The organism is Rossellomorea aquimaris, from assembly GCF_000935355.1.
GTDB lineage: Bacteria > Bacillota > Bacilli > Bacillales > Bacillaceae_B > Rossellomorea > Rossellomorea aquimaris_B.
The window spans coordinates 57,672-139,608 of sequence record NZ_JXZC01000010.1; the positions used below are offsets into that span (position 1 = coordinate 57,672).

General features: G+C 41.0%; 73 protein-coding genes and 4 tRNA genes (1 of these 77 running past the window's edge). 18 read left to right on the top strand and 59 right to left on the bottom strand.

Features of this window, described 5'->3' with window-relative positions; genetic code table 11:
* Positions 1-984, bottom strand: partial view of a mandelate racemase/muconate lactonizing enzyme family protein gene (locus TV75_RS18140; protein WP_044340221.1) — the 5' portion only. It extends 126 nt beyond the left edge of the window; only the first 984 of its 1,110 coding nucleotides appear in the window; it begins with the start codon at positions 982-984; the stop codon falls past the left edge of the window.
* Positions 985-1,077: 93 nt separating this feature from the next.
* On the opposite strand from TV75_RS18140, the gene TV75_RS18145 reads away from it, so the two are divergent.
* On the top strand, positions 1,078-2,343 hold the full coding sequence (locus TV75_RS18145; RefSeq protein ID WP_044340222.1) for a hypothetical protein: 1,266 nt from the start codon (positions 1,078-1,080) through the stop codon (positions 2,341-2,343).
* Positions 2,344-2,346: 3 nt separating this feature from the next.
* On the opposite strand, the gene nhaC is transcribed toward TV75_RS18145, so the two are convergent.
* The 8 genes from nhaC to TV75_RS18185 form a co-directional block, all read right to left on the bottom strand.
* Complete coding sequence (nhaC, locus tag TV75_RS18150; RefSeq protein WP_044340223.1) at positions 2,347-3,768, bottom strand: Na+/H+ antiporter NhaC; 1,422 nt, start codon at positions 3,766-3,768, stop codon at positions 2,347-2,349.
* A 466-nt stretch (positions 3,769-4,234) separates the two neighbouring features.
* Complete coding sequence (gene essA / locus TV75_RS18155; protein ID WP_044340224.1) at positions 4,235-4,708, bottom strand: type VII secretion protein EssA; 474 nt, start codon at positions 4,706-4,708, stop codon at positions 4,235-4,237.
* Positions 4,698-7,694: a type VII secretion protein EsaA gene (esaA, locus tag TV75_RS18160; protein WP_044340225.1), complete on the bottom strand. Its 2,997-nt coding sequence runs from the start codon at positions 7,692-7,694 to the stop codon at positions 4,698-4,700. Before esaA ends, essA begins: the two co-directional genes overlap by 11 nt.
* Complete coding sequence (gene essC / locus TV75_RS18165) at positions 7,691-12,157, bottom strand: type VII secretion protein EssC (RefSeq protein ID WP_044340226.1); 4,467 nt, start codon at positions 12,155-12,157, stop codon at positions 7,691-7,693. Before essC ends, esaA begins: the two co-directional genes overlap by 4 nt.
* A 27-nt stretch (positions 12,158-12,184) precedes the next feature.
* On the bottom strand, positions 12,185-13,486 hold the full coding sequence (essB, locus tag TV75_RS18170; RefSeq protein ID WP_044340227.1) for a type VII secretion protein EssB: 1,302 nt from the start codon (positions 13,484-13,486) through the stop codon (positions 12,185-12,187).
* A 14-nt stretch (positions 13,487-13,500) separates the two neighbouring features.
* The gene (locus tag TV75_RS18175; protein ID WP_044340228.1) at positions 13,501-13,740 is read right to left on the bottom strand and encodes an EsaB/YukD family protein; all 240 of its coding nucleotides are present in this window, start codon (positions 13,738-13,740) and stop codon (positions 13,501-13,503) included.
* 79 nt (positions 13,741-13,819) lie between these two features.
* The gene (locus TV75_RS18180) at positions 13,820-14,113 is read right to left on the bottom strand and encodes a WXG100 family type VII secretion target (protein ID WP_044340229.1); all 294 of its coding nucleotides are present in this window, start codon (positions 14,111-14,113) and stop codon (positions 13,820-13,822) included.
* A 520-nt stretch (positions 14,114-14,633) separates the two neighbouring features.
* On the bottom strand, positions 14,634-15,263 hold the full coding sequence (locus TV75_RS18185; protein ID WP_044340230.1) for a hypothetical protein: 630 nt from the start codon (positions 15,261-15,263) through the stop codon (positions 14,634-14,636).
* Between the two features lie 706 nt (positions 15,264-15,969).
* Between TV75_RS18185 and TV75_RS18190 the strand changes: the two genes are divergently transcribed.
* The 4 genes from TV75_RS18190 (at position 15,970) to TV75_RS18205 (ending at position 20,455) form a co-directional block, all read left to right on the top strand.
* Complete coding sequence (locus TV75_RS18190) at positions 15,970-16,656, top strand: response regulator transcription factor (RefSeq protein WP_044340231.1); 687 nt, start codon at positions 15,970-15,972, stop codon at positions 16,654-16,656.
* Positions 16,653-17,657: a sensor histidine kinase gene (locus TV75_RS18195; protein ID WP_044340232.1), complete on the top strand. Its 1,005-nt coding sequence runs from the start codon at positions 16,653-16,655 to the stop codon at positions 17,655-17,657. Before TV75_RS18190 ends, TV75_RS18195 begins: the two co-directional genes overlap by 4 nt.
* A gap of 100 nt (positions 17,658-17,757) precedes the next feature.
* Positions 17,758-18,519, top strand: a complete 762-nt coding sequence (locus TV75_RS18200; protein ID WP_044340233.1) for an ABC transporter ATP-binding protein — start codon at positions 17,758-17,760, stop codon at positions 18,517-18,519.
* Positions 18,509-20,455: an FtsX-like permease family protein gene (locus TV75_RS18205; protein ID WP_044340234.1), complete on the top strand. Its 1,947-nt coding sequence runs from the start codon at positions 18,509-18,511 to the stop codon at positions 20,453-20,455. Before TV75_RS18200 ends, TV75_RS18205 begins: the two co-directional genes overlap by 11 nt.
* A 56-nt stretch (positions 20,456-20,511) precedes the next feature.
* Here TV75_RS18205 and TV75_RS22580 read toward each other — a convergent pair whose 3' ends face one another.
* From TV75_RS22580 to TV75_RS18245, 9 genes are all read right to left on the bottom strand, one after another.
* On the bottom strand, positions 20,512-20,637 hold the full coding sequence (locus TV75_RS22580) for a hypothetical protein (protein ID WP_258549627.1): 126 nt from the start codon (positions 20,635-20,637) through the stop codon (positions 20,512-20,514).
* Positions 20,638-20,747: 110 nt separating this feature from the next.
* Positions 20,748-21,107 carry a hypothetical protein gene (locus TV75_RS21970; protein WP_156142521.1) on the bottom strand — a complete coding sequence of 120 codons (360 nt, stop codon included), beginning with the start codon at positions 21,105-21,107 and terminating at the stop codon, positions 20,748-20,750.
* A gap of 448 nt (positions 21,108-21,555) precedes the next feature.
* A complete protein-coding gene (locus TV75_RS18215; protein WP_044340236.1) occupies positions 21,556-22,350 on the bottom strand; it encodes a hypothetical protein in 795 nt (264 codons plus the stop codon).
* 28 nt (positions 22,351-22,378) lie between these two features.
* Positions 22,379-23,077, bottom strand: coding sequence for a hypothetical protein (locus TV75_RS18220; protein WP_044340237.1), 699 nt, complete (start codon positions 23,075-23,077; stop codon positions 22,379-22,381).
* Positions 23,061-23,519, bottom strand: a complete 459-nt coding sequence (locus TV75_RS18225; RefSeq protein ID WP_044340238.1) for a hypothetical protein — start codon at positions 23,517-23,519, stop codon at positions 23,061-23,063. Before TV75_RS18225 ends, TV75_RS18220 begins: the two co-directional genes overlap by 17 nt.
* A 39-nt stretch (positions 23,520-23,558) precedes the next feature.
* Positions 23,559-24,263: a hypothetical protein gene (locus tag TV75_RS18230; RefSeq protein WP_044340239.1), complete on the bottom strand. Its 705-nt coding sequence runs from the start codon at positions 24,261-24,263 to the stop codon at positions 23,559-23,561.
* Between the two features lie 21 nt (positions 24,264-24,284).
* Positions 24,285-25,727, bottom strand: a complete 1,443-nt coding sequence (locus tag TV75_RS21265; RefSeq protein ID WP_052504614.1) for a ribonuclease YeeF family protein — start codon at positions 25,725-25,727, stop codon at positions 24,285-24,287.
* A gap of 14 nt (positions 25,728-25,741) precedes the next feature.
* Positions 25,742-26,020: a YwqI/YxiC family protein gene (locus TV75_RS18240; RefSeq protein ID WP_044340240.1), complete on the bottom strand. Its 279-nt coding sequence runs from the start codon at positions 26,018-26,020 to the stop codon at positions 25,742-25,744.
* Between the two features lie 34 nt (positions 26,021-26,054).
* A complete protein-coding gene (locus TV75_RS18245) occupies positions 26,055-26,405 on the bottom strand; it encodes a DUF5082 domain-containing protein (protein ID WP_044340241.1) in 351 nt (116 codons plus the stop codon).
* A 484-nt stretch (positions 26,406-26,889) separates the two neighbouring features.
* Between TV75_RS18245 and TV75_RS18250 the strand changes: the two genes are divergently transcribed.
* Both TV75_RS18250 and TV75_RS18255 read left to right on the top strand, forming a co-directional pair.
* Entirely contained in the window at positions 26,890-27,381 is a 492-nt protein-coding gene (locus tag TV75_RS18250; RefSeq protein WP_044340242.1) for a hypothetical protein, read from the top strand.
* Between the two features lie 208 nt (positions 27,382-27,589).
* Entirely contained in the window at positions 27,590-29,107 is a 1,518-nt protein-coding gene (locus tag TV75_RS18255; protein WP_044340243.1) for a vanadium-dependent haloperoxidase, read from the top strand.
* Positions 29,108-29,183: 76 nt separating this feature from the next.
* Here TV75_RS18255 and TV75_RS18260 read toward each other — a convergent pair whose 3' ends face one another.
* The 19 genes from TV75_RS18260 to TV75_RS18345 all read right to left on the bottom strand — a co-directional run bounded on the left by TV75_RS18260 (position 29,184) and on the right by TV75_RS18345 (position 45,375).
* The gene (locus TV75_RS18260) at positions 29,184-30,686 is read right to left on the bottom strand and encodes a malate:quinone oxidoreductase (protein ID WP_044340244.1); all 1,503 of its coding nucleotides are present in this window, start codon (positions 30,684-30,686) and stop codon (positions 29,184-29,186) included.
* 294 nt (positions 30,687-30,980) lie between these two features.
* Entirely contained in the window at positions 30,981-31,460 is a 480-nt protein-coding gene (gene rlmH, locus TV75_RS18265; protein ID WP_044340245.1) for a 23S rRNA (pseudouridine(1915)-N(3))-methyltransferase RlmH, read from the bottom strand.
* Positions 31,461-31,554: 94 nt separating this feature from the next.
* A complete protein-coding gene (locus tag TV75_RS21640) occupies positions 31,555-31,713 on the bottom strand; it encodes a CxxH/CxxC protein (RefSeq protein WP_082051348.1) in 159 nt (52 codons plus the stop codon).
* Between the two features lie 120 nt (positions 31,714-31,833).
* Positions 31,834-33,075: a S1C family serine protease gene (locus TV75_RS18270; RefSeq protein WP_044340246.1), complete on the bottom strand. Its 1,242-nt coding sequence runs from the start codon at positions 33,073-33,075 to the stop codon at positions 31,834-31,836.
* A gap of 307 nt (positions 33,076-33,382) precedes the next feature.
* Positions 33,383-34,177 (bottom strand): MBL fold metallo-hydrolase, encoded by a 795-nt coding sequence (locus tag TV75_RS18275; RefSeq protein ID WP_044340247.1) that lies wholly within the window; start codon positions 34,175-34,177, stop codon positions 33,383-33,385.
* A gap of 5 nt (positions 34,178-34,182) precedes the next feature.
* Complete coding sequence (locus tag TV75_RS18280; protein ID WP_044340248.1) at positions 34,183-34,992, bottom strand: two-component system regulatory protein YycI; 810 nt, start codon at positions 34,990-34,992, stop codon at positions 34,183-34,185.
* Positions 34,979-36,334, bottom strand: a complete 1,356-nt coding sequence (locus TV75_RS18285; protein WP_044340249.1) for a YycH family regulatory protein — start codon at positions 36,332-36,334, stop codon at positions 34,979-34,981. The genes TV75_RS18280 and TV75_RS18285 overlap by 14 nt, the downstream gene beginning before the upstream one ends.
* Entirely contained in the window at positions 36,331-38,154 is a 1,824-nt protein-coding gene (walK, locus tag TV75_RS18290; protein ID WP_044340250.1) for a cell wall metabolism sensor histidine kinase WalK, read from the bottom strand. The genes TV75_RS18285 and walK overlap by 4 nt, the downstream gene beginning before the upstream one ends.
* 6 nt (positions 38,155-38,160) lie before the next feature.
* On the bottom strand, positions 38,161-38,868 hold the full coding sequence (gene yycF / locus TV75_RS18295) for a response regulator YycF (RefSeq protein WP_044340251.1): 708 nt from the start codon (positions 38,866-38,868) through the stop codon (positions 38,161-38,163).
* 216 nt (positions 38,869-39,084) lie between these two features.
* Positions 39,085-40,572 (bottom strand): M23 family metallopeptidase, encoded by a 1,488-nt coding sequence (locus TV75_RS18300; protein ID WP_052504615.1) that lies wholly within the window; start codon positions 40,570-40,572, stop codon positions 39,085-39,087.
* Positions 40,573-40,924: 352 nt separating this feature from the next.
* Positions 40,925-40,997, bottom strand: a tRNA-Phe gene (locus tag TV75_RS18305).
* A 29-nt stretch (positions 40,998-41,026) separates the two neighbouring features.
* Positions 41,027-41,103 (bottom strand) — tRNA-Asp (locus TV75_RS18310).
* A 150-nt stretch (positions 41,104-41,253) separates the two neighbouring features.
* Positions 41,254-41,325 (bottom strand) — tRNA-Glu (locus TV75_RS18315).
* A gap of 15 nt (positions 41,326-41,340) precedes the next feature.
* A tRNA-Lys gene (locus TV75_RS18320) sits at positions 41,341-41,416 on the bottom strand.
* A 187-nt stretch (positions 41,417-41,603) separates the two neighbouring features.
* The gene (locus TV75_RS18325) at positions 41,604-42,575 is read right to left on the bottom strand and encodes a nuclease-related domain-containing protein (protein WP_044340252.1); all 972 of its coding nucleotides are present in this window, start codon (positions 42,573-42,575) and stop codon (positions 41,604-41,606) included.
* Positions 42,576-42,932: 357 nt separating this feature from the next.
* Positions 42,933-43,346, bottom strand: a complete 414-nt coding sequence (locus tag TV75_RS18330) for a DUF350 domain-containing protein (protein ID WP_044340253.1) — start codon at positions 43,344-43,346, stop codon at positions 42,933-42,935.
* 15 nt (positions 43,347-43,361) lie between these two features.
* Positions 43,362-44,603: a glutathionylspermidine synthase family protein gene (locus TV75_RS18335; RefSeq protein WP_044340254.1), complete on the bottom strand. Its 1,242-nt coding sequence runs from the start codon at positions 44,601-44,603 to the stop codon at positions 43,362-43,364.
* 2 nt (positions 44,604-44,605) lie between these two features.
* A complete protein-coding gene (locus tag TV75_RS18340) occupies positions 44,606-44,914 on the bottom strand; it encodes a lipoprotein (protein WP_044340255.1) in 309 nt (102 codons plus the stop codon).
* A complete protein-coding gene (locus tag TV75_RS18345; RefSeq protein ID WP_044340256.1) occupies positions 44,911-45,375 on the bottom strand; it encodes a hypothetical protein in 465 nt (154 codons plus the stop codon). The genes TV75_RS18340 and TV75_RS18345 overlap by 4 nt, the downstream gene beginning before the upstream one ends.
* A gap of 132 nt (positions 45,376-45,507) precedes the next feature.
* Here TV75_RS18345 and TV75_RS18350 point away from each other — a divergent pair, with 132 nt between their 5' ends.
* Positions 45,508-46,530 carry a potassium channel family protein gene (locus tag TV75_RS18350; RefSeq protein WP_044340257.1) on the top strand — a complete coding sequence of 341 codons (1,023 nt, stop codon included), beginning with the start codon at positions 45,508-45,510 and terminating at the stop codon, positions 46,528-46,530.
* Positions 46,531-46,604: 74 nt separating this feature from the next.
* Here the strand turns inward: TV75_RS18350 and TV75_RS18355 are convergent, their stop codons facing one another.
* Positions 46,605-47,897 (bottom strand): adenylosuccinate synthase, encoded by a 1,293-nt coding sequence (locus TV75_RS18355; protein ID WP_044340258.1) that lies wholly within the window; start codon positions 47,895-47,897, stop codon positions 46,605-46,607.
* Between the two features lie 263 nt (positions 47,898-48,160).
* Here TV75_RS18355 and TV75_RS18360 point away from each other — a divergent pair, with 263 nt between their 5' ends.
* Positions 48,161-49,885, top strand: coding sequence for an ABC transporter ATP-binding protein (locus TV75_RS18360; protein ID WP_044340259.1), 1,725 nt, complete (start codon positions 48,161-48,163; stop codon positions 49,883-49,885).
* 48 nt (positions 49,886-49,933) lie between these two features.
* Here the strand turns inward: TV75_RS18360 and dnaB are convergent, their stop codons facing one another.
* The 10 genes from dnaB to TV75_RS18410 form a co-directional block, all read right to left on the bottom strand.
* A complete protein-coding gene (dnaB, locus tag TV75_RS18365) occupies positions 49,934-51,286 on the bottom strand; it encodes a replicative DNA helicase (RefSeq protein WP_044340260.1) in 1,353 nt (450 codons plus the stop codon).
* Between the two features lie 232 nt (positions 51,287-51,518).
* Positions 51,519-51,965, bottom strand: a complete 447-nt coding sequence (rplI, locus tag TV75_RS18370; protein ID WP_044340261.1) for a 50S ribosomal protein L9 — start codon at positions 51,963-51,965, stop codon at positions 51,519-51,521.
* Positions 51,962-53,935, bottom strand: a complete 1,974-nt coding sequence (locus TV75_RS18375; RefSeq protein WP_044340262.1) for a DHH family phosphoesterase — start codon at positions 53,933-53,935, stop codon at positions 51,962-51,964. The genes rplI and TV75_RS18375 overlap by 4 nt, the downstream gene beginning before the upstream one ends.
* A 26-nt stretch (positions 53,936-53,961) precedes the next feature.
* Complete coding sequence (locus TV75_RS18380; protein ID WP_052504616.1) at positions 53,962-54,885, bottom strand: YybS family protein; 924 nt, start codon at positions 54,883-54,885, stop codon at positions 53,962-53,964.
* Between the two features lie 417 nt (positions 54,886-55,302).
* Positions 55,303-55,539: a 30S ribosomal protein S18 gene (gene rpsR / locus TV75_RS18385; RefSeq protein WP_034764780.1), complete on the bottom strand. Its 237-nt coding sequence runs from the start codon at positions 55,537-55,539 to the stop codon at positions 55,303-55,305.
* A 41-nt stretch (positions 55,540-55,580) separates the two neighbouring features.
* Complete coding sequence (gene ssb / locus TV75_RS18390) at positions 55,581-56,093, bottom strand: single-stranded DNA-binding protein (protein ID WP_044340263.1); 513 nt, start codon at positions 56,091-56,093, stop codon at positions 55,581-55,583.
* A gap of 78 nt (positions 56,094-56,171) precedes the next feature.
* Positions 56,172-56,459 carry a 30S ribosomal protein S6 gene (gene rpsF / locus TV75_RS18395; protein WP_034764776.1) on the bottom strand — a complete coding sequence of 96 codons (288 nt, stop codon included), beginning with the start codon at positions 56,457-56,459 and terminating at the stop codon, positions 56,172-56,174.
* A gap of 162 nt (positions 56,460-56,621) precedes the next feature.
* Positions 56,622-57,722 carry a redox-regulated ATPase YchF gene (ychF, locus tag TV75_RS18400; RefSeq protein ID WP_044340264.1) on the bottom strand — a complete coding sequence of 367 codons (1,101 nt, stop codon included), beginning with the start codon at positions 57,720-57,722 and terminating at the stop codon, positions 56,622-56,624.
* A 275-nt stretch (positions 57,723-57,997) separates the two neighbouring features.
* On the bottom strand, positions 57,998-58,198 hold the full coding sequence (locus TV75_RS22415) for a DUF951 domain-containing protein (protein ID WP_044340265.1): 201 nt from the start codon (positions 58,196-58,198) through the stop codon (positions 57,998-58,000).
* Between the two features lie 13 nt (positions 58,199-58,211).
* Complete coding sequence (locus TV75_RS18410; protein ID WP_044340266.1) at positions 58,212-59,156, bottom strand: mechanosensitive ion channel family protein; 945 nt, start codon at positions 59,154-59,156, stop codon at positions 58,212-58,214.
* A gap of 258 nt (positions 59,157-59,414) precedes the next feature.
* Between TV75_RS18410 and yyaC the strand changes: the two genes are divergently transcribed.
* Entirely contained in the window at positions 59,415-60,035 is a 621-nt protein-coding gene (gene yyaC, locus TV75_RS18415; protein ID WP_044340267.1) for a spore protease YyaC, read from the top strand.
* Between the two features lie 56 nt (positions 60,036-60,091).
* Here yyaC and TV75_RS18420 read toward each other — a convergent pair whose 3' ends face one another.
* The 11 genes from TV75_RS18420 to rpmH form a co-directional block, all read right to left on the bottom strand.
* The gene (locus TV75_RS18420) at positions 60,092-60,805 is read right to left on the bottom strand and encodes a DUF554 domain-containing protein (protein WP_044340268.1); all 714 of its coding nucleotides are present in this window, start codon (positions 60,803-60,805) and stop codon (positions 60,092-60,094) included.
* A 118-nt stretch (positions 60,806-60,923) separates the two neighbouring features.
* Positions 60,924-61,763: a ParB/RepB/Spo0J family partition protein gene (locus TV75_RS18425; RefSeq protein ID WP_044340269.1), complete on the bottom strand. Its 840-nt coding sequence runs from the start codon at positions 61,761-61,763 to the stop codon at positions 60,924-60,926.
* Positions 61,756-62,517, bottom strand: a complete 762-nt coding sequence (locus TV75_RS18430; RefSeq protein ID WP_044340270.1) for a ParA family protein — start codon at positions 62,515-62,517, stop codon at positions 61,756-61,758. The genes TV75_RS18425 and TV75_RS18430 overlap by 8 nt, the downstream gene beginning before the upstream one ends.
* Before the next feature lie 444 nt (positions 62,518-62,961).
* A complete protein-coding gene (gene noc / locus TV75_RS18435; protein WP_044340271.1) occupies positions 62,962-63,825 on the bottom strand; it encodes a nucleoid occlusion protein in 864 nt (287 codons plus the stop codon).
* A 127-nt stretch (positions 63,826-63,952) separates the two neighbouring features.
* On the bottom strand, positions 63,953-64,669 hold the full coding sequence (rsmG, locus tag TV75_RS18440) for a 16S rRNA (guanine(527)-N(7))-methyltransferase RsmG (protein WP_044340272.1): 717 nt from the start codon (positions 64,667-64,669) through the stop codon (positions 63,953-63,955).
* 21 nt (positions 64,670-64,690) lie between these two features.
* Positions 64,691-66,583 (bottom strand): tRNA uridine-5-carboxymethylaminomethyl(34) synthesis enzyme MnmG, encoded by a 1,893-nt coding sequence (mnmG, locus tag TV75_RS18445; protein WP_044340273.1) that lies wholly within the window; start codon positions 66,581-66,583, stop codon positions 64,691-64,693.
* A gap of 59 nt (positions 66,584-66,642) precedes the next feature.
* Positions 66,643-68,028, bottom strand: a complete 1,386-nt coding sequence (gene mnmE / locus TV75_RS18450; RefSeq protein WP_044340274.1) for a tRNA uridine-5-carboxymethylaminomethyl(34) synthesis GTPase MnmE — start codon at positions 68,026-68,028, stop codon at positions 66,643-66,645.
* 379 nt (positions 68,029-68,407) lie between these two features.
* Positions 68,408-69,025, bottom strand: coding sequence for an RNA-binding cell elongation regulator Jag/EloR (gene jag, locus TV75_RS18455; protein WP_044340275.1), 618 nt, complete (start codon positions 69,023-69,025; stop codon positions 68,408-68,410).
* Positions 69,022-69,810: a YidC family membrane integrase SpoIIIJ gene (spoIIIJ, locus tag TV75_RS18460; protein ID WP_044340276.1), complete on the bottom strand. Its 789-nt coding sequence runs from the start codon at positions 69,808-69,810 to the stop codon at positions 69,022-69,024. The genes jag and spoIIIJ overlap by 4 nt, the downstream gene beginning before the upstream one ends.
* Positions 69,811-69,945: 135 nt before the next feature.
* Positions 69,946-70,320, bottom strand: a complete 375-nt coding sequence (rnpA, locus tag TV75_RS18465) for a ribonuclease P protein component (protein WP_044340277.1) — start codon at positions 70,318-70,320, stop codon at positions 69,946-69,948.
* 165 nt (positions 70,321-70,485) lie between these two features.
* On the bottom strand, positions 70,486-70,620 hold the full coding sequence (gene rpmH / locus TV75_RS18470; RefSeq protein ID WP_034764748.1) for a 50S ribosomal protein L34: 135 nt from the start codon (positions 70,618-70,620) through the stop codon (positions 70,486-70,488).
* A gap of 675 nt (positions 70,621-71,295) precedes the next feature.
* Here rpmH and dnaA point away from each other — a divergent pair.
* From dnaA to TV75_RS18510, 8 genes are all read left to right on the top strand, one after another.
* Complete coding sequence (gene dnaA, locus TV75_RS18475) at positions 71,296-72,642, top strand: chromosomal replication initiator protein DnaA (protein WP_044340278.1); 1,347 nt, start codon at positions 71,296-71,298, stop codon at positions 72,640-72,642.
* 205 nt (positions 72,643-72,847) lie between these two features.
* Positions 72,848-73,984, top strand: a complete 1,137-nt coding sequence (gene dnaN / locus TV75_RS18480) for a DNA polymerase III subunit beta (protein ID WP_044340279.1) — start codon at positions 72,848-72,850, stop codon at positions 73,982-73,984.
* 220 nt (positions 73,985-74,204) lie between these two features.
* Positions 74,205-74,423 carry a S4 domain-containing protein YaaA gene (gene yaaA / locus TV75_RS18485; protein WP_044340280.1) on the top strand — a complete coding sequence of 73 codons (219 nt, stop codon included), beginning with the start codon at positions 74,205-74,207 and terminating at the stop codon, positions 74,421-74,423.
* Positions 74,424-74,440: 17 nt separating this feature from the next.
* Positions 74,441-75,559 carry a DNA replication/repair protein RecF gene (gene recF, locus TV75_RS18490; RefSeq protein WP_044340281.1) on the top strand — a complete coding sequence of 373 codons (1,119 nt, stop codon included), beginning with the start codon at positions 74,441-74,443 and terminating at the stop codon, positions 75,557-75,559.
* Between the two features lie 9 nt (positions 75,560-75,568).
* On the top strand, positions 75,569-75,823 hold the full coding sequence (remB, locus tag TV75_RS18495; RefSeq protein ID WP_044340282.1) for an extracellular matrix regulator RemB: 255 nt from the start codon (positions 75,569-75,571) through the stop codon (positions 75,821-75,823).
* Positions 75,824-75,871: 48 nt separating this feature from the next.
* Entirely contained in the window at positions 75,872-77,788 is a 1,917-nt protein-coding gene (gene gyrB / locus TV75_RS18500) for a DNA topoisomerase (ATP-hydrolyzing) subunit B (protein WP_044340293.1), read from the top strand.
* Positions 77,789-77,896: 108 nt separating this feature from the next.
* Positions 77,897-80,431 carry a DNA gyrase subunit A gene (gyrA, locus tag TV75_RS18505; RefSeq protein ID WP_044340283.1) on the top strand — a complete coding sequence of 845 codons (2,535 nt, stop codon included), beginning with the start codon at positions 77,897-77,899 and terminating at the stop codon, positions 80,429-80,431.
* A gap of 135 nt (positions 80,432-80,566) precedes the next feature.
* Complete coding sequence (locus tag TV75_RS18510) at positions 80,567-81,655, top strand: HD-GYP domain-containing protein (protein WP_052504617.1); 1,089 nt, start codon at positions 80,567-80,569, stop codon at positions 81,653-81,655.
* The last annotated feature ends 282 nt before the right edge of the window (positions 81,656-81,937 follow it).

Here is an 81,937-nt window from a genome sequence, read left to right on the forward strand (position 1 = left end):
TGAGAATTTCAGTGGTCCCGTGAGCTCCACACTTGTTATGATCCTTTTTGAAAAAGCAACATGAAAGCCTGCAGCAGAGCCAATGGATGATTCTACCATGGAGCCTACCTGGCACTCTATTCCTGCCATTTCTGCCTGGTGGGCAAGCTTTACAGCAGGGTAGATCCCACCGCATTTCATTAATTTGATATTCACTTTATCTGCTGCCTTTTTTTGGATGATTTCTCTCATTTCCCTTGTCCCTTTAAGACCTTCATCTATCATTAAAGGCAAAGAAGTCTTGGACTTCACAGTCACCATCCCGTCAATATCATCAGCAAGAACCGGTTGTTCTATCCAATCCAACTCGACATCATCCAATGAACGGAGAGCTCTTAATGTTTGCGAACTGCTTTTCCATCCCTGATTCACATCAACGCGGATGGCAATATGATTCCCTACCCTTTCACGAACCTTTTGTATGCGCTCGACATCTGCTTTTATTTCCGTGCCCACTTTCATTTTAAAAGAAAGATACCCTTTATCCACCATGACTGCTGCCTCATCTGCCATCACTTCTGGCTCTGCTATACTTAATACATATGTGAGGGGGAATTCTTTATGGTAACGGCCCCCGATCAATTGATAAACAGGCTGAGAAAGCTTCTTCCCTATAATATCAAAGCAGGCGATGTCAATGGCCGCTTTTGCACTTGGAACGCCATAAATGGTTTCATTCATGATCTCATGAAGCTTCTCGATATTCATTGGATTCTGTCCTAACACAGCTTTCCCTAACGTGCTCTTAAACACATGATAGGTACTCTCCCAGGACTCTCCTGTAACGTGCTCATCTGCGACTGCTTCGCCGTACCCAGTGATCCCCTCGTCGGTCTCCATCTCTACGATGATGGAAGGCATGTCATGATACGTATGGTAGCTCACCACAAAAGGGACGTGAAGGGGCAGACGAATAGCATACAAGTTTAATCCGGTTATTTTCATAGATATACAACTCCTTTTTTGTTTACACAATCATTTTCCAATGGTTATAATGTCGTTAAATAGTCGTTAATTAAATCGAAAGTAGGAGGAAGCATGGAAAGGATAAAAATAGCCGTTATCGGGTCTCAAGACTTCATCCAGGATTTACACCCCTTAGAACCTCACATGACTAACATCGAAATAGAACCCTACACTTATCAAGATCCATATCTATCCAAAGAACTGATCCAACACTTAAAGCCTTGTGATGCCATCTTTTTCTCAGGTGCATTACCTTATTATTATTCAAAAGATATTTGTGACCAATTATCTGTTCCTTCTTTATTCCTGGAACAGGATGAAATGGCCGTCACCTCTACATTATTGTCTATTACCTATCACAAAAAAATTCCGATTGACCGGATATCGATTGATTTGATGGATGCCATATTCACCCGACATGTCTCGATGGATATAAACGTTTCCATGCCTGGTGCTCATGTGTTGGAGTATAAAGAACAGCTTCCTTATCAGCTGGATCTATCCTCCATTGTTCAATTCCACTACTCACTTCATCAGTCAGGAAATACGGATATGGCCATCACAAGCATCCATGCCGTGTATGACCGCCTGAAAGAAATGGGAGTTCCCGCAGAAAGAATGGTAGACCCCGTCAGGTCTTTGTTAAACGGCTTTCAGAAGGTGAAATCTTTAGCTCTACTAAACAAAAGAAAAGCTTCTATGATTTCGGCCATCTATCTATCCCATGATCAATCACGTCAGGACTATAAAAAATGGTTACAATCATTCACCCATAATATTCAAGGTTCTGGGAAAAAAATTGATCACCATACTTACTTATTTTATAGCACTGTCGGTCATATAGAGTCATTAGTCTCTCATCACAATTTCAATGATCTGATATCCAATTGGGATGGCCGAATGAAAATTGGATTCGGCTATGGGACAACGGCAATAGAAGCAGAGCAAAACGCTGGAATTGCCCTGCGCTTTGCTCTAAATGATCCTTTAGGGAAGTGTGGATATATTTTAACAGATGATAAAAACCTTCTTGGTCCTTATCCGAAAGAAACTAAGATACAGCGACTCAAAAATAATGACCCGAAACTCTTTGATATTGCCAAGGAAATTAAAATAAGCCCGGGAAATCTGTCTAAATTGATGGAATTCAGCAGAAAGCGTTCATCCTCACAGTTTACTGCTGCCGAGTTGTCTGAATATCTTCAAATTACCCGCCGCTCAACTGAGCGTATAATCAAAAAACTGGTAGATCACGGTTCAATCAAGGTAGTAGGAGAAGAGATGACCTATCAACAAGGTCGTCCCCGTTCCATTTACAAACTCCATCTCCCCTATTAGAACTTAAGAATTTAAGGTCACTTCATCTTCATCTTTGGAGTTCATTAATTCGGAATTCGTTAGTTTTGTAATGGTAAAACCGGTTAATGCGTATGCAATCGATAGTAAAGGCACTACAAAGTTCAACACGGCATAAGGAGCATATTCAAAGGCATGAACGCCTAACGTACCAAATATAAACACTCCACATGTATTCCAAGGTATAAAGACAGAGGTTAAGGTTCCCCCATCTTCAAGTGCCCTGGATAAATTCTTGGAATGTAAACCTTTTTCCTCATATGCTTTAGCGTACATTCGAGATGGCACAACAATGGAAATATACTGTTCTGAACAGGTGGCATTTGTTGCAAAACAAGAGACAACGGTGGATGCCACCAATCCTTTTGCTGATTTGGCAACCTTTAAAATCTGGTTCACAATGGATTGCAGCATACCTGTGTGCTCCAATATCCCTCCAAAGGTCATCGCTACAATGGTCATGGAAACCGTATACATCATTGAATCCAGTCCACCACGATTAAAAAGATCATCCACCATTGCATTTCCTGAATCAATGACAAAGCCGCTTTGCAAGGCAGCAAACGCATCAGAAAATGATCCACTTTGGATGAACACTTGAGATAATAATCCAAGTAGGATCCCCACTACTAGGGCTGGAATGGCAGGTACCTTTTTAGCCACTAAAATGATGACGATCAATGGAATCAATAACAAAAATGGTGAAATCACAAAGCTATCCTGAAGCACATTGATTGTTTGTTCGATGTCGTTGGTATTAATCTTATTTGAACCGAAATTTCTTCCAAGGACTGCATAAACGATTAGAGCAATGAGTAAACCCGGCACCGTTGTATAAAGCATATGACGAATATGTACAAATAAATTTGTATTCGTTAATCCAGAAGCAAGGTTGGTGGTATCAGAAAGCGGTGACATCTTGTCCCCAAAGTAGGCGCCGGAAATGATCGCCCCGGCAATCATGGGTGCTGGAATCCCCATACTTATACCGATTCCCATACCTGCGACTCCAATCGTCCCCATCGTTGACCATGAGCTGCCAATCGCCAATGCCACAACAGCGCATATAATCGTAATGGAAACTAAGAAAAGGGATGGTGTAATGATTTTCAAACCATAATAAATCATCGTAGCCACGATTCCTCCACCGATCCAGGCACCGATGGTCAGTCCGACAAGCATGATGATGACTACAGCCGGCAGAGCAAGACGTATTCCTTTATACATAGAATCCTCAATTTCATTCCACGTATAACCTGCTTTCCAGGCTACAATGGCTGCTACCGTCGTTCCGATGATCAGTGGAATATGCGGACCCTGCTCAAGAACGACAATCGTGACGAACATGACCACGATCATGACACTGAGCGGGATGACGGCCATCCAAAACGGCATTTCTTTTTTCATGTTTGTTCCCCCTATACCCCTTTTATTTTTTGACAGTTCTAAATAGTCGTTAAATAGACGCTATTAAAATAATGATATACGGAGAAACAAAGTGAGTCAATTTAATTTTTGTTACCGCTTACAACCCTGGTATTGTTCTAAATAGCGAACAAAAAAAGGAAACCCCGACACACCATTATGTCGAGGTTTCCTTGCAATATTATTGTACAGTGTTAACCTTCATGGGAAGTATAATAAAGTAATTGTTACATATATCACTTCGAGGACGCTCAGAAGCTATATGTTACGTCAAAATAGGCATTGCTAAGGGTAAAGGGGTCGGGCAGGTGAAGAAGCCCAAATAAAGCAATCTGGCGAAAAGTTTCTACATAAATACTCTAACACTCGTAAAACTCATGCCTAAGGTGACCATTGTATATAGTAGAAGAGGGGCCCGCTTAAGCGGGCCCCTCTTCTCGTTCTCTACTCAAACTTTACCTTGAGCTGTTCTATTCCAAATGACAATAACAACGATGAGAAGTAACACACAAATACCTACAAATACAGCAATCAATAAAGATAGGGAGGAAGAAGAAGTACTGTCTTCTTCGAGATTCCCTAACTTTTCCGATCCTGATTGACTAAAAAGTTTCAGGTTTTCGGCTTTAGCTTTTATCGTATTTGTATCTTTTTCTTCACTTTGAAATATCTTTTCTTTCAATTCGTTTAATCCGTTACTTGATACACCTTCAAACGTCAGGCTCTTTTGTTCTTCAGGAATTTCTATCTTTTGATCAGTTGATGACTGATCATGGATGAGGTCACTATTCTTTTTGAATTTATTTTCCTGATAGTCGTTCGGGATTAAGTCATTTATGTCGGTATTGGCAAGTATAGGATGGGAAAACATCATGATCATGCCGGCAACCAGAGCCAGTTGAACAAGTACTTTAACCCTCATACGCTTCCGTTCCCTCATCATCGGTCGAATTAGAGCGTTTATCCAATAAAACCTGAGCAACAGTTAATGCAATAACAACTAAGCCTAATACAATGACCGCTTGATTGAATAAACTGTCTGACCCATATTGAATCGACATATACACGGTGGACATTGGATCCTTGAAATTAAAATTAGGCGTTGTTAATGCCAATAACGGTGTCACAAACAGGGCGATGATTCCCACCGAAACAAACCATCCTAACAAACGATGTGTAACAAATGCGACCCGGATGAGTCCTGAACCCGCCAGTAAAAGGAGAATGGTGAAGATCGTCCACTCAACCGAACGCGATTCCACCAATGGATAGATATCCAATCCATACAGACTGATGACAAATCCGACAATCAGGTTCAGCAGGAGGAAAATCACTCCTTGTATCCAGAGAGGAGCATTTTGGAAGTAATAACTTGTATATCCGATAAGCAAACTGGATAACAAGATAATAAACAATATAACCACCGGTGGAAGAGCACTTGCTTTCTTTTCTTCCGGAACATCTCCTTTTACATTAAGGGGGTTCGTCAAGAAATCATAGACATATCCATTGGATTGTCCGTCAACGAACGCATTCCCCAGGACGCTAAATACATCATCACGAATTAATTGAGTGGAAGCTACATTCGTTGCCCACTTATTATTCAGTGTATCTGCATCACTTTGAACATTCGATACATTCGATTGAAGCTCGTTGGTATAGGATACGATTGTATTTTGGCTTTCACTCACAGTATCCAGGAAGGAATGGATCGACTTGATTTCACTTCCGATTTGCTTCTGGTTCCCTACTAAATCAGGGCCAGCCGCACCTGATGCAGGTGTTGGAGCTGTTTGCTCCGGCTGTTGTATTCGAGTCAATACATTTGTTGCTTCTTGATTAATCGCATTCAGGCTCTCTGTAAGCTGTGATTGCTGGTCATCAAGGGTTTGATTGTATTCTGCCGCAAAGACGGTAAATGAGTCCTGGAGTGTGTTGAGAGCATCCTCTGTATTCGGCAACCCTGCATTTAATTGTTCCCACTCCGCTTGTTCCGGCTGACTGACTTTCAGAATTTCATTTACCTCATTCTTGAGCTCTTCATCTTGAAGGACGGCCGCTTTCACTCCATTCTCCGTCAACATACCGTTAAGGGTCGCTTCATATCGATCCAGGTAAGAGTAATATTGCAGAAGATCCATAAGCTTGTAGTTATTAATCCCGCGGTAAAAATAGCCGGATAAGGTGTTTCTTCTATTTTCGGATAAAGCAGCCGAGTTCAGGATGGAACTTTCTTTGCCCTCGATTTCGGCAACGATATTCGAAACATTATCTGAGAACATCTCTAATTGGTTGATCAGAGCTTCATTCGTCTCAGTCAATGTCTTAACCTGTTCTTTCAGCTCTTGATTTTCAGTGGTAAGGGTTTCAATCTGCTTGGTCAATTCATCGATTTTATCGATTAAAGTCTGATTATCTTCGAGAAGCCTTGATACTTCTCTCAATAGCCTATCCACCTCAGCCTGAAGAGGGTTTTCCGAGCTATTATTTTTCCCTTGGAGCTGGGTTCGAACCTGTAGGATGCGATCATTGATCGTCGAAATACTTGTTACAGCTTCTGTTATAGCTTCAGGTGTTGGTTCTGTTAAATTAGTCAGCGTTTCTTTCAACGCATCGATTTCTGTTGAAATGGCCGTCAGTTCATTTATTTCCGGATCCAAATTTGGTGGTGCCGGAGGAGGATCGCTAGGTTCCCCCGGTTCGTTCTCACCTTCCTGGGAGGAAATGACGACTTGTTGAGGGACAGGATCCTCTCCTTCTTTTGGCTTCCCGGGAACCTCAGGGGGAGCAGGAGGATTGAAGATCTCCCCATCTCCTTCAGCCAGCTTATTATTAAGTTCGAAGATACTTCCTTGCAGGTTATTTAACGTTGTAGTGTCCTGTAATTGCTGATAGAAATTCAACACTCTCTCCTGGAAGGAATAGAAGTCTTCTACTTGTCTCCCGACTTCTTCGAACCTGCGCTGCTGCAGGTCAGTAAATACCTCTTGATTTGTATCCATATTGTTATTCAACTGAGTCAAACCTGCCGTTAAGGCTTCACTTTGTTCCGAGAATAGTGATTTGGATTTTAAGTAGCGCGGCTGCTGGTTTTCAGTTGATTCATTGATCATCTGTACGGATTCAGCTTGAACATCGGCGAGTAATTGCTTTTGATTATCCTGATATTCTCTATACTGATTGACATATTCAACAAAACCGGAAAGGCTTTGTTCAAAGGATTCCAACGAGTTTTGCTGCTGCGGTGTCTGGCTATCGGCCTGCTGAATCGAGTTTTGCAGATTTGTTAGCATCGACGTCTGTTGCTGAATTTGGCCGGCCAGATCCTTTGAGCTGGGTTTGTAGAAAGATAACATCGTTTCCTGGAAAGCCTGCTCTTTTTGTAAAATTTCATCGAATTCTGCACGGATATTTTCCATGTCTGCTGATACGTAATTCCAATAAAGAGAGGACATCTTATGATTGACCCTTTTTGTGGCCTTTTCAATTTCCAGAAGGACCTTTTCCTTGTTTACTGCATTCAATTGAGCCTGGACTTTGTAATTCAAATTTGTCTTTTCAGGTCTTTCTTCATCATACGTCATGACTTTATCAGAGAAGTCGGAAGGAATATATACAACGGCATCATATTTAGAGCTCTGAAGACCATTCTCTCCTGCACTTCTGCCTACGACCGTCCACTCAAAAGTCGATTGATCTTCAAGAATCGACGTCACGTCTCCTCCAAATGCCAAAGGCTCTCCATCCACTTCTGTTCCCGCGTCTTCATTTACAATGGCAATGGCCTGAGTAGCGTTTTCTTTCACTTTCAGTGGATTTTCACCAACTGAACGGAAGAATAGAAGAGGAGTGGCAAGAATCATCATGACCGCTAATAAAAGTTTAACTAGGCTTACTTTCTCTGTCATGCGTGTACTTTCCTTTCCGTTACCATAAGTGGTATTTGAATTTTTGTTTCTTTTCCGTTTTCCACGTAATAGCCAAACCCTGGTTGGATTTCGGCTTCTCTTCGATCGTAGCTGAGCGTGAACAAGGTTTGTTCGGATTTCTTCATTAACACAAGAGCCTGTCGAATCTGTTTCATCTCAACTGTTAAAGCATCATAGCCCTTAGTTAATTCGCTGTTGTTTCCTGAAACAATCACACAGAAGCCTAAATGGCTATAATTTTTCATACATTTAACGATTCTGTCTTGAAGCAGTGCATCCAGATTCTGCAGGAACCTGGCATATCCATCAACAATGAGGAAGACGGGCGAGAAGGATGGAAGTGCACTCCCCTTTTGTATGGACAGGTTATATTGCTCTTCTCTTAAACTAAATAATTCTTCAACACGGTTTAGCCACATTGTGATATGTTCTTTGTTTTCCATATAGACCACTTTTTCTTCTTTCATCAAGTGGGATAATCCCCTGTCGATGGAATCGAATATCGCTATATGTTCACTATCCTGCAATAACGCAGTATTGGTTAAGACCTTCAGGACGTTCGTTTTTCCTTTTTGAGCCTGCCCCAAAACCATGCAATGTTTCGTCTTCTTGAAGTTTACATACACTGGCTTAACCATTTCTTCGTCTAAGCCCACCGGCAGCAGTCCTTCTTTTCTTCCTGAATCTGTATACTGGGTGAAATTGACCATCGTCAACTCTGTCGGAAGCATAGGCACCGGATGAGGTGACCTTGATCCCTTATACTTTTCTTTCAATAACAGAATTTCTTCTTTTAGAAGGTTCAACTGCTCATAATCGTCCTTCCCTTCGGTTGGAAGGAATACTTGAGAAAAGAAAGCTGTATCCTTCTTAACAATCGCTCTACCTGGAATGGCTTCCGGGGTAAAAGGCAATCGCCCTAGCATCGTGTATGCCTCTGAGCTATCCATCAAATAGTGGACGATTTTTGTTTTAAGGTTATTCATTAAAGATTGTCGGACAGAATTGACGCGGGTGGCTGTAAAATACATGTACACTCCCAATGACTGTCCGTCCCTTGCAAACTGATTAATTTCCATTTCAAGTTCTTGCATCTCTTCTTTAACCAGATCAAAATTGTCGATGGTTACAAAAAGAAGCGGAAGTTTATCTTCACTGATCGTGTTATACATCTTTATTGAACTTACTTCTTTCTTTTGGAAAAGCTGTTTTCTGCGAGCTAATTCATCATCCAAAATACCAATGAATTTCTCAATCTTTCTTTCTTCATCGATGAGGAAATAGTCAGCAGTGTGCGGCAGCTGCTTTAAAGGCAGTAAGCCACCGTTTCCAAAGTCCAGAAGATAATAATGAACTTCTTCTGGTGTATACTGAGCGGCCATCCCCATCAATAAGGTAATAAGCGTTTGGGTCTTCCCATATCCTGAAGAACCAAAGACGCCTACATTCCCGTCCTCAATCACCTCGTAATGGTAAGGGGTCTGGCTCTGTTTCTCAGGTTCATCAATCATGGAAAGTAAGATCTTATTCTCCTCTCTCTGGGCAAATGATGTACGGTACATACGATTTGGCAGAGGAGGGAGCCATGGACTGGAAAGCTTCTTCACATTCATTTGTTCCTGTAATGCTTCAATTCGATCGACAACAGCGTCAATTTCACTGATCAATTCCTTCTGATTGCTTGGATTAGTCGATACTTCCGATAAAGGAATCAATCCTAAATCCGTGACAATCGCCACTTCATCCTCTGATTCAAAGGTTTCCTCCTGATATGGAGCTCCACTCCAGGCTGATTGAAACAGGTCATATACCTCATTATTCCCCACCTGTAAATAGCCTCTTCCTGTGACAGTCAACGAGGCTGCATCACCATTCTTAAGGATTTCACGGCTGTCCTCCGTATTCTGAACTTTCAGGGCGACGCGGAAACGGGCATTACTCCATATCTGATTATCAATGACTCCTCCAGGCTTCTGAGTTGCCAGGATAAGATGAACCCCAAGGCTCCGGCCAATACGGGCTGCACTTACAAGCTCTTTAATGAATTCGGGTTCTTCACTCTTAAGTTCAGCAAACTCATCTGATATCAAAAATAAATGTGGGAGAGGCTCTTCCGTTTTGCCTTGCTTGTAAAGGCGTGTGTAGTCGTTAATATGATTCACTTCGTAACGATCGAATAAGCGCTGTCTACGCTTCAACTCACTCTTGATGGAAGCAAGGGCTCTCGTACTGAAGTTCTTGCTTCCTTCAATATTCGTTATCGTCCCTAATAAATGTGGGATATTCTTAAATGGCTGAGCCATCCCTCCACCCTTGTAATCGATTAATAGGAAGGCTACTTCGTGTGGATGGAAATGAACCGCCAATGAAAGAATATATGTTTGTAAAAATTCACTTTTACCCGAACCGGTTGTTCCGGCAAGCAATCCATGAGGTCCATGAGCCTTTTCATGCAAATTCAGTTCGACGATGTCTTCCTTTCCTTTCAAACCAACGGGAACAGCTAACGATTTAGCGGATTCCCTGGATAGCCAGTTCTCTTGAATGGGAAGCTGATCAACATCCCTTACTCGAAGCATGTCCAGAAAGGAAACACTTGAAGGGATGGAGTTTGTCATACCGATTTGATGATTAAGCGTCTTCAAGGTCCTTGCATACTGCTCATTGCCTTCATGGTAGTATTCATCGATTTCGAATGGAATCTTAACCGCTTTTTTATTCTGAATCAGAATGTCCCCTTGCTTGTCATTGATATAACGGACGAGGGTATGAATATTATCAGACAAACTCTCTTTCGCTTCTGCCGCGAAAATAACGGACATTCCCAAGTGAGAATACTCACCTTCAAGGTATTGCAGGATCACATGGTCGGAAATTAACTGATGGTTTGTAATGATAAAAACGTAATGTGGTGAAAAACGAACTTTATCTGAACCCTCTTCAATATCTCTTTCACGAAGGACCTCGTATATGGAAGAAAGGATTTGATCCCTGGTTTTCTCGTTATAAATGAACCCTTTCGCAAATGACTGAGGTAATTGAAAGTGTGGCAGCCACTTCATCCACTCCCAGTCTTCATACTCTTCCTCATGAAAAATATAGACAAATCGCACATCATGGTAACTATGAAAGAAAGCCAATTGCCCGATTAGCTGGTGAATTTCATTTTTATAGACGGATTCCTTACCGATCAGACCAATTGCCCCTTTATGAAGGTCAGCTGTTACAGGTAATTGATCAATCTCACGATAAACCATTTCTAACTTCTGGGACTCCTCTAATAACTCATCCATTTCCCGGTTTGACATATCGGATGAATTCACTGAAATCCTATAGCTCGCAGGTACTTTCCCACTTCCTAATCTAAACTGAAGGAAGTCCGGACTTTCAAGAGTCCTTTCCCAAAGACGATCGGATAGCTGCTCTGTAAGATACTTCATTCTTTCATAAGAAGGAAAGTGAAATTGCAGAACGTCTGCCTGTTTCTCGGCAAGCTCCTGGAGTTCTTTTCTCTTACTCTCTAAATAATGAGTGTAGATACGCTTCCTTCGTTCCTTGGATTTCTTTCTATTGCTCTTATCTTTAAAGAACTGAACGGTGGATGTTACTAATGTAGTGGTAAACATCACCATTGAGATAATAATGAAAATTCCACGTGGAATGACGAGTGCTACTATGGCCATGACGATTAACATCATCAATGGTGGAAGAATGATCAACCACAGACTGCGGTTTGTATCGCTCGATTCCTGACTGGGAAAAGACAATTGAACCTTTTCATCAGGAAGATCATAAATCATTCGTGGCGTTCTACGATAATTCGGGTATTTCTTCTGCATTTCTGAGGTAGGCCGTGTAGATTCCATTAATGCAGTTTGATAGTCGTCGATACTATGTATCTCGATTAAATCATCTTCTAATAGGGTAATAGTTAAAAAAGGAGAAAATACAATGTCTCCAACCTTAAGCTTTTGTTTCCCTTTGACCAGGTGTCCATTCAGATAAAGAAGAGAGGAGGCATTCCCATCCATCACCCAGTCATCATCGCCATTTTTATACCAATGGCAAGTTTGGATGGTATCCTTCCCTTTATAATGGATGGTTGCATCTGATTGTTCAGTCGATATACAGATTTCTTCTTTATGACCGACATAATAGATGGTAGACTTTGTCGGGAATGGCGTAATCACCATGTGTATTTCCTTATCACCGGCGAGCAGTGATACTTTGCGGCCAGGTTCAAGAATCCTTGCCTCTTTCCCGTCCTGATGAATTCTGAAAGCATCGGCGGAATGCTCTACCAGAATGGACTTAGCAGACGGAGGCAACGACAAAATCGTGATCGTATCTTCCAATCGTGGACCTACAGTTATTTTTTTATTTTCATCCTCAATCATCATCGACTGATAGTAGTGGTCGTGAAAAATCCATAGGGCATACATATGCTCACCCCCCAGTTAGTTTGTTAGTCAGGATTCTTTTTTATCATCAGCTTCAGCTGGAGGTGTGGAATTCTCTCCATCATTAGCCGCCGGTTTCTGTTCAGGTGTCTTTTTCTCTTCAGTCTGTTGCGGTTCTTCCGTCGTTTCTGCCGGCTGTGATTGCTGCTCTTCTTCCAGAGCCTTCATTTCTTCTTCGTATTCGGCTATTTCACTTTCGATCTCATCTAATTCCTGCTGTCTTTCCTCGCTATCAAGATCTCCGTCAGCCTTGACCTGCTCGCGGTACTTAAGAAGCCCAAACAGAATTAAATCCCTGTCCTCCAAGAACCTTGCTGTTTCCAATGCTTCCTTAGCCTTTCCTCTTCCGATATTAATCCAGTACTCATAATAAAGAGGGTCTGATTGAAGAGAGACGGTGTTGCGTACATTCTCTTTTTGGTCTTCCGTTAATGATTCGTTAATAATATAGGAGAGTGCGAGTTGATATTGAGTGACCTTCGGGATTTCATCGATCTCATAAGGCTGAAGTTCTGTTACCACATCACTATACTTATTAAGAAGGAAACTCTCTTGGGCCGCTACAACCCTTTCCTGCTTTGGAAACATAAAGAAAAGAGAATAAATAGAATATATAAGTGCTGGTATCAAGAGTAATGACACTCCCAGCAGTACATACCGGTTTAGTTTCCACTTTTTCTTACTGACAGTCATGAGGAGGGAATCGGATTTTTTGGCTTCTTTTATAGAGCGGTTTAACACTTCTCCGACATCTTCAATGCTTTCGGCTTCTAAGATATCTTTAGTCATTGGCGACAATTTTAACGTCTCACTGAACTTAATGTAATCATCAAACGAATATTGGCGATCCACAATAGCTGCGACCATGGCTTTTGTCTGCTTTAACAACAGATCCGCATCTTTTTCGTATGGTGGCAGGCTCTCCTTTACACCATAATGGATGAAGTGTGGAGTCAGTCCTTGGTCAAACACAATATTGTCCGGGCAAATAATGAGATGCAGGCGTGACAAGGTATGATTTCGTACATTTTGTACCAGTTGATAGGCAGACATCAACCGTTCCTTCTCATTCGCCTTTAATTGGGGATAAAAAGAGAAGGAGTCAGGTATGGTATTCACAATGCGTAATTCATCATTTTCCATCGTGATTTCTTTTTGTATGGCCGGGTTAATGTTCTTCAGAAAGTGAATTTCCGCTATTTCGTCCAACTTGATCTTTTCTTTTTGAAAAATCAAAGTCATTCTATTTTCTTTTCTATGTACAACGGCTTCCAGCTTTTCTTGTAGGTATGATCCACTCTTTTGTGACATTCTATTGGTCTCCTTTATAAAATTTCAATTCGATCTCCAGAATGAATTCCTGCATCTATCAACCGTGTGTGACCTGGAATCACTTGTCTTTTATTCACAATCCGAATCCAATAGCCTTCCCTCGGCTCAGCTGTAAGCTTCTGAGATTGCCACACAAGATCAATCAGTTTTTTTACAGTATGATAGTTTGATAACCTAAGATCAAAGCACTTCTCATCATATCGCTCTAAATCAATGGTGATTTCAATATACATTGTCAGGGTTCACCTCATAAGGAAGGAGCGCCACATAATGATAAGCGCTCCTTCAAGTTTAAAATGGACGGGGATAAACTTATCCACGAATTTGATTGGCAATTTGGGCATCTGCATCTTCAAGAGACTTAGCCGTGCTAGTCAATTGAACTGAAATGTCTTCAAGCAGCTGCTGCATTTGCAGGAATGAAGGACGCAGTGTTTGATATTGCTCAGCAAACGCACGGCTTGATTCCCCTTCCCACATACCTTCCAATTCTGAAATCATATTATCCAGGCGTGAGATTTGTTCTCCTACCTGGCTGCTTTCGCCAGTGTAACGGTTAGACATACTAATCAATTCAGCTGGGGTAACACGAATAATTCCTGACATGTAATTCCTCTCCCTTAAATGAAATTATTGGTGGTAATCATCTATATCAAATCAGAGTACCCAAATAAGAAACAAACCTATGACATTATGTAACTCTTTAATTGAAAGTATAAAGGTTTTCCTTTTATACAAACGTCTACATACTTCCAATATCATACTATTATAAACATACATATAAACACAATTTTTACCGAGAAAAGGAAACTTTATAACTACAGGAATAATCATTTTCAGGTCATTGGATTCATTCTCCGCTTTCACTTTTTAGGGAAATAGTACGAATGAGAAAGCCGAAGTCAGTCCATTTAAAGTAGAATCCCGTTACTAAAAACAGATATTAGTTACAAGTACTTACTATATATCCTTATTTTTACTTTTATAAACCATTTTTAATAATGATTGGATGATAATGTCATGTTATGAAAGGTGCATTTGTTCATTCAAAGAAACTTACTCCTGTTATACAGGAATAAGTTTCTTTGAATGATACTACAATAATATCTGTCCATTATTTCATTTTTTAAAGCTCTTCCACACTTTGCTTCTGTTCATTTAGCTCATACGTTACATCATACTGCTCTGCAAGAAGCTTCATATCCGAATGATAAGCTTCCACCAGGTTGTAGTACTCCTCGATTTTAGCATTGGACTCATTGATCAGGGCTTCATCCTGATTTTCAATCGCCTTTTTTTCGAGAAGGAGTGCATCATAAAAGGTCTGAGTCGCTATCACGATCCGCTCCGTCATTTCTTCAAGCTCAGGGATCTCCGCCTCAATGCCCTTCGCTTCTTCCAGGGCTTTCCCGTAAGCTGGAATGGTGTTGCTGGTCAACTCATTGTAGACGGTTGAATCATCCGTATAGTTGACTCCGGAAACAGAAGCCAGTGACTGGAATGCGACTACTTCGTATTCAGCCACCTTATAGATATCTTCGTTGATGAATTGGAGGATTGCCTTTTGCTTATCGGCGTCCGTCATCCCTTCACTATCCGGGCCATCATTCATCAGTTCCACCTTCTCATTATCTTCCTTATCGCTGCCGGTCTCTCCGGCATCCACTTCCTGACCCTTATTAATTGAGATCTGCACTTCCCCACATCCACTTAACAATACCACTGTGATCACAGATAACCCTAGAAGCTTCTTCATGATTTAATTCCTTTCCTACGCAATTTGGAATTGCTTTTAGAGCTTAAATACCCATTTTTTGTTAAAATAATCTAAATACTTCTAAATGAAGGATTTTTAGAAAGATTGTTGTTTTTAACATAGAAGCTGCCGGGGCTCTGTCAACCAGTTTATGCTGGATGGTGAGGGGAACTGCTCCGCTTGCAGCTAGCGTTCGGCCGAGCCTCCTCAGCTTAGTCGAACGGGGTCTCGGCACACCCGTACTTCCGCAGGAGTCTGCGCAGTTCCCCTCACCATCTTTAATGGAATTTTCATGACAGAGCTTCAAAGTGTGCAATAAAACAATGTAACTAGAAAAAATATTCTCTTTAAAAGGACAATCAATCATTACTTACGATAAATGTAGATTGTTTGCTAAAAGACTTTTTTATATTGTTTTTCATCAAGGATACATGCTCAGAAAGTTGATTGGAGCGGAAGGTGCTCGACTCCTGCGGGAATAGCGGGAAAGTTGAGACCCCGCAGGGCAAAGCCCGAGGAGGCTCAACTCACGCCCCGCGGAAAGCGAGCACCTGGAGCGGAAATCAACTAGTACTTTCTGATCTACAATAGCAATAAACTTTACGAAAAGAGCCTCAATAAAACAGTTCCTTTCTTCAGTCATATGGAAAACATATTCAATTTCCTATACAATTTATGTAAACAGCAATATTGTGTGGTGACCAAATTGAAACTATTACTAATCGAAGATGACACAACCCTATTTAACGAAATCAAAGAGAGGCTTTCCCAGTGGTCCTATGACGTATATGGAATCATGGATTTCAATCACGTGATGCAGGAGTTCACCAAAGTGAAACCGGATCTTGTGATCATTGACATCCAATTACCCAAATTCGATGGATTTCACTGGTGCCGGATGATCCGTACTCATTCAAATGTGCCGATCCTGTTCCTATCCTCCCGCGATCACCCGACGGATATGGTCATGTCCATGCAGCTTGGGGCAGACGATTTCATCCAGAAACCCTTTCATTTCGATGTACTGATTGCCAAGGTTCAGGCGACATTGCGGAGGGTGTATAACTACAATACAGAGCAGATACGCATCAAGACCTGGTGCGGGGCAACCGTTGATTTTGAACGTAACACCGTATCCAATGAACAGGGGTCCATTGAATTGACAAAGAATGAAATGTATATATTAAAACTTCTAATAGATCAGAAGAATAAAATCGTCAGCAGGGATGCATTAATGAACAGCCTCTGGGATGACAAACGATTCATCAGCGATAACACATTGACCGTCAATGTGAACCGCCTAAGGAAGCGCCTTGAAGAAATAGGACTCGGCCGCTTCATTGAAACGAAGGTCGGGCAGGGGTATCTGGCCATTGAAGAGGATTCGCCATGATCCGTGCATACTTATGGGAACGGAAAGGCTGGATTTTGTTCGTTCTTGGACTCCACCTGTTATGGATCTTTATCGCCTATATCGATTCGGCCATCCCGTTACAACCAATCATGTATATGGTCTTTCTGTCGCTGCTCTTTTTCACTGTTTTTGTGTTCATCCGGTATCAGAAGGAAACCCGATTCTTCCAGCGTCTGAAAGAATGGGATCATAACCTCAACATTACGGGGGTGGATGCACCGGATACTCCATTCCAGGAAATCGTTTCGAATAGCCTGTCAGAGCAGGCGAACATTTTGAGAAAGACAGCATCTGAGAATCGAATGATGCTCGAACAGGAAAAGGACGACCTTATGTCCTGGATCCATGAAGTCAAAACCCCGCTGACGGCGATGCATTTGATGATTGAACGTATGAAAGACGAACCTTTAAAGTCTCATTTACAATTTGAGTGGCTGCGCATCCACCTTTTGTTGGATCAGCAGCTACACCAGAAGCGTATGACTTTTATCGAGAATGATTTATACATTGAGGACACCGATCTCGAGTCTGTCATCTTTAAGGAAATCAAAACCTTGCAATCCTGGTGTATTCAGAAGGGGGTCGGATTTGACATTCAACTTGAGGTCACAAACGTGTTGAGCGATGCGAAGTGGCTGGCTTTTATGATCAGGCAGCTTTTGACCAACGCCGTTAAATACAGCTCTAAAACGGACATTGCCCTATTTAGCGCATTAAAAGATGGTAAAGTGACTCTCACCATTCAAGATTTCGGCAGGGGAATCGATTCCAGGGACCTGCCTAGGATCTTTGAAAAAGGATTCACTTCGACCACAGACCACAATGATTACGCTTCTACCGGAATGGGATTATATTTAACCAAAAGAGTTTCAGAACCTTTACTGATTTCTATTGATGTTACATCTAAACGAGGCGAAGGGACCCGGGTCACTCTCACCTTTCCCCAGAAGAATGATTTCGTCCAACTTACAGGCGTGTGACAAAAATGTCACATGCTTTTCTGTTTTGTTCGAACAATAAAAGGAAAAGAAACTTCCTGCTTTTTATAATAAGGGTATCAAATCAAAGGAGTTTTTCATGATGACTATATTAGAAGCAACGAAGCTTCATAAAAGCTACGGCAATAAATTCAATAAGCAGGAAGTCTTGAAGGGAATCGACCTATCGATCCAAAAAGGAGAATTCGTCAGTATCATGGGGGCGTCGGGTTCCGGAAAAACCACTCTCTTAAACGTCCTTTCCTCCATCGACAAAGTGAGCGAAGGATCCATTAAAATAGAGAGCAATGAAATGACGATGATGAAAGAAAAGCAGCTGGCCGAGTTTCGCAAAAATCACTTAGGGTTTATCTTTCAGGAATATAACCTGCTGGACACGTTAACGGTGAAAGAAAATATCCTTCTGCCTTTGTCGATCACAAAGACACCCAAAAAGGAAGCGGATCAAAAATTCAACGACCTTGCTTCAGAGCTCGGTATCCTTGAACTGAAAGATAAGTATCCGAACGAAATCTCAGGTGGGCAGAAGCAGCGGACATCAGCAGCCCGGGCATTCATCCATGAGCCAAGCATCATTTTCGCCGACGAGCCTACGGGTGCTCTCGACTCAAAGTCCGCCTCTGATCTCTTAAATAAGCTTAGTGAGTTAAATCAAAAGCTGAAAGCGACAATCGTCATGGTGACACATGATCCCGTGGCAGCAAGCTACTGCAGCCGGGTGATTTTCATCAAAGACGGGCAAATTTATACTCAATTAAATAAAGGCGAACAGGAAAGACAGCACTTCTTCAAGGACATCATGAAAACCCAAGGGGTGCTCGGCGGGGTGCAGAATGAACATTAATACCCTTATTTTCAGAAATCTCAAGAAAAACCTCAAGAATTATTACCTTTATGTATTTGCTCTGATCTTTAGTGTCGCGCTTTACTTCGCCTTTGTGACCCTGCAGTATGATCCATCCATGGATGCAACAAAGGGATCCATCAAAGGCGGCGCAGCGGTTCGTGCCGCTTCCGTATTACTTGTTGCAATCGTCTCGATCTTTCTCTTATATGCCAACACTCTCTTCATTAAGAGAAGAAGTAAAGAAATTGGTCTATTTCAATTAATAGGAATGACAAAAAATAAAATCTTTCGCATCTTAAGTGTGGAGAACTTCATTCTTTATTTCGGATCATTGATACTCGGAATCTTGATCGGATTCTCCTTCTCGAAATTGATCATCATGATTTTATTCAAACTAACCGGAGTCGAGGCAATCGCCACACTCCACTTCTCAAGCCATGCACTTATCCAGACCATCCTTGTTTTCTGTGCGATCTACCTGCTGATCATGCTGATGAACTTTGTCTTTATTAAAAGGCAAAGTATCTTATCACTGTTCAGGGTACGTTCATCGACGGAAACCAAAGTGAAAAAGATGTCCAGGTTTGAGATCATCATCGGGATCCTCGGGATGATCCTGATTGCCTCGGGGTACTATGTGTCTTCCAAATTATTTGGCGGGGACTTCACGACCATGCCTCAGCTGTTTGGAGCCATGCTCTTCATCCTTGGCTCGGTCATAATCGGGACCTACCTGTTTTATAAAGGATCCGTTAGCTTTATTTTTAACGTGATACGAAAGAAGAAAGATGGCTATCTGAATATCAACGAAGTCCTGTCCCTTTCATCCATCATGTTCCGGATGAAATCGAACGCTTTATTGCTGACAATCATCACGACGGTGTCGGCACTGGCTATAGCATTATTGTCCCTGAGCTATATCGGCTATTATTCGGCTGAAAAAACAGCTCAAAATAATGTTCCAACCGATTTTTCATTTACAAATACAGATGACTTCCAGCACTTTAAAGATGCCCTACTGGACAATGGCATCGAATTCAAGAAGGAAGAAATTGAAGTCATTGAAGTATTGGTCAACCTGAAAGACATTACAGACTCTGAATTTGGCGAATTGAATGGCTCATTGGATGCCATGCAGAACTCGGTCATCAGCGAGAAAGACGTTGAAGGAGTCGATGTTAAAGAGGACGAAACAGTTTTCACAGGATATAGCGACTTACTTCAAAAGGTCATTCCATTGCATGATTCAGGAATGACGGAGCTGAAAGGAAAAACAGAGGTCACCAAGCTCAAGTACTTGGGAATGCGGGATGACTATCCGATTTCATGGTATTTTACAGCAGGGGGATCACCGGTTGTGATCGTTGATGACAATGTATTCAAACGCTTGAAGAATGATCTAGATCCTGCAATACAGAAGGAATCCTCCCTCTACATCGGGGTGACGATTGAACAAGATAAAGATATCTTGAAAGCAAATGACCTCTTTCATGAATTAAAACTCGACGAAGCATGGGCTAACGATTCACAGTATGATATGAAAGCCGAACAGAAACAAAATATCGGACTCATCATGTTCATCGTCGGGTTCCTGGGTCTCACCTTCCTGATCACATCCGGATGCATCCTGTACTTTAAGCAAATGGACGAAAGTGAGGATGAGAAACCGAACTATACGATTTTACGAAAACTGGGCTTCACTCAGGGGGACTTGTTGAGAGGCATTCAAGCCAAGCAGCTCTTCAACTTCGGAATCCCTCTGCTCATCGGTCTGCTGCATAGTTACTTCGCGGTCCAATCCGGTTGGTTCCTGTTCGGCGCCGAAGTATGGACTCCGATGATCATCGTGATGGGGTTATATACGGTGTTATACTCGATCTTTGGTTTATTATCGGTCCTGTATTATAAAAAAGTGATAAAAGCATCGCTATAATGGAAAGAGCCATCCCTTGGTATGACACCGGGATGGCTCTTTTATGTAGTTCAACGTTACTTCCTTTTCTGGCTTTTCATCTTATTCATCTCAAGCTCGGCAGCATATTCTTCTTGGGATTTCCCCTGTTTGAAGCTTTCAGATTGAATCTTTTTTAGTTTGTTATCATTTTGATTTGGCATGTCCACACCTCCTGATATTTGGTTATTATGGACATGTCTTTGTTATTTATTCTTTTTGTCGGAATTTTAGAGGAGGTAATTTACATTTTCTCTAATCATTTGCTGCTCTTTTACCATTGTTTCCTAAGTCTTTTTGGCAGACCAAATTGAGGATATACCTGCTTGACCTTTTCGATGTTCTTTTTAATATAGAAATATTTATGAATGCTTGTAGAGAAGAAAGCCGTAGCCACGGAGAGTAAAGATAAAACCCCTATGATTATTAGTGTTTTCGTAGAATCCACAAAGATAGATGATAGAATCAACTGTGCAAATACATAGCCGATACCTGTGGCCGCAGTGATGGGAGATAGGTTTACAATCTTTTCTCCTTTTTGAAGGCGTGAGTACGTACCGGAATACAATAAACGGATGTTTATCCAATTTATGATGAGAAGGAGGGATAAAAACATGATTAACCCTATAGACAAAGGCACTACTCCATAAACTTGAAAATGTACATATATCAATTTTTGTATAACTAAAAAGTACACAAATGTATTAATGACACCGTATACTCCGAAAAAAAGGTAATATGATTTTTCGAATTTATATGGAGCGATAATATACTGAATTGCCCATAAATGAATCAGGATTACCGGAATGATACCATACAAAATAATCAAGGGAACCCTTGGCTCTCCTATGAGGAAGATCACACCTATGATATCCAGAAATATTAATAAGAAAACGAGTATATTCCCTCTGTTTTCTCGGGGTGATTGTAATTTCAAATAAGACATTGTAATGTCATCTATTTTTTCTTGCTTCAACTAACAATCCCCCTTTAACACCATTATTCAAATTTAATTTTGTTTTTCTAAAAAAGTAACCACTTTTTCAACATCCCTTGTATAAAGAAGGGCATGAAGCACCCTTCTAATTCACTTCTTTTTTCAATTTTACCCTCTCAAAAACTCCTGCTATTTCTTTTACTAACGATTCTCCTGTTGCCTGACAGGTACTCAACCACTCTATACCGTCTTTACTGACCATTCTTAATGTCCAATTATAGGAGGGGGAGGAGAGGACATGTACACCTTCAATATTCCAGTCAAGTTCATCCTTGTAGAATATCATTAATCGAGTGGTATGAATTTTCCTTTGTAAGGATCTATTAAACTGCTTTACTAGTAAACTATCAGAATCTAAATTGTTATTAATCGCTACCTGGTTCACGTTCATTAAGGTTTGACGTTCACAGTAGAGAAGATAATCACTTGGGATAATATAAAGGGGATCATTTAATCGAACAGATCGATCTTCGATACCCATCAGCATCCGGGGAAGAATGATTTGTTTCATTGTATAGTCGGGTGCCGGGTGCTGAATCACCTTATAGCTCATTTCATTTTCTTTCAGGCATTCAATGACCCGGTCATCACTAAAATAAAAAATACTTTGCTCCTGATGATCTGTTACGATTTCCGCAACCAAATTGCTTCTTGCCAGAACCCACACGGCTTCGATAAATTGATCATCGAATTTTAATTCTCCTTGGATATAATCCACCAGCCCCATCTTATTGAGCTTTTTGAACATCTTTTCCCATTCTTTTTCCAGTTCATCCTCTTGATAATGAGGAAATGGATTTGTTATTCCTATCAGTACTTTCCCGCCTAACATCTTTACCAGTAAATATAAGTCCTTGCTGGTCACTATCCAATTAGACAATTTTAATCCTCCTTTATAAACCTATGTCTTAACCGAATTTCCTCGATGTTTTCGGTTTTCCGAAATCAGGATAACTCTTTATAACTTTTTCGTAGTTTTTTTTGATGAAAATAAAGCGATGGATATAAGTTGATAAATAAGCTGTTACAATGGATATGACCGAGTAAGCTGTGATCATAGCAATCATATAGGCAGAATCAGTAACCAGATACGACATCAGAAATTGTGCAATAATATATCCAAAACTTGAAGCGGCTACTATTAAAGATACATTAAACTTTGATTCTCCCTTTTGAAGTTTAATATACGCACCTGAATATAGCATTTTTACGTTAATAATTTGTATTGAAGCCAGTAGCAAAATCATCAATAGTATCCCAATTACAAAGTAACTGCTACCTTCAACGCCAATATGCCTATATAAGAACTTCTGAATAACCATAAAATACACAAACGTATTTACAATTCCAAAGACACCAAGGTACAAGTAATAAGACTTTTCAAATTTATAAGGGGCTATTATATAAAAAAGAGCCCAAAGATGGATACATATAATCGGAATAAGAGCGGCCCAGAATAGAGGGTCAAAAAAGGGAATACTCAGGAGCGGCAATAAGCCTACAAAGTCCATGCAAATTAATAAAAATCCGATGACGTTTCTTCTGTTTTCTCTGGGGAACTGCAAATTCTGCAGGTAAAAGGTTGAGACTTCACAATGTTTTTTCATTGGTGTTCCTTTTAACCTGTTTTTTATTTTCATGAATATATGATATGACCTTATTAATATCTTTCGTATAATATAAAACCTGGTTGATATCGTACATTACTTTATGTTCAACGATAAGGTACTCATCAGGATGGATGTTGTTAAAGAACTTTTTCCACTTGTTCCTCTTCTCCATCTTTTTTGTTTCTTCATCTAATTTTACAGAGTCAAAATTGTAGACGGCGTAACTTGGTACTTCTATATTAGTGTCCGGGAATCTATTCTGTAACTCCTCTATCATTTCTTTTTGAGGTTCAATCTCTGTCACTACCACAACATTTTCTTCTGTTGCATCCAAGATCTTGTTTGATTGATAGTCATATTCTTCATCACTCATTTCTTTTTCTGTGAAAATGGCGATACAAAAACGATTTTCCTTTGTCTCTTTCTTTTTTAAGAACATGGTAGTCATCCCTCCAAATATCACAATCTACAATCCAAATTAACCATTTTTTCTAAGTCTTTTTGGCACACCAAATTGAGGATATACTTTTTTTACTATATGTTCATTTTTCCGGATAAAATAGTATCGGTGCAGCGACGTTGAAAAAAAAGCGGTCAGTAATGACAATATTGCTACCCCTGTAATAATAATAATGATAAAAATAGATTCCGTCATGAAAGAAGAAATGAGGATTTGAGCTACTACATACCCTATGCTTGAAGCGGTTAAAATTGGTGATAGTTTCATCTTAATACCATTCTTTTGCAGTTTCGCATAGGAACCGGAATACAGCATTTTGTGATTAAATATTTGAAAGGATACTAACAATCCCAGCACCAATACCAGACCTGCAATAAAAGGAACCCTGCTATCAACACCAATATTCACATACAAAAATTTTTGTATGACTAAAAAATATATATAGGTATTCACCACTCCGTATACGCCAAAAAACAGGTGATAAGATTTCTCAAATTTATAGGGTTCCACTACATACAGTATTGCCCAGATATGTAATAAGCCCACCGGAATGATTGCCGGCCAGAAAAAAGCAAACGAGAAGGGTTCCCCCAATATAGGAAGTAACCCTATGATATCTAAAAAAAAGATGAAAAAAGCAATGATATTTCTTCTATTATCCAATGGTCTTTGTAAGTTCAGATAAGATAATGTTATTGGGTCTATATCTCGATGTTTGTTCAACACTGCCACCTCTTATAATTTTTAACTAAACCATGAGCCGACTTTATCAATAAGCCCTGTTGTACCTTTCTTAATTGCATCTCCAATTGAATCACTCTCGCCATCACCATCAACATCCATAAGCTTTAAATCACTTAATAATGTGGTAACCACTATCCCTCCTACAGCTCCTGCAACTGCACCTACCGCTACACCAACAGGACCACCTAATGTTCCTGCATAGGCCCCTGCCTGTGCTCCTGCATAGGCGGCACCCCAAATGGATGCTCCTGCCACCACGACATCTCCCGTTACATTTCCAGCAATCTCACTCCCGGACTGTTTATGCTGCACCCCGTGGACGATATCACCAACAACAGTTGTTCCCACGCCTATGTAACCAATTTTGTTTCCAGCCCACTTAAAGGACTCTTTGACACTGGTCATGGGATCCACTAGTTTATAGAGCTTTGTATAGTTTGTCGCATTCGTACCTGAATATCTTTTTCTATTAATTTTGTATAGTTCCGGCTTATCTACCTTTAACCTCACTCTATCCTTACCTTGTGCTGTAGTATAACTGCTTTTCGTCACACCAAAACCTTTTCGGGCAAGATTCACACCCTTCGCAGCCCCATACCCTGCAGCAGTCGCAATACCCAAATTCGTCGCCGCATTAATCGGCTGCTCCCGCCACTGATCAAAATTGACTCCCAACGTCGGTGTCGGGTCCCATTCAGGCTGCAGTCCATTCACGGTATCTGCCGCTTCCACGCCGTTTTCGACAAAACGGGGATTGTTGGTCAGCTCGAAATAAGGGTTTGTCGACCCGCTCTCGTACTCATATTGAGGGTTGTAACAGCTGTTGGGCTGATAGGTATCAATTGAGATTTTCCCGTTGGAGAAGAGACCTTGAATTTGATGAATGTATTGGTTCATCGTGTGGACATCCTGTTGAATTGGCTCTAGCTTAGCAGACTGACTTTGATCAAACTGGTGGAGCTTTTCGACGGTTTGATCTTTTTGCCGCTTCGCAACGTGAACCTGTTGAAGGAAAGAATCGTCCTGTATTCTTGGTAATGAGACGATATCCTGAACACTTTGAATCGTTTCATTGGACTCACTTGTTAAGTCCATGACAACATCCCTGCCCCGATTTAATCCATTTTCCACATCGTGCTGCAAAAAGTTTTCCTGTATATATCCATTTTGGGCTGGCTCCAACCCTTGTAGTTCATTTTTAATGGCTTTCAGTGTCGATTCATATGTCGTCACCATTTGCTGATAGAACTCCAGGAAGGATTGATGGGAATCCTGGTAGAAAGCCCGTATCGACTGCCCCGCTTTTCCTTTAAAAGAGGCATCTTGAGAAATAAAGTCATTTATGGCTGATTCGATTTCAATCATCTGTTCTTTTTGCTGATTTACCTTTCGAAGGACTTGTTCTAATCCTGACTCCAGAGACATGACATCCAGTGTTTTCATCCCGATTTCTCTCCTTACCTGGCTTTGATATGTGAAGACAGTTCCTGGTCGGCATCCGCCATATCCTGGACAGCCTGTCGTGTCAATCCTTCATTTCTGATAAGCAGTTCTTTATAACTCTGTACCATTTGTTCCATGCTCTGGTTCAACTCGTTCAATTTTGTTACCACTTCCAAGTGATTTTCAAGACCAATGTTACTAGGTACATCTGGTTGAAGAGACTCTGCAGTGGATTTCATCTTTGAAAGATGATGGTCTATCTCACCTTGTACTACCCTGATTTCATTACCCATACAAGCTACCTCCCGCTCTATTTAATGCATTAATCTATTCAGCTTTTGCTTCTGCCTCAGATTCCAATCTGTGAATGGTATGTTCAATCGCCTGGATTTCACTTCGTATGGTCTGCATCTTACTGCTCAGCATAGAGAACACTTCACTGAACTGGTTATTTTCAATATCTGTAAAGTAATGAAGCATTCCTTCAAGTCTTATTTCATCAAATGTATTTGCAAGTGTACCTTGCCAGGTGAATGCTGATAATTCAGGATTAGTGATGGATTCACGATAACTTGCAAATTCCTGTTTGTTCCCTTGAAGTTTGCTTTGACATTCCTGAAGTCTTTGAAGGTGTTCACGTTTTTCCCTCAACACCCCGTAGTAATAAAATAAAGACAAGAACCTTCACCTCACTTGAGCTCTAATACTCTGATTTATAAAATTTTTCCAATCTTTTTAACTATAACACGGATGAAATTGTGTCAGAATGATAGAATCTGTTTATTTTTAACGGGTGGTAAGTGATTCCTATTACCTATTTCATTTATTTGCTTCAATTTCCTTTGATCAATGAATAATATGAACTACTTGTTAAGTAGCACATTTTCTGTAAAATGAAACCTGTTTGTTAGTAATTATTTTCCAACAGGTGTACATTCTTAGCGGGCAATGGAAGATCCTTTATAACGGGGCTTTCTTCATGAAACCTTTACAAAAGAAGAAAGAAATTTTTTTACTATCCGTGATAATCTCCTTACTTTAAAACTATATTGTGTTAATGGATATTGCTTTTCATTGGCTTGGTTGGAAGTTTTGCAGGGAAGACATGGTTTATTCAGCTTGAATGCCGGACCACTCAATTCAATACGAATGGAGGATTCGCATGGTAAATTTTAATTCTTTCTACGGTACCATCACCATGATCAGTGATTTCGCGACAGGACAAAATGGTGAAGGGGAAGGCTGCTATAAATTAATATCTGTTGATGACGGATCTGGTGGTTCGGTGAATTTTGTGGTGTCACCAACCACCTACTTTGTGGACCATAGAATGGTGGCCGTAGGGGACAGGGTAACCGGATATTATGACGGAAATGCGCCTGTTCCCCTTATTTATCCACCCCAATACCGCGCTCTTGTCATGGTAAAAGAGAACCCTTCACAAAATGTGAAGGTAGACTATTTCAACTCACAGTTGGAGAGCAGCGATGGCATGCTAAGATTAAATCTATCCCCCTACACTCAAATTGTACTGACCAACGGACAATCTTTTTCAATGTATCCTGGCAACCGGAATCTAATTGTAATTTTTGGGCCCAGCACGATGAGTATACCTGCTCAAACCACACCTTATAGAATCATTGTGTGGTGTTAGTGAAGGATTTTCGAAAGCTTGCTTATCTTTGCGCGGAATCTTCATTGATTTCGCGCTTTGTTTATAGAACCGCACAATCGTTTAGGTTATGACAACACTACCTATCTTTTAACTATTAAATGTGCGAGAAAACCAGTAGGTATGTCCACTCCTTATTGATTTCATTACATATGATGGTAATAAAATCATATAGAAAGGAGTAAGACATTTGAAATTAACAGAGTATTTTTCAACGTGGCTACGCCGAATGAAGGCCTTTATCCTTCGTGTAAGGGCATCATTATTCTATAAACTACTGCCCGTACGGAGCCACCCCAATAATGGAGACGAGGTAAAATATCCTGAGAAAATAGCCAACTTTTCAAAAGGGCTGCCACATAATGAACTCGGGGAAGTAGATGTTGGTGCTTATGACAAATATCTTCAGATACTGAAGTCTGGCGCCCCCGATGATTTTGAAAATCTTCCACTTGCTGGCGAAAGGAAGCTGGTTGACCCCCAAGCTGCATATGCATTCGAAATGGTCGGTCCGGACAGTCACCAATTGGTCATACCGCCGGCTCCGTCCTTCAGTAGTCCAGAAATTGCTGCTGAAATGGTGGAGCTTTATTGGCAAGCCCTTACACGGGATATCCCTTTCAGCGAATATGACGAGAATCCCTTAACGATTGCAGCTGCGAATGAGCTATCTACCTTATCCGATTTTCGAGGTCCTAAAGTCGATGGTAAAGTCACCACTGGGACATTATTCCGGGACAATCTCCCGGGAGCATTGACCGGGCCGTATATTTCACAATTTCTTTGGAAAGATATCCCTTATGTGGGGACAACCATTACGCAACGCTATCAAACAACTAAGGCAGGGAAAGACTTTTTAACCGACTACGATGATTGGCTTGCCAGTCAGAATGGTTCCATACCATCAGGTCCGGATTATGATCCTACCCCTCGGTATATTCGGAATGCCCGGGATATGGCCGAATTCGTTCATAAGGACCTCTCCATTGAAAGTGGATTCGGCGCTTGTTTGATCCTGCTTGGTTATGGGACTGCTGCATGGGATAAGAATAATCCTTATCTCGATTCTGACACACAGATCGGTTTTTCCACCTTTGGAATTCCACATATATTGGATTTTGTGACAAGAGCAGCCCGTCCGGGTCTAGAAGCAGCCTGGTACCAAAAATGGCTGGTCCATCGACGGCTTCGACCTGAGGAATTCGGTGGTCGTATCCACAACATGCTGATTGGTAAAGCCGATTATCCTATTCATCCCGATGTCCTCAACTCAAAGGCAGTAAGAAAAACCTATAAAAAATACGGCTCCTATCTGTTACCTCAGGCTTACCCAGAGGGTTGTCCCACACACCCGTCCTATCCCGCAGGCCATGCTACATTTGTGGGGGCCATGGTGACGATGCTAAAGGCATTGTTCGACGAATCATTCGTCATTCCTGATCCTGTCGTAGCCACAAGCGACGGCCTGTCCCTGGATCGATATGAAGGACCACCACTCACAGTCGGGGGTGAATTGAACAAACTTGCCTATAATATTGCGAATGGACGGGATGCGGCAGGTGTTCACTATCGTGCCAGCGGCATCAATGGGTTCCAACTTGGAGAATCGATAGCCATTGGAATCCTTCGTGATTACAAGGCCACTTATAATGAGAAGTTCGAGGGATTCACCCTCACAAAATTTGACGGTACCACGATTAAAATCTAATAGAGTACAATAAAAACCCAAGTCGATACGGAATGCCCGACTTGGGTTTTTAACTATTGATCTTATATATGGCCAATCAACTATAAGCTAACTCTTTCTCGCTTAGACCAAGCGTCTCTGCTGTTGAAGTGTGGATTTCCTTAAACAGCTCCGGATTTTCCACCAATGACACCCCATATGAAGGGATCATTTCTTTTAGTTTCGGTTCCCAATCATTCATATGCTGCGGGAAGCATTTTTCAAATAATTCAATCATAACGTGAACGGCAGTGGAAGCTCCCGGGGAAGCACCAAGTAGTGCAGCGACTGAACCATCAGCGGCACTGACCACTTCGGTACCGAATTGAAGTGTTCCTTTCCCGCCTGCCTCAGTATCTTTGATGACTTGTACACGTTGACCGGCTACTACGATATCCCAATCCTCAAGTTTAGCGTTTGGTATGAACTCCCGTAATTCTTCCAAGCGTTTTTCATTAGACAACAAAACTTGCTGGATCAGATATTTGGTCAATGACAACTCTTTAGCACCTGCCGCGAGCATCGTAAGGACATTATTCGGTTTGACGGAACCGATCAAATCCAAATTTGATCCCGTTTTTAAAAACTTGGGAGAAAATCCGGCAAACGGTCCAAACAGTAATGATTTTTTGTTATCGATATATCGTGTATCAAGATGCGGAACGGACATTGGAGGAGCCCCCACCTTGGCTTTACCATATACTTTGGCATGATGCTGCGCCACTACTTCCGGATTGTTACATACCATGAACAATCCGCTTACCGGGAACCCTCCAATATGTTTCGATTCAGGGATACCGGTTTTTTGCAGTAAAGGAAGACTTCCGCCCCCACCCCCGATAAAGACGAATTTTGCCGTGTGATGTTCGATCTTACCGCTATCGATATTTTGCACCTTGACTTCCCATGATCCGTCACTGGTACGTTTAAGATCCTTTACACTATGCTTGTAGTTTATCTCGACATTTTGCCGCTTTAAATGGTCAAACATCATTCGTGTTAAAGCCCCAAAGTTGACGTCCGTCCCAGAATCGATTTTGGTCGCAGCTATCGGTTCATTCGATGTACGGCCCTCCATGATAAGCGGGATCCATTCCTTTAGTTTTTCGGGGTCTTCGGAAAATTCCATTCCTTGAAACAAAGGGTTACTTGACAGCGCTTCCAATCGTTTTTTCAAAAACTCTACATTTTTTTCTCCTTGTACCATACTCATATGAGGTATAGGCATAATAAAGTCTTTCGGATTACCGATCAGATCACGGTTTACAAGATACGACCAAAACTGTCTTGAAAGCTGGAACTGCTCATTGATTTTAATTGCCTTACTTATATCTACGGATCCGTCAGGTTTCTCTGACGTATAGTTAAGCTCGCACAATGCCGCATGCCCCGTACCAGCATTATTCCATTCGTTCGAGCTTTCCTCCCCTGCGTCGGCCAGTTTCTCAAACACTTTCATTTCCCAATCCGGTGCTAACTCTTTCAGCAATGATCCCAAAGTCGCGCTCATGACTCCGGCACCAATTAAAATAACGTCTGTTTTTTTCTGTATGCTGCTCATGAAAACCTTCCTTACTCTTTATATTTTCAAAAAAGAGTAAGCGCTCCTGCTCGGGTCTCACTTAAAGCAAGGCGCCACCCTGGAATTCACCTGTTCAGTTATAACCATACCATAATCTATTATAATGATTTAGGGATTAAAATATCTACCATTATCTGATAATTATATACTATTTAGAGCTTTTAAAAAAGTGAAAAGTCCGTTTTCAACGACGTAGAATCCTGGAGAAAGCAAAAATCGACCCTATTTTTCAGAAAGGGTCAAGAGTTTGCTCCGTGTTGCTAGTCTGCGATGTTACTTGTGATACGGTTCGCCCCGATTAATCCGAAACGCCCGATAAATCTGCTCCACCAGAATCAATCGCATCAATTGATGGGGGAAAGTCATCTTAGAAAACGATAGTGTTTCATTGGATCTCTTGATGACATCATCACTCAATCCAAGTGATCCACCAATGACAAATGCCACTTTGCTTTTCCCGTACGTAGCAAGCTTGTCCAGATTATCGGCAAGTTCTTCCGATGAACGCCTTTTCCCTTGGATGGCCAGGGCAATGACGTGATGATCAGAGGAGATCTTAGCTAAGATCCGTTCACCTTCTTTATTCTTCACTTGCTCCATTTCAGATTCACTCAATACTTCAGGGGCTTTTTCGTCGGCAAGCTCCACGATTTCAATCTTTGCATAAGCACCTAAGCGCTTAACATATTCGCCGATTCCTTGCTTTAAATATTTCTCTTTTAATTTACCAACCGTTACAATGGTGATATTCACTATCCACACTCACTTTACAAACAATTTACAAACACGTTATCCACAAGCTTTATCCACATATCCACAATATCAATCCACATATCGTAGGGGAATATTAGTTCGCCACTATATATATTGCGTTATTCCCACAATATTCACAGGTTGTGGATAACTTCTCATCTTCAGATAGCTCCGTCAGCTGTGGCGCTACCTCATGCTCATCCACGACAATATCCATAGCTAATTCTACATGCTCTAAGCAGCAGTAAATCATGTTTTTTCCTCCTATACTTAATTCAAAATATAGTCTCTAAACTTATCCACAATCATCATATCATGTAAAGAAAAAGCAGGAAAGGGCGCTTGGCCTTCCTGCTTTTCGCTAGTCCACATTCTATAATCTGGATTCATCGGTAAGTTTCATGGTTACTTCTTTCTTTTCACCGTTTCGATAGAGCGTGACTTTCATCTGATCGTTAACATCTTTTTTGTTATAAAGATGCTTTCTTAACTCAATGACATTTTCGATTTTCTCTCCGTCAAGCTCCGTAATCACATCCAGCTCTTGTAAGCCCGCCTGTGCCGCTGGAGAATTGGGAACGGTTTGTCTGATCATGACCCCATAATTGATTTCTTTCGGAAGCTTCAATGTTTCCTGCTGGTGATAGGCAGAAATTTTATTCACGTCCTCCAGTGTCACACCCATTGCGGGACGTTTGACTTCACCGTACTGTTCAAGGTCTTCAATGATCGGCTGAGCATAGTTGATCGGGATGGCAAGTCCGATTCCCTCTACTGCACTCTGAGCGATTTTCATGGAGTTGATTCCGATCAGCTGTCCGGAAATATTAATGAGGGCTCCACCACTGTTCCCCGGGTTGATGGCTGCATCGGTCTGGAGAACTTCTGCATTCCAATCTTCCATTCCATCCTGGTTAATATCGACCGGGATCGTTCTCTCAACACCCGAGACAACCCCCTGAGTAACAGAACCTGAAAATTGCAGTCCAAGTGGGTTACCTATCGCAATGACAGGCTCACCCGCTTTTAGCTTATCTGAATTACCAAACTCAGCAATGTCATCTTTCTTGATTTTACTTCCATCCATTTCGATTACAGCCAGGTCTGTCCAAATATCTGCACCACGCATTTGAGCCGGTACCTTGGTCCCGTCTGCAAGAGTCACCTCAAGTTGATCTGCGCCTTCTACCACGTGATTATTGGTAACGATATATACCTTATTTCCTTCTTTTTTATATATTACCCCGGATCCTGTACCTGCCTGCTGATCCTGGGTTTGTCCTTCACCCTGTCCCCAGAAGCTTTGAGATTGGATATTGGTGATTCCTACAACAGAATCTCCAGCTTTCTCTACAGCTTTCGTCACATCCGTTGTGACATCGACGGAAACATTTTGGGTGGCTCCATTATGATAAGCTTCGTCCGTTTCTTTCAGGTCTTCGTCGGGTTGAATTGAATAGGGTAAGATGTCAAAGTTCGTTAACTGAGGAATCGCCACAATGACCAGGATAGCCCCAAGTACCACTCCCAATAAACCAGCGAGGAACATTCCTCCGCGATTGCCCTTTTGCCTGCTCCGGCTTTCAGAATTATGATCCGAATCATAGTATCCCATATAAGTTCATCCTTTCTACGTTCCATTCCTTTTGTTATTTTATCTTTACAAGCATGATTATAGTCAGGTTAAATGAAAAAATAATGAAAAAAGGGTAAGGAATTTAAAATGTAATGGTTTATGTAATAGTGTTGCGAAGCGAGTAGTGGTCGATGTGCTTTATAGGCACTCTTTACATGGTACTTGGCAGACCTGAGGTCAAAAATAAACAACCTTTTTGTAAAAAGAGCTATACAAAAAAGGTGAAGACAGCAGCCCTCACCTTTTTCATACCTTCAAAAGAAAAATCGTAAACATTTGAATCGGTTTAAATCGCAACTAAAGGTGTTGGTACTTTAGGATCCGTATCAAATAAATCAATTTGTTCTCCCACTACTATTCCTTTTGACTCGAGTGTCTGGGTGACACTCATCCTTGCCAGGTCTTTCATATTATTATCGAGGCTGAGATGGGCTAAATAAATCCCTTTGGTTCTATCACCCATCACTTCACTCATGGCAATGGCAGCATCCTCATTGGATACATGGCCATAATCACTCAGGATCCGACGCTTTATATTCCATGGATACCGGCACATTCGAAGCATCCCTACATCATGATTACTCTCAAATACATAGGCATCGGCATTGGAAATGATCCCTTTCATACGATCACTTACATATCCCGTGTCGGTAACTAGGACAAGCTTTTTCTCTCCCTGGTGGAATATATAGAACATCGGCTCTGCCGCATCATGTGAAACACCAAAGGACTCAATGCTCAATCCTCCAAAGTGTTTGGCTGTTTCCATATCAAACGAAAACTTCTGTTCTGTATCTATCTTCCCTACCAATCCGTCCATGGCATTCCAGGTTTTATCGTTGGCATAGACCGGGAGCTTGTACTTTCTTGCTAACACGCCGATCCCCTTAATATGATCACTATGCTCATGAGTCACAAGGATACCCGATAAATCTTCTATCTTCCGGTCTATCTGACTGAACAATCCTTCCATCTGCTTACCGCTCAAACCTGCATCCACAAGGAAGGAATGCCCTTCCGTCTCCACGAATATCGCATTTCCTGTACTGCCACTGGCAAGCACACTAAAATGCATGGTCATATCTCTCACTCCAATGTTTCTTTTTCTGGTTTGGTGACTTCAAAAATCTGTCCTTCAACAGCATTAATAAATAGGTCTTCTTTTTTGTCACCTGATTCAATGACAAAATGCCAGGTTGGTGCCAGGACCTGGGATTTTTCACGTGATAAAAAGGTGTAGTATCCCAGTTCGGGTGTTTTGATCGTACTGCCCGTGCTTATCTTGTGGTTGGTCCACAAAACCTGAAGAGCTTGGAGAGAAGTAAGCAGGCTTTTCTTTTCCCCGCTTAATTCTTCTAAATTTTCAAGCATTGTTTGTTTGTAAGAGACGATCTCATTCTCTTTATTTAGACTAAGAATCACTTTCCCATTTGAGTTGTTAAAAATTTGTCTTTCTTTATACATCTGATAGTAAATGATCGTTTGTTCATCTTTATTATATTTCCAGAAGCTGTATTTTTCACCGTTAACGACCTGATTTTTCATAAAATCGTTTAATTCATCAGGTGAAAACTTTTCACTTATGGGGAATGGTTCTTCTAAGGTTGAATGAATAGTATTATCCGTGACGACACTGACATCTTGATTTTTTAACTTTTCGATTTCCTTCTCAGAAAACGTTTTTGTTTTTGCACTAATATAGGCTTCTTTTATGGGATCCTTTGATAGATTTTTTGGGTAATCAATTTTATCAGTCTTTAATTGTTCTTCAAAGGATACTTGGCTCAACGTTTCCGGATTGCTCTCAGAAACTTTGTTAATGAACAGCGACATTAAAAAGATGTCTAAGATCAGAAAGACTATAATAAAAATGCTTTTCGTTTTACTCCAGTCCAATTCCAAGCCCCTCCTGTTCTTCCAAAGGTAGGCGTAACCAATTACCATCGTATTTATAATACCAGGAAGGTTCAAATACAAGGAATTTTCTGTTTGATTCATTCGAATCTCTTGTCATCTTATATCCGACAATGACATCTTCTACGTACTCAAGATTGATCGTATCTTCCTTTGCCAAAAGATATAAAACAGTGGATCCTGCCGGCAATCTAACTTCATTTACACCATCTTCAATCCCCAGAACATAATCTAATTTAAAGTATGGACGATTGTACTCGTTAATCGACTCCTGACCCATGATTTGAGAAATTTCAGCCATCCCATTTTCATTAAAAACAGGATAATTATGCACAAACAGCCGGTATACGATTTTATTCTCAAGTGGACTCATCGAGAAAAATTGATAGTCATCGGTCCAGCCCCCATGGTCATTCACAAACTCCATACTTTTTTGAAGCAGCTCCGTGGCAGATGACCCTCCATTTTTTTCTTCGGATGGATTTACATATGACAAAGTATTATGTTCTTTATTCGTTTTCAATAAACTATACACATTTGTGAATTTTTCCCCTTGCTCGGTAAATCCCTTATCTACACTATTTGGATCACTAAACAATGCTTGCACATATTCTTCGGGGGAATCAAGGTCCGAATAATATCTATAGCTGATATAGTCCTCAGGATTTTTGGGCAGAAAAATCGTTTTTTTATTATTTAATGGCTGTTCTATATATTCATCAAAATTATAAACGGCTTTTTGTACAAAGCGCTCTTCGAAAGCTTCTAAACTGGCACGGTCTACCCGGCTTTCATAAAATTTCTTTTCTCCTGATTCATATAAAACAAAATAGACGGAACCTGTATCTGAACCGTTATTATTTAGATCGATAATAATTCGGTTAAATGAACCGTTCAGGGTGTTTTTCTCTTCTAATTTTAACATTTGACTATAAATTGAGAGTGGAACATTGTCCGGGAAAACAATTTCGACCTTTTTCTCACCGTGTATAACAGATTTAATCTCTGTCATATTATACTCTCTTGAAAGATCTTTCAGATCGAATAGAGTCCAGCCCCTTAATTGTTCAATAACATTATCGATTTCGGTTTCATTTGAAGTACCGACTGTCCGATTTCCTGTATGATAGAAGAGTTTAAATGGTTTAATTAAAACGCTGTTAAGCTCATTCTCAGGTATCTTGTCTCCAACAGACACATCATACGCTTCATCGCTATTAATCGTATCGTACCCTGGTTGATACGTCCAAAGATTGAAGGTAAGGAATATACTGATGCATACGAGCAACGTCAGAATTATCGATTTGATTTTTTCATAGTTCATGACCAATCATCCTCTTGAGTGGAATCATATGGGAGAGTGAATGTGATGGTGGTTCCTTTTCCTTCCGTACTCGTCGCCCATACGTCGCCACCATGTGCTGAAATCATCTCTTTTGCTATGGCAAGGCCAAGTCCTGTACCACCCATTTGTCTTGTCCTGGCTTTATCGACACGGTAGAATCGCTCAAATATCTTCTCAAGATTTTCTTTTGGGATCCCCAATCCTTGGTCAGATACACTGATTTCAATGTATCCGTCCTTTTCTTGCACCTTAAATGTAATGGTTCCACCCTCAGGTGAATATTTCAAAGCGTTCGAAATGATGTTATCCAAAACCTGTGTGATTTTATCCTGGTCCACTTCCACAAACATGGCTTTGTCTGGTAAGTAGCGGTTGAAGGTCACATTCACATTCTTGGTCATTTCAAATCGATCAATGATTTTATGGAAAAAGAGGATGAAATCAACCCAATCTTTATTAAAACGATAGTCCTTACTATCCATTTTTGATAATTGAAGAAGATCGTTGACTAAACGGATCATTCTCTCCGTCTCATTTTGAGTGACATCAAGGAATTGAGGTGCGATGTTTTCGTCTTGCCATGCCCCTTCAGCCAATGCCTCTAAGTAGCTCCGCATCGTTGTGAGCGGCGTACGAAGTTCGTGGGATACATTTGCAACAAATTCCCGTCTCTCTATATCAATTTTCTCCTGCTCCGTAATATCATGTAATACCGTAATAAGACCGTTCACAAACCCGGTCTCTTTTTGAATGATAGAGAAATTCGCCCTTAGAATATAAGGTTTTTCTTTCGTACTATAATCTAAAATGATCGAATCCTGTTCATTGGATAGATCATCAAACGTGTATTCCTCATCTAATCCCAATAAGGATACAATGGGTTGAGAAACGACTGTTTCACGTGAAACATTCAGCATATCCGCAGCAGGATCATTAATCAGAATGACCCGTCCTTTTCGATCTGTTGCAATGACACCATCCGTCATATAAGAGAGTACGGAAGAAAGCTTTCTTCGCTCACCCTCCGTCGTTGCTTGGGCTTCCTGAAGACGTTTCGTCAAGTTATTGAATGTGATCGCAAGCTGACCTATTTCATCGTATCCATAGACCTTTACTTTCCTTGAAAAGTTACCCTTTGCCATGGCAAGGGCTTGCTTTCTCATATCAGAGATCGGTCTTGTCACGGTTTGTGCCAATAACACACCCAATACTGCTGTTATGACTAAAGCAATTAATGTACCATTCGTAAAAATCTTGTTTATTTCACTCATTTGGTCATAAACCGATTCTATTTCACCGACAAGATAAATAGCACCAATGACTTCTTCATTTGAAGTGATTGGTGCCGCATACACCCAGATACGATCTTTCGTTTGATCATCAAGATAGATATCCTCATGACCCAATCCTACAGCGAGGGCTCTTTTAACCTCTTTTTCTCCGCTGACCTGACCAACTAAACTCTGATTATTGGGATCTGAGGTGCCAATAATTTTGTTTCTATTATTAATCACTCGAATTTCGGAAATATCCGACGTTTTGCTATCATCTAATACTCTCGCGATATCCGCTTCGAGTGTGGGATCATCTTCACCGCGTTTCTTTACTATTTCTTCACGGATTGTATACTCTAATAATTCCACTCTATTTTTAATAGACGTCTGGAAATTATCGACAAGCTTTTCTTCAAGGGCCCTTACGAAATACACACCAATGATTTGCATGGCGAGAAGTATGAGCAGAACATAAATCAAAACGAATTTCAGATGGATGGAACGGGTTAAACCAACTTTCTTCATTACAGATTACTCCTGTTCAGGATTTCGTAAGTAATACCCGACTCCTCTACGTGTTACGATCCAGGTAGGGTGACTTGGGTTGTCTTCAATTTTCTCGCGAAGACGTCTGACGGTAACATCGACTGTACGTACATCTCCGTAGTAATCATACCCCCAAACAGTTTGAAGTAAATGTTCACGGGTCATCACTTGTCCAATATGCTTCGCTAAATAATGAAGAAGCTCAAACTCACGATGTGTCAGCTCAATCGTTTCCCCTCTTTTAGATACAACATACGCATCAGGATGAATGGTTAAAGAGCCGACGGTAATTTCATTGTTTTCATCTTCAACATTTTGCTGTGCACCCTGCTGATGACGGCGCAGATTCGCTTTTACCCGGGCGATGAGCTCGCGGGTACTGAACGGTTTCGTCACATAATCATCGGCTCCAAGCTCTAATCCCAATACCTTGTCAATTTCCGAGTCTTTCGCTGTCAACATGATGATGGGCATTTCATACTTTTTCCTGATTTCACGGCACACTTCCATTCCATCACGATTTGGAAGCATAATATCAAGAAGGACAAGATCCGGCTTAATTTCTTCCGCCATCTTTACCGCTTCGTCCCCATCGTACGCACAGTGCACTTCATAGCCTTCTTTTTTCAAATTAAATTGTAGTATATCTGCAATCGGTTTCTCATCGTCAACGACTAAAATTTTCTTTTCCATGTCAATTGATCTCCTTTAGAAAAAAGTAATGTATCATATAAAGTTGTGATTATTATTGGATTCTTCCTTTAAATTTATCACTATCTCCATATTAATTCATCTTTAACTCTATCATAACCTTTATTTCATTTCTTTTTGACTACAATCTAAATATAACAAAGGGGACTGACAAATAAAATGATTGTGTCAGTCCCATGCTTGATTACCTATATACAATTACAGTACATCCAATGGATTGATAAGAGATCCATTTTTGTAAACTTCGATATGCAGGTGGACACCGGTCGATTCACCAGTTGTACCCATGATACCGATCTTCTGGCCTCTTTCTACCGTTTGACCAGCTGAAACAGAAATCGAGTCCAGATGAGCATAAATGGTTTTATACCCATTTCCATGATCGATGACAACTTTATTTCCGTAACCGCCATCGTCCCAACCGGCAGAAACGACTCTTCCGTTATCTACAGATTTAATGGTAGGATCGCTTGGTCGCGCGATGTCGATCCCTTTGTGAATTTTCCCCCATCTTGGTCCTTGTTTAGAGGAAATGTAGCCGCCATTTGTCGGCCATGCAAAGTCTCCCGATCCCCTTGATGGAGTGGCTTTTGTTCCTTTAATGACAATATATTTCACTGGATCTTTCAGTTTCTTCTCTTCTTTTACATTTTTATCGATGTGAGAACCGTTCACTTCTGTCGTTTCAAACGTAACGGATTTCTCGCCTTCTTGACCTTCCTGCTTCACTTTCGTATCGCCTTTATTCATAGAAGAGTCTTCTACCACTTCTTTCTCATAGGCAATCTTTTCAATCTTGTGTGCCTCTTTCTTGACAAGTACATGGACAAGAGGTTCATAAACGGTCACATTTAACTCGGAGCCGACTTTAAGGGCAACGTCCTTTTTCAGCTCTGAGTTTAATTCCAGCAACTTACCTGTGGTTAACTGGTGCTCTTCTGCAATCGTACCAAGAGCATCACCTTCTTGAACCTTATATTTCTTCTCTTCTAAGGTACCCTTCTTAAGAAGATCCGCAGCTTCTTCAGAAGACATCATTTCTTCCGGCTCCACTTGCGTCTTCTTCATCTCTACCTTTTCTTTAAAAGAAACTTCTAATAAACGTGTTTCATTTTCTTTTAAATCGGGTAAAGGATCTGATGAGGAATCATTTTCCCTAGCTTCTAATTCCTCTAGCTCTTCTTCAGAAACATAGTTCAGCTTAAAAGACTTTAAAGCTTCTTCAGCAGCCTTTTCGTCTTTTACATAAGCAATCGGTTTATCATTAACAACTAAAGCAAAAGCATTAGCTTCGACTGATACTGATTTATTCAGGCTTTCAATTACTTTTTGATTATTCGTCTTCGTAGCAGTAAACACATTCTCAGGTATGTATGTTACTTCATCATTAAAATCCACCTGATAATCAGTGTACTCCTTCTTCGCTTCAGCCAGCTTCTCATCCAGGACGGATTGTACTTCCTCCTGGTTTGTAACAGCTCCTACATACTCACTACCCATGTATACATGATAGATCGTTTGCAAATCTTCATCCGATCCTGTATTCGCTGCCGCCGATGAAAATGTCAAAGTTGAAAGAGCGAGCGTAGTGATCCCTACTCTTTTTACAAATTGATTAGATCTATGTCGAATATTAAGTTTTTTATATTTTTCTAAAATTGGTGATAATTTCTCTCCAAAACTCATTGACTTGCCTCCTATAAACTAAAGCAAAAATCCCAGTTACGGTAGTTCATTAAGCCTAATTTAGTAAAATTCTATAAAATTCGTACTTTACTAATTTACCATAATTCGACGAAATCCGGGACATGGAATCAGGATTGTAATAAAACTGTATAATTAATGAGAGAGCAATGAAAGCGCTTTGACTGTTTTTTGGCGTCACAGTGGGAATTTCGTGGGTCTAAAGATGGATTAGTCGTTGAAACAATCATGGTAGAAATTAGAGAAAAACGATTGTGTTTTGTTACATTGGTGTTACAAGGACAAATAAAAAAGTACTACGAGAGTCAAAGTCGTCGCAGTACTTTTTGTAAGATGGCTCAGGACGGAATCGAACCGCCGACACATGGATTTTCAGTCCATTGCTCTACCAACTGAGCTACTGAGCCATATCTTTTTAAAGAACTAAATATGTAAATGGCGGTCCGGACGGGACTCGAACCCGCGACCTCCTGCGTGACAGGCAGGCATTCTAACCAACTGAACTACCGGACCAGAGTTTTTTGCGAAAGCAAAATAACTTTCATTACCTTGCGCTAGCAAAATATTTTTCCTTGAATTGCGAAAGCAAAATAAGTTTCTAGCATAATATTTTAATGAAGTTACATCACTTAAACTATCAATCTCACTTCAAAAAAATAATAATGACCCATACGGGATTCGAACCCGTGTTACCGCCGTGAAAGGGCGGTGTCTTAACCGCTTGACCAATGGGCCATGTAAAGAAAAAAATGGTGAGCCATGAAGGACTCGAACCTTCGACCCTCTGATTAAAAGTCAGATGCTCTACCAACTGAGCTAATGGCTCTAAGTATATATATAAACACGATTAGCAGGCTTGATCAAAGCCGCTTTCGTGACAACGAAATTAATATTATCATAGTGTGAATGTCGAGGGCAACAGTTTTTTTGTTTTTTTTGTCGAAAATTATTTCTTGGGGAATAATTTTGGGGGAAATGCGCTTTGGTGGGCAAGCGCATTTCCCCTGATTCGTTTAGTTTAGATCAAAATTCAGTTTATAGACCCTTCCTTTGTTAGTACCAATTGATTGTATATGAGGATTTGCAGTTTTTATTAATCTAGTTGCGAGGGAAGGCGAAGATATTAATAGAAATTCTCTTAATTGGCAGCTTGTTATCTCATTTCCCAATAATAAGTAGTAGTCTTTTAAAGCTTCTATATGACCATTCTTTGACCTTTTCCTGCAATTTGGACAGCTCCAATATCCAAACTCTCTTATTAGTGGGAGATGGTCACATTCTTTACAAATGACTCCGGGTAAAATATCATTTTTACTTATTTTATAGGTATCTAGTATAGAAGTGTTTAGTGGGGTATTTCCTTTATTAATTAACCTGATAGTTTTTCTAAGTTCTTTATCTGAAATTATTTGATTATGGAAGTGATTGTGGAGTTGAGTGATTTTATTGGGGAGTGAGGCTGCGTGAATTACCTTTTTGCTCAACGCTTCATTATTTGTACTTATAACCGTTTGGGGATTACTTATAACTACCAACCCATATATGGGAATGAGAGGCAGGTTATTCTTTTTGATCCATTCTTTAAATTGATATTGTTGCCTGTTTATCTGAAGAACCGGATCAGGTAAAGCAATTTCTATACCGTTTTTTGTTTGAATGAATTGATTGAATATAGTATCGAACCTTACTGCCCCGGCTATATTTTTCACTTCCAATATTAATATATATCGATTGGTCAAAATGAGTGTGTCAATCTGGAAGAAACGGCCATTCACTTTAAGGCGGATATCATGGAAAATGAAGTAGTCTTTAGGAGGCAGGTAACCCAATTGGTAGTCAATCGCTTTTTCACCATTATAGCCTGCTTGAATTTTTGCGAGGTTTTCCTTAATAAAGGGGATTTTAGGATAGTCTTTTTGTAAACGCCCTAATATTGCTTCTAGTTTTAACAGTTTGAGTGGAACTTTTCGCTCGTTAACGTTCATTTCATCACTCCAATCTTAGATTTATCCCTAATTACTTCTTCTTTTATTTTAAAAGTCCTGCTTAAGAGTTGAATTTCAACAGCTTTTCCCAGGTAGATAAAATATATTATCGACTTTCATCTATATATTATCGACTTTTCAATTATATTATCGACTTCTGCCCATATATTATCGACTTTAGTGATATATTATCGACTTTGGCACTTTTATTATCGACATTCATTTCTCCCTCAATTCCCAAGAACATTCTGCCTGGCATCTCACACCTTGCAAACCATCCACAATACTTAAAAAAAGACCCGCCACCAAAGCACCACCCCAGCGCTCCAACAGCAGGTCTCCATATCAAATCAACTCTCAATAAGTCAAACTAGCAGCCACAATCAATCCCACTACAATTGCAGCAGAGAATAGGCTGAACCCGATGGCAATATTGCCTTCTTCCACTTTCTTCGCTAAATTCGTCTTAGGTGTCAGGACGTACTCGATGATCCAATAGGCAATGACTTGAGTCGCGATTCCGATGAGTCCCCAGATAAAGGCGTCGAGTAAATTAAAGCTGTTTGCCCAGACCGTGTAGATGACAATGGCGAGTCCGATGGCTTTTCCCCATAGTTTGAGGGCAACGGCAATGTTTCCTTCCCTGATTAAGGTAGCTTCTGAGAATTTGGTGGTAAAGGCGAAAACGGTGATTCCGAGGATCATCAGTCCAAGTCCGGTTCCGACGTGGGCCAGAAAGCTTAGTAGGGCTTCACTTGTTAAGATTTGCATGAGTTTCTCTCCTTTTTATTTCTCCTGTAATCCTACAGGCAGAAAGTATGATTCGTTATCGGTGATGGCGTTACCGGCTCGTATTCCGACAGCACCGGCCTTACCATTAATAATAAAACTGCCGACCATCATGCTTGCATCCTTTATTCCTTCATCCGTCGTAATCTCCGCAATAGGCAGAGGGATAAATTGTTGGAATACTGGAAGGGTCTGCTTATAGGTTTCTTTTTTATCTTCTAAAAGGATTTTACCTGTCGCTTCAATGATTTTGACCGTATCTCCTTCACGGCCAAATGCAGGCTTTTGAACATAGGTGATGCCATTCTCCTCGAAGTGATCAGATTCTAAGTAGGTTGGAAGAAAGTATCGTTCGATCCATTGATGTTCCTCATCTGTATAGAAGGAACTACATGCTTCATGAAGACCCCATATAAGTGCTTGAACTCCTTTAGACTGGAGTAAAAAAGCGGAGGGAGGATTCAAGATGGCAAGCTTTTTTTCCAATACCATTCTCATCAGATCCAAGCCTACATATTCTTCTGTAAGTGGATCCTTATCATCAATGAGATGTTCAATAGGATACGTCGGGCGGTACAATACATCGATCCGATCCCCTTGAGGAGTATAAAGACCGTCCTCTCGAATCTGCAGCAGATCCAGACTCACATATTCAGACGGTACGCCTGAAAGCTTCTGTAAATACTTTGTTGTCAGATGGTCCTCTTCGTGATCCTGGTGGGAAGTGAAGACGATCTTAGGTTCGCCTTCCCTTTGCAATGACTTCCAGGAAGATAAGAGTGCGCGCTTCAGCTCTTGTGCTAATACTGCCTCGAATCCCTCATTGGGATTAGAACATCCAAAATACTGACAAACCTTTTCATTCACATGATATAGCTCTTTGATGAAGGTGGGGGTGTCGCTATTGAACTCTAATAGCTTGATTTCTCCTCCGCTTGCAACGAAGTCAAACCGGCCCACAATGCACTCTTGAGGAATGGATTTAAACCTTATATAGGACAGGGATTCATTTGGAAAACCCAGCTCAAGAAGGGTCTCATCCTCCAGCTCACGAAGCAGATCCGATGTTTTACTATAAATGGAGTAAACTCGTTTGGATGCTTCTTGAATCGCAAAAACAGTGTCACGTGATTCTATTTTAATATCCAATAACGAATACTCCATGTCATATAAATCATGCCAAAATTCCGGAATACGCTGATAGAAAGAGTTTCTTGTTTCGCGGTGAGAGGCTGTCATGATTATCCTCCGAATCCGCCTTTAGAGCCGCTTCCGATCCCTGATTTGTAGCTCTTAGAGTACGATTTATAGCCTGAGTAATTTTTTAGACTGGATTTATTTTTAAACATTCTTCCAGCAAACCAAAAATAGCCAAAGTGAGGGGAACGGTCGTCATCACAATAATACGTGCCGCTTTCGTCATCCCAATCCCAGTCGTCACAGTCAACATCCGTCGGTTCTGGTGGAAGATCCTGATTCCCACAGCCGGTTACTGATATCGCCATGACGGATGCGACTACCCCGGCCATCATTTTCTTTGTTTTGTTCATTGTCTTTCCTCCTCTAGCTTATAGCCCGTTGTTTTTACATATAATATATACACGTAGCGATCCTCATCGATTTCAGCAGAATCCCGTTCCCACTCCACTCCATCTATATAATAGTAAACAGAACCGATGACACTTAGAATATCGAGATGATAATCATAGTGTTCTATTTTAACAATGGGATGATTGCTTCGTGGATTCAGTTCGCGAATTTCCAGTATTAATCCTTCAGGTGGAAACAAAGGATCTTTTACGGGTTCTTCTTCATACACTTCTACATATAGTATGAATCGATTCCCTTCAATAGCTGAAGAAAGCTGACGATATGTCACTCCTTCTTTCACAAAAAACTCGCATTCTCTTCTTGCCAGGATTTGTTCTAATTCAATATCAGGGTAATGATAGATCGCTTCATATGTGTCATTCCCTTTTCTTAAACGATATTCCAGTACCGGTTGTTTCATTTTTCAACTCCAGCCCCCTGCTTCCGAAGGATATGATTTCTTTTAAATATACGAACCAATGAGGAAAAGGTTTCATTTTCCAGGAATACATTGGTATTATTGAACTATGATTTTTTTGTAAGGAGGGTATGTATGATTATATTCCAAAGGATCTGGAAACAGATTACGAAGATGGACTTTGGTTTCATTCTTCTATTATCCCTGATTATTGTCCTGTTTGGAACCTTTGGCAGCCATTTTTTGGAGCCTGAGACATTTCCTACGCTTTTTGATGGGTTCTGGTGGACGATGACGACCTTGACCACTGTCGGATACGGAGATTATTTTCCCGTTTCGGTGGGAGGGCGATTGTTGGGAATATTCCTGTTTATCTTTGGGATCGGGATTATTGGGGTGTTGATCAGTAAAACCGTTGATTCCATTACCACATTTCAGAAATTCAAAAGGGAGGGAAAGTTAGTGTATACATATGAAGATCATTATATCTACATCAATTGGTCGAAGAAGACGGAGAGAGCCATTGAAGAAATCCTTGCACATGTGCCAGATGCGGAGATTGTTCTTATTGATATGCTTCCCGTTACACCAATGGAGCATGAGCAGGTTCATTTTATTCAAGGTGACCCGTCAGATGAAAGTGTATTACTGAAAGCCAATATCTTCGAGGCGAAACGAGTGGCGATCTTCTCGGATTCAAAGATCGAAGACCCTTCCCTTATCGATGGAAAAACATTATTGATTGCGTCTGCCGTTGAAGGTTTATCGAAGACTCATCAGAAAGAAGTCCACACGATCGTGGAAGTGTCTGAAGATCGTCATATTCCAAAATTCCAGCATATTGCCGTTGAGGATTTTATTTTATCCAATGATTCTGTTTCCCTATTGATGGCAAAAGCAACACTTCATCCAGGAACGACAAATTTATTCAGGCAATTGCTCAGTAAACGATACGGCAATAATATTCACGAATTCAGAGTAAAAGAGAATTGGAAAACCATCAAGCAGGCTTCTGAGGAGCTGCTGGAAAAGGGAGCTATTCTCCTCGCCGTGAATGATAATATGGATTTCACTGATGCCATGAACCGGGAACTGCATGCTGATGACGTTCTTTATGTCGTATGTCATGACAGAGTGTATGAACAATTATCTCAATAAAAAGGCGTTTACGCACTGTTTCATCAAAAAAACTCTTAGCAGCTCATGAGCCGCTAAGAGTTTTAATTTTTTTATTAATTCGGGCTCCATACGCTGCGAACAACATTTGTTTGAGAGCGGTCCGGTCCAACTGAGAAGATGGAAAGAGGAATACCCGTTAATTGAGATACGCGCTCTAAGTAGTGACGGGCGTTCTCTGGCAGATCTGTTAGCGTCTTACATCCTGTAATGTCTTCTTCCCAGCCTGGAAGCTCTTCATAAACAGGTTCACATTCAGCAAGGATGTTCAGGTTAGCCGGGAATTCTTCCATGACTTCACCTTTGTATTTGTATGCTACACAGATTTTTAATTTCTCGATTCCAGTTAATACATCGATGGAATTTAATGAAAGATCTGTTAAACCACTGACACGACGGGCATGGCGTACAACCACACTGTCAAACCAGCCTACACGGCGAGGGCGTCCGGTCGTTGTTCCATACTCACGTCCTACTTCACGGATTTTGTCTCCGATTTCGTTCGTAAGTTCCGTAGGGAAAGGTCCGTCCCCAACGCGGGTTGTGTATGCTTTTGATACTCCAACTACGTGGTTGATTTTTGTAGGGCCTACTCCAGAACCGATCGTTACTCCACCGGCTACCGGGTTAGAAGAAGTAACAAATGGATATGTACCTTGATCGATATCAAGCATAACCCCTTGAGCTCCTTCAAATAGAACGCGGCGACCGTTATCAATGGCATCGTTCAATACTACGGATGTGTCCACAACATAGTGCTTGATTTGTTGACCGTACTCATAGTACTCATCCAGAATATCTTCAATGTTGAAGCCTTCTGTTTCATAGAATTTTTCGAAAAGGCGGTTTTTCTCTTCCAGGTTACGGGCAAGCTTTTCTTCGAAAGATTGACGATCCAGAAGATCTGCGATACGGATTCCGACACGTGCTGCTTTATCCATATAAGCAGGACCGATTCCTTTTTTCGTTGTACCGATTTTATTGGCACCTTTACGTTCTTCATCAATTTCATCAAGCTTTAAGTGATAGGGAAGAATCACATGTGCGCGGTTGCTGATTCTTAGGTTGTCTGTTTTCACATCGCGATCGTGAAGATACTTTAACTCTTTCACAAGAGCTTTAGGATCGACAACCATCCCATTTCCGATAACGGATGTTTTTTCGTTATAGAAAATACCTGATGGAATTAAGTGTAATTTATATGTTTCACCGTCAAACTTAATTGTATGACCCGCGTTGTTCCCACCTTGGTAACGCGCGATAACTTCTGCATGTTCAGAAAGGAAGTCAGTGATCTTTCCTTTTCCTTCGTCTCCCCATTGCGTACCTACTACTACTACTGAAGACATATTAAGCACCTCCGACGGGAATTAGTATTCCCTCTTTTATCAAACAAACTCATTTTATCAACACTAAAAAGGAAAGTCAATGAAAACACGAACGTTTATATAGGTAATTATATTTATGTTCGTATAAATTCGGGATATTGTTGTGGAAACCTCTGGTTCAATCATTTTTAATCAAATAAAAATAGCGCAATTTAGAAACTTTTGCTAATCTTAAATAAGCATTTTGAATTTTACATACAATTGAATACCGAGGTGACGATTTCATGATTAGACGATTCTTTGGCTATTACAGGCCTCATCGGCGGCTTTTTTACATTGATTTTGCCTGTGCGGTGTTGGTCGGACTTTTAGAATTAGGATTTCCCATGGCGGTATCGTGGTTTATTGACTCCCTTTTGCCTGATGGAAACTGGAGTACCATTTTAGCTGTATCTGCCGGTCTTCTTGTTCTGTATTTACTCAGTTCGAGTATGCAATTCGTTGTAAACTATTGGGGACATAAGCTCGGGATCAATATCGAAACGGATATGAGACGGGAATTGTTTCATCATGTTCAACGGCAATCCTTCCGCTTTTTTGATAATACGAAAACGGGTCATATTATGAGTCGGGTGACAAACGACCTGATGGATATCGGGGAACTTGCCCATCACGGACCTGAAGATCTGTTCATCGCGGTCATGACTTTCATCGGTGCATTTTGGATCATGCTTACCATTAATATGGAGCTTGCCCTTGTGGCGATCATCATTGTTCCGTTCCTTGTGTGGCTGATTTCGTATTCAAATATTAAAATGAATGCGGCATGGACGAAAATGTACGGAAATATCGCAGATGTCAACAGTCGCGTTGAAGACAGTGTTTCAGGGGCGCGGGTGGTTCAATCATTCACTAATGAGCACTATGAAATGGAACGCTTCAATGAAAATAATCAATTCTTCCGCAAATCCAAACTGAAAGCCTATAACGTGATGAGCGTGAATTTATCCGGTATCTACATTACCACTCGATTGATGACCTTGATTATCTTGGTATATGGAGCTTGGTTAAGTTTTTCAGGAGTCCTCTCTTATGGAGAACTTGTAGCCTTTATTCTTTATATTAATGTCCTCTTTAAACCAATCGACAAAATTTCCGCACTCCTTGAGTTGTATCCAAAGGGGATGGCCGGTTTCAAGCGGTTCACTGAGCTTATGGATATGGAGCCTGATATTGAAAATCGCCCACATGCTATAGAAGTGCCTGCTTTAAGGGGAGATATTGCTTTTAATGAGGTGACCTTTGGGTATGAGCCGGATCGCCCTATTCTAAGGGATTTATCCTTTACCATACAATCAGGGCAGACAGTGGCTTTTGTCGGTCCTTCAGGTGCCGGAAAAACAACGATCTGCTCACTGATTCCACGTTTCTATGATATAGAGAAAGGAGCCATCACCATTGATGGCATCGATATCAGGGAGATGACGAAGGAATCCCTGCGTGCTCAAATCGGAATCGTCCAGCAGGATGTATTCTTATTTACGGGGACGCTTCGGGAAAACATTGCCTATGGTAAGCTTGATGCCACCCAGAAAGAAATTGAAGAAGCGACGAGACGTGCTCATCTGACCGATCTCATTGCATCACTTCCAGACGGATATGATACTCAAATCGGGGAAAGAGGACTGAAGCTGTCCGGTGGTCAAAAGCAGCGCTTATCCATCGCCCGCATGTTCCTGAAGAATCCACGCATCTTGATTCTGGATGAAGCCACTTCCGCACTGGATACGGAAACGGAAGCGATTATCCAAGAGGCTTTGAATGAACTGGCGAAAGACCGGACCACCCTTGTCATAGCCCATCGATTGGCGACAATCCGTAAAGCGGACCGCATCCTCGTCGTCACCGAAAACGGCATCGCTGAAGATGGTACTCATGAAGAGCTCCTTTCAAGGGAAGACGGGATTTTCACCAGACTTCATGCTCACCAGCATGCAACGATCCTATAACAACAAAAAATCCAAGCACCTGCACCAGCAGGGCTTGGATTTTTTCTATTAAGCCGGGGCGTCGTCAAATCGCCGCTCCAGGTTCACGAATTTATTGTATTCCTTCACAAACGCAAGGGACACATTTCCAACTGGGCCGTTACGTTGCTTGGCAATGATGATTTCGATAATGTTTTTGTTTTCCGCTTCTTTGTCATAGTAATCTTCACGGTATAAGAAAGCCACGATATCCGCATCCTGCTCGATACTTCCTGATTCACGAATATCAGACATCATCGGACGCTTATCCTGGCGCTGCTCCACACCACGGGAGAGCTGGGATAAAGCGATGACCGGTACTTGAAGTTCACGAGCCAGTCCTTTCAATGAACGGGAGATTTCAGATACCTCCTGCTGACGGTTTTCCCCTGAACGTCCGCTACCCTGGATGAGCTGCAAGTAGTCGATGAGGATCATTCCAAGACCATGCTCCTGAGCGAGACGTCGGCATTTGGAACGGATTTCCCCCACTTTGATACCAGGTGTATCATCGATGTAAATCCCGGCATTAGAGAGGCTTCCCATCGCCATTGTAAGCTTTCTCCAGTCTTCGTCGGTTAGATCACCTGTACGGAGGTTTTGGGCATTAATATTGCCTTCTGCACACAGCATACGCATTACGAGCTGCTCGGCTCCCATCTCCAGGGAGAATATGGCTACGTTTTCTTTCGCCTTTACTGCCACGTTCTGAGCGATATTCAGGGCGAAGGCTGTTTTACCCATGGAAGGTCGGGCACCCACAATAATCAAGTCATTTCGCTGGAAACCTGCCGTCATATGATCAAGATCGGCAAACCCCGTTGAAATTCCTGTTACGTCACCCTTGCGATTCGTTAAGGTTTCGATATTATCATAGGTCCGCACAAGTACATCTTTAATATTATGAAAGGCACCTGCATTCTTCCGCTGGGCTACTTCCATGATATTTTTTTCCGCTTCACTCAGAAGGCTGTCGACTTCATCCTCCCTTGCATAGCCGTCAGATGCGATATCTGTCGCTGTACGTATCAATCTTCGAAGTAATGATTTTTCTTCCACAATCTTTGCGTAATATTCTATATTCGCAGCGGTGGGGACAGAGGCTGCAAGCTCACTTAAATAAGCGACTCCGCCAACATCTTCAAGCTCTTTCGCAGCTGCCAGTTCTTCTGTCACCGTGATTAAGTCAACGGCTTTTCCCCCGTCTCCCAAATTCAGCATGACATTGTATATTTTTTGATGAGAATGACGATAAAAATCTTCTGGAATCAATATTTCTGAGGTGGTCGTCAATGCGCTGGGCTCTAAGAAAATCGCACCTAATACTGCTTGTTCAGCCTCAATGTTCTGAGGTGGAACCCGGTCCTGGAACACTTCATTCATCTATGCATAACCTCCATTTCAAACTGCGAAGGGGCTTCGCGACGTTAATAGGCATCTGCTGCCTGCGTCAAAGTTAATACTTTGCTATATATGAAAATAAGAATTTAGTCCTACCGAAAAAAAGTGATCGGGATAGTATCCAGATCACATTTGTTATCAAGCTATATTCATTTTAACATGTTTTTCTCAAAATGAAGTTACCAAATTTCGTATATTTTCTCTGAAAAAAATCTTATTCTTCCGTTACATGTACCTTTAAGGTTGCTGAAACGTCCGTGTGCAGCTTCACAGGGACATTCGTATAGCCCAGGGCACGAATGGCATCGTTCATTTCAATTTTACGTTTATCGATTTTGATGTCATGTGCCTTTTTCAATGCATCGGCAATCTGCTTGCTCGTGATCGAACCGAATAATCGACCGCCTTCACCGGATTTCGCTTTCATTTCAACTGTGATTTCTTCCAATGTCGCTTTTAATTTTTTGGCTTCTTCTAATTCTTCTTGAGCCAGTTGTTTTTCTTTCTTCTTTTGACCCTCAAGCTGTCCCATGTTTGCATTTGTCGCTTCAACGGCTAAGCCTTTTTTTAATAAGAAGTTATGTGCATAGCCATCTGCTACGTTTTTCACTTCTCCTTTTTTTCCTTTACCTTTAACGTCTTTTAAGAAAATTACTTTCATATCTCTTTTCTCCCTTCAAAATAATCACTTAATGCTTCCTTCAGCTGTTCCTCGGCTTCCAGTACAGATACTTGTTTTATTTGAGTAGCGGCGTTCGTTAAATGACCTCCACCGTTTAAGTTTTCCATAATAATTTGTACGTTCACGTCCCCTAATGATCGGGCGCTGATCCCAACTGTTTCAGGATCCCGCTTGGAGATGACAAAGGAAGCAATGACTTCATCCATGGTCAATAATGTATCCGCTGCCTGTGCAATCAGGACAGGATCATAAATGACGTCACCCTCTGCTTTCGCAATCGCAACCCCTTCACGGAAAAATTTAACCGATTCAATTAACCTCGAACGTTTAATATAGGTCTCGACATCCTCTTTAAGGAACTTTTGGACTAACACGGTGTCAGCCCCTTGTGCCCTTAAATAGGAAGCCGCATCAAATGTTCTCGATCCCGTTCGAAGCGTAAAGCTCTTCGTATCGACAATGATTCCTGCCAGCAGGGAAGTGGCTTCAAGCATCGTGATTTTTTCATGTTTAGGCTGATATTCCAATAGCTCCGTCACAAGCTCAGCTGTGGAAGAAGCATATGGTTCCATATAAACAAGTAATGGGTTTTTAATAAAGTCTTCGCCACGTCGATGATGATCGATGACCACGACTTTATCCATTTTATTTAAAAGCCTTTCTTCAATGACCAGGGAAGGTTTGTGTGTATCAACGACCACAAGCAGCGTATCCTCTGTAGCCATTTCGAGCGCTTCCTCCGGAGTGATGAATCGGGAATGAAGATCGGAATTTGCTTTGATCTCCTTCATCAATCGTTTCACTCCATTATCGATTTCATTAAAGTTTAAGACAACGTATCCTTCACGCTGATTCATTTGAGCCACTTTCCGGATCCCGATGGCCGCCCCGATGGCATCCATATCAGGATGTTTATGTCCCATGATGATGACCTTATCACTTTCGATCATAATTTCCTTAAGGGCGTGGGAGATGACTCTTGCACGTACCCGCGTACGTTTTTCCATAGGATTGGTTTTTCCACCATAGAATTTAACCTTCCCATTGGTTTGCTTAATGGCCACCTGATCTCCACCGCGACCTAACGCAAGATCCAAGCTTGATTGGGCCAGGGTGCCCAGTTCAGGAAGGGAAGAAACCCCAGTCCCCACTCCAATGCTTAAAGTCAGGGGAACATTTTGCTTGGACGTAGTATCCCGGACATCATCCAATATCCCGAACTTTTCCTTCTCCAATACTTGAAGGATCTTCTCATTAATGACGGCTATGAACCTCTCAGAAGAAACCCGCTTCAAGAACACGCCATATTCCTTTGCCCACTTATTCAGAATGGACGTCACTAAACTATTTAAACTGCTTCTCGTTTGGTCGTCCATCCCTTGCGTTAATTCATCATAGTTATCCAGAAAGATGATTCCGATATTCGTGCGTTCATCATGATATTGCTTTTCTATTTCTTTTTGTTCCGTGACATCAAAGAAATAAAGCAGTTTTTCTTTGAGCTTCAATACGACATGATACTTCCTCTCATTAATCGTTACAATTTCTGAATCCACTTCTTGTTTGATTAATGGGACAAGGGACTCTGCCACATCGTACAAAGATCTTCCAACGACTGTGTCTTCATTGAAACATGAGGCTAGAAAAGGATTTGTCCATTCTATGTAATATTCATCATTGATCAGCATGATCCCAATGGGCATCTCCATTAACGCCTCTTCTCCCACACGCTTTACACGATAGGATAGAGTGGAGATATATTCCTCTGTTTCATCGTGCGATCTTCTCTCGAAATAGAATGCGAGAAAATACACGATTCCAAAGACAATCAACCCAATTAACGAAATGATCCATTGGTAAAAGGAAACCGATACTAACAATAGAGCTGTTAATATAGCAAGACCGTACAATGGGTAGCGGATCATTCGCTTATTAAAATAAGATGGCATGATTTCAGCTCCTGGAACTTAAATTTCTATGACTTACGTTGTAGGCGTTGTCTTAGATCAAATCCTAAGTCAATTATACCTAAAATTCGCACGAGATAAAGAAGTGGAAACGAAATGATTGTAATTAATACCAAAATACCTTTTGACCATCCTTTTATATGAGCGAAAAAATAGAGGAAAGATAGTCCTTGAACCGCCATCAATGTTTGCAACACATAAAGGACATTAAGTAGGGCCGTGTAGGCATACGTTCCTTTTTCCGGCTGCAGGATCATGGATAGTACCAGGGTAATTAAATAATACCAAAGAATACTCTTAGGAAGCTTCCATTCCCTGAATGGCTTGAATACCGGTACATCTCTCCCCAAGCGCTTCATGATGGGGAAGTTGATCAGCATAAACAACAGGGCCATGACGACAGCGATCCCCAAGAACAAGGTAGGCATTAGCGTCTGTATAAGGTCAATCGAGCTTTCCAGGCTTTCTATCAGCCTCTTGTCAGGTTCCTGACCAAGCTGTTCAAATAATTGATAATAGGCAGCCTTAGATTCCACTAAGCTATCTTCTATAATATTAACATCGAAGAATAGGATTGAAAAAACAAAACCCATCACAATATTGATGACAAGTGTGAGACTTGATGCCATAAACAGCCTCATTTTATCTACTTTCGCTTTCACACACCAGCCAATCACGACCCCTGTCGTCGCTACCATGAAGGCAACAGGCAATGCAATGAGCCCTCCAAATAAGAAGGATAACCCTAACGATCCGATCAATACGTAAAAAGAATTCAGTAACGAATACTTAGAACTAAACAGAATAAGAGGGAGAGGCAATACAAAAAAAGCAAGTGTACCAATAAATGGAACATATAAAGCCAACAACAGTAATACAGTAAAGATGGCGAGCATAAGCGCACCTTCCGTTAAAACACGGGGATTTTTCAATTGAAACGCTCCTTACGATAAATTCAAAACCATACAATAGCACTATCATATCAATTTTGGAGATAGATTTCATCTAGGGGTTCTTATCCGATGGCAACAGGCCTACTTTAATGGCCGTCATTTACCTTTGTTGTGCCACTTTCTCCAAAACCTGTGCCAAATTGTGAATATCAATAACGATCAATGTTAATTCACTTCACTTAAAAAAAGAGGGGGACCCTTCAACATGATACTCTTTTTCATCTACTCTAGTATGCACTCAGTTTAAAAAGGAGTATACGCAGTAGATAAAGAATGGCTAGGTATCCGGATCACCATGATCACTTAGTGTTCCCGTTGCTTTTAAAAGAGCTTCATTCAAAAAACAAAGAAAAAAAGCAACAGAGACAAGTCTCTGCTGCTTTTAGATCGATGATATTATTCACCAGTAACGTATGGAAGTAATGCCATTGTACGAGCGCGTTTGATCGCACGAGTCAACTTACGTTGGTACTTAGCATTCGTTCCAGTTACACGACGTGGAAGAATCTTACCACGTTCAGATACGAATTTCTTAAGAAGATCAACATCTTTGAAATCGATATGTGTAATTCCGTTTGCTGTGAAGTAGCACACCTTACGACGTCTACGTCCACCTCTACGTCCTCCTGCCATTTGTTTCGCCTCCTATCTTGTTTGGATTCGTTATCGTTCGTTTAGAATGGCAGATCATCATCGGAAATGTCGATCGGCTGACCGTCATTTGCAAATGGATCCTCATCTACACGTGTATAGTTGTTGTTATTGTTGTTGCGTTGTTGATTCTGATTCTGACTATACGGATTTCCTTGGTCACGTTGACCTCCACCCGAATAGCCCGGACTTCCTCCACGATCGCCTTGGTTCGCACTACGCGGCTCTAAGAACTGAACGCTTTCTGCTACAACTTCCGTCATAAACACCCTACGTCCATCCTGTCCTTCGAAATTACGTGTTTGAATGCGACCGTCAACGCCAGCTAAGCTGCCTTTTTTAAGAAAGTTTGCTACATTCTCTGCAGGGCGACGCCATACAACACAGTTAATAAAATCTGCTTCCCGTTCTCCTGATTGATTCGTAAAACTACGATTGACAGCCAGTGTAAACGAAGCAACAGCCACTCCGCTTGGAGTATATTTTAATTCAGGGTCCTTGGTTAAACGCCCTACTAATACAACTCGGTTCATCATCAGAATCAACCCCTTCCTTCTAGTTTACTGTTTCACATGAAACAGATGGTAGAAGTGTATATCTTAAAAACGTACGGATTATTCTTCTTCTTTAACAACGATATGACGGATAATATCATCGCTGATTTTAGCTAAACGATCGAATTCGTTAACTGCATCAGAAGTAGCGCTCATCTTAACTAGTTGATAGAAACCATCACGAAAATCGTTGATTTCATACGCTAAACGACGTTTACCCCAATCTTTTGACTCGATGATTTCCGCGCCGTTAGTTGTTAAAACGTTATCGAAACGCTCAACTACTGCTTTCTTTGACTCGTCGTCAATGTTTGGGCGGACAATGTACATAACTTCGTACTTTCTCATCTGAATGTCACCTCCTCGTGGTCTATGCGGTCCTTTCTTTATGAAAGAACAAGGAGCAATGCGTTCATTACTCACGAAATAAAATTATAGCATAGGTTATCTATTATTGCAATATGACGTAAAAAAAAGACTAGATTCACATCTAGTCTTTCAACTTTAAACTTATACATTAAAACGGAAATGAATGATGTCTCCGTCTTTTACGAGGTATTCTTTACCTTCTAAACGAACTTTTCCTGCTTCACGGGCTGCACCCATTGTTCCGGCAGCAACTAAATCTTCATAGGATACGGTTTCGGCACGGATGAAACCTCTTTCGAAGTCAGTGTGGATGACACCGGCACATTGAGGAGCTTTCATTCCTTCACGGAACGTCCAGGCACGTACCTCTTGAACGCCGGCTGTGAAGTAAGTAGCCAGTCCCAAAAGTGAATAGGTAGCGCGGATAAGCTGATCTAAACCAGACTCTTCAATTCCTAGTTCTTGTAGGAACATCGCCTTTTCTTCATCATCAAGCTCGGCGATCTCAGATTCGATCTTTGCACAGACCACGATCACTTCTGCGTTATCTTCTTTCGCGAATTCTCTTACTTTCTGAACATATTCGTTGTCAGAAGGATCGGCAATTTCATCTTCACTTACGTTTGCTACATATAAAACAGGCTTTGAAGTCAATAGGTGAAGCTGTTTTACAAGCTTCATTTGCTCATCAGCGAACTCAACTGTACGAGCCGGCTGCTCCGCTTCAAGGGCATCTTTGATTTTCACAAGGATGTCATGCTCAAACACCGCTTCTTTATCCTTTTGCTTCGCCATTTTCTGAACTCTGGCAAGACGCTTATCAACTGTCTCAAGGTCAGCTAAGATCAATTCCAGGTTGATGACTTCAATATCCGCAATCGGATCTACTTTACCTGAAACGTGTGTGATATTATCATCTGCAAAACAACGCACAACCTGACAAATTGCATCTACTTGACGAATGTGAGATAAGAATTTATTCCCTAATCCTTCTCCTTTACTCGCTCCTTTTACAATTCCCGCAATATCCGTGAATTCAAAGGCAGTAGGAACCGTCTTCTTCGGTTCTACAAGCTCTGTTAATTTATCTAAACGATGATCGGGAACTTCTACTATTCCTACGTTTGGATCAATAGTACAGAAAGGATAGTTGGCAGATTCTGCACCTGCTTTTGTAATTGCGTTAAATAGAGTTGACTTCCCTACGTTGGGTAGTCCAACAATACCAGCTGTTAAAGCCATTTTGGTCACTCCTCATCAAATTCTTATCTATTAAAAAATCCTGTAAGATCTAAAAACAAGTAAACGGTCGAACCTTTCACAATTATAGAGATAATAGAGGGAAAAGACAAGTCATGCTTCTGGTGGACTTTTAGTTTGAGGGCTGGATTTATCCTCGCAATCTGAATATATAAAAAGGGCATTCAATCGTAAAAAAACGATTGAATGCCCTTGAGCCAGCTAATTTGAACATAGTCTGGGTTAGGTCAAAAGGATTATGGGTAAAAAAAGAATACTTATTCTTCTGTGCCGCTACTGATGACTTTTTTCATTTTTTTTGCAAAATCTTTTCTGGGAATCATGACACTGTGTCCGCACCCTACACATTTAATGCGGATATCCATTCCCATCCGGATCACTTTCCAGCGATTTGTACCACAAGGATGAGGCTTTTTCATTTCTACAATGTCATTAAGTGTGAATGTTTTCGGCTCCACTGGCTTTTCCTCCTCATTCGCTTTCAAGTTTTCTTTGTTTTTCTTCACGAGGTTGGATGTCATCTTGATCATGACGGGAATACATCACCATGCGAGGGAATGGAATCTCAATACCATGTTCATCCAGGCATAACTTAACCTCTTTACGAATCATTCTCGCCATATACCAATGTCTCATCGGCACCGTTTCAGCAACGATCCGCACGACAACATCTGAAGCTCCAAGAGTCTGAACACCTAACAACTCAGGCGGATTAACAAGATCTTCATATTTTTGCGGTAGGGTCAGGAGTAATTCCTGCATCACTTTCTCCGCTTCTTCTATGTTTTCTTCGTAAGCAATACTGACATCCACTACAGCAATGCTATTGTGAATGGAGAAGTTCGTTACTTCTGTAATATTACCATTGGGGAAGATATGTAATTCCCCGGTCCAGCTTTTGATCTTTGTCGTACGAAGGCCGATTTCTTCAACATTTCCTTCTGCAGAACCGATTCGAACATAATCACCAACTGAAAATTGATCTTCAAAGATAATAAAGAAACCGGTGATGATATCGCGAACCAGATTCTGTGCACCAAAACCGACGGCCAGACCGACAATCCCGGCACCGGCAATCAGCCCTTTCACATCAATATCAAGCGTGGATAGAATCGTCATTAAACTAATAAAATAAATCACGTACGTCAATACGTTCTCCAGTAGCTTCAAAAGAGTGGCTTCACGGCGCTCGGTGAACTTCAAAGGTGAACGTGATCGAACCTTAAACACATTTCGTATTGCCGATCTTCCAAGTCTCAAAGCAAGATATGTAATCACCATAATGGCTACAATCTTTAACGTGCCTGTCCCCAAGGTAACCCATAACTCATTATCTATCAGTTTATTTACAGCTTCATTTTCTTTAAGTTTTTCAACGGCTTCAGTTACACCAGCATTAGAATCTTTCTCATTCATTTATCGAACCTCCACTTATCAATCAATAAGAAGTATTCCTTATTTTATCAAGTTTCCCTCTCCTTGTGTAGATATAACCTCATATTAAAATAGTTTATAGAAAATTTTTATTTTATGAAAAATCCAACCATATTATGTATGAAAAAAAGAAATCGTCCGTATACTGATAATACTTAAAAATTATGATTTTGGTGGTAAGGACAAATAAAGTTGATCCCTGGAAGATTCCCTTTAAACATATCCGAAGGAGTGGAAGCGATGAATCTAAAAAAAGGACTATTTGAACGAAAACCTGAACCCTTTAGAGTCCTTCATCAGGAAGAAAGTGCGGCACAGGATCTTTCCGTTCAATTGTCGTCGTTGCTTCCGACTTATTATCGTACAAGGCCCATCGTATTTGTATGTATCGGCACCGATCGTTCAACGGGGGACTCGTTAGGTCCTTTAGTCGGGTCATTAATCGAAGAACAAAACGTTAAGCCTTTCCATGTGTATGGAACGTTGGATGATCCGATTCATGCTGTGAATCTGGAAGAGAAACTGAGTCTGATAGCCTCCCAGCATATAAATCCATTTATCATCGGCGTGGATGCGTGTCTTGGACGGTTAAAGAGCGTAGGGGCTATCCAATTAAGTGAAGGACCTCTAAAGCCCGGAGCGGGTGTGAATAAAGAGCTGCCTGAAGTAGGTGAAATTCACCTGACAGGAATCGTAAATGTCAGTGGATTCATGGAGTTTTTTGTTTTACAAAATACACGTTTAAACCTTGTCATGAAAATGGCTAAAACCATTGCCGAAGCCATTGTGTTAGCAGGTCATTCCGTGGAACGCAGAAATGCCGTCAGCATTGAAAAATGGCGGGAAGAATTGCAGCAATAAAGAAGGGAGATGATACAGACACGTTCTGAGTCATCTCCCTTCTTTATTTTCGCCCTTTACATATAAAGCTGGTACGCATGTATGATCCCAACGATCATCCCCACCACAATGATACCGGGAAGTAAATTTGCGACTCTGATTTTCGTTACACCGATGAGATTCAATCCGATTGCGAAGATCATAATACCGCCTGTCGAAGTCATTTCAACAATATAAGCGTCCATCAGTTCCTGAGGTACCCACTGATGAATCTGAGTCGCAAACAGAGCAATGAAGCCTTGATAAAGAACGACTGGAATCGCAGAAAACATGACACCAATCCCTAAAGTCGTCGTGAGGATCAGCGACGTAAAACCATCAATGATCGACTTCGTCAAAAGTACGTCATGATCACCCCTGATGCCGCTATCCAGTGAGCCAATGACGGCCATTGCACCAATGACAAAAATAAGGGTAGCTGTAACAAACCCCTGGGATATGGACGTTTCTTTATTACTGCCAAGCTTCCTTTCCAGCCAGTTCCCCAATGAGTTAAGTTTGTCCTCCAGATTCATCCACTCTCCCCAGGCAGCGCCGAGAGCCAGACTGATGATGACAATCAGGAAGTTTTCACTTTTCAATCCCATCTGTAATCCCAGGACGATTACGGCTAAGCCAATAGCCTTCATGACGGTTCCCTTCATATCTTCTGGTATGCGGTGAAGGACCTTCCCCAGGAGAGTACCGATGATAATACATGCTCCATTTACTAACGTTCCTAAAAGTACCATGACGTTTCCCCTTATGATTATTTCCCGAAGAATAGTATTTTTCTATGTACCATACGGAAGAGGACTGGCTTAAACGGTACGTGAAATACCATCTAAGTCAGTCCCTTTCACATTCATTCTACTGCAGTAATTCCAAGATACGATCCAGATCTTCTTTTGAGAAAAATTCCAGTTCGATTTTGCCTTTTTTCTTTGATTGTTTAATCGTGACCGTTGTACCGAAGCGTTCGCGTAGAAGGGATTCCTGTTCCTGAATAAAGACATCCTTACGCTCTGTCTTTTTTGTTTCACGTGAAACATTCTCATTCAGCTCTTGAATGATTTTTTCTAATTGGCGAACGTTCAATGATTCTTTAAGGATACGATTCACAACCGTTGATAGATTCTTTTTATTTTTCAACCCAAGGAGTGCACGTCCATGTCCCATTGTTAACTTACCTTCTGAAATAAGCTCCTGAACAGGGGCGGGAAGGGATAGCAAGCGAATATGATTGGCAATATGAGGTCTGCTCTTTCCTAATCTCTTCGCTAATTCCTCCTGAGTGAGCTTTAGCTTATCCATGAGCATTTGATAAGCAGCGCCTTCTTCGATCGGTGTCAAATCTTCGCGTTGAAGGTTTTCTAAAACGGCCAGCTCCATCATTTGTTGCTCATTCAATTCACGGACCACGACAGGAACCGATTCTAATTTAGCCGCTTTGGCTGCACGATACCGGCGTTCCCCTACGACAATTTCATACCCCTTGATTGTTTTACGCACAATGATCGGTTGCAGGATACCGTGCTCTAAGATCGAATCTTTTAATTCTTCTATCGCTTGTGGCTCAAAGATTTTTCGTGGCTGATATGGATTCGGCCGTATTTCTTTCAGGCTCACTTCTTGCACGGTCTCTTCATTTTGAGTTGTTTGGATATTGGTAAAGAGAGCATTGATGCCCTTTCCTAAACCTTTAGCCATTCGCCACCACTTCCTTTGCCAGTTCTAAATAAACTTCTGCTCCCCTGGATTTAGCATCATAGATGATAATCGGTTCACCATGACTGGGCGCTTCACTTAAACGAACGTTACGTGGAATAATTGTGCGATACACTTTATCTTGAAAATATTTTTTCACTTCTTCAATGACCTGAATACCCAGATTGGTTCTTGCATCCAGCATCGTTAACAACACACCATCAATCATGAGATCATGATTCAGGTGCTTCTGAACTAAACGTACTGTACTTAATAGCTGACTTAATCCTTCAAGAGCGTAATATTCGCACTGCACCGGGATAATGACGGCATCCGAGGCTGTTAACGCATTGATTGTTAATAGTCCTAATGAAGGTGGACAATCAATAATAATATAATCAAATTCGTCTTTCACTTTCTCTAACGCCTTCTTTAAACGCACTTCACGGGAGATGGTTGGAACAAGTTCAATTTCTGCTCCCGCCAATGAAATGGTTGCAGGTACAATGGATAAATTCTCTACTTTAGATTGTTTGATGGTTTCTCTGACATCTACATCATCCACCAGCACATCGTATATACATTGCTGGACATCCCCTTTTTCCACACCAACGCCACTAGTGCCATTTCCTTGAGGATCTATATCCACCAGTAAAACCTTTTTCCCTATATAAGCTAAACAAGCCCCCAAATTGACAGATGTTGTGGTCTTTCCCACACCACCTTTTTGGTTTGTAACGGCTACTATTCTGCCCAAGGTTGTCACCTACCTTTTGACTTCCTAAGATTGACTACATTTTTTACAGTATTCTTCTATTCTATCAAAATTCCTCGTTAATTGTTTGTCAATTTTTTTAAAAAGAACAGTGTTTCTATAAATAGGAAATCGTGAGTAGTTCATTGCTCACGAAACGACACTATTTGCCTTGAATCGACAGAACCAAACAAGGCTCTTTCCTCAAAGTTTATTGTTTTATACCATATAATCCGCAGGGGCTCTGTCAACGAGTGTATGCTGGACAGGTGAGACCCCACAGGCGCAGCCGAGGAGGCTCACCGCCAGCCCCGCGGAAAGCGAGCATCCTGTAGCGGAAATCAACTACTACTTTCTCTGTACCGATGTCAACAATGTTTACTAAAAGAACCAAAACAAAAAAGTGAGAAACCGAACCGATATGTTTCTCACTTTTAGACTACGAATCTATTTTTTTTTAGGGATACGAATAGTGAATTGATAGAATTCTTCGTGTTCTTCTTCTTCAGAATCCAGATTGATTCCGCTGTCTGATACCATGGAAAGAGATTGACGAATCGTATTCACAGCTATTCTCATATCCTTACTGAAGGCTTTGCGTTTAGGTTTTGGCTTTTGAGTCGATCCTTCTTGCATTTTCACAACCCGGTCTTCGGTTTGTTTTACATTCAAGCTCTTTTCAATGATTTCTTGAAGAAGCTGGATTTGCTTTTCAGAATTCTTCAATGGAATTAAAGCTCTGGCATGACGTTCTGTAATCTTTTTATCTAATAAGGCTGATTGAATTTCTTCTGGAAGCTTTAGGAGACGAAGCTTGTTCGCCACAGTCGATTGTCCTTTTCCTAAGCGTTGAGCAAGGGCTTCTTGAGTTAGATCATGTAACTCCAACAGTTTCCCATAAGCAATTGCTTCTTCTATAGGAGAGAGCTCTTCTCTTTGTAAATTTTCAATCAATGCAACAGATGCTGTTTCTGTATCATTCAAATTCTTTACAATGGCCGGTACGGTTTCCCAGCCAAGCTTCTGAACGGCTCTATATCGACGTTCACCGGCAATGATTTCAAACTGTTCATCATCGTATTGTCTAACCACAATCGGCTGGATGATACCATGAGTGTGAATTGTTCTGGATAACTCTTCTATCTTTTCATCATTAAACACAGTTCGTGGTTGAAAGCGATTAGGGATGATTTGTGAGACGGGTATCTTTTTCACTTCATCTCGATCTTCTTCCACTACATTTGATTCTTCAGATTCAACATCTTGCTCCTTTTCACCTAGGCCAAAAAAACGAGAGAAAGGATGCTTCATCTTCCTACACCACCTTTAAGAAACTCCCTTTAATAATATTCTCTAAAATATGAAGAGTTCCTGCCTATGCTTTAGATGATCCAAGCTCAGGTTTATTAATAACATGAAGGCAGGAGAACTGTTCATACTATTCTAACGGTAATTTATTGGGTGTCCCAGGTTTTCTGGGATATTTGTTAGGCGTTTCCTTCACTTTGTCGATTTTCACGATATTACGTTCGCTTTCCTCTTCAGGAAGAATGAACGAATACATTTTATCTGTCTGTCCACCAAGCATGCCGATTGCTTTCTTTGCATTGGATAGCTCCTCATTTACGTTTGAAGCCTTCATGGCTACAAAGAAACCGCCCTTTTTAACAAGAGGCAAACATAATTCACTTAAAACAGACATTCTGGCTACGGCCCTTGCTGTAACCATATCATACTTTTCTCGATGAGCCTTGTTTTTACCGAAGGTCTCCGCACGATCATGATAGAAATTCGTGTTTTCAAGCCCTAACTCATCTGATAAATGGTTTAAGAACGTAATCCGCTTGTTCAAGGAATCAACAATTGAGATATGTAAGTGCGGGAAGCATATTTTAAGAGGGATACTCGGAAAACCAGCTCCTGCCCCAACATCACAAAGGGTTGTCACCTGCGAGAAATCAACATAAAAAGCTGCGCTGATGGAATCGTAAAAATGCTTTAAATACACATCTTCCTTTTCAGTGATGGCCGTCAGGTTCATTTTTTCATTCCATTCAACCAACAATTCATAATAGCGCTCAAACTGATTTAATTGCTGAGAAGAAAGGGGGATCCCCTTCTCCTCAAGCATTGATTGAAATTCATTTACATTCATGAAATTATCCTTCCTTTACCTCTATTGATCACCGGATACTTTTGCAATTTTCCCTTGCTCGATATAGACGAGTAAAATAGAGATGTCTGCAGGATTCACTCCTGAAATCCGGGAAGCCTGTGCCAGAGAAAGGGGCTGAACCTCGATTAATTTCTGTCTTGCTTCTGAAGCTAAACCACTGATCGCACTGTAATCAATGTTCTCAGGAATGCGTTTATTTTCCATCTTCTTCATTTTATCGACCTGTTGAAGAGATTTTTCAATATAGCCCTCATATTTCACTTGAATTTCCACTTGTTCCTCTACGTCGGGATCAAGCTCGATTTCACTTGGAACGAGTGATTTAATATGACTATAGTTCATTTCAGGACGCTTCAGGAGATCCGCGGCTACTATTCCGTCTTTCAACTCACTGCCTCCCGCTTGACGGATGACAGCTTGTGTTTCTTCAGTCGGCTTGATCCGGATTCCTTCAAGGCGTTTTTTCTCTGCAGAGATTGCTTCTTTTTTAGCTGAAAATCGTTCGTATCGATCATCGGAAATCAATCCTATTTTATGACCGATATCCGTTAGACGAAGATCGGCATTGTCATGACGCAGCAACAAGCGATATTCAGCACGGGAAGTCAATAGACGATACGGTTCGTTCGTCCCTTTTGTCACAAGGTCATCGATCAGAACCCCGATATACGCATCGGAACGGCTTAAGATGACCTCATCTTTATCGAGTGCACGGCAAGCGGCATTGATTCCTGCCATAAGCCCTTGACCAGCGGCTTCCTCATAGCCTGATGTTCCGTTGATTTGTCCCGCTGTATACAGATTTTTGATTTTTTTCGTTTCAAGTGTCGGCCATAATTGTGTGGGTACGATGGAATCATACTCAATGGCATACCCGGCACGCATCATTTGTACTTCCTCAAGACCCGGTATGGTTTGAAGGATCTTTTGCTGTACGTCTTCAGGTAAGCTCGTTGATAATCCCTGCACATACACTTCTTGTGTATTTCTTCCTTCCGGCTCTAAGAAAATCTGATGACGTGGTTTGTCATGGAAACGGACGACTTTATCTTCAATGGAAGGACAGTAACGTGGTCCGGTTCCTTTGATCATTCCTGAGTACATGGGTGAACGATGGAGATTGTCATCAATCAATTGATGAGTGTGCTCGTTCGTATATGTCAACCAGCATGGAAGTTGATCAGTGATATATTTCGTCGTTTCATAGCTGAACGCACGTGGAATATCATCACCCGGTTGAATTTCAGTTTTCGAATAATCGATTGTCGAACTATTCACCCGTGGCGGAGTCCCTGTTTTAAAACGAACGGTGTCGAAGCCCAATTCATGTAAATGATCGGACAATCTAATAGAAGGCTGCTGATTATTTGGCCCGCTTGAATATTTCAGATCTCCTAAAATAATTTCTCCGCGGAGGAATGTACCCGTGGTAATGACGACTGTTTTCGCACGGTATGCGGCACCCGTCATCGTAACAACACCTTTACATTCACCATCTTCTACAATTAACTCCTCGACCATTCCTTGCAGCAAGGTCATGTTCGGTTGATTTTCAATCGTGCGTTTCATTTCATGTTGATAAAGGAATTTATCGGCCTGGGCCCGTAATGCCCGGACAGCTGGACCTTTCCCTGTATTCAACATTCTCATTTGAATATGTGTTTTATCTATATTACGCCCCATTTCTCCACCCAGAGCGTCAATCTCTCTTACAACGATCCCCTTTGCCGGTCCACCAACAGATGGGTTACATGGCATAAAGGCGACCATATCCAGGTTAATGGTAACCATTAACGTTTTAGCTCCCATACGGGCGGAAGCAAGTCCTGCTTCTACTCCGGCATGGCCAGCACCAATGACAATGACATCATATTGCCCTGCGTCATATTGCATGGTTTTATTTTTCCTCCTTGTTGGATCGCAAGCGGTATGCGTCCACATTTTAATGGTGTTTACTTCCCTAAGCAGAATTGAGAAAACAGCTGGTCAATCAGACTTTCATGAACGCTATCCCCAATGATTTCACCTAAAAGCTCCCACGTTCTGGTTAAGTCAATTTGAGCGATATCGATGGGAGTGCCCATTTCTACGCTACTGATCGCTTCATTGATCGCAAGGGACGCTTGATTAAGTAAAGCGATATGACGGCTATTGGATACGTACGTCATATCCCCCGCTTCAATGGACCCTGCAAAGAATAAAGATGAAATCGCTTCTTCCAGCTCATCGATTCCTTGCTCTTCAAGTAAAGCCGTTGTGACCAGCTGATGATTTTCCGCTAGTTTTCTTACTTTATCTATATCAATCTTCTGAGGCAGATCCGTTTTATTCACGATGACAATAACGTCCATTCCTCTAACCGCTTCGAAAAGCTGCTCATCCTCGGGAGTTAATTCGTCCGCATAGTTAAGCACAAGTAAAATTAAATCCGCTTCTTTCAATACTTGACGTGAACGTTCTACACCGATTCTCTCAACAATGTCCTCTGTTTCACGAATCCCGGCTGTATCGACGAGACGTAACGGAACACCGCGTACATTCACGTATTCTTCGATCACATCGCGTGTCGTTCCCGGGATATCGGTTACGATCGCCTTGTTTTCATGAACAAGACTGTTTAATAGAGAGGACTTCCCTACATTTGGCCGGCCAATAATAACAGTGGAAAGACCTTCTCTAAGAATTTTCCCCTGTTCTGATGTTCGTACCAGACGGTCGATTTCATCCCGGACATGTCTCGATTTCTCCAACAGTACGTTATGCGTCATTTCTTCCACATCGTCATACTCCGGATAATCGATATTCACTTCTACATGGGCCAATGTTTCTAAAATTTCCTGACGAAGTTTTCGAATCAAATTGGAAAGTCGTCCTTCCATTTGATTGAGTGCAACATTCATCGCCCGATCGGTTTTTGCCCTGATCAGATCCATGACCGCTTCTGCCTGGGAAAGGTCGATCCGGCCGTTCAAGAATGCCCGTTTTGTAAATTCACCCGGCTCTGCAAGGCGGGCCCCATTTTTCAATACGAGCTGTAATACTTTATTGACCGACACGAGTCCTCCATGGCAGTTGATTTCTATAATATCTTCACGGGTAAAGGTCTTGGGACCTCTCATCACAGAAACCATGACTTCTTCCACCACTTGATCTGTGTCCGGATCGATAATATGTCCATAATGAATGGTATGAGAAGCAAATTCTTTCATCGAGCTTCCCTTCATTCCCTTAAAGACCTTATCACCGATATCGAAGGCTTGATCACCGCTTAAACGCACAATGGCAATGGCTCCTTCTCCCATTGGAGTGGAAATTGCGGCGATTGTATCAAACTCCATCGTATTCACCTCTCTTATAGCTGATCTATTTATATAAAAATGTTAGTATTGAGCAAAGTTTCCCCAAATTATTAGAATATCACAATCCTATTTAATACTAAAGAAAGGAAACCAACTAATGACCACCAAATAATGTTATCCACAAAGACAATACTTCATCTCTATTATTTTAACTTATCCACATGTGAATAACAATAAACCGGGATGAAAATAAGAATCCACAGGGCTGGACGCATCGACGGGGGAAGAATATTTAAGTGGTTGGCTCAATAAGAGAAGTGTCTATAGAAGAAACAGACTAATCCCTCTTAAAAATAGCAATTATATATGAGAAATCAGCAAAAAAAAACGATCCCCCGAAAGGAATCGTCTCCCATTATTATTTTGGAGCAATCACTATATAGCGATTTGGTTCTCTGCCCTCTGAATGTGTATCAACAGTCTTCGAATCGACTAATGCTGTATGGATCACTTTTCGTTCATAAGAAGGCATTGGTTCTAATGAAACGGAACGATTTGTGCGCAATGCTTTCTCTGCTAAACGTTCAGCCAGGTTTGTTAACGTTTGTTTACGTCTTTCACGATAGTTCTCCGCATCCAAAAGGATGGTGATGAACTGATCGGAAACCCGATTTGCAATCAGCTGAGTTAAATGTTGAAGGGCATTCAACGTTTGTCCTCTTTTTCCTATTAAGAGAGCCATTTTTTCACCGGAAATGTTGAACTCAACATCTCTACCATCTCTTTTCACTTCAATGGTAGCGTTAACTCCCATTTCATGTGCAACAGATAAAAGAAAATCTTTCGCTTCATTTACCGGATCAACCGCTTTTTTGACTTGAACGACTGCCGGTCTTCCTCCAAACAATCCGAACAATCCTTTTTTACCTTGATCAATGACGTCAATCTCTGCTTCTTCTTTGGTGATATTCAGTTGAGACAAGGCTGATTCAATGGCTTCTTCCACCGTTTGACCAGTCGCTTCTACTTCTCTCACTTTTTCTTTCCTCCCGAATTCCCACCAGCTTTAGCGGTTTGCGCTTCTTTGATTTCAGGTCCTTTAATAAAGTACGTTTGAACAATCATAAATAGATTTCCGACTACCCAGTAAAGGGATAGAGCTGCAGGGAAGTTAATCGCAAAAATGATGATCATGACTGGCATGATATAAAGCATCATCGCCATTTGCGGATTTTGATTCGCTGTACCCGCCATCATTAATTTCTGTTGGATAAACGTTGTTATACCTGCTACTAAAGGTAAAATATAGTACGGATCCGGGTTACCGAGATCGAACCACAAGAAATTATGAGCTTTAATTTCTTCCGTTCTTACAATCGCATGGTAGAAACCAATCAAGATTGGCATCTGAACGATTAACGGGAAACAACCCGCCAGCGGATTTACCCCATGACTTTGGAATAAAGCCATCGTTTCTTGTTGAAGTTTTTGTTGTGTCTGTGCATCTTTAGAGCTATATTTTTCACGCAGCTTTTTCATTTCCGGTTGTAAAGCCTGCATGGCTTTTGAATTTTTCGTTTGTTTAATCATTAATGGCAGAATCGCTAAACGAATGATCAATGTAACAATGACAATTGCCAGTCCATAAGAACCGCTCATGAACTCAGCTACCATGGTAATTAATTGTGATAAAGGATAGACAATGTATTCATTCCATATTCCGCTACTCTCAGGTGTGATAGGCTGATTGTATTCCGTACAACCTGATAGTATAGCCATTAGCCCAATGATTCCCATCAGGGCTATAATTCTCTTTTTCACCCTTATTTTCCTCCCAACTAATATCTTTCAAGTAAAATATAAAACAGGTCTCCCGTACTTAAAAAGTACAATCTCTCGTATTGTAACATCTTTTCATAGGCTTGTGATGACGAAACCTGTCAATATCGTAAAATGTTATGACTTCTTTCTATTATGTTTGCCATTAGAGGGTCTTTTCAACACTTTTCCTCTTTTTAGCACATGGGTGAGGCTGCCCTTCACCTCATGAAAATTCATTTCGGCCGCCGGTTTTCTGGCGATGATTAAATAATCGTACTGATCTAGTACGTCTTCTTGTAACTCTAAGAAAGCCTGCCTGACATATCGCTTTATTTGGTTTCGACAAACAGCGTTCCCGATTTTCTTACTTACCGAGATCCCGATCCGAAACGGTTGAGGCTCTTCTTTCTTCAATAGATATAAAACGAATTGCCGATTTGCAAAGGATGTCCCTTTTTTAAATATCTCCTGGAACTCTTTATTTTTCTTCACTCTCTGATCTTTCCGCATTGACCACACCTAATTTTCATTTTTGTCTTGATGTATCCTCGACATTATTGGCTCATTCATTTGAAATTATAAGTAATTTTTCTCTTAATCCTTTATAAGAACGAGCCAAATCGCCTTTCCCCTTGATATAAAGGAAAAAAAAGACCACTGAGTCAGTTCAGTGGTCTAAGCAGATAATACTTTTCTTCCTTTGCTACGACGACGAGCTAAAACATTGCGTCCGTTTTTAGAGCTCATACGTGCACGGAAACCGTGGTTCTTTTTTCTTTTACGATTATTTGGTTGAAACGTTCTTTTCATCTATGACACCTCCCTGAAGGATATCTTTATAAAAGTTAAAGACATTCCTCACTATTATAAAGACGGTACCCATAAAAAGTCAACACTCATAATATTTTTCTTTTTACATCAAGGGAGTGCTGGTTAATTTCCGCTCCAATCAACTTACTGAGGATGAAGTTTTTATATAAACATCGCCTTCTATCAATTAACTAAATTTCTTCTAGATCTTTCTCCTTCTACAAATCATCTTCAATTTTTCTATTCAACCTACCTGTGGATAGGATTCGACACCATTTTAAATTATCCACAACACATATTGACAACTTTTTCACAAGTTCATAGCTTGTGGACAAAACAATTCCACAAGGGCCGCGGGTTGTGGATAAAATTTAAAAAGCATTGCACCCCTAAGGATATTTTGATATGATTATTGTGTTTTCACTCTTAATAACTCTATTTACGAAATTGGTTTATCCACAATTTGTGGATATCATGTGGGTAACTTATTCAGAGGGTTTGTAAAACGTTGTCCACAAGTGGTGGATATTGTCGAAAAACCATTTTCTTTCCTTATTATATATATTTTCCACATTCATCGCATTGTATTTTTATTAAATAACGAGAGTTAACGGATTTTATAGCACATAATCGTTGTACAGAAGTTATACAAACTGAGAAAAGGAGGGATCAGGATTGGAGAATATCGGGGATCTTTGGAGCAAAGCCTTGGAAAGCATCGAAAAAAAGATAAGCAAACCGAGCTTTGACACTTGGTTAAAATCGACTAAGGCACATTCCATACAAGGGGACACTCTTGTCATTACAGCTCCAAATGAATTTGCGCGGGATTGGTTAGAAGGACGCTACTCTCAATTAATCTCCGGGGTTTTGTATGATATAACGGGCGAAGAATTGGTCGTGAAATTTATCATTCCACAAAACCAGGAGCCGGAAGAGTTTGATATTCAATTACCGCCAAAGAAATCGATGAAAGACGATGATCAGCAGGATATCAATCAAAATATGCTGAACGCTAAATATACATTCGACACCTTTGTCATCGGTTCGGGCAACCGTTTCGCCCATGCTGCTTCTTTAGCTGTGGCTGAAGCACCTGCAAAAGCCTATAATCCCTTGTTTATTTATGGTGGAGTAGGACTGGGGAAAACTCACTTGATGCATGCGATCGGACATTATGTACTGGAGCATAATCCAGCTGCTAAAGTGGTTTATCTCTCTTCCGAAAAATTCACGAACGAATTCATCAACTCCATTCGGGACAATAAAGCCGTTGATTTCCGCAATAAATACCGAAATGTCGATGTTTTATTAATAGATGACATTCAATTCTTAGCAGGAAAAGAACAAACGCAAGAGGAATTCTTCCATACTTTTAATACCTTACATGAAGAAAGCAAGCAGATTGTCATTTCCAGTGATCGGCCACCGAAAGAAATACCGACACTCGAAGACAGACTTCGTTCTCGATTCGAATGGGGTCTTATAACAGACATAACACCGCCAGACCTCGAGACGAGAATTGCGATTTTACGAAAAAAAGCAAAGGCTGAAGGATTGGATATTCCAAATGAAGCCATGCTTTATATAGCCAATCAAATCGATTCAAATATTCGTGAGTTAGAGGGCGCATTAATCCGGGTTGTCGCGTACTCTTCTCTTATAAATAAAGATATCAATGCGGATCTTGCAGCTGAAGCTTTGAAAGATATCATTCCAAGCTCAAAACCGCGGGTCATTACCATCCAGGAAATTCAACGTGTCGTTGGAGAGCACTTCAATGTGAAGCTGGAAGACTTTAAAGCGAAAAAACGAACAAAGTCCATCGCGTTTCCCCGACAGATCGCTATGTATCTATCCAGGGAAATGACGGATTCTTCCCTTCCGAAGATCGGAGAAGAGTTCGGCGGCCGGGATCACACGACCGTCATTCATGCTCATGAGAAGATCAGTACATTACTCGGAGCAGATGCTCTTCTTCAGCAGCAACTGAAAGAAATTCGTGAGTCTTTAAAGAGTTAATCTTACACACAAAAAAACTGGATAATGTGAATAACTAAGACAAACTAGCACACAGTCTGTCCACATGTGGATAGGCTGTGTTTACGTTGAATTCACACACTTATCCACATATCAACAGGCCCTACTACTTCTGTTACTATTTTTAAATAAATTATTAGTATATGATTCAGTCCATAAAATTATGTGCAAATTGGAGGAATAAATCATGAAATTTGTTATTCAAAGGGACTATCTTGTGCAAAGCGTCCAAGATGTCATGAAAGCAGTAACGTCAAGAACAACGATTCCCATTCTTACGGGAATTAAAATCATCGCTACGGAAGATGGCGTAACATTAACAGGTAGTGATTCAGATATTTCAATTGAATCTTTTATTCCGAATGAGGAGGAAGGTTCAGAAATTGTAGAGATCATGGAAACTGGAGGAATTGTTCTTCAAGCTAAGTTCTTTAGTGAAATCGTTAAGAAATTACCTAAAGATACAGTGGAAATTGAAGTTCAAAATCATTTCCAAACGGTTATTCGTTCGGGACAAGCGGAATTTAATTTAAACGGTTTAGATCCGGAAGAGTACCCACATCTTCCTCAGATTGAAGAAGGAAACGGGATTAAAGTTTCAACTGATCTTCTAAAAACGATGATCAGACAAACCGTATTTGCAGTGTCCACCTCAGAAACACGCCCCATCTTGACAGGTGTAAACTGTCAGATTGAAAACGGGGAACTGAGCTGTATTGCAACAGATAGTCACAGACTTGCGATGAGAAAAGCACCGATTGAAACAAATCATGATGCTTCTTACAATATTGTCATTCCAGGGAAAAGCTTAAACGAGCTGAATAAAATTCTTGATGATACAGAAGAGCCTGTTGAAATCGTGATCACAGAAAATCAAGTACTGTTCAAAGCGAAACACCTATTATTCTTCTCAAGATTATTAGAAGGTAATTATCCTGACACTAGTCGATTGATTCCTTCTGATACCAAGACAGAACTAACACTGAATACGAAAGAATTTTTACAAGCGATAGACCGTGCGTCTTTACTTGCAAGAGAGGGAAGAAATAACGTCGTGAAGCTTTCCACTCTTGATGGCGGGATGATAGAGATCTCATCTAACACACCTGAAATCGGGAAAGTCATCGAGCAAGTACAAAGTCAATCCATTGAAGGAGAGGAATTGAAAATCTCCTTTAGTGCGAAATATATGATGGACGCGTTAAAAGCCATTGAAGGAACAGAAATCTATGTGAATTTCACCGGAGCTATGAGACCGTTCGTACTGAAACCACTTCATGATGATTCAATCCTTCAATTGATCCTTCCAGTAAGAACGTATTAACGAATAGACAAGAGCCGATGCCTTCACAAGGGGTATTGGCTCTTTTTCTACACTTTATCTGGTAATTGAAGGAATTCCTCTCGTCTGTTCAATGAAAAATCCAATGATGACAAGGACAAATTGCTCTACGAGTCCTTGCTGATTTTTCGTTAGTTGTGACTTAACTCCATTTAGAGTAAAATAAGATATTAGAGACTTTATACGGAAAGTAGTGATTTTAGTGGCGAAAGAGATCACCATTGAAACGGAAATCATCACATTGGGACAATTCCTGAAGCTTGCTGAAGTAATTCAGTCCGGCGGGATGGCGAAATGGTTCTTAAGTGAATATGAGGTATACATAAATGGCGAACAAGACCAAAGAAGAGGCAGAAAACTCACAATTGGTGACACAATTGAAATTCCGGAAGTAGGAGTATTTGTGGTTGCTGGAGAATAATAAAGGGTGTTATTTCCATGTACATTGAACAATTAGAATTAAGAAACTATCGAAATTACGAATCAATCGACGTGAGTTTCGAAAATAAGGTGAACGTAATTCTTGGAGAGAATGCTCAAGGAAAGACCAATATTATGGAGTCTATCTATGTACTGGCAATGGCTAAATCCCACCGGACCTCAAATGATAAAGATTTAATCCGTTGGGACGAGGAATATGCTAAAATAAAAGGTAGGATTCAGAAATATAATGGTGCGTTACCATTGGAGCTTGTCCTGTCGAAAAAGGGAAAAAAAGCGAAAAGTAATCACCTTGAACAATCGAAACTAAGTCAATATGTCGGCAATATGAATGTTGTCATGTTTGCGCCTGAAGATCTCCATTTAGTTAAAGGGAGCCCTCAAGTAAGGCGTCGTTTTATTGATATGGAAATCGGTCAGGTTTCTCCTGTTTATTTACATGATATCAGCCTTTATCAGAAAATATTACAGCAACGGAACCATTATCTGAAACAATTGCAAACGAGAAAACAAAAAGACCAGACCATGCTGGATGTCTTGACGGAACAGTTCATTGAGATGGCTGTAAAAATTACGAAAAAGCGCTTTGAGTTCGTTCAACTGTTAGAAAGTTGGGCAAAACCGATCCATTCCGGGATATCAAGGAACTTAGAAACCTTGGAAATCGTATATAAACCGTCTTTGGATGTATCAGATAATCAAGAATGGTCAAAAATGGTAGATATATATGAGCAGAAATTTGATGGTATCCGCGAGCGGGAAATTGATCGCGGTGTGACCCTGGTCGGGCCGCATCGGGACGATCTTCAATTTATTGTGAATGGAAGGGATGTTCAAACATTCGGATCGCAGGGGCAGCAACGGACAACAGCCCTCTCTGTGAAGCTTGCAGAAATCGAGCTGATTCACTCTGAAATTAAAGAATACCCCATCTTACTTCTGGATGATGTCTTATCTGAATTAGATGATTATCGTCAGTCCCACTTATTAAATACCATTCAGGGGAAAGTTCAAACCTTTGTCACCACGACAAACGTGGATGGTATTGATCATCAAACCTTAAACGAGGCGACTACGTTCGAAGTGGAAGCCGGATCAATGAAAAGATTGAAATGAGGTGTTACCTTGTACATACATGTTGGAGAAGATGTCATGGTACGTACAGATGAAATCATCGCAATTATTGATCGAGACACCGTTCAATTTTCAGAGGAAATTCAACATTTTCTAAAAACGAAAGATAATAACCTTTGCAACCTAGCAAAGGGTTCATATAAATCTCTTGTTATCACGACGAATCAGTTGTATCTCTCACCACTGGCATCAAGTACGTTGAAGAAGCGATCAAAGAAATACTCAAACTACGAGAATTTATTATAGAAATATAAAGCCCTGAAGGTTAGAAAGTGTAGGTGAATCAGTATGGCTATGGAACAAAAACAAGGTCAATCCTATGATGAAAATCAGATTCAGGTTTTAGAAGGATTAGAGGCCGTTCGGAAAAGACCAGGTATGTATATTGGATCAACAAGCGGAAGAGGATTGCACCACTTGGTGTGGGAGATTGTTGATAACAGTATCGATGAAGCGTTAGCCGGTTACTGTAATGAAATCGAAGTCATCATCGAAGAGGATAACAGTATTACTGTTACAGATAATGGACGTGGTATCCCTGTCGGTATTCACGAAAAAATGGGACGTCCTGCCGTTGAAGTAATCATGACGGTCCTTCACGCGGGTGGTAAGTTCGGAGGCGGCGGATATAAAGTATCCGGAGGTCTTCACGGGGTTGGGGCATCAGTTGTAAATGCTCTTTCCACAGAACTTGAAGTCCATGTTCATCGTGATGGAAACATCTATTATCAAAAATTCGAAAAAGGTGTTCCAAGCTTTGATCTTAAGGTGATTGGAGAAACGGATAAAACGGGAACGATCATTCACTTCACTCCAGATCCTGAAATCTTTACTGAAACGACGGAATACGATTATGACACACTTGCAAACCGTATTCGTGAATTGGCGTTCTTAAACAGAGGGATCCAGATCAGTATTGAAGATAAGCGCGGAGAAGGGAAAAGAAGGGACTACCATTATGAAGGTGGAATCAAGTCCTACGTTGAGCACCTTAACCGTTCGAAGGAAGTCATTCATGAAGAACCGATCTACATTGAGGGTGAGAAAGATGATATCACCGTTGAAATCGCCCTTCAATACAATGACGGATTCGCAAGCAATCTTTATTCCTTCGCCAATAACATCCATACTCATGAAGGCGGGACCCATGAGTCCGGATTCAAAACGGCTCTAACAAGGGTCATTAACGACTATGCCCGAAAAAATAATGTGTTTAAAGAGAGCGATGCGAATCTTTCAGGGGAAGATGTTCGTGAAGGATTAACAGCGATTATCTCGATTAAACATCCTGATCCCCAATTCGAAGGTCAGACAAAAACAAAGCTCGGTAACTCAGAAGCAAGAACGATTACAGATTCCCTTTTCTCAGAGCATTTAGAAACGTTCTTACTTGAAAACCCGGTTGTCGCACGAAAAGTCGTGGAAAAAGGACTAATGGCTGCACGTGCCCGTCTGGCTGCGAAAAAAGCAAGGGAGCTTACCCGTCGTAAGAGTGCCCTGGAAATTTCGAGCTTACCTGGTAAACTGGCAGACTGTTCTTCTAAAGACCCGAGCATCAGTGAAATCTACGTGGTTGAGGGTGACTCAGCCGGCGGATCTGCTAAACAAGGCCGGGATCGTCACTTCCAAGCCATCCTCCCTCTGCGTGGTAAAATCATCAACGTAGAAAAGGCACGTTTGGATAAAATCCTCTCAAACAACGAGGTCCGTGCGATCATTACAGCTCTCGGGACAGGGATTGGCGAAGACTTCAATCTGGCTAAAGCGAGATACCATAAAATCGTGATCATGACCGATGCAGATGTCGATGGCGCCCATATTCGCACGCTATTATTGACGTTCTTCTATCGCTACATGAGAAATATCATTGAAGCAGGATACATCTACATCGCTCAACCTCCTTTGTACAAAATTCAACAAGGGAAGAAAATCGAGTATGCCTACAATGATAAAGAACTGGATCGCATCCTTGCAGAAATCTCCCCGACACCTAAACCTGGAATCCAGCGTTACAAGGGTCTTGGAGAAATGAATCCTGAGCAGCTTTGGGAAACGACGATGGATCCTGAATCAAGAACCCTGCTGCAAGTAAGTCTTCAAGATGCGATTGAGGCTGACGAAACCTTTGATATCCTGATGGGTGACAAAGTAGAGCCGAGACGTAACTTCATCGAAGAAAACGCAGCTTACGTTAAGAATTTGGATATCTAAAATAAAATAAACAGGATAGACATGCGTGCTATCCTGTCTTTTACATAGCGGACAAGGTAAAGAATGAGAAAGGTATAAATCTTTCTTTAAAAGGAGGTCCCTTTTACTATGGCAGAAACACCGAGATCGAATGTTAAAGAGATTAATATAAGTAGTGAAATGCGCTCGTCTTTCCTGGATTATGCGATGAGTGTTATCGTTTCCCGTGCACTACCGGATGCCCGTGACGGTCTGAAACCTGTACATCGTCGTATTTTGTATGCGATGAATGACCTGGGGATGACTGCTGATAAAGCATACAAGAAATCAGCCCGTATCGTCGGTGAAGTAATCGGTAAGTATCACCCCCATGGTGACTCTGCTGTTTATGACACGATGGTGCGTATGGCACAGGATTTTAACTATCGCTACATGCTTGTAGACGGTCATGGTAACTTTGGTTCTGTTGATGGAGACGCAGCTGCGGCCATGCGTTACACAGAAGCACGTATGTCCAAGATCTCTATGGAACTCATTCGTGATATTAATAAAGATACAATTGATTATAAAGATAACTATGATGGTACCGAGAGAGAGCCGGAAGTATTACCTGCCCGTTTCCCTAACCTGTTAGTGAACGGTTCTTCAGGTATCGCTGTAGGGATGGCTACGAATATTCCACCTCATAATCTTGGAGAGGTCATTGATGGAATCCTTGCGTTAAGTAAAGATCCTGATATTACGATTCAAGAGCTGATGGAATTCATCTACGGACCTGACTTCCCAACTGCTGGATTAATTGTAGGAAGAAGCGGGATCCGTCGCGCCTATGAAACAGGTAAAGGTTCCATCACGATGCGTGCCCGTGTGGAGATTGAACAAAAAAGCAACGGGAAAGAAACGATTATCGTTCATCAAATTCCTTATCAAGTTAATAAAGCGAGGCTGATCGAGAAAATTGCCGATCTTGTTCGTGATAAGAAGATTGATGGCATTACAGATTTACGTGATGAATCAGACCGTAATGGTATGCGTATCGTAATTGAAGTAAGAAAAGATGCGAATGCGAACGTTTTGCTTAATAATCTATATAAGCAAACGGCACTTCAAACAAGCTTCGGTATTAACCTTCTGGCTCTCGTTGATGGGCAGCCTAAGGTATTGAATTTAAAAGAGTGTCTATATCATTACTTACAGCATCAACGTGTGGTCATTCGTCGTAGAACGGAATTCGAACTACGTAAAGCAGAAGCAAGGGCTCATATCTTAGAAGGCTTACGAATCGCCTTAGATCATATTGATGAAATTATCGCCCTTATTCGCGGATCTCAAACAACAGAACTTGCGAAACAAGGTTTGATGGAGAACTTCTCCCTTTCTGACAAGCAGGCTCAAGCGATCCTGGATATGCGACTTCAACGTTTAACCGGATTAGAACGGGAAAAAATTGAAGACGAGTATCAAGAACTAGTGAAGCAGATTGCAGAATTGAAAGCGATCCTGGCAGATGATGAAAAAGTTCTTGAAATCATCCGTGAAGAGCTTATCGAAATCAAAGAACGCTTCAATGATGAAAGAAGATCAGAAATCGTAGCGGGTGGAATTGAGAATATTGAAGATGAAGACTTAATTCCAAGAGAAAACATTGTCGTCTCCCTTACTCATAACGGATACATCAAGCGCCTGCCTGTCTCAACCTACCGCAGTCAAAAGCGAGGAGGAAGAGGGATCCAGGGAATGGGTACCAATGATGAAGACTTCGTTGAACACTTACTGACAACGTCAACCCATGATACGATTCTATTCTTTACAAACAAAGGAAAAGCATACCGCGCGAAAGGATATGAAATTCCTGAATTCAGCCGTACTGCTAAAGGACTTCCGATCATCAACCTCCTTGGGGTAGAAAAAGATGAGTGGATCAACGCCATGATTCGAGTGGAAGAATTCGTGGACGACTGGTACTTATTCTTTACAACCAAGCAGGGTATCTCAAAACGTACGCCGGTATCTGATTTCGCCAATATCCGTACGAACGGCCTCATCGCCATTAACCTTCGAGAAAACGATGAGCTTATTTCCGTCAAACTTACCGATGGAGAGAAAGATATGATCATCGGAACGAAAAAAGGTATGCTCATTCGTTTCCCTGAAACGGATGTTCGTTCAATGGGAAGAACAGCTACCGGGGTAAAAGGAATTAACCTAAGTGATGATGACATTGTTGTTGGAATGGAGATCCTGGAAGAGAAGAGCGATGTCTTAGTTGTAACCGTAAATGGTTACGGTAAACGTACTCCTGCCAGTGAATATAGAGTTCAAACACGTGGTGGTAAAGGATTAAAAACATGTAATGTGACGGAACGGAATGGAGAGCTTGTCTCTGTTAAAGCTGTTACGGGTGAAGAAGACTTAATGATTATCACAGCACATGGTGTCCTTATCCGTATGGACGTGAATGATATTTCCACTACAGGTCGTAACACTCAAGGAGTCAAGCTGATCCGTCTTCAAGAAAGCGAATTTGTTTCAACAGTTGCCAAAGTTGAAAAAGAAGATGAAGAAGAAACGGAAGCACCAGTTGAAACTGCTGAGGGAATTGAACAACCGGATAGCGAAGACCAAACATCCACTGAAGATGTAAGTGATGATACAGAAGAATAAATAAACGGATAAGCTATTTCCAGTAATGAAACTTTCATTCTGGAAATAGCTTATTTTTTTGAAATAAATATCTATAAGCTGTCAAATTTGGTAAAATAAACTATAAAAATAAGGTTTGATGTGAGGTGTCGATAGTTGAAGGTACATCGCGGAGAGGTACAATTGGGATCCATTGTAGCAGAAGATGTTATGGGAATGGCAGCGAGTCCTATCATTCCAAAGAATACAGTACTTGAAGAAGAGCATTTGAAAATCCTTCAAGCGTTTCATATAACTGAGCTCATAATAGAGAATGCAAAAGCGAATGGACGCCCACTCAGGACTTCACCCTCTAGTAATATGGAAATAGAACAAAAGGAAAAGGGGATGAATGAGCCAGTCGGTTTCTTTGACCTCTATTTAAAGACTATCAGGGAATATAAGAAAGAATTCATGAACTGGCAATCAGGGATTGCTGTGAATGTTGCAAGAGTGAGAGAATTAATACTCCCGGTTATTCAAATGGTAGAACGTAACCATACATATGTGCACTCTCTCCATCAATATTCAACGGAAAAAGATTATATTTATCATCATGCCATTTCAGTGGGGATCATTAGTGCCCTCCTAGGTAAGAAGTTAGGTTTGAATTCAGGTCAGGTGAACCAGCTGGCTTTAGCGGGTGCCCTGGCAGACTGTGGCATGGCCAAGGTAAGTCCCCACATATTAACGAAAGAACAACCTTTATCAGAGAGTGAATTTAAAGAAATAAAGCTTCACACAGCCAACGGATACAGGATGGTTAAAGATACGCCATTATTAAAAACAGAGACAAAACTGGCGATTTTCCAACATCATGAACGATTTGACGGTACCGGCTACCCGGCATACGAGAAAAATGATCGTATTCATCTTTACTCCCAGGTTGTAGGAATCGCCGATGTTTTTCATGCCATGTCTTCAGAAAGAACATATAGAAGCAAGCAGCCGGTATTCAAGGTACTGGATATGATCAGTGGGGATTTATTCGGTAAATTTGATATCAAAGTGGTCAATAGTCTTCTTCAACTACTGGGAGACCTAAGAACGGGTACCTCAGTAAGACTCTCCACCGGCCAGTACGGAGAAGTCATGTACACCAAGCCTGGTGCTTTTACTAAGCCCATCGTAAAAATAAACAAAACGGAAGATCTTTTAGACCTGTCTCAGCAAAAAGAGATTTATATTTCAGAAGTTCTTGTTTAGAAATTTTTATAAGTGGTGTTTAAAGAATCCTATATTAACAAGTTAAATGAACGTATTAAGTAAGCCATGGAGTGGTAAACCAATCTATGGTTTATTTATTTAGATTTACCTCTTGCAAACATGTCCAATAGTATGTATAATATTATTTGTTGTCCGAAAGGCATTACATAAATGTTTCAGAAAAAACTTTTCTAAAATAGTAAAAAAACCTTGACGATAATAACGATAAATGATATATTATAAAGGTCGCTTCAAACGGAGCACTTACACATTGAACCTTGA

Bases quoted from the DNA above. Each gene is read 5' to 3' on its own strand.
- rsmG (WP_044340272.1), bottom strand. From the start codon at position 64,669: ATGAATGTAAATGAATTTCAATCAATGCTTGAGGAGAAGGGGATCCCC.
- TV75_RS18375 (WP_044340262.1), bottom strand. From the start codon at position 53,935: ATGCCATCTTATTTTAATAAGCGAATGATCCGCTACCCATTGTACGGT.
- TV75_RS18325 (WP_044340252.1), bottom strand. From the start codon at position 42,575: ATGAACGTTAACGAGCGAAAAGTTCCACTCAAACTGTTAAAACTAGAA.
- TV75_RS18200 (WP_044340233.1), top strand. From the start codon at position 17,758: ATGACTATATTAGAAGCAACGAAGCTTCATAAAAGCTACGGCAATAAA.
- TV75_RS21265 (WP_052504614.1), bottom strand. From the start codon at position 25,727: ATGAAAACACTGGATGTCATGTCTCTGGAGTCAGGATTAGAACAAGTC.
- rpsR (WP_034764780.1), bottom strand. From the start codon at position 55,539: ATGGCAGGAGGACGTAGAGGTGGACGTAGACGTCGTAAGGTGTGCTAC.
- TV75_RS18205 (WP_044340234.1), top strand. From the start codon at position 18,509: ATGAACATTAATACCCTTATTTTCAGAAATCTCAAGAAAAACCTCAAG.
- TV75_RS18410 (WP_044340266.1), bottom strand. From the start codon at position 59,156: ATGAATGAGAAAGATTCTAATGCTGGTGTAACTGAAGCCGTTGAAAAA.
- essC (WP_044340226.1), bottom strand. From the start codon at position 12,157: ATGTATGCCCTATGGATTTTTCACGACCACTACTATCAGTCGATGATG.
- TV75_RS18360 (WP_044340259.1), top strand. From the start codon at position 48,161: ATGATTAGACGATTCTTTGGCTATTACAGGCCTCATCGGCGGCTTTTT.
- ssb (WP_044340263.1), bottom strand. From the start codon at position 56,093: ATGATGAACCGAGTTGTATTAGTAGGGCGTTTAACCAAGGACCCTGAA.
- TV75_RS21640 (WP_082051348.1), bottom strand. From the start codon at position 31,713: ATGATTTACTGCTGCTTAGAGCATGTAGAATTAGCTATGGATATTGTC.
- TV75_RS18220 (WP_044340237.1), bottom strand. From the start codon at position 23,077: ATGAAAAAACATTGTGAAGTCTCAACCTTTTACCTGCAGAATTTGCAG.
- TV75_RS22580 (WP_258549627.1), bottom strand. From the start codon at position 20,637: ATGCCAAATCAAAATGATAACAAACTAAAAAAGATTCAATCTGAAAGC.
- TV75_RS18145 (WP_044340222.1), top strand. From the start codon at position 1,078: ATGGAAAGGATAAAAATAGCCGTTATCGGGTCTCAAGACTTCATCCAG.
- yyaC (WP_044340267.1), top strand. From the start codon at position 59,415: ATGAATCTAAAAAAAGGACTATTTGAACGAAAACCTGAACCCTTTAGA.
- TV75_RS18260 (WP_044340244.1), bottom strand. From the start codon at position 30,686: ATGAGCAGCATACAGAAAAAAACAGACGTTATTTTAATTGGTGCCGGA.
- TV75_RS18175 (WP_044340228.1), bottom strand. From the start codon at position 13,740: ATGTATATTGAAATCACCATTGATTTAGAGCGATATGATGAGAAGTGC.
- TV75_RS18275 (WP_044340247.1), bottom strand. From the start codon at position 34,177: ATGACCATGCATTTTAGTGTGCTTGCCAGTGGCAGTACAGGAAATGCG.
- mnmE (WP_044340274.1), bottom strand. From the start codon at position 68,028: ATGGAGTTTGATACAATCGCCGCAATTTCCACTCCAATGGGAGAAGGA.
- gyrA (WP_044340283.1), top strand. From the start codon at position 77,897: ATGGCAGAAACACCGAGATCGAATGTTAAAGAGATTAATATAAGTAGT.
- TV75_RS18300 (WP_052504615.1), bottom strand. From the start codon at position 40,572: ATGAGTTTTGGAGAGAAATTATCACCAATTTTAGAAAAATATAAAAAA.
- recF (WP_044340281.1), top strand. From the start codon at position 74,441: ATGTACATTGAACAATTAGAATTAAGAAACTATCGAAATTACGAATCA.
- TV75_RS18330 (WP_044340253.1), bottom strand. From the start codon at position 43,346: ATGCAAATCTTAACAAGTGAAGCCCTACTAAGCTTTCTGGCCCACGTC.
- gyrB (WP_044340293.1), top strand. From the start codon at position 75,872: ATGGAACAAAAACAAGGTCAATCCTATGATGAAAATCAGATTCAGGTT.
- TV75_RS18180 (WP_044340229.1), bottom strand. From the start codon at position 14,113: ATGTCAGGAATTATTCGTGTTACCCCAGCTGAATTGATTAGTATGTCT.
- rplI (WP_044340261.1), bottom strand. From the start codon at position 51,965: ATGAAAGTAATTTTCTTAAAAGACGTTAAAGGTAAAGGAAAAAAAGGA.
- TV75_RS18240 (WP_044340240.1), bottom strand. From the start codon at position 26,020: ATGGGTAATGAAATCAGGGTAGTACAAGGTGAGATAGACCATCATCTT.
- ychF (WP_044340264.1), bottom strand. From the start codon at position 57,722: ATGGCTTTAACAGCTGGTATTGTTGGACTACCCAACGTAGGGAAGTCA.
- TV75_RS18350 (WP_044340257.1), top strand. From the start codon at position 45,508: ATGATTATATTCCAAAGGATCTGGAAACAGATTACGAAGATGGACTTT.
- TV75_RS18185 (WP_044340230.1), bottom strand. From the start codon at position 15,263: ATGAAGAAGCTTCTAGGGTTATCTGTGATCACAGTGGTATTGTTAAGT.
- TV75_RS18425 (WP_044340269.1), bottom strand. From the start codon at position 61,763: ATGGCTAAAGGTTTAGGAAAGGGCATCAATGCTCTCTTTACCAATATC.
- rpsF (WP_034764776.1), bottom strand. From the start codon at position 56,459: ATGAGAAAGTACGAAGTTATGTACATTGTCCGCCCAAACATTGACGAC.
- TV75_RS18250 (WP_044340242.1), top strand. From the start codon at position 26,890: ATGGTAAATTTTAATTCTTTCTACGGTACCATCACCATGATCAGTGAT.
- TV75_RS18355 (WP_044340258.1), bottom strand. From the start codon at position 47,897: ATGTCTTCAGTAGTAGTAGTAGGTACGCAATGGGGAGACGAAGGAAAA.
- TV75_RS18225 (WP_044340238.1), bottom strand. From the start codon at position 23,519: ATGTTCTTAAAAAAGAAAGAGACAAAGGAAAATCGTTTTTGTATCGCC.
- esaA (WP_044340225.1), bottom strand. From the start codon at position 7,694: ATGACAGAGAAAGTAAGCCTAGTTAAACTTTTATTAGCGGTCATGATG.
- TV75_RS18285 (WP_044340249.1), bottom strand. From the start codon at position 36,334: ATGAACTATGAAAAAATCAAATCGATAATTCTGACGTTGCTCGTATGC.
- TV75_RS18345 (WP_044340256.1), bottom strand. From the start codon at position 45,375: ATGAAACAACCGGTACTGGAATATCGTTTAAGAAAAGGGAATGACACA.
- rpmH (WP_034764748.1), bottom strand. From the start codon at position 70,620: ATGAAAAGAACGTTTCAACCAAATAATCGTAAAAGAAAAAAGAACCAC.
- essA (WP_044340224.1), bottom strand. From the start codon at position 4,708: ATGAGGGTTAAAGTACTTGTTCAACTGGCTCTGGTTGCCGGCATGATC.
- TV75_RS18335 (WP_044340254.1), bottom strand. From the start codon at position 44,603: ATGACAGCCTCTCACCGCGAAACAAGAAACTCTTTCTATCAGCGTATT.
- TV75_RS18270 (WP_044340246.1), bottom strand. From the start codon at position 33,075: ATGGGATACTATGATTCGGATCATAATTCTGAAAGCCGGAGCAGGCAA.
- rnpA (WP_044340277.1), bottom strand. From the start codon at position 70,320: ATGCGGAAAGATCAGAGAGTGAAGAAAAATAAAGAGTTCCAGGAGATA.
- dnaB (WP_044340260.1), bottom strand. From the start codon at position 51,286: ATGAATGAAGTGTTCCAGGACCGGGTTCCACCTCAGAACATTGAGGCT.
- walK (WP_044340250.1), bottom strand. From the start codon at position 38,154: ATGAAGAAAGTTGGTTTAACCCGTTCCATCCATCTGAAATTCGTTTTG.
- TV75_RS18195 (WP_044340232.1), top strand. From the start codon at position 16,653: ATGATCCGTGCATACTTATGGGAACGGAAAGGCTGGATTTTGTTCGTT.
- essB (WP_044340227.1), bottom strand. From the start codon at position 13,486: ATGTCACAAAAGAGTGGATCATACCTACAAGAAAAGCTGGAAGCCGTT.
- yycF (WP_044340251.1), bottom strand. From the start codon at position 38,868: ATGGAAAAGAAAATTTTAGTCGTTGACGATGAGAAACCGATTGCAGAT.
- noc (WP_044340271.1), bottom strand. From the start codon at position 63,825: ATGAAGCATCCTTTCTCTCGTTTTTTTGGCCTAGGTGAAAAGGAGCAA.
- dnaN (WP_044340279.1), top strand. From the start codon at position 72,848: ATGAAATTTGTTATTCAAAGGGACTATCTTGTGCAAAGCGTCCAAGAT.
- nhaC (WP_044340223.1), bottom strand. From the start codon at position 3,768: ATGAAAAAAGAAATGCCGTTTTGGATGGCCGTCATCCCGCTCAGTGTC.
- TV75_RS18420 (WP_044340268.1), bottom strand. From the start codon at position 60,805: ATGGTACTTTTAGGAACGTTAGTAAATGGAGCATGTATTATCATCGGT.
- TV75_RS18340 (WP_044340255.1), bottom strand. From the start codon at position 44,914: ATGAACAAAACAAAGAAAATGATGGCCGGGGTAGTCGCATCCGTCATG.
- mnmG (WP_044340273.1), bottom strand. From the start codon at position 66,583: ATGCAATATGACGCAGGGCAATATGATGTCATTGTCATTGGTGCTGGC.